This window comes from Cryobacterium sp. M91, assembly GCF_002929615.1.
In the GTDB taxonomy this organism is placed as follows: Bacteria; Actinomycetota; Actinomycetes; order Actinomycetales; family Microbacteriaceae; genus Cryobacterium; species Cryobacterium levicorallinum.
The window spans coordinates 1-115,343 of sequence record NZ_PJJT01000085.1 but is presented as its reverse complement, the minus strand read 5'-3'; the positions used below and the strand labels follow the sequence as shown (position 1 = coordinate 115,343).

The following is a 115,343-nucleotide window of genomic DNA, read 5'->3' as shown; positions in this document are numbered from 1 at the left end:
GGAGCCCTGACCCGGGCAGACGACAACGATCACTTAATTAGTCTTCCAATCTGGCAGCGCGAATGAGTGTGCAGATCACACTAAGTATTCATGAAACCTTTGTTTACAGCAGCACAATTGGCCGGTGAGCTCGGGTGGCGGTCAGCGGCGGCGGGTGGAACCGTCGTGGTCGCTGATCGAGCCGATAATCAGGGCGGACTGCAGAATGAGCGCCTCGCGGGCTCCGGTGGCGTCGTAGCCGATGACTTCGGAGACCCGCTTAAGGCGATAGCGCACGGTGTTGGGGTGCACGAAAAGTTCCCGGGCGGTCGCCTCGAGTGAGCGCCCATTGTCGAGGTAACACCACAGCGTGGTGAGCAACTCGGTGGAATGCGCCTGCAACGGCCGGTAAATCCGGTGGATGAGCGTGGCTCGGGCGAGCGGATCGCCAGCAAGGGCGCGCTCGGGCAGCAGGTCGTCGGCTTGCACCGGGCGCGGCGCATTCCGCCACGACCGAGCAACGGCAAAACCGGCCAGCGCCGCTTTGGCACTCTTGGACGCGTCGACCAGGTTGGGCACCTCGTGCCCGAGCACCAAATGTCCCGGCCCGAAGATGGGCTCGAGCGCCATGGCGATCTCCATGAAGGTCAGCGCTGCCGCTGTGCCGACGTCCTCACTGTCGACCGGAGCCGGGCGGGCACGCCCGATCACGAGCACCAGCCGATTTCCCTGCACACCGATGAGCACATCGGCCGCCATGTGGCGCGCGGCGCGGCGCAACTGGTCGACATCGAGCATCTGCGGTGTGGTGCCGACGAGCACACAGACCTCGCCGTGGCCGTGCCAGCCGAGGGCCGCGATGCGACTGGGCAGCTCATCGTCGTATTCCCCGCTGAGAATGGAATCAACGACGAGGGCCTCGAGGCGGGCGTCCCAGAGCCCGCGCGCCTCGGCGGCGCGCGCGTAGACATCCGCTGCCCCGAAGGCAATCTCGCGTGAGTAGAGCAGGATCGCTTCCCGGAGAGACTCTCCACCGTCCTTGACGCGTTCCTCGACGACCTCGACGGTCACTCGAATGAGCTGCAGCGTTTGCTGCAGGCTCACCGAGCGCAGCAGCTCGCGCGGAGCGGCGCCGAAGACGTCTGCGGCGATCCACGGGGTTGACCGCGGGTCGTCGAACCACGAAATGAAGCTCGTAATTCCGGCCTGGGCGACCAGGCCGACAGCGGACCGCCGCCCTGGTGGCATATCGCCATACCAGGTGAGCGTGTCTTCGAGTCGTTTCAGCGTCTGCGTGGACAACTCACCGGAGATGGTGCGCAACCAGTTGAGAGTCTGCTCTTTCGTCTTGGGCGCCGGTGCCACTGCTTTTAGCTCTCGCCCCCGGCGGAGCCGGTGGTGCCCGCGCTCACGTCGTGCAGGCGATACTTTGCGATGGCCTGGCCGGCCAGGCTTCGGTCGACCTCGCCGCGGCGGGCGAGCAGCTCGAGAGTGCGCACCACCATCGACGGGCCGTCGATCTTGAAGAATCGACGCGCTGCCGGGCGGGTGTCCGAGAAGCCGAAGCTGTCGGCGCCGAGGGTGGCGAAGTCGCTCGGCACGAACTGGCGAATCTGGTCGGGAACGGCGTGCATGAAGTCCGACACGGCCACGAACGGGCCGGCAGCTCCCTCGAGCTTCGAGGTGACATACGGAATGCGTGGCTCGTCGTCGGGATTGAGAAAGTTGTGTTCCTCGGCGGCCAAGCCATCGCGACGCAGCTCCGTCCACGACGTGACCGACCAGACATCGGCCGAAACGCCCCAGTCGTCGGCGAGAAGCTTCGCAGCTTCCAGTGCCCACGGAACGGCAACACCCGAGGCCAGCAACTGGGCCTTCGGTCCGCTGACCGTCGACGCGCTCACCCGGTGGATACCGCGCAAAATGCCGTCAACGTCGACATTTTCGGGCTCGACCGGCTGCACGGCCGGCTCGTTGTAGACGGTGATGTAGTACATGACGTTCGGGTCGGTGTGGGCGCCGCCGTACATGCGCTCGAGGCCGGCGCGCACGATGTGGCCGATCTCGTACCCGTAGGCGGGGTCATACGAGACGACGGCCGGGTTGGTCGACGCTAATAGCGGCGAGTGGCCGTCGGCGTGCTGCAGGCCTTCTCCGGTCAACGTCGTGCGCCCGGCCGTAGCGCCAATGATGAACCCGCGGGTCATCATGTCGCCCGCTGCCCACAGGGCGTCGCCCGTGCGCTGGAATCCGAACATGGAGTAGAAAACGTACACCGGAATGAGCGGTTCACCCTGGGTGGAATACGACGTACCGACGTTGGTGAATGCTGCGGCGGCGCCGGCCTCGTTGATGCCCACGTGCAGGATCTGGCCCTGCGGGCTCTCCTTGTAAGACAGCAGCTGGGCGTGGTCAACGGACGTGTAGTGCTGGCCGTTGGGGTTGTAGATCTTGGCGGTCGGGAAGAACGCATCGATACCAAAGGTGCGTGCTTCGTCGGGGATGATCGGCACGATGCGATTGCCAAAGTCCTTGGCCCGCACGAGCTCCTTGAGGAGCCGCACGAACGACATCGTCGTAGCGATCTCCTGGGTGCCTGAACCCTTCTTGGCGACCTTGTAGGTGTCGTCGCCGGGAAGGTTAAGCTTGGCGTGCTTAGTGCGACGTTCGGGCAGGTAACCACCGAGCGCACGACGACGCTCGTGCATGTACTCGATCGCCTCGTCCTTGTTGCCGGGGGTGTAGTACGGCGGAAGGTACGGGTTTTCCTCGAGCTGGGCATCCGTGATCGGCACGTGCATGCTGTCTCGGAACGACTTGAGGTTGTCGAGGGTCATCTTCTTCATCTGGTGGGTCGCGTTGCGGCCCTCGAAGCTCGGACCGAGGCCGTAGCCCTTAATCGTCTTCGCCAGGATGACGGTGGGCTGGCCCTGGTGCTCGGACGCTGCCTTGAACGCGGCGTACACCTTGCGGTAATCGTGGCCGCCGCGCTTGAGGTTCCAGACCTCGTCGTCGCTCAAGTGTTCGACGAGCTTGAGCGCACGCGGATCGCGACCGAAGAAGTTCTCACGCACGTAGGCGCCGCTCTCGGCCTTGTAGGTCTGGTAGTCGCCGTCGGGCGTGACGTTCATCAGGTTGATCAGGGCGCCGTCGACGTCATTCTTGAGCAGGTTGTCCCACTCGCGACCCCAAACGACCTTGATGACGTTCCAGCCGGCACCGCGGAAGAAGCTTTCCAGCTCCTGGATGATCTTGCCGTTACCGCGCACCGGGCCATCGAGTCGCTGCAGATTGCAGTTGATCACGAAATTGAGGTTGTCGAGGCCCTCGTTGGCGGCGACCTGCAGCTGGCCGCGGCTTTCGACCTCGTCCATTTCGCCGTCGCCGAGGAACGCCCAGACCTGCTGGTCGCTCGCGTCCTTGATGCCGCGGTTGGTCAGGTAGCGGTTCAGCTGCGCCTGGTAGATCGCGTTGATCGGGCCGAGGCCCATCGACACGGTGGGGAACTGCCAGAATTCCGGCATCAGACGCGGGTGAGGGTACGAAGAGATGCCGTCGGGGGCATGCGACTTTTCCTGGCGGAAACCGTCCAGTTGGTTCTCGGTCAGGCGGCCCTCGAGGAAGGCGCGCGCGTAAGTGCCGGGGGAGGCGTGGCCCTGGATGAAAATCTGGTCGCCGCCGCCCGGGTGGTCCTGGCCGCGGAAGAAGTGGTTGAAACCGACCTCGTAGAGGGCAGCGGATGACGCGTACGTCGCGATGTGCCCGCCGACGGCGATGCCGGGGCGCTGGGCCCGGTGCACCAGAACGGCAGCGTTCCAGCGGATCCAGGCACGGTAGCGGCGCTCGATGTCTTCGTCGCCGGGAAAATCGGGTTCGTTCTCCGTAGCAATGGTGTTGATGTAGTCCGTCGTCGGAACCATTGGCACGCCGAGGTGCAGCTCCTTCGAGCGCTTCAACAGGCTCAGCATGATCTCGCGCCCGCGTTCGTGACCGTGTTCGGCAACGAGCGAATCGAGGGATTGCGACCACTCAGCAGTCTCCTCCGGATCTGAGTCGGCGTTGTTCGTCGAATACGGGTCCTGGTCGTTGACCGTCATAGTCGACCTCTCCTCTGTGGTTGATGCAGCCTGGGGTATATGCAGCGATGATGCCCCGCGGCTTGAACACAACGGTGACAGGTGCCGTAACAGAGCAGGTTGGATTGCAACCGGCGGCACCATGTAAGCCTACAGATTTCGCAACTTGTCCGTGCGCGGGCGTGGCTGAACCAAAATGCGTGTCCGCTGTGACACCGGACATATTGCAGAGCTAGAGTGTGTCACCGGCCAATCCATGCGCCCGGCACCGAGGAAAGAAGCTCTCATCGCTCTCGAAAATGACACCCAGGCCCCCGATTTCAAGCTCATCAATCAGTTTGGTGAAACGGTTCAGTTGAGCCAGTATCGGGGGATCAAATCCGTCGCTCTGGTATTCTTCCCGCTGGCGTTCTCCGGCATCTGCAGTGGCGAACTGTGTGAACTGCGTGACAACCTGGCCCTGTTTGAAGACGGCGGAGTCGAGCTCATCGGAATTTCGGTGGATTCCCGTCATGCACTGCGGGCCTTCGGTGAGCAGGAAAAATACACCTTCGACCTCGTGGCCGATTTCTGGCCGCACGGCGCCGTTGCGAAAGAATACGGCGTCTTTCTCGAGGACAAGGGCTTCGCTAACCGCGCCACGTTCCTGATCGATCCGAGCGGCATCATTCGGGCCAGTTTCATCACAGCACCGGGCGAAGCTCGTCCGATCGACGCCTACCGGGCAGCCCTTGGACAGCTCGTACCCGCCCTCTGACCTATACTGAACAGACCCGGTGACCTTGAGTCGTCGTCGGGGCCTTTAGCTCAGTTGGTAGAGCGCCACGTTTACACCGTGGATGTCATCGGTTCGAGCCCGGTAGGGCCCACAGTATAAATGCCTGATCAGAGTAAGCATCTGAGTAATACGCAGTCTCCGCGACGCTCAGCTCACCGTGGTTCGACTTGGCGTTCATATTGTGGACATGGCGATGATTCGCGTTTTGTCGGACGGCGGCGCCTCGCTGACCGCCACCGAGCACCACAGCAGCAACGAGCCCGATCTCGTGCGTCAGATCAGCGACACGGTCGCACCGACCGTGGGTCGTCTGGTCTTCAACGGCTTCTCGACGGGGGTTCGGGTGTCATGGGCTCAGCATCACGACACGATTCCCCGTCACATCGACGGTGCCCTGGTGCTGCCCCGCTGACCCGGCGGGTCGAGATGGCCCGACGGCTCCTACGGCGCACCGGGACGCACGAAATCGCTCCTGAGGGGTTCTCAGGAGCGATTTCGTGTGGGTAATTCAGATCAAGCTGTCGGCTCAGTTTCCCGTGTATCGGAAGATGTAGAGCCCGAAGTCACGGTCGCTGGCGGCAACGTATTCGACGCCGTTGTTCTCGAACACGTCCACACCCCAGAAGTTGTTGCCGCCCTGGTCAATGAAGCGACCCGTCTCGACGAGTTTGTCGTCGATGATTTTGGTCACTCGAAAACCTCCCGCGTAATACGAGAAGTACGCCAGGTCGGCCCGCTGCTTGGACGTGGCCACCTCGTGAACCGAGAGGTCGCCGAAGCCCGCAGCGTAGGCCGGGTCCATGGCTTCGGGAATTGCATAGGTGTCCAGCTCGGACATCTTTCCCGTCGAGTTGTCGAAGAGGTGCACATAACCCCAACCGTCAAAGAACGCGCGCACGGAAACGAGGTCTCCGACGGCGCCTAGGCTCAGGCCGGGAATCACGCTGGCAGCACCGGCGAGGCAGGCCGCGTTATCGTACGAGGCCTCGAGGTCGAAGAAACCGAATCCGGTTTGACGGTCGACCGAAGAGGTCGAGATGGTGCCGGCAACGCTCATCCCGAACGCGCCGCATCCGTCGGAACCCTCGCGGTTGATAATGACGATTCCGTCGTAGCCTCCGGCCGCTTCAACGTTCGCCACCTTCTCGGTGAACGCGCAGAGGCCACGGGTGACGATCGCGATCTGGCTGCCGCTTGCGGTGACCGGTGCTGGTAGCACAATCGGATCACCGGAACATGCCTGTCCCGCGTAGACGGCATCACCGGTCAGCGACTCGCCGCCTTGCAGCTGCGGGGTGTCGCTGCCCTGCGAGATCTGAAACGGCGTCGCGGAATCATCCGTGGTGCCCTCCGCGCCGTTGGGCGCGAAGTCCTCGTCGGCACCGATTATGAACCTGTTGTCGAGGGTGAACTCGCCCTGGTGGCCGTTGCCTTCGGGCTTCTCGATCAGGCCAGCCGACTCCTGAAGCTGCGGGTCGGGGTTGGTGAAGTCCGTATCGCCGATATAGATCGGGGTGTGCACGTCGGTCATGTCGACCGTGACGTATCCGGCGTCCCAGTACGACAACAGCATCACCTGTTTTCCGTCGATCTGCTTGACGACGAGGTCATGCAGAAACACGTCGGTCAGGTTCGCCGGTGCGTTTTGGAGGATCTGCGGAAAGGTCTTGTCCAGATCGTATTCGGCGGTCAGGAACGGCTTCTTCGGGTTGGTGATGTCCATAATGTCGACATCGGTGCCCTCGTCGTTGTCAACGATGACCGCGTACGCCTTCTCGCCGGCATCCCAGGCGAAGACGCTGTGGGTCTGGTTGGCGGTCTTCTTGCCCTGACCATCGGCTGTTGAATCGCCAATGCCCACGGCGAGTGGTGTGGGGTGCTCGGGATTCGTCACGTCATAGAGATTCATGCCGCCGAAACCTGCTTTGTCCTTGCACTTCTCATTGTTGGTGACGAGCACGTCGCCGGTAAAGGCTGGCGTATCGAGTTGAAGGGCCTGGACACCCTCGCCCGGGTAGCTGCCCTCCTTGGACTGGATAAACGCGACCTCCTTCGGCTTCGCGGGGTCCTTGATATCCACGACGTGCACCCCGTTGTAGGTGCACGATACGACGCCCCACGCAGCAAGGTAGGCATAATTCTTAAAGACGCCCACGTCGGCGATCTTTTCAGGCACCGCGTTCTTCATCTTCAGTTTGGAGACTACGTTGACATTGGACTGTGTTGCCGGCAGATGACCGGCCGTTCCGCCGTGCTGGTGGGCGTCGCGAGCGCCGTCGGCGGTCGATATCGAGCCGTCGTCCCCGGGTCGGGCCGATGCAACGGATGTTGTGGCGAGGATCAACGCTGCGACGGACACCAGCGTCAGTCCAGCGCGAATGGCAGGTGATTTGACCATGACACTCCTTCGGTGCGGAATTTTGAATCGAACGTTCGAACCGTAGTCCGCCCCTACACACTTTGGCAAGGAAGTACAAATCGACCAGGGTGTGGCCGCCATGGCGATACGGTGCGCATGCGTCGCCATGGCCTACCCCTCGCGGTGGATTTCGATCCGAATTCCTGCCGGACGCTTGTTCATCGCAAGCGTGGTTCAACGGACAGCAGAACGGCCGAGAGCGCGACCAGAACCCGTGGGGAGAAGGTCCTCTGGACGCGTGCATCCCGTGGCCTCATGAGGGCCTGATGCCTTCGGTCCGTGGGAGCCCCGGGTCACGACCAGCGGCACCGCCGGTGTTCGGTGCCGCCAAGCTCGTTATGCTCGGCTAGTGATGCGTACAGGCAGAACAAATCTGCTGGGTGTTTTGAGTTGGCGAGGCGTTGGTGTTCCAGCAGCAGGATTCGCCACAATCCCGGATTTCGGGCAAGTTACCGCAAATGCGCAGTCTCTCGAAAGTTCGTGTTCTTGCGGATTCTCATTGAATTTGGTTGCGACCGGACCTTTTACACCGTGGATATCATCGGTTCGAGACCGGTAGGGCCCACAGAGAATTCTTCCAGGACTTGTGATCGTGAGGTCGAATGACACGATCGATGCAGGGCTTCTGGGTTGGGCTGGTGTGTTGTGCCTGATCGGCTGGCATTCGGGGCCGCGGTCGAACAACTGTCGCTCGCTCACGAAAGCCGCACCAGTATCTGTGCCCCTTTCATGCAGGTGCTGCCGGTCAATGCCGCAGCGGTGTGCACGCTCGGGGCCCCGTTTGGGTCCGAGACCGCGAGCGCGAGCAATGCCATGGCGGCCCACTTCGACGAGCTGCAATTCGACCTGGGTGAGGGGCCTGCCTGGGCGGCGCTGGCCACCAGACGGCCCGTACTCGTCGACAACTTTGCGACGTCGTCGGGCGCGACCTTGCCGGCGCTGATGAAAGCCGCACGGAACACCGAAGTGCACGCTGTCTACGCCTTTCCACTCATCATGGGGTCGGTCGATATCGGAGCTGTCTCGCTGTTTTCGACCCGCTCCGGCGGCCTCACACCCGCGCAGATTCTGGACGCGGAAGTGCTCGCACAGATCGCCGCGCTCCAGGTCTTGCGTCGATCCCTCACCGCGCAAACATTGAAAACAAATCTGGAAGATAATGAAGGATATTCGCGGCGTGTCGTTCATCAAGCGACCGGGGTGGTTCTGGCCCAGCTCAATCTTTCCGCGGCCGACGCGCTTCTGATAATTCATGGACATGCTTTTGCTCATGGACGAACTGTTCGGGAAGTCGCCGCAGATGTAGTGACACGACGATTGGATTTCTCGTCGATTCCCGAGTCTTAGAATGGAAATATGGTGACAAAAAGCCCGGGAAGGTCAACTCCTTGAGACCTTCGTTACCCTGGCCGACACACTCGTCGCCGACTACGATGTCGTCGACCTCTTGCACACCCTGGTTGAGAAATGCGCCGCCCTGCTGGAGCCTTCGGCGGCGGGCATCATCTTGTCGGCCGGTGACGGCGAGCTGGAAGTCGTGGCGTCGACCAACGAACGCAGCCGCCTGGTCGAAATTCTGCAGCTGCGAGCCGGGAGCGGCCCGTGCGTTGAGAGTTTCACCTCCGGGCTGGCCGTCGCCGTTCCCGACATCGACAGCACGGGCGATAAATGGCCCAAGTTTCGCCAGGGGGCACTCGCCCAGGGCTTCGCCTCGATGCACGCCGTACCGCTGCGCCTGCGGGCAACGACCATCGGCTCACTCAATCTGTTCTGGGATCGCACCGGCGGCTTGAGTACGGCCGACACCAACACGGTGCAGGCACTCGCAGATGTCGCGACCATCGGCATCCTGCAGGAGCGGGCTATTCGCGAAAGCGACATCGTGCGCCAGCAACTTCAGCACGCGCTGAGCAGTCGAGTGTTGATCGAACAGGCCAAGGGCGTCGTGGCGTACACCCACGGGGTGCACATGGGCGATGCCTTCGACAAGATTAGCGAGTATGCCCGTCATAACGGTCTTCCACTGGCCGATGTGGCCGAGCGCATCGTCAATCGCGTACTGATCCTGTAGCGTTGCAGCGAAAGCCGCGACTAGTTGCGAACTAGCTGAGACTGACCTCCCGTTTATGCTGGGCGGGCGTATAATGGTATTGGCCGCCCCGGACCCTGGCCGCACACGCACTAAACGTGAGCTTGCGAGGGAGATCATGAAACGTATATTTCACCCCGGTGGGTCAGTAATTACCGGCAGCGATCTGGCTGATGCGGTCTTGCTGTATGCCGAGGCACTGTGTAACCGTCGACAAGTCGACGTCGTTGATATACCGGTCATGGGCGACGGCGGTATTCTCCTTCGTGCTCAGTTTTTGATCGGTTCCGCGAGTCAGCTGGTCAGCGTCACCGCGGACAGTCTGTCGCCAGAACTGGTCGAACCGGAAACCACGGACTTTCTGCACCGCAAGGCCCAAACCGGAGCCATGATTCCGGCGGCGTGGACCCGAGAGGAGTCGGCTGCCGCGCAATTCGACGAGTTCGACTACTGACCTATCTTTTCGCGGATCCGCCGCATCGGGTTGCGTCGTGTCCGCGAAACCTTGGCACCGGTCGCCCGGTAGGCTGAACGGGTGCCATTCTCGCTCGCCGACGTTACCCTCGTCGCTCATACCCTCTGGCCCCCGGGCGGTGCCGAAGCGTGGGATGCACCGGGGCTGGTCAGTGGCGATCCGGCCCGGCCGATTCGCAGCATCCACTTGGCCGTCGATACCGTCGCTGACACGGTCGACGAGGCTATTGCGGCCGGCGCCGACCTGTTGCTGACGCATCATCCGTTACTGCTGCGCGGTGTCACGAGCATCGCCGAGGACACCTACAAGGGCGCACTGCTCAGCCGGCTGATTCGCGCCGACTGTGCCCTGCTGGCCGCCCACACCAACGCAGACGTGGTTGCTGACGGCGTGTCCGACGTGATCGCCAGTCGGCTGGGGCTGATCGACGCACTGCCCATCACGAGTGGCGCTGTGCCGGGCACCGGCATCGGACGGGTTGGTCGTCTGCCGAAACCGACCACGCTCGGACACCTGGCACACACCGTGCTGGCCCTGTTGCCGGCCACGGCTTCCGGGGTTCGCGTCGCCGGTGACTATGCAGCCCCGATCACGACGGTTGCTCTCTGTGGCGGTGCCGGTGATTCCCTGCTTCGCAATCCGCAGGTGCTGGCAGCAGATGTCTACATTACCTCCGATCTGCGCCATCACCCTGCGCAGGAGGCACGCGAGCAGGCGCTCTGCGTCGGCGGACCCGCCCTCATCGACGTCGCACACTGGGCCAGCGAATGGCTCTGGCTGGAGCCGGCGGCCGTGCAGTTGCGGGCGAGCCTGCCGGGGGTGTCGGTCACGGTGAGTGAGTTGAACACCGACCCGTGGGATTTTTCCGTCGTGCACTAATTCTTTTTTCTTTCGTCAGTACAACTCAATTCCAGCGTTAGGTCAGGACATCGTGAAGGCATCACCACTCCAGCAGAAAGAACTTCTGCGGCTTCAGGCCCTCGACATCAAGGTTCTTCAGCTCAGCCACCAGTCAAAATCACTCGCGGCGCACACCGAGCTTGCCGCGCTCAACCGGGAGGCTGAGGCCAGCCGTATGAAGCTGCTCGGCCGGTCCGGCGAGCTCGACGACGTGCGCACCGAATTGGGACGCATCGAGAGCGACGTTGAGGTCGTCGAGAAGCGCATTGCCCGCGATACCGACCGCCTGCAGAACACCTCATCGATCAAGGACATCCAGGCCCTGGACTCCGAGGTGGCCTCACTCAAGAAGCGCCTGTTCGATCTCGAGGAGATTGAGATTGCCGTGCTTGAGCGCCAGGAAGAGCACGAGGCGGCCGTCGCTGTGGTGGAGCAGGAACGCGACGCCATCGCCGAGCGGGTCGCCGCGACGGAAGCCGTTCGGGATGAGTCGCTGGTCGACCTCAACCGTCAGCTCGGCGAGTTGACCCGTGATCGCGCGACGATCGCGGCTACCATCCCCGATGACCTCGCTGCCCTGTACGAGCGCCTGCGCATCAGCGGCCACGGCAACGCCGCGGCGCTGCTGCGTGCCCGCACCTGCAGCGGATGCACGATGACCCTGACCGGGAGCGACCTCGCTGATGCCCGTCAGGCTCCGGCGGACGAGGTCATCTTCTGCCCCGACTGTGGCGCCGTGCTGGTGCGCACCGAAGAGTCCGGAATCTAGCGCCGGTTCGCACGTCGCCTGCTCGCCCGGTAGGCTTTGTACTCGGAATGGGTCGGCAAGACGGTCGCGTCATTCGGGAGATCTTCGGGTCTAGCGGATGCCGAGGAACGTCCGGGCTCCATAGAGCAGGATGGTGGGTAACACCCACCCGGGGTAACCCGCGAGACAGTGCCACAGAAAGTAGACCGCCACCAGCGCGAGCTGGGGGTAAGGGTGAAACGGTGGTGTAAGAGACCACCAGAGGCCAGGGTGACCTGGTCGGCTCGGTAAACCTCGTCCGGAGCAAGGTCAGACAGAAAGCGTTGAGGCGGCTCGCCGAGCTTTCGGGTAGACCGCTAGAGGGCTGCGGCAACGTAGTCACGAGATAGATGGCCGTCGACGGTGCGCAAGCACCTGGACAGAACCCGGCGTACTAGCCGGCCCATTCCACTTCATTCACCCCGCGGTCCAGTGATACAGCTTCTCCGGACGCCCGGCGTGACCATATTTTTGGGTGATGCCGGCACGTTCGGCGGCGACCAGGAATTCAAGATATCTGCGGGCGCTCACCCGAGCCAGACCCAGGTTTTGGGCCACGTCGCTGGCCGAGATGCCCACGGTGGCGCGCTTGAGCGTGGCCACGACGGCGTCGAGCGTCACCTCGGACAGTCCCTTGGACAGCGCCAACCCGGTGGGCCCAGGGGCACTGGCTGGCGGCGCGACCGTGCCGGGTTGCAGCATCCGGTCTATTCGGGCCTGGTCGAGCATCGATGCTGTTACGGCGGCGTGTTCGTGCAGGTCCAGCCGATGTTGAACGTACTGGTCCAGTCGCTCGAGCAGCACGGTCGAGGTGAACGGTTTGACCAGGTAATGCATGACCCCACCGGCCATCGCCGCCCGCACGGTATCGAGCTCCCTGGCAGCGGTGATGGCAATGATATCGACCGGGTCGCCGGGAAGATTACGCGCAGCCCGCAGCACCTCGATGCCGGATATACCGGGCAGATGGATGTCCAACAGCACCAGGTCTGGCTTCAGCCTCGTGATCAGATCGAGGCCGTCGGTGCCGGTATAGGCGACGCCGACGATCTCGAACCCACCGTGAGCGAGCAGAAAACCGGTGTGAATTCCCGCGACTGCACGGTCATCGTCGATGACGACCGTGCGGATGAGAGCCGTGCAAACGGGAGCCGTGCGAATGAGTGTCATGAGGCGGTTCCAATGGGGTCGGGCGAAGATGGTACGGCAGCGAGGAACACAGTGAAGGTTGCTCCGCCGTGCTGCGACGGCTTGGAGGTGACGAATCCGGTGCGGCGCACGGCTACGCGCTGCACGAGTGCCAAGCCGAAACCGCGTGCTCCGGGGCGGCTGGCGTCCCGGGTGGACTGGCCGGCTTCAAATATTCGCACGCGGTCCTTCTCCTTGATTCCGGGGCCGTCATCGGAAACGACGATGGTGGCACCGGTCCCTTCTTCACTGAGGCGAACGTGGATGGTGCCGTCGGAGCCGATCGCCTCCATAGCATTGTCGATGAGATTGCCGAGTACAGTGACCGGATCCGTCGTTCCATCGGGTGCCAGAGTGGAATTTTCGTCGATTACCAGATTGATGCCCTTCTCCGCTGCGATGGTGCTCTTGGCCATGAGCAGACTCGCCACGTCGGGGTCGGTGATGCCGGGGGAGAGCGCACGGGAGAGCACGGAACCACCGTGCCCGGCGCGAGTGATGAAATCCACCACCTGTTCGGTGCGCCCCAGTTCGATTAACCCCGAAATGACATGCATCTTGTTGGCGAATTCGTGGGCCTGGGCGCGCAAAGCCTGCGTCACATCCCTGGCGCCATCCAGGTCTTGCAGAAGCTGGTGCAGCTCGGTCCGGTCCCGCAGAATCAATACCCGGCCGACCAGTCGACCATCGACGGCGGCATCGTTGGACCGCGCCAGCAGAACGCGTTCACCGACGAGCACGGTCTCATCGCTTTCCCCGCTCTCGGCCAGCATCCTGGCCAGTTCCGCACCGACCACGTCCGTCGCCGGACGCCCCACCGAGTCATCGTCCGCGCCGAGAAGTCTGCGAGCCTCGTCGTTGACCAGCGCGACGGAACCGGCGGCATCCACCGCGACGAGGCCCTCGCCGATACCGTGCAGCATCGCCTCGCGGGTCTCCAGCAGGGAGGCGATCTCTTCGGGCTCCAGCCGGTGGATCCGGCGCCACACCATCCGAGAGATCATCGTGGCCCCGGCTGTTCCCACCAGGGCAGCCCCGAGGAGCCAGATCACCAGTTCGGGCAGCACCTTGTATAGGTCGGCGCGCAGCGTCTGCTCCAGAATTCCCACCGAGGCCATGCCGATGATGACTCCGGACTCGTCGTAGATGGGTAGTTTGACCCGCCAGGTTTCCCCGAGCGTGCCGGTCTGCGTGCCGACATAGGTCGCACCAGACAGCGCAATCGACGGATCGGTCGAGGTTACGTGGCCGATCATGGCCGGGTTTGGATGCGAATAGCGCACGCCGGTGTCGTCGGTAACGACGACGTAGGTCACATTGGCGGCCTCGGAGATCAGCTCGGCAATGGGCTGAATGGTGGCGCTGGGATCACTATCGTCAAAGGCATCCACGATCGCGGGCAGCTCGGCCACCGACTGCGCGACTCCCACCATGCGGGCTTGATAGGCATCACGAATCTGCTGCTCCTGCAAGCGGATGGCGACCGACCCGGCAACGAGGACGACGATGAGAACAATAAAGAGTTGCAGAAAGAACAACTGTGTTCTCAGCGACATCGACTGAATCATTTTCCCATTCTCCCATCTGGCCAGGCGTGCAATCCGACGGGCGCTGTCCGTAATGACCAATATGCGCACTATGACCGAATTCTTCCGCGGGCCGATGGGGCTCCATACGCTGGGGCACAGCGTAGCCATACGCATCACAGTGAAGTGAATAGAGGAAGACAGCATGAAACAAGGCTCAGGGACGCGTCGAACCGGTTTGATCGTGACGGCGGCAGCATCCGTTCTGCTACTCGCCGGGTGCAGTACCCCGGCAGCGACCAGCGGCGGCAGCGATGAGGCAGCAGCCGGCATCGACAAGCTCAACATCATCGTTCCAGCCGACCCGGGCGGTGGCTGGGACCAGACCGGTCGGGCCATCGAAAAGGACCTGCAGGCCAACGACCTCGTGACGAGCGCCTCCGTCGTCAACGTCGGCGGCGCCGGCGGCACCAACGGGCTCGCCGCCATGAAGACCGAGAAGGACATCAACACCCTCATGGTCATGGGCTACGTCATGGTCGGTGCTGTCGAAACGAACAGCGCGGCCAACCGCATCGAAGACACCACCCCGATCGCCCGCCTCACCGACGAACCGCTCGTCGTGGTCGTTCCGGCGGATTCCCCGTACGACACCATTGGCGATCTGCTCGACGACATCGGCGAGACCGGCCAGGCCGTCTCGATCACCGGCGGATCGGCCGGCGGTGCTGACCATATTCTGGCCGGCATGATGCTCAAGGAACAGGGCATCGGCGCTGACAAGCTCAACTACATCCCCTACTCGGGCGGCGGAGAGTCCCTGGCCGCGCTGCTCGGCAACAAGGTCAACGCCGGCATCTCCGGCGTCGGCGAGTATGCCGAGCAGGTCAAGGCTGGCAAGCTACGGGCCCTGGCCGTGTCGGGATCGGATGCTGCCCCGCAGCTTCCCGACACCGAAACACTGACCGAGCAGGGGATCGACGTTGTGCTGACGAACTGGCGCGGAGTGGTCGCCCCCGGATCCATCGATGCCGCACAGGCGAAAGTCCTCACCACGCTGATGGAAGACCTGCACGCCACCGACACCTGGCAGACCACCCTCACCGATAACAACTGGGCGGATGCCTTCATGATCGGCGACGAGTTCGCCGATTTCCTCACCGAAGACATCGCGACGGTGAAGGTCACGCTGAAAGACATCGGTCTGCTGTAACCCGATGACCGTTCCCACAGCCGAGTCGCTGGGCGGGGGTGGCCCGCACTGGGCTGCTCCCGCCCGGCCCGTCGGAGAAATAGTTTTCGCGTGTGTCATCCTCAGCCTGGGAGTCGTCGGCTTCGTGGCCGGCGCCGATATCCGCACGCCGCCATCAGCCAGTGACATCGGTCCCCGCGCGTTCCCCTTTGTGGTCTCCGGACTGCTCGTCCTGATCGGCGTCGGCCTGATTTTCCAGCTGCTGCGCGGCCACGTCGGCGTCGCTGAAGAGGGCGAAGACGTTGACCCGAGCATCAAAACCGACTGGCTCACGGTCTTGAAACTGGTTGGCTTCGTCATCGTTCATATCGTGCTGATCGTGCCGCTTGGCTGGCCCGTCGCGGCCGCCGTGTTGTTCTTCGGCGCGGCCTGGTCACTCGGCGCCAAGCCCTGGTGGCGGAACGCCCTGACCGGCATCGTGCTGGCGTTGATTCTGCAATTCGTGTTCGCGGGCCTCCTCGGCGTGTCCCTGCCGGCCGGTTTCCTCCTGGAAGGGGTGGCCATCTTCAATGGATAACTTCATCAACCTGATGAATGGCTTCAGCGTCGCGATGCAGCCGATGTATCTGCTCTACGCCCTCGGCGGGGTCTTCATTGGCACTGCCATCGGCGTGCTGCCGGGCATCGGCCCGGCCATGACCATTGCCCTGCTGATGCCGATCACCTACAGCCTCGAACCGACAGCGGCCATCATCGTCTTCGCTGGCATCTACTACGGCGGCATGTATGGCGGGTCAACGACATCGATCCTGCTCAACACCCCGGGGGAGTCGGCGTCGATCGTGACGGCCCTCGAGGGCAACAAGATGGCCAAGGCCGGGCGGGGCGCTGCGGCTCTCGCCACGGCAGCTCTCGGGTCGTTCGTCGCGGGAACCCTCGCGACGGTGCTGCTGAGCTTCCTGGCACCGTTTGTGGCTGAGTTCGCCATCCAAATCGGGCCGGTTGAGTACGTGGCTCTGATGCTTGTCGCCTTCCTCACGGTAGGAGCCTTGCTCGGGGCATCCGTTCTGCGTGGGCTGGCCTCACTGGCCCTCGGTCTGTTCATCGCGCTGATCGGCGTCGACGCCCTCACCGGTCAGCAGCGCTACACCTTCGGTAATCCGTTTCTGGCCGACGGTATCGACGTTGTGCTCGTCGCCGTTGGCCTGTTCGCCGTCGGCGAGGCCATGTACGTGGCGTCCCGGCTGCGGCACGGTCCGGTCAAGGTGATTCCGGTCACCGGCGGCTGGACGACCTGGATGAAGAAGGACGACTGGAAGCGGTCTTGGAAGCCGTGGCTGCGCGGCACCTTCATCGGCTTTCCGATCGGTACGATTCCCGCTGGGGGAGCGGATGTCGCCACCTTCCTCTCGTATGCGGCCGAACGTCGACTGGCCAAGGGCAAGAACAAGAAGCAGTTCGGCAAGGGCGCCATCGAGGGCGTCGCCGGCCCGGAATCGGCCAACAATGCGGCGGCGGCCGGAGTTCTGGTGCCGTTGCTGACCCTGGGAATTCCGACGACGGCCACGGCCGCGATGATGCTCGTCGCGTTCCAGCGCTATCAGATTCAACCGGGGCCGTTGCTCTTTGAAACCCAGGGCGCACTGGTTTGGACGCTCATCGCCAGCCTGTACGTCGGCAACCTGATGCTGCTGATTCTCAACCTGCCGTTGGTGGGCATCTGGGTCAAGATTCTGCAGATCCCGCGCCCGTACTTGTATGCCGGAATTCTGGTGTTCGCCGGGCTGGGTGCCTTCTCGCTCAATTTCACGCCGGTTGACGTGGGTATTCTGCTCGTCGTTGGCGTGCTGGGCTTCTTCATGCGGCGTTACGGCTACCCGATCGCGCCGATGGTGGTCGGGCTCATTCTTGGCCCGATCTTTGAGAACCAGCTGCGTCGGTCGCTCGCGATCTCGCAGGGGGATCCAACGGCGCTCATCGCGTCACCGATCGCGGCAACCATCTACGTTTCGCTGATCGTGATCTTCGCTCTGTCCTATTGGATGAAGCGTCGCCAGCGTGCGATGGAGTCTGAGCGAGTTTCCGAGGACGACCCCGTCGACGAACGGATGGCACGGTAGCGTTCGTCTAGTTCAAACGTCAGCAGGACCGACACCACAAAAGTGATGTCGGTCCTGCTGACGTTGAGCGGTGCGCCTCAGCTGGTGCGAATCAGCCGGGGAACCTGGCGGCGAGGGCGGCCGCACCGAGGATGCCGGCGTTGTTGCGGTGCACGGCCGGGATAATCCTGGTTTTCAGGCGCAGAAGCGGCAGAAAGTCCTCGTGATGTTTGGAGACGCCGCCGCCGACGATGAACAGGTCGGGAGTGAACAACAGTTCCAGGGTTGTGTAGTACTTCTGCAGGCGTGACGCCCACTTGTCCCAGCTGAGGTTCTCGCGTTCCTTGGCCGAGTACGCCGCCCGGGTCTCATAGTCGTGACCGTCGATTTGCAGGTGGCCGAGTTCCGTGTTCGGAACCAGCACACCGTCATTGAGCAGCGCCGAACCGATTCCGGTGCCGAGCGTGGTTAGCAGTACGACGCCGGCAACGTCCCTCGCCGCCCCGAACTGCGCTTCGGCGTATCCCGCCGCATCCGCGTCGTTGATGAAGTGGATGGGGAGCCCCAGGCTCTTTTCGAACAATGCCTCAGCGGCCAGGCCGATCCACTTCGACGACACGTTCGCCGCCGACATGGTGTGCCCGTTCTTGACAACCGCGGGAAAACAGATGCCGACCGGCAGGTCGCCGACTCCCTGGGACACCGTCCCGAGCAGCGTGCGCGTGGTTTCAATGATGTCCTGCGGTCGGCCGCCCTTGGGTGTCGGCAGCTTCACCCGCTCCGAGAGCAGGTCACCGGTCGACAGATCGACGACGGCTCCCTTGATTCCGGTGCCACCGATGTCGATGCCGATTGCCGTCGTTGCAGTCATGAAGTGAACCTATCTGGTCGAAAGAGCGGTCAGGGCAGGGTCAGAATTTCGGCGCCCCGTTCGGTCACCACGATGGTGTGTTCGAACTGCGCCGTGATGCTGCGGTCGCGGGTGAGGACCGTCCAGTCGTCATCCCAGATGTCCCAGTCGCTCGTGCCGAGGGTGAGCATCGGCTCAATGGTGAAGACCATGCCGACCTCCATCACGGTGTCGTACTGCGGGGCGTCATAGTGCGGAATGATCAGGCCGGAGTGGAAGGCTTCGCCGACGCCGTGCCCGGTGTAGTCGCGCACCACGCCGTAGTTGAACCGTTTCGCATAGGACTCGATCGTGCGGCCGATCACATTGACCTGCCGGCCGGGGGCGACGGCCTTGATGCCGCGGGCCAGTGCCTCGCGAGTGCGCTCGACCAACAGGGTGACCTCTTCGCAGGCTTCGCCGACGATGAAGGTGACGTTGGTATCGCCGTGCACGCCATTCTTGAAGGCGGTGATGTCGATGTTCACGATGTCACCGTTTTCGAGCACGGTGTTATCGGGGATTCCGTGGCAGATGACCTCGTTCACCGAACTGCACAGCGACTTCGGGTAGCCGCGGTAGCCGAGCGTCGAGGGGTAGGCGTCGTTGGCGACCATGTAGTCGTGACCGATTTGGTCGAGTTCCTCGGTCGTCACGCCGGGAACGATTGCCCGGCCGACAGCGGCAATGGCCTCGGCGGCGATGCGGCCCGACTCACGAATGAGCTCGATCTTCTCGGCCGAGTAGACGTCGGAGCCGGTGAACGGGCTCGGGCCGGTCTTGCCGACGTACTCCGGGCGAACGATCTGGGAGGGAACGGAACGGGTCGATGACACCGTTCCCGGGATGAGGTGACCGATTGAATCCTTAGGCATAGGATCAAGCTTATGGCCGAGGACAAAGAACACGCATTCTGGTACAACATGCGCACCGGCGAGGTCGAGCACGGCCTGCAGTCGGCGTCGCTGGATCGGGTCGGTCCGTTCAATACCCGCGAGGACGCCTCCCACGCCCTGGAGAAGCTGCGGGCGAACAGCGCCAAGTGGTCTGAGGACGACGCGCGAGACGCTCGCTAACGGCCCGAAGGCGCGTTACTCATAGCTGTGCTCTGGAGCCGGGTAGGCGCCGGAGGCGACATCGGCGGTGAACCGTTGCACGGCATCCGTTAGCACCGCTCGCACGTCAGCATACTGGCGCACAAATTTTGGTACCCGGCCGCTGGTCATGCCGGCGAAATCGGTCCAGACCAGCAATTGACCGTCAACGGATGGTCCGGCACCGACCCCGATAGTCGGGATCGACAGGCGTTCGGTCACCTGGGCAGCGACCGAGGCCGGGACCATTTCGAGGACCACGGCAAAGGCACCGGCCTCCTGAACGGCGAGGGCGTCGATAATGAGTGCTTCGGCCGCTTCGCCGCGGCCCTGGATAATGTGACCGCCAAGCCCGTGCTCGCTCTGCGGGGTGAAGCCGATATGCCCCATCACCGGGATGCCGGCCGACACGATGCGCCGAATCTGTTTGTGGCTGCGCTCCCCACCTTCCAGCTTCACCGCGTGCGCCTGGGATTCCTTCATGAACCGCACAGCCGTGGCCAGGGCCTGATCCGGACCGCTCTCGTAGGACCCGAACGGCAGGTCCGCGACGACGAGCGCGCGGCTGACCGCGCGCGCCACGGCGCGGGTCAGCGGAATGAGCTCGTCAACGGTGACCGGCAGGGTGGTCTCGTAACCGAAGACGTTGTTGCCGGCCGAATCACCGACCAGGAGAAAGTCGATACCGGCCTCATCAAAAATCTGTGCGGTGAGCATGTCGTAGCTGGTCAGGCCGGTAATCGGGATGCCTTGCAGCTTCGCGGTCTGGAAATGTCTGGTGCGTACCCGCTTGGGGCCCTCGGGAGCGTGTCCATACGGCTGCTGAACCGGGACATCGGCGGGAGGGACTATGGGCTCTGGCACTGTCAACTCTGGCATGCGACAAGTTTAGTCAGGCAAGCAATCGTGCTTGGAGCCAGTAGCCTAGGCAGTAGTTATTAAAGTTGGAGCAATCAGAAAGAGCGTGAATGGACAAGCAGCGCGACTTCGTTCTTCGGACCATCGAGGAGCGAGGAATCAAGTTCGTTCGACTCTGGTTCACCGATGTCGTCGGCACCCTGAAATCGGTCGCCATCGCGCCCGCCGAGGTTGAAGGTGCCTTCAACGAAGGCCTCGGTTTCGATGGCTCGGCCATCGAAGGTCTCACCCGTTCTTTCGAAGCGGATGTCTTGGCTCACCCGGATCCCACCACGTTCCAGATTCTGCCGTGGCGCGGCGAGGTCGACCCGACCGCCCGCATGTTCTGCGACATCACCACGCCCGACGGGCAGCCCGCCGTGGCCGACCCGCGCAACGTGCTCAAGCGCACCCTGGCCAAGGCAGCCGACCGCGGCTTCACGTTTTACACCCACCCCGAGGTGGAGTTCTACCTGCTCAAGTCCTCGAAGTACGGCAAGAACGGGCCGATCCCGGTCGACTCGGCGGGCTACTTCGACAACGTTCCCGGCGGCACCGCGCACGACTTCCGTCGCCGGTCCGTGCGCATGCTCGAAGACCTGGGTATCTCGGTGGAGTTCAGCCACCACGAAGCGGGACCCGGCCAGAATGAGATCGACCTGCGGTACGCCGATGCGCTGACCACCGCCGATAACATCATGACCTTCCGCACCGTGGTCAAGGAAGTCGCCATTGAGCAGGGCGTTTACGCGACGTTCATGCCCAAGCCCATGTCTGAGCACCCCGGATCCGGCATGCACACCCACATGTCGTTGTTTGAGGGCGACGCGAATGCGTTCTACGAGGCTGGTGCCAAGTACCAGCTGTCCAAGATCGGCCGCCAATTCATCGCCGGACTGCTGAAGCACGCGCCGGAGATCACCGCGGTGACCAACCAGTTCGTCAACTCCTACAAGCGGCTGTGGGGCGGCGACGAGGCCCCGAGCTTTGTCTGCTGGGGCCACAACAACCGTTCGGCCCTCGTGCGAGTACCGCTGTACAAGCCGAACAAGGGCCAGAGCGCTCGCGTCGAGTACCGCGCGATCGACTCAGCGGCCAACCCCTACCTCGCCTACTCGCTCATGCTGGCTGCCGGCCTCAAGGGCATCGAGGAGGGCTACGAGTTGCCGCCCGAAGCCGAGGACAACGTCTGGAGCCTGAGCGACACGGAGCGCCGTGCCCTCGGCTACACTCAGCTGCCGGCGAGCCTGGACCATGCCATTCAGTTCATGGAGGAGTCCGAACTCGTCGCGGAGACGCTCGGGGAACAGGTCTTCAACTACGTCCTGCTGAACAAGCGCCAGGAATGGCGCGACTACCGGTCGCAGGTCACTCCGTTCGAGCTGCAGAAAAATCTGGAGATGCTCTAACTCGCAACCCTGTCGATGATCGAAGGAATCACCCGCGATGGAGCGTTCGTATTTAACACTGACCGAGCTTGTTCGGGTCGGGTTCGTGGACCTCACAGAGGTGCGCGGTCGGCTCGACGAGGTCGAGCGCCTCGGTGCGAGCAGCCCACACAGCGCGTCCGAGGCGACCGACCGGTTGACCGACACGCACCAGCTGCTTCCGCTCCTGACGAAAACGGCCAGTCCGGATGCTGCGCTGGTCGCGCTGGTCGCGCTGCTCCGGCAGGGATCCGCTGAACTGTTCCACCTGCTGCAGTCGTGCGCTGCGGCCGGGCGTCTGCTCCGGGTTCTCGGGGCGTCGAGTGGCCTCGCCGAATTCTTCCTGCGACACCCGAACGAATTGTCCGTCCTCAAGGTACCGCTGGCCGTGCTGCCCAGCGTCGATGACCTGGTGCGCGACCTGTTGGACTCGGTGGGCGCGAGCGACGGATTCTCCCGCCTGGTGGACGAGGAGGCCTGGATCGCCCTTCGGGTGCGATACCGCCGCCGGCTAGCACAACTTGCGGCCTTCGACCTCGAACAAGATGACCCCGTGGCCGGGCTCGACGGCGTGGCCCGCACCCTGTCCGGCCTCGCGACGGCGGCTCTCGAGGCCGCCCTCGCTGTCGCGCGCACCATGTGCAGCGGCGAGTCGGCCGGCCGCGGCGTGTTCCCCACCGAACAGGTGCGCGCGACCCGGCTGGCGATTATCGGTATGGGCAAGGCCGGCGCGAGTGAACTCAACTACGTCAGTGATGTCGATGTCATCTTCGTCGCCGACGGTGATCACACGGTCGGGCTGGAAAGCTCCCGCGCCGTCGAAATAGCGACCCGGCTGGCCGTACTCATCATGCGTGCACTCAACGAGTCCGCTGTCGAACCGGAACTCTGGGAGGTCGATCCCAACCTGCGCCCGGAGGGCAAGAGCGGTGCGCTCGTGCGTTCGATCGAATCCCACCTCGTCTACTACGATCGCTGGGCCAAGAGTTGGGAGTTCCAGGCCCTGCTCAAGGCGCGCACGCTCGCGGGGGACCGCGAGCTCGGGGGACGCTACATCGACGCCGTCACACCCAAGGTCTGGAACAGCGCCAGCCGCGAGAATTTCGTCGAGTCCGTGCAGCGGATGCGGGAACGCGTCACCGACAATATCCCCGACGATGAGGTCGATGTGCAGCTCAAGCTCGGGCCGGGAGGCCTGCGCGATATCGAATTCACGGTGCAGCTGCTGCAGCTCGTGCACGGCCAGACTGATCCGGAGGTGCGCCAGGCCGGCACCCTCCCCGCCCTGACCGCACTGGCCACGGCCGGCTACGTCGGGCGGGCCGAAGCGACCGAATTCGCCCAGGACTACCGCGTGCTGCGCCTGATGGAGCACCGGCTGCAGCTGCAGAAGCTGCGCCGCACCCACCTGGTCCCCCGGGACGAGGCGAACCTGCGGGTGCTGGCCCGGTCGACCGGTCTGGCGACGAGCGCTGCGGGGCTGACCATCCGCTGGTCAGAGACCAAGCAACGCGTGCGCGGCCTGCACGAGCGGTTGTTTTACCGTCCGCTGCTCTCGGCGGTTGCCTCACTGCCGGCCGAGGGTCTGAATCTGACCAGTGCGCAGGCCGAGGCTCGGCTGGCCGCGATTGGTTTCCTTAACACCAAGGGCGCCCTCGCCCACATCGCGGCGCTCTCGGGTGGGGTCTCACGACGCGCGGCAATTCAGCGTCATCTGCTGCCCGTCCTGCTGCAGTGGCTGTCCCAGGGGGCTGACCCCGACTATGGCTTTCTCGCGTTTCGGCGGCTCAGCGACAACCTTGGCTCGACCTACTGGTTCCTGCGCATGCTGCGCGACTCGTCCGGCGCTGCGGAGCGACTCACCCGCGTGCTGTCCGGCAGCCGCTACATCGGGGAACTGCTCGAGAAGATCCCCGAAGCGGTGGCCTGGTTGGAAGACGAGGACGACCTGCAGCCTCGTCCACTCAGGGCCCTGCGGGACGAAACACGCGCGGTACTCGGCCGACACGAAAGTGCGGATGCCGCCAGCACCATCCTTCGGGCGGCGCGCCGGCGCGAGATGCTCCGCCTGGCCTTCGCCTCGCTCCTCGGCCAGATCAACCTCGACCAACTGGGTCAGGGCCTCACCGATGTCAATGCGACCTATATCCAAGGAGTGATCGCGGCCATTCGCGGCGGCGAACTCAGCGATTCGGCTGAGAGCCCAGCATCCGCTTCTCCCGATGGCATTGAATTTGCGGTTGTCGGAATGGGCCGCTTCGGTGGTGCTGAACTCGGTTTCGGCTCCGACGCCGATGTCATGTATGTCTTTCGTGCCGGCACCCTTGAGGGTGAAGCCGCCAACGAGCGTGCCAGGTTTATCGTTCGTGAACTCAACCGGCTGAGCGATGACGCCCGCCTGCCGTTGGATCTGGACATCGGCCTGCGCCCGGAGGGCAGCAATGGGCCGGTGGTGCGGTCGCTTGAGTCGTACCAGGCCTACTACCGGCGCTGGTCGCTCACCTGGGAAGCCCAGGCGCTGCTGCGCGGCCGCGGAGTCGCCGGGGATGCCGCTCTGCTGCGCGACTTCGAGGCCGTGGCCGCCGAGGTGCGGTATCCGAGCAATATCAGCGAGCAGGCCGTGCGTGAGGTCCGCCGCATCAAAGCGCGGGTCGAGAACGAGCGTCTGCCGCAGGGAGCCGACTCGAACCGGCACCTCAAGCTGGGACGCGGGTCGCTCAGCGACGTCGAATGGCTCGTGCAATTGCTGCAACTGCAGCACGCCGCGGCCATTCCCGCGCTCCGCACGACGTCGACTCTGCACGCCCTGACCGAGGCAGTGACTGCGGGTTTGATTCCGGCAGCGGATGCCGCGGTCTTGCGCAGCGCCTGGGTCTTCGCGTCCCGCGCGCGCTCGGCCATCACCCTGTGGACCAATCACACCTCGAACGTGCTCCCGACGGATCGCGCAGCCCTCGAAGGCATCGCCCGCGTGATGGAATACCCACCGGGGTCGGGCAATCAGCTGGAAGACGACTACCTCGCCGTCACGCGGCGCGCCCGCGCCGTGTTTGAGCGTTTGTTCTATGGCCCGGTGGAGCGCCCGGGCCCGACGGCCGGCTGAGCCTGCGCGGGGACGTCAGCTACGAGGAAAGGACCGCATCCGAGGATGCGGTCCTTTTCTCACACGCTGGGCTTAGACGCCGTAGTAGAGCTCGAACTCGAATGGGTGCGGGCGCTGAGCGAGCGGCTTGATCTCGTTTTCGCGCTTGTACTCGATCCAGGTCTCGATCAACTCAGGGGTGAAGACGTTTCCTGCCAGCAGAAAGTCGTGGTCCGCTTCGAGGGCCTGCAGGGCTTCTTCGAGCGAAGCCGGAACCTGGGGGATGTTCTTGGCTTCTTCGGGCGGCAGCTCGTAGAGGTCCTTGTCGACGGGCTCGTGCGGTTCGGTGCGGTTCTTGATCCCGTCGAGGCCGGCCATGAGCTGCGCGGCGAACGCGAGGTACGGGTTGCCGGAGGCATCGGGTGCACGGAACTCGAGGCGCTTGGCCTTCGGGTTGGTGCCGGTGATCGGGATGCGGATGGACGCTGACCGGTTGCCGGCCGAGTAGACCAGGTTGACCGGTGCTTCGAAGCCGGGAACGAGGCGGTGGTAGGAGTTCACCGTCGGGTTCGTGAACGCGAGCACTGCCGGAGCGTGCTTTAGCAGGCCTCCGATGTACCAGCGGGCCACATCGGAGAGTCCGCCATAGCCGGCCTCATCGTAGAACAGCGGCTTGCCGTCGGCCCAGAGAGACTGGTGGGTGTGCATGCCAGAGCCATTGTCGCCGAACAACGGCTTGGGCATGAAGGTCGCCGTCTTGCCCCAGTCGTGCGCGGTGTTCTTGACGATGTACTTGAACTTGAGCAGGTCATCGGCCGCGTGCACCATGGTGTCGAACTTGTAGTTGATCTCGCCCTGGCCGCCGGTGCCGACCTCGTGGTGGCTGCGTTCGAGGATGAGGCCGGCTTCGATCAGCTTGAGACAGATGTCGTCGCGCATGTCGACGTGCTGGTCGACCGGGCTGACCGGAAAGTAGCCGCCCTTGAATGGCGTCTTGTTGGCGAGGTTTCCGCCTTCTTCTTTCTTGCCCGAGTTCCAGGCGCCTTCGCTGGAGTCGACGGAGTAGAAGCTGGTGTGCTGGTTAACTTCGTAACGCACGTCGTCGAAAATGTAGAACTCGGCTTCGGAGCCGAAGAATGCGGTGTCGCCGATGCCGGTGGAAGCGAGGTACTTCTCAGCCTTCTTGGCTACCTGGCGCGGGTCTTTGGAGTAGATCTCGCCGTTGCGCGGGTTGTAGATGTCAAACAGCATGATGAGCGTGCGCTCGGTGCGGAAGGCGTCGATGTATGCGGTCGACACGTCGGGGATGAGCTGCATGTCGGATTCGTGGATCGACGCGAAACCGCGGATCGACGAGCCATCGAACATCTGGCCAACGGTGAAGAATTCTTCATCAACGGTGGATGCCGGGATGTTGAAGTGCTGCTGCACACCGGGAAGATCGGTGAAACGGATGTCAAGGAACTTGACGTCCGTGTCTTTGATGAATTTGAGCACTTCTGACGAATCGCGGAACATGCGGATAAACTCCAGACGACGTGGGCGTGTAAATAGCCGAATCGGACACATCGGCTTTATTGAGATTAGTAGCGCTGCGTTACTTGTCCGTGACGCTTATGTTTCACACATGTTACAGGGGAGCCTGCTCGGTAGACTTATCGGGTGCCAGACTCCAGCTCCCGCCCGAACACTTTTGGTCCAGTGCCACCGAGCAAATGGCCGGGGGAGCGCCTCGGGCTACCCCAGCACGGGCCGAGTTCGATCGGTCGGCCTGGACGGCGAATTCTGGGCTTCGCCATCGACTGGGCCATCGCGATCGCGGTGTCGGCGATCTTCTTCAACTACGATCCGGCCGCGAACCTAATCATCTTCGTCATCCTGCAGATCGTGTTTATTCCGACCATCGGGGCCAGTATCGGCCACCGGCTCGTTGGCCTGCGGCTCATCTCCATTCACGGCGGTTGGATCGGGCTGTGGCGGCCGGTGGTGCGCTCGCTGCTGCTCGGGATCGCGCTTCCCGCCTTGGTCTGGGATTCCGATCAGCGCGGCTTCCACGACAAGATTGCCGGAACGGCCCTCATTCGTCAGTAGCGGTCCGGTCTGTGCCGCACAGTCCGAACAACCAAAAGAAGGGCCGCACGCGAAGCGTGGGCCCTTCTTTTGGTTCCCCGGAATCGGGTGAATCTGTCTGGAGTCAACCGCGCTGCGGGCGCGCCTTCATCGGGTCGACGCCCTTGGGAATGGGAAGCTTGGTGCCCATGGAATTCAGGCGGTTGTTGACCGCAAGAACTTCGGCCTTGGTCAGGGTGGGCTTGATCCGGGTTAGACGGCGGGCCAGCTTGTGCAGCGGCACGGCGTCGTCGTCGGGTCCAACCGAGATCACGGTCACGCCGACGTTGCCGCCGATGCGCACGATCTTGCGCTTTTCTTCGTCGAGCATGCGTGTGGTGCGCGTTTTCGGGCCCTCGCTGATCAGCACGACTCCACCGCGACCGACAGCCCGATAGACAGCATCCTGAGTCTTGCCGTTTACGGCGACCGGCATTTCACTGCCGACCCACCCCCGCTTGAGCGAGCTGCGCAGCACGGCACCGACGGCACCGGGCTGGCCCTCGATCTGCGAATAGGCGGCTTTCTCGGCCCGCCGCCCCAGAATGATGAGCATCGCCAGGATTCCGGCGAGCACGCCGGCGACGATCCACAGCACCATCGTGAAGACGTTGCTGCCGGGGATCAGCAGGGCCAGGGCCAGGCTGATCAGAACGGGGATTAGGAAGGCCAGAACCAGAATCCAGACGATATTCGAGTCATATCGTCTCGTCATCTGGAAAACCTGCCACATTTGCTTCAAGCGGCCGGGTTTCTTCGGTTTTTTGGGGGTCTTTTCCTTGCTGCGTGCCATGGGTATAAGACTACCCAGTCACTCGAATGCCGAGTGACCGAATTCACCCCATCCTCGCATTAGGAGACGGCCTGGGCGAACCCAAGTTGGGCATCCGCCAGCTGGCGCAGGTCGGCCGGAATCTCCCGGCCGGTCGCGACCATGGACTGGGCCCACAGCCGGCCAGCCCGATAGGACGACCGCACCAGCGGACCGGAAAGCACGCCGAGAAAGCCGATTTCTTTGGCCTCCTCATTGAGTTCGACGAATTCCTCCGGGCGCACCCAGCGGGCGACCGGCAGGTGTCGGGCACTCGGCCGCAGGTACTGCGTGATGGTGATGATGTCGGTGCCGGCTTCGTACAGGTCGTGCAGGGCCTGGGTGATTTCCGCGCGTTCTTCACCCATTCCCAGGATGAGGTTGGACTTGGTAATCAGACCGGCGTTACGGCCCTGGGTGAGCACGTCGAGCGACCGGTCGTAGCGAAAGGCGGGGCGGATGCGCTTGAAGATGCGCGGCACGGTTTCGACGTTGTGCGCGAAAACTTCCGGTTGGGCTGAGAACACCTGCGCGAGATGATCCGGGTTGCCGGAGAAGTCCGGCACCAGAATCTCGACGCCGGTTCCGGGGCTCTGCTGGTGGATCTGGCGAATGGTCTCGGCGTAGAGCCAGGCCCCCTCGTCGGGCAGGTCGTCCCTGGCCACACCGGTCACGGTGGCATAGCGCAGGTTCATGGTGACAACCGATTCACCGACGCGGCGGGGCTCGTCGGTGTCGTAGTCGGCCGGCTTCCCGGTGTCGATCTGGCAGAAGTCACAGCGTCGTGTGCACTGGGAGCCGCCGATCAAAAAGGTTGCTTCGCGGTCTTCCCAGCACTCGAAGATGTTGGGGCAGCCGGCTTCCTGGCAGACCGTGTGCAGGTTCTCGCTTTTCACGAGACTCTGCAGCTTCTGATATTCGGGGCCCATTTTGGCGACGGTCTTGATCCAGGCCGGCTTACGTTCGATCGGAGTTTCGGCGTTGCGAATTTCCAGGCGTAGGAGTTTGCGGCCTTCGGGTACTGCGTTCATGCGTTCGTCCTGACGTTGTCGAGGCTGACGGGGTTAAGGCTGTCGGTGTCGGCTCCCAGCGTGCGCTGAAAGCCAGCGGTGATGGGGTCGATCAGGTCACTCGGGTCTACGGTGCGGCCGAGGACGCGGGACATTGTGGTGACTCCGGCATCGCGAATTCCGCAGGCGATGATGCGGTCATACGGCTCGAGGGAGTTGCTGCAGTTGAGCGCGAAGCCGTGCATGGTGACACCCTGTGCCACTCGAATTCCAATGGCGGCGATCTTGTCTTCGTGGCCGGCCGGTCCGACCCAGACTCCCGAACGTCCGGCTACCCGGACGGCGTCGATGCCGAAGCCGATCAGCACCTCGATCAGCATGCCCTCGAGAGATCGAACATAGCCGACGACGTCGACCGGTTCTGCGAGGTGCAGGATGGGGTAGCCGACCAGCTGCCCAGGTCCGTGCCAGGTGATTTTACCGCCGCGGTCGACGTCGATCACCGGGGTGTCGTCGACGGGGCGTTCTTCCGGCAGGGTGCGTTTACCCGCTGTGTACACGGCGGGATGCTCCAAAAGGAGGACGGTGTCCGGTCGCTCACGGGCGACGACGGAACGGTGGACTGCGCGTTGGAGCTCTAGGCCCTCAACATACGGCACGGAGTTGGCGCTTAGCCCCGCGACGACAAAGTCGAGCATTGGCCCAGTCTAGGGGGCTCCGGGGGAGTTGGGGCGAGCTGCAGACGTTTGTCAGTCTGGCTGCCGTCAGGTTTCTGCGCTCCTCCCCGCTTTCCTGGTTCGCCCGTTGTGCACCGGTGCGTGCCGGCCAGGTCTGTGCACCGGATTCCCGCGAGAACATGGTCTCGTGAAACGACGCAGCGCAGCGCCCCCGGCTCCGGTCGATGACCCGATCCAATTCAGAGACCCGATCCAATTCAGAGACCCGATCCGACTTGGTGACCCGATTCGCTTCGGTCCTCGGCCGCAGCTGGAGGTCGACGGAAATCGCGCGCCGGGGTCGGCAGCGCTGCAGAGCGAATGCGTCGTTGCCGGCTACCGACTGATTCGGCTGCTTGGCACGGGGGACCGCGCTGCAATCTATCTCGGACATTCCGGCAGCGGCGCCATGGTCGCCCTCAAGATATTCCGTGCCGACACCGAGTCGGCGAGCATCGAGAGCGACATCGCCGTCCTCACCTCGGCAGCAGCGCCGGGGCTGGTCCGGCTGCTCGATGTCGCGCAGCTCGGTGATGGTCGAATCTGCCTGATCTTGGAACGGCTCGCCGGCGGGTCGTTGGCCCGCTATTTGATCGAACATCCCGTGCTGTCGCCGGGCGAAGCGGTGACCCTCCTCGCCCCCGTCGTGGTGGCCCTCAACGCGCTGCATTCGGCCGAGTTCGCACACGGCAGCCTCAGCCAGGCCACCGTACTGCTCGACGCGACCGGCCGCTCCGTGCTGACCGGATTCGGTGCGATCCGCCAATTCAGCGACGCCCTACGAGAGCGGATGCCGCTCCTCCGCGCCGATTACACCCGGCTGGCGACCATCGGGCGGTGCGTCTGTGCTGGGCTCGCCGAGACTGACGCGCGCAGCCACGGCGGGGCAGAATTGATCCGGCGGTTCCACGAGGCGGTGGATCCGAGCGACGGTGCGGGTCGGTACGGTGCTGGTCAAACCAGTGTTGGGCCGTACGATGTTGGCCGGTACGGCGCAGAACCTGGAGCGTTCCTCGCACTGAAACCGACGGAATCGATCCTGGTGGATCTGGAACGCGCCCTGTTCGACTGGGCCGACGCGGAACCGCTGCGGGGCTTTCGACTCGTCACCGAACCGGATCCCGACAGCGCCGGGTCGGCTGACCCGTCGATCGGTGGCCAGGAGGTTGCGGAGCCCGCTCGGCGAATCGGAAACCTGCAGATCCGAGGCACGTTCAGCGAACGCGGCCACGCCACCGAACGGACTGCGCCGGGCCCGTACGCCCCGGAACACGACGACCCCGTTCTGCACGACCCCGACCCGTATCCTTCTGCTGTCAATGCGGGCCTGAGACCGCCCTCCCGGGCCCTCGGTAACCTGGTGGCGAGGGTCGCCGGGTTACGGCATCTCCTCAGCTGGCTGCTCAGCCGGCTGCTCAACAGCCTGGTTGATGCACGTCCGGTCGCGGCACTCGGGCATGGCCTGCGTAAACGACTTCACGGTCGTCGAAGGCCTATCCTGGTGGCGGGATTGGTCGGTGTCAGCGTGCTCGTGTTGGCACTGACGTTGTTTCCGCTCTCCGGTCATTCCGGGCGCCCCGGTCCCGCGGCCGACGCGGTGGCGGCCGGACCGCCCGCAACGTCCGCGACACCGGATAATAGCGACCATTCTTCAGACCACAGCCAGGCTGGTGGTGCCGTCTCCGACCTTGAAACGCCGGACGCGGCTGCGATTGCGGGGGACGATCCGATTGCGGCCGTGGTGGCGCTGCTCGCCGGCCGGGCCGCTTGCCTCGCTGCGGCGTCCCTCGTCTGCCTGGTGGGCGTCGACCAGACCGGGTCGGCCGTGCTCGCTCTGGACAGCTACGACGCGCGTCAGCGGCAACAGGGCGGGTCAGGACCGCAACTGCCGGACTACGTGGGCCACCTGCCGACCCTCGCGGAACGAACCGGCAACCTGGCCGTTGTCGCACTCGTCCCGGGCGCCGGGAACGAAAAAGGCCAGCCAGCCTCGGTCCTAGTGGTCAAGGGCGAGGGCGGCTGGCGTCTTCGTGAGATTTTCGACTACTGATTTGCTCAGCGTCGGCAGAACCTGGAGCTCAGATGCCGAGGTTGCCCTCGAACGCTCCAGCTTCCAGACGTGCCTTCATCGTGGTGAGGAAGCGGGCAGCATCCGCTCCGTCGATGATGCGGTGATCATAAGACAGGGCGAGGTACACACTCGAACGAATCGCGATCGCGTCGAGGCCGTCGGTCGTGACGACGAGTGGCTTCTTGTACACGATGCCGGTGCCCAGGATGGCGCTCTGCGGCAGGAACACCACGGGAGTGTCGAACAGGGCCCCGCGCGAACCGGTGTTGGTCAGCGTGAACGTTCCGCCGCTGAGCTCGTCGGGCTTGAGCTTGTTGTCCCGGGTGCGGGCAGCGAGGTCCGCGATCTGGGCGGCAAAGCCGGCCAGATCGAGTTCGCCGGCGTTGCGCACGACTGGAGTCAGCAAGCCACGTTCTGTATCGACCGCGATGCTGATGTTTTCCTGGGCCGGGTAGACAATCGTGTCGCCCTCGATCGTGGCGTTCACGATCGGGATGGCACGAAGCGCCTCGGCTGCGGCCAGGGCGAAGAACGGCAGGAACGAGAGCTTGTTGCCGGTTTTCTCGGCGAACGCACCCTTGACCCGGTCGCGCAGCATGGCCACCCGGGTGACATCCACCTCGACCACGGTCGTGAGCTGAGCGGATGACTGCATCGAGATGACAGCACGCTCGGCGACGACCTTGCGCAGGCGTGACATCGGCTGGGTAGTTCCGCGCAGCGGTGAGACCTCCACGACCGGGGCGGCCGCGGCCGGCCGCGCTGACGAAGCCTGCACGATGTCTTCCTTGCGGATTCGTCCGCCCACCCCGGTGCCGCTTATGGTCGACAGGTCGACACCGGCCTCGTTGGCGAGCTTGCGCACGATCGGGGTGACGTACCCGCTGGTCCCGGCGTGCGAACCGCGAGCGACCGGGGCGTCCACAACCGCAGCGGGTGCTGCGGCAACGGGGGCGGGTGCTGCGGCAACGGGGGCGGGTGCTGCGGCAACGGGGGCGGGTGCTGCAACCGGAGCCGGAGCGACAACCGGAGCGGGAGCGGCAACCGGTGCGGGCGATGCGACCGGTGCGGGCGATGCGACCGGTGCGGGTGCGGCAACCGGTGCGGCTGCCGCAACCGGTGCGGGCGCTGCGACCGGCTCGGGGGCGGCAACAGGAGCTGCAACCGGCTCCGGTGCTGCAACCGGCTCTGCCACGGGGGCTGCGGTTGCCTCGACCGGTGCCTCGGCTGCCGGAGCGGCAGCGCCGGACCCGTCGCCGATCGTCACGAGGGGTGTTCCGACCTCGACGGTCTCGTCTTCCTGCACCAGGATGGCCTCAATAATGCCGGCGACCGGGGACGGAATTTCCGTGTCCACCTTGTCGGTCGATACCTCGAGCAACGGCTCGTCGACCTCCACGCGGTCGCCCACGTTCTTGAGCCAGCGGGTGACCGTGCCCTCTGTAACACTCTCTCCGAGTGCCGGGAGGCTGACGGATTCGCTCATGCGCATGTCTCCTTCAAAACCGTTTGATTGTCTAAAAATGGGATAAGAATGGGATTCCGACTACATCGCGTGAAGCGGTTTGCCGGCGAGAGCCAGGAAGGCCTCACCCATCGCTTCATTCTGCGTCGGGTGGGCGTGCAGGAACGGAGCAATGTCCTCCGGGTACGCTTCCCAGTTCACAACGAGCTGGCCTTCGCCGATGAGTTCGCCGACGCGGGCACCGATCATGTGGATGCCCACGATGGGGCCGTCCTTGACTCGAACGAGCTTGACCGACCCGGCGGTACCGAGAATCGAGCTCTTGCCGTTTCCGCCGAGGTTGTACTCGTAGGTCGAAATCTGGTCGGCACCGAACTTGTCGGCAGCCTTCGCTTCGCTGTAGCCGACGGATGCAACCTCGGGGTCGCAGTAGGTGACCTTGGGAATGTTGATGTCTTCGACGATGATCGGATTCAGTCCGGCGATTTCTTCGGCGACGAAGATGCCCTGCTGGAAACCGCGGTGGGCCAGCTGCAGGCCAGGAACGATGTCGCCGACGGCGTAGACGCCGGGAATATTCGTGGCGAGACGCTCATCGGTGATAACGAAGCCACGATCCATGGTGACGCCGACCTCGTCGAAGCCGAGTCCGGCCGTGACCGGGCCGCGGCCGACAGCGACGAGCAGAAGGTCGGCCTCAACCGTTGCCCCGTTTTCCAGGGTGACGACGACGCCGGAGTCGCTCTGCGTGACACTCTGAAAGCGGATGCCGAGGGAGTACTCGATGCCGCGCTTGCGGAATGCACGTTCCAGCTGCTTGGAGATGGACTCTTCCTCGTTCGGAACGAGGTGCGGGAGCGCTTCGATGATCGTGACGTCGGCGCCGAAGGACCTCCAGACGCTCGCGAACTCGGCACCGATGACGCCGCCGCCGAGCACGGCGACCTTTTTGGGCACGTAGTCCAGGGCGAGCGCGGTCTCGCTCGTGATGACGCGGCCGCCGATCTCGAGGCCGGGCAGCGAACGGGCGTAGGAGCCGGTCGCGAGGATGACGTTCTTGCCGACGATCGTGTCCTCACCGACCTGAACGGTCGTGGGGGAGACCAGGTGGCCTTCACCTTCGATCACGGTGATGCCGCGAGCCTTGACCAGGCCTTGGAGGCCCTTGTACTTGCTCGCGACGATGCCCTCGCGGAACGCGGTGACCGCTGCCATGTCAATGCCCTCAAACGCGGTCTTGACACCGTATTTGGCCGACTCGCGGCTGACATCGGCGACCTCAGCCGAGTGCAGGAGAGCCTTGGTCGGAATGCAGCCGACGTGCAAGCAGGTGCCGCCGAGTTTGCCCTTCTCGATCAGACCAACGGTGAATCCCAGCTGCACGGCGCGCAGCGCTGCTGCGTATCCACCGCTTCCGCCACCGAGAACGACAATGTCAAAATTCTGATCCGACACTCAGCTACTCCCTCGCGCTTAACGCTTTGTCACGACGGCCGATTAAATTGTGCTGATCGGCCACGTGGTTTGACAAGCTTTTTCTTGCCCCTACGACTGTACTACGGGCGTGAAAAGTCCTCGGCCAGTCGGAGCAGGGCCCGGACGGATACCCCGGTCGGTCCGGCCGCGGTGAACCCCCACCCCGCACCCGAGTTCTGCGCAGGCCCGGCGATGTCGAGATGAGCCCAGGGGATCGTCGTTCCGCTAACATCCGTTCCGATGAATTCCCGCAGAAACACGCCGGCCAGCAGCATGCCGCCGGTGGTGCTGCCGATCTTGGCGTTGGCGATGTCAGCCACATCGGAGTTGAGGGTGGCGCGCAGCTCATCGGGGAACGGCATCGGCCAGGCTGCCTCACCGACGGCAGCGCTGGCAGCGAGAACCCGCTGCACCAGGGCATCATCGCCCATGGTTCCGAAATACCGGGTGCCGAGAGCGACGACGGCTGCTCCGGTGAGGGTGGCGACGTCGATGATCGCGTCTGGCTGTTCTTCGGCAGCGGCGACCAGACCGTCGGCGAGTACGAGGCGACCCTCGGCATCGGTGTTGAGAACCTCGACGGTGCGTCCGCCGCGCATGCGCAGCACATCGTTGGGTCGGATGGCCGAACCGGAGGGCATGTTCTCGGCGACGCACATCCAAGCCGTGATGCGCACCGGCAGTTCCCGCCGCGCCGCGGCCAGCACAACGGCGAGCACGGTGGCCGCACCGGTCATGTCGTATTTCATGCCGACCATGGATGCCGGCGGCTTGAGCGAGAGTCCGCCGGTGTCAAAGGTGATGCCCTTGCCCACAAGGGCGAGATGCTTGTCGGCTCCGGCCGGTGTGTAACTGAGCTTGACCAGGCGCGGCGGGCGAGTGGACCCAGCACCGACGCCGGCGATACCGCCGAAGCCGTCGGCCGCGAGCTGCTGCTCGTCCCAGACCGTCACATCGATCGGCAGACCGGTGGCGGCCTCAACCGCTGCGTCGGCGAGCGAGGCGGGGTAGAGGTCGAGGGGGGGCATGTTCACGAGGTCCTTCACCAGGCGGATCGCCTCGGCGCTCGCGCTGGCCCGCGCAATGGCGTTGGGTGCCGCGACCCCGGTGTGCACGACCACACTCGACGCCGGCAGCTTGGCCGCGGCGAGCGAGCTCTGTCGGTACGCGGTGTAGGAGTAGCCGCCGAGAGCTGCGCCCTCGAGAACGGCCTCGACCTGATCGGCATCGGTCAACGAGATGGCGAAGGCGACGGCACCGACGCCGGTCAGCTGACGAACCGCGGAACCGGCAGCGTGCCGTAACGCATCGGTATCGACGGTACGTCCGAGTCCAACGATCGCGATCGCGCGCGGCGAACCGTCATCAGTGACCAGCCGCACGACCTCATCGCGGGCGCCGGTCACGCCGAGCAACGGAAGCTGGGCCGTGATCGCGGCCATCAGCGTGTCGCTTCCGGTTTCGATGAGGCGCACACCGTCATCCGTTTGTTGGGCAGCGACGATGAGAATCGCGGCGGGAGAGTCGACGGCGGACTTGGTGGACAGGGACAGGGTGGGAACGGTCATACTTCGATGGTAGCCACCGGGTGCAGGATCGCCGGTGGCCGGCAGCCCCAGCGCGCGAGGTGTTCGCTCTCGGCACTCCGTCAGAAGCCACCCAAAAACGGCAGTGCGGATTAGAGTTAAGGAATGTTAGACCCTGCTGAGCTGTACGAACTGACCTCTGACGCCGATGGCGTTCCAGAGGGATTACACCTGGTCGCGGGGCTGACCGGCTTCGCGGATGCCGGTGGTGCGGTCGCGCAATTCACTGACTATCTCCTCACCACCCTCGAGCACACCGTTGTCGCGTCGTTCGACACCGACGCTCTGCTGGATTACCGAGCGCGACGCCCGATCATCTACTTCGATCAAGACCACCTGACCAATTATCAGCCGCCGTCACTGCGCCTGTATCTGGCTCGTGACGAAATCGGGCAGCCGTTCCTGTTCCTGGCCGGGTTCGAGCCCGACTTTCGCTGGGAACAATTCACGGCCGCCGTGATGCAGCTGGTGGAACGGTTCACCGTTACCTCGACCACCTGGGTACACGCCATCCCGATGCCGGTTCCGCACACCCGTCCGATCGGCGTCACGGTGAGCGGCAATCGCTCCGACCTGATCGAGAATCGGTCGGTGTGGCGGCCGCACACGCAGGTCGCGGCCAACGTGCTGCACCTGCTTGAATTTCGGCTGCAGGAGCGCGGTGCCGGGGCGGTCGGCTACGTTCTGCTGGTGCCTCACTACCTGGGCGACGCCGAGTTTCCCGCCGCAGCACTGAGCGCGTTGGAGAGCACGAGCGCGTCGACCGGGTTGATCTTCCCCACCGATCGTCTGCGCGAAGCCAACCGTGAATTCGTCGCCCGCATCGACGACCAGGTTCGGGATAACCCCGAACTGGCCAAGCTCGTTGGCACCCTGGAGCAGCGCTATGACGCCTACATGGAGGGCAGCACATTACGGTCGCCGCTGACCGATGAAGACGGCGAACTGCCCTCGGCCGACGAAATCGCCGCCGAGCTGGAAAATTTCCTGGCGCTGCGTCGCAGCCGCGACGACGGCCCGTCTGCTTAACAACAAGTGCCGGCGGGGCGTTCCGAAACCGGGGCAGGCGCAAGCGCGGTAAGTTGGGACAAGTGAACTCCCGGCGATCTACCCTGATCTTTGTCATCGGATCGTTCGCGTATTTGTCCGCCGTGTTGCAGCGCACCTCGATGGGCATTGCGGGAGTGGCGGCCACCGAGCGTTTCGGCGGCTCGGCTGCCGTGCTCTCGAGCCTCGCCGTTGTGCAACTCCTGGTCTATGCCGCGGCACAGATCCCGGTGGGCGTTCTGATTGATCGTTTTGGGCCTCGGGTGCTCATGATCACCGGCACGGCACTCATGGTGATCGGGCAGATCACCCTCGCGCTCGCACCGGACATCACCCTTGCCGTCGTAGGGCGTATTCTCGTGGGCGCGGGCGATGCGACCATCTTCATCTCCATGATTCGCCTGATCAGCTCGTGGTTCAGCGGACGCATCGTTCCGCTGCTGTCCCAATGGATGGGCAATATCGGCCAGCTCGGCCAGGTTCTATCCGCGGTCCCCCTGGCCTGGCTGCTGCACACGAGCGGATGGGTGCCGGCTTTTCTCTCGGCCGCCTCCGTCGCCGTCATCGCCCTGATCGTGGTCGTCATCTTTGTGCGGGACCGCCCCAGCGACCTGACCGAGCAGGTCAGGACGAACAGCCTGGCCATCGCGCTGACCCAGCTGCGGCACAGTTTCAAACGTCCAGGCACCCAGCTCGGGTTCTGGTCGCACTATGTGACGCAGTCCGCCGGCACCGTGTTCAGCCTGCTTTGGGGCTATCCGTTCATGGTTTTCGGCCTCGGCTACGAACCGGCCTTCGCTGCCGCCATGCTGACAGTGCTGGTCGGGGCCGGGCTCGTGTTCGGGCCGATTCTCGGCCTGCTGACGGCACGTCATCCCCTGCGCCGCAGCAATATCGTGCTGGGAATAGTCGCGGGCATAGCCGCCGCCTGGGCGCTCGTTCTACTCTGGCCGGGTATTCCACCACTCTGGACTATTGTGCTTTTGCTCGTGGTACTCGGCATCGGCGGACCGGGTTCGCTCATCGGCTTTGATTTTGCCCGCACCTTCAACCCGCAACGCAGTCTCGGTTCGGCAAACGGTGTGGTCAACGTCGGCGGGTTTACCGCGAGTTTCGTCACGATGTATCTGGTGGGGCTGCTGCTCGACCTGCAAAACGGATGGAAGGTCGCCGGGGGAGCGGCCAGCGACCTGTACGCCCTCGATGCATTCCGGGTGGCGTTCTCGGTGCAATACCTCGTGGTCGGCATCGGAGTCGTATTTCTGCTGCACGCCCGCCGCCGCACCCGTCGCCAGCTCTCCCGCGATGAGGGAATAGAGGTGGCGCCCATCTGGGTTGCACTATCACGCACCTGGAAACGACGTAACGGAGAATCCTAGTGCGTGGCGTGGCTTGTCGTCCAGACAAACCGTGCAATAATTGTCCAAGGACCCGTTCTGGTCCGGGGCATCTCCACACCGTGTGGTACTTACAGTGTTGGTTTGGGCATCCCTGGGCTTGACATGGGTCCAAGTTCTGCCCAAAAACGCATCTGGCGCCGTCACCGGTCGCACAGAAGCAGGTAAGACTCCGCATGAGAGGTGCTCCAATGGCAACCACCGTAAAGACCGAGGCGACCGACGAGGCGCCCACGACGACGGTCAAGAAGACCGTCACCAAGGCTCCAGCAGCCAAGGCCGCCGCGACGAAGAAGTCCGCGGCCACCGCAGCTGGCGTCGACAAGCCTGCTCCCAAGAAGCGCGTCACCAAGGCCAAGGTCGTCAAGAAAGACGAAGAAGCCGACGTCGACAGCGCGCCGGACGGCGAGGAATACGACTCAGACGACGAAGGCACCAAGCGCCCGGCCTCGGCCGAGCCATTGCCGAGCGGCGCCCTCGTGCTGTCGCTGGTTGACGACGACGATGAGGTTCCGGTCTACTCGAGTGCCATCACCGGCGCGACGGCCGACCCGGTCAAGGACTATCTCAAGCAAATCGGTAAGGTCGCCCTGCTGAACGCTGCCGAGGAGGTCGAACTGGCCATGCGCATCGAGGCCGGCCTGTTCGCTGAGGACAAGCTGTCGGTCATGACCGATGTCGAGAAGAAAAACGCGCTCGGCCGCGAGTTGCAGTGGGTCGCCAAGGACGGCGCCCGCGCCAAGAGCCACCTGCTCGGTGCCAACCTCCGCCTCGTTGTCTCGCTGGCTAAGCGCTACACCGGTCGCGGAATGCAGTTTCTCGATCTGATCCAGGAGGGCAACCTCGGGCTCATCCGCGCCGTCGAGAAGTTCGACTACACCAAGGGCTTCAAGTTCAGCACCTACGCCACTTGGTGGATTCGTCAGGCGATCACCCGCGCCATGGCCGACCAGGCCCGCACCATCCGCATTCCGGTGCACATGGTCGAGGTCATCAACAAGCTCGCCCGGGTGCAGCGGCAGATGCTGCAAGACCTCGGCCGTGAACCCACGCCCGAAGAACTCAGCCGCGAACTCGACATGACGCCGGAAAAGGTCGTCGAGGTACAGAAATACGGTCGCGAGCCGATCTCCTTGCACACCCCGCTCGGTGAAGATGGCGACAGCGAGTTCGGCGACCTCATCGAAGACACCGAGGCCGTTGTACCAGCGGATGCGGTCGGTTTCACGATGCTGCAGAAGCAGCTCGAGAGCCTGCTCGATTCGCTCTCCGAGCGCGAAGCCGGCGTCATTCGAATGCGCTTCGGCCTCGGCGACGGCATGCCCAAGACACTGGACCAGATCGGCGACACCTTCGGTGTCACGCGTGAACGCATCCGTCAGATCGAGTCCAAGACGATGGCCAAGCTGCGCCACCCGTCCCGGTCGCAGTCCCTACGCGACTACCTCGAGTAAAGAGTGGCGTTGACACGGCGGTCCCGGATCGTGACTTTGCTCTCGTGAAGTCGGTGAAGTACGCTCCGGCGATTCTGATTGGTCGAGCGGTTCGGGTTCTAGCCCGCTGGCGCAAACCGGGTGGTGGCTCGGCCATCCCCGGCGTCGTCGTCAACCGCATCGCGCCTCGTTTTTTGGCCGACACCCTCAACGGCTTTCCGCTCGGTTTGGTCATCGTGACCGGTTCGAGCGGCAAGTCGACGACGACCAAGATGCTCGTGGCCATTCTGCGGGCGCACGGCCTGACCGTGTTCACCAACCAGTCGACGGCCAATATCAGCCAGGGTTTGACCAGCGCACTGCTTGAACGGGTCACTCTGACCGGGCGCATCGCCGGTGACGTTGCCGTTCTTGAAATGGACGAAGGGCACGGTGCCTTGATCGCCGGGTCGCTGAGCCCGCGCGTTGTCGCCCTTACCAACGTCATGGTCGACCAAATCGACCGGTTCCACGACTCAGAGATGGTCGCGGCCCTGCTCGGCAAGATCGCTGCCCGCGCCACTGAAACCGTGGTTCTCAATGCCGACGACCGCTACCTCGCCGACGTCGGCTCCAGGCTCGAACCGAGCATACGGGTGTCCAGCTACGGCGTCACCGCCTACGTTCTCACGCTGCACCCCCGTGGCCTGGGCTACGCCGACACCGCCGAATCGCGTCTGCCCGCTGGAAGGGGACTCCAACTGACCGGAATGGCGGGGCGAACTGCCGAAGTGGAATTCCCTTCCAACGGCGGCAGCCACAGCATTGCACTGCCGGCCCGCGGCATCCATTACGCCGTTGATGCTCTGACCGCGCTCGGCGCCGCCGAGGCCACGCTGGGGGAGACTTTCAACCCTGCCACCGCCTGTGCCGCACTCTCGGCTATGCCGGCCGTCTTCGGTCGCGGCGAAGTCGTCACCGTCGGCGGTAAAACGATCGAATTCGTGCTCGTGCAAAACCCGTCGAGCTTTCAGCTCAACGTGGACAGCCTCGAGGCCGGCACGGAGCAGATCATCGTGATCATCGGCTCCGATGTGCGGGATCCCTCCTATTTCTGGCCGGTCGATACCTCGGGGCTTGGCCACGTGCTGATCGCCTCCGGACTGAAGGCGCACGACATCGCCCTGCAGCTGGCCTACGACGGCGTGGCGGTCGATCGCATCGAACCCGACGTCCCGACCGCGCTCGATGCCTTCCTGGCACTGCCGGATCCCGTGTCCGGGGTGAAAACGATCATCTTCTCGGCTGACGGCATGCGGCGCACCCGCGCCCACCTCGGCCTCGTCTCCAACGTTGAGGAATCGTAAATGACCGCCACGTCGATTGAGCGCCCCTTCACGGTGGTCTCGCTGCTGCCTCGTCTCCTCGACACCAACGGCGATGCCGGCAACGCTCGCGTGTTCGCCCAGCGCGCCCGGTGGAGCGGCCGCGAAGCGCGAGTCGTCGACGTGCATACCCGGGCCGATCTGCCCGAACACGTCGACGCGGTGTCGATCGGATCGGGAACGGATGCTGCGCTGCTGCCTGCGAGGGATGCCCTGCGCACCGTGCTGGAAGACCTGCGAGTCTGGTCGAATTCCGGCGTGCCCATTCTGGCCGTCGGCACCGGCTGGGAGCTGATCAGCTGGGGGATAGACCTCGCTGGCGGAAGCGTAATCGAGGGACTCGGACTGGTCGCGGGCCACGCCGTTCCCCGCACGAAACGCGCCACCGACGACATCATCGTGTCGTCAAAGTTTGGGCGGCTGATCGGGTTCGAGAACCACGCCCGCGACTATGTCGGCGCTGAGGCGAGCCCGCTGGGCCGGGTGCTCCATGGCACAGGCAATGCGGATGCTCCGGCGAGCGGACCGCAGATCGAGGGCCTGACCATGGGTGAGGTGTTCTGCACCCACCTGCACGGTCCCGTTCTGGCCAGAAACCCCGGGCTGGCCGATCACCTGCTCAAGGCGGCATTCCGTCGCCGCGGTCTCGTCTATTCCCGCGGCGCTGTGGCCGAGTCCGTCGATGAGACGGCGCGCACCGCGCGCAACCAAGTTGCGTTGCGGCTCGGGCAGCCGACCGAATAGCAGCCGGCCGGGCGTTAATGAGGAAACCGCACCCGAGACTGGCCTGAGCCAGCCGCGCGTGCGGTATCCGTTCTTTCGTCAGCTCGAGCCGAACGAGATTATTGACCAGCTAGGAACGCTGGTCTTCGAGCAGACGACTTGACTCGTCGTGCCAGCTCTCGGCAATGCTCGCGAGCTTCTCCTGGTGCTTGCGGCCGTGGTGAGCACAGAACAGCAACTCACTGTTCTTCACGACGACGCGAATGTAGGCCTGGGCACCACAGGCATCGCAGCGGTCGGCTGCGGTGAGCTGGTGGGGGGCGCCCTGCTTGTTCTCAGCACCGTTGTCTACAGCACCATTTTCGGTGGCGATCTGGGACATATTCTCCTCCTCCAGACTTTATTGCTTGAACCCTTTGACTAATGTAAACACGGCCTGGCTGGGTTTACGCGGTGATTGGGTGGTATTTCGCTCACCGCGTAGCCATGTTGCTCAGTTGTGACCCACGCGAGACACGAGGGGCGGCAGGCGATGCGCGAAGGCACCCCGGTTGGCCCCGGTATTCTTGGTTGTTGTGAGTTCTGACTATTCTGCGCGCCACCTATCCGTCCTCGAAGGACTGGAGGCAGTGCGCAAACGCCCCGGCATGTACATCGGCTCGACCGACTCTCGCGGTCTGATGCACTGCCTGTGGGAGATCATCGACAACTCGGTTGACGAGGCCCTCGGTGGCCACGGCGCGAGCATCAATATCGAGCTGCACCCCGATAAGAGCGTCGAGGTGCGCGACACGGCCCGCGGTATCCCGGTCGATATCGAACCCAAGACCGGCCTGACCGGTGTCGAGGTCGTCTTTACCAAACTGCATGCCGGCGGCAAGTTCGGCAGCGGATCCTATGCCGCGTCCGGCGGATTGCACGGGGTCGGAGCATCCGTCGTCAACGCCCTGTCCGAACGTCTCGATGTCGAGGTCGACCGGGACGGCAAGACCTGGGCCATGTCCTTCCACCGCGGAGAGCCCGGCCTGTTCGCCGACACGGGGGAGAAAAGTCCGGACGCCCCGTTCACTCCGTTTGAGAACCAGAGCGAGCTGCGGGTGATCGGCAAGGTCAAGCGCGGCGTCACGGGCACCCGCATCCGCTATTGGGCCGACCGGCAGATTTTCACCAAAGGTGCAGCCTTTCAGACCGACGAGGTGCTGAACCGGGCCCGGCAGACGGCGTTCCTGGTTCCGGGCCTGGCGATCGAGGTCGCCGACCGGCGCACCGACGAGCAGGTGGTCAGCCTGTTCCAGTTCGATGGCGGGATCAGCGAATTCGTCGAGCATCTTGCGACGGATGCCCCGATCACCGACACCTGGCGGCTGACCGGCAGCGGCACCTTCAGCGAAACCGTACCGGTGCTCACCGACAAGGGCGCCATGGTGCCCACCGAACTCGTGCGCGACTGCGAGGTGGATATCGCCCTGCGCTGGGGGACCGGCTACGACACGATAGTGCAGAGTTTCGTGAACATCATCGCCACGCCGAAGGGAGGCACGCACCAGGCCGGCTTCGACGCTGGGCTGCTTAAATTTCTGCGCGGTCAGCTGGAGCTGAATGCCCGTCGGCTCAAGGTCGGCAGCGACAAGCTCGACAAGGACGACGTGATGGCCGGCCTCACCGCCGTGCTCACCGTGCGCCTGCCCGAACCGCAGTTCGAGGGCCAGACGAAAGAGGTGCTCGGCACGCCGGCCGTGCGGGCGATCGTTGCCAGCGTTGTCGCCAAGGCCATGGCGGAGCGCTATGCCTCGGCAAAACGTGACGACAAAACGCAGTCGGCGCTGTTGCTCGACAAGATCGTCGCCGAAATGAAGTCGCGCATCTCCGCCAGAGCGCACAAGGAAACCCAGCGGCGTAAGAACGCCCTGGAGAGTTCCTCCCTGCCGGCCAAGCTGGTCGATTGCCGCAGCAACGACGTGTCCACGAGTGAGCTGTTCATCGTCGAGGGCGACTCAGCGCTCGGCACCGCCAAGCTCGCGCGCGACAGTGAGCATCAGGCGCTGCTGCCGATCCGCGGCAAGATTCTGAACGTGCAGAAGGCATCCGTTTCGGACATGCTCTCCAACACCGAGTGTGCGTCGATCATCCAGGTGATCGGTGCCGGCTCCGGGCGTAGCTTCGACCTGTCGGCGGCGCGCTACGGCAAAGTCATCATCATGAGCGACGCCGATGTCGACGGCGCCCATATTCGTACCCTGCTGCTCACCCTGTTCTTTCGCTACATGCGCCCGATGATCACCGAGGGCCGCGTGTTCGCTGCGGTGCCGCCGCTGCACCGGGTGGTCGTGATGAACCCGGGCAGCAAGCCCAACGAGACCATCTATACCTATTCCGAAACCGAGTTGCACGCGGTGTTGACGGCGCTCGAGAAGAAGAATCGCCGCTACCAAGACCCGATCCAGCGCTACAAGGGCCTCGGCGAAATGGATGCCGACCAGCTCGCGACAACGACCATGGAACGCGCCCACCGCACCCTGCGCCGGGTGCGCGTCGACGATGCCGAGGCGGCCGGCAAGGTGTTCGAACTGCTCATGGGGAACGATGTGGCCCCGCGCAAGGAGTTCATCATCGACAGCTCCGACAAGCTCTCCCGCGATCGCATCGACGTCTAGGCGGACACCCGCTTTGGCTCGGAGCCCAGTCCATGGACGCGCACCGGGGGCTCATTCAGGAGGTCTCTTCCGGTCGCCGAAAAACTACCGTGTGTTTTTGGGCCCGGAGAGTGGCGGCGATTCGTTCTTCCTTAACTCGCAACGAATCGGGCCGGATCCGCTCCACGGCTACGCCCGTCGAGCCTATATTTCGGAGCCAATGGCTCCTATGATGGCGTCAAGCATGACCCCGGATGCGTCTCGGCGGGATCCGGACTCGGGGAGGGCACGGGGAGTACCCTCCGGACCGACGGCCCGCGCCGGCGCTGGCCCGACCCAGGCGACGGCGAGCGTATCTTCGCCCTTCAGGAAACGCTGGGCACGCACACCTCCGGTGGCTCGCCCCTTGGCCGGGTACTCAGAGAAGTCGCTCAGCTTGGCGCTGCCGGGATCGGTCCCCGGCAGGGTCTGACTGCTCGCCGCGACCGTCGCGACGATCGCCGTGGGGACGTCATCGGTCGACAGGCTCGTGAAGAAGACGACCGTCTCACCCGGCGTCAGCTTGATACCGGCCATGCCGCCAGCTGCCCGGCCCTGTGGACGCACACCGGAGGCGGTGAAGCGCAAGAGTTGGGCGTCGGAGGTGATGAAGACGAGGTCGTCGTCCTCGCCGCCCTGGACCGCGCCGACCACTTCGTCCTTCGGTTTAAGCGCGACGATCTCGAAGTCGGGCTTGTTGGCCCAGTCCCCGGGAGTGACGCGCTTCACGACACCCTGGCGGGTGGCGAGTGCAATCGCCCGATCGGAGTCGAGGGAGACGATGCCGAGTACGTGTTCCTTCTTATCGGACAGCACGAGGTACTCGCTGATTCGCACCCCGGCGGCGAGTTGAATCGACGTCGGCGGCATCACGGGCAGATCAACTGGGGAGAAGCGGATGAGGCGACCCCGGTTGGTCACCGCGCCTACCTCGGTGCGGCTCGTCGTGTCCAGCGTGGAGAGCACGGCGTCGTGCTTGCTACGTCGCTGGGGCGGCTGGATTCGCTGCGGAAGTGAATCGTCGACCGCGACCAGGTCGACCCGGGCGATGCGACCGGTCGCGCTCAGGAAAATGCGGGTAGCGATGTCCTGCACCTCGAGCACGGCCGCCTGGCGTTTGGCGGCGGCGACCGAGAGGCCGGCGATGCTCGGCTTGGCCTCGGTCAATACCGTGCGGCGCGGGGTGCCAAATTTTTCGGCGACGGCACCGAGCTCTTCGGAGACCAGGGTGCGGATGGCGGCCTTGGAGGACAGCAGCTTTTCCAGCTTGGCGATCTCGGCGACCAACTGGTCGCGTTCGGCTTCGAGTTCGATGCGGGAGAATTTGGTGAGGCGACGCAGCCGAAGTTCCAGAATGTACTCGGCCTGGATCTGGCTCAGGTCGAACACGTCGATGAGTTTGGCGCGCGCCTGCTCGGTGTCGTCGCTCGCGCGAATCACCTGGATGACCTCGTCAATGTCGAGAATGGCCACGAGCAGGCCGAGCACGAGGTGCAGGCGTTCCTTGCGGCGGGCCAGCCGGTAGGCGGAGCGGCGGGTGACGACCTCGATGCGGTGATTGACGTAGACGTGCAGCAATTCGAGCAGGCCGAGGGTCTGCGGGGCTCCGTTGACGAGGGCGACTGCGTTGATATTGAACGAGTCTTCGAGCGGGGTGTAGCGGTAGAGCTGCTCGAGCACGGCGTCGGGGCTGAACCCGGTCTTGATACCGATGACGAGACGAAGCCCCTTGGTGCGGTCGGTCAGGTCGGTGACGTCGGAGATGCCGCTGAGCTTCTTCGAGTTGACGCCGTCCTTGATCTTCTCGATCACCTTTTCCGGGCCGACCAGATAGGGGAGTTCGGTCACGACGAGCCCGGTCTTACGAGCGCTGATCGACTCGACCGAGACGCGCGCCCGGGTCTTGAAGCTGCCACGGCCGGTGCTGTAGGCATCCTTGATGCCAGCCAGACCGACTATCGTGCCGCCGGTGGGCAGGTCGGGCCCCGGCACGAACTCCATGACGTCGTCCAGGGTCGCGTTCGGGTGCGCGAGCAAATGCCGGGCCGCTCCGACGACCTCGATCAGATTGTGCGGTGCCATGTTGGTCGCCATGCCGACGGCGATGCCGCTCGTGCCGTTGACCAGCAGGTTGGGGTAAGCAGCCGGCAACACATCGGGCTGGGTCAGCTGGTTGTCGTAGTTGGGTACGAAGTCGACGACGTCTTCGTCGAGGTTCTCGGTCATGGCGAGGGCCGGGGCCGCCAGACGGGCTTCGGTGTAGCGGGGTGCAGCCGGTCCGTCGTCGAGAGAACCGAAGTTGCCGTGTCCGTCGATCAGCGGCACCCGAAGCGAGAATGACTGGGCCATGCGCACGAGGGCGTCATAGATGGCGGTGTCGCCGTGCGGGTGCAGCTTGCCCATCACCTCACCGACAACACGGGCACTCTTCACGTGCCCCTTGTCGGGGCGCAATCCCATTTCGTTCATCTGGTACAGGATGCGTCGCTGCACCGGCTTGAGACCGTCCCTGGCGTCGGGTAGGGCGCGCGAGTAGATCACCGAATAGGCGTATTCGAGGAAAGACCCCTGCATCTCGACCGAGACATCGACGTCCTCGATGCGTTCGGTGCTGGCTGTGCTGGTGTCGGGTGTGGTGCTGTCTGAGCGGCTCATTCGCGAATTCTGCTTCAAGCGTGCGGCGGCGACCGAGCGATCCGGTCGTGCTGCACTACGTCTGGGGCGCTCTCGGGAGCGCTGGAGGGCGCGGGTTCGTCCCTGTGAAAGAATAGAACCCGATGCCCACCATGCTACCGGCCCGCCAATTCAGTGCCCTGCGCCTGGCCGATGTTCTCACCAGTTCTCTCGATGCCGTCTGTGCCAGACCGAATTCGCTCGGATTGCCCGCGGTGCGCAAAGCGGTCGTGATTCTGGCGGACGGCCTCGGCGTCAGCTCGATCCGGGCTCGGGCCGGGCACGCCCGTTTTCTGGCTTCCCGCCTCAATAAATCCAGCATTATCGACGGGGTCTTCCCGGCAACGACCGTGGCGGGGATAGCGACTTTGACCACCGGGGTGGAACCGGGCCAGCACGGTCTGGTCGGCTACCAGGTGCTCGATGCGGCTCGCGACCGGGTCGTCAACCAGTTGACCGGCTGGGACGCGGGTATGCAGCCCGCGACCTGGCAGCGGGCCCGGACCGTTTTCGACCGGGCCGCCGACGACAACGTTCCCAGCTTCGCCGTCGGCCCGAAAAAGTTTTTGGACTCGGGCTTCACCCAGGCGGTATTGCGCGGGGCTCAGTACGTGTCCGCCGAGAAGGTGGCCGATCGTTTTACCGCTGCGCGCAGGATCCTGAATGAGAACCCCACCGCCCTGATCTACCTGTACGTCGCTGAACTTGACGTTGTCGCCCACGCGCACGGCTGGGAATCGGACCGCTGGCTGGCCGTGCTCGAGAACCTCGACTCGGAGGTGACCCGGTTCGCGGCGACTCTGCGCTCCGATGAGGGGCTGCTTCTCACCGCAGACCACGGCGTGATCGACGTGCCGAGCACCAAACACGTTCTGTTGGACACCGAGCCGGCACTCGTCGCCGGGGTTCGCCACGTGGCGGGGGACCCGCGCTGCGTGCAGCTCTACCTCGAACCGAAGCAATCCGCGGTCGACGCTGACTCACTCGCGGATGCCTGGCGGCAGTCGCAGGGGGATCGCGCCTGGGTCTATACTCGCGCTGAGGCGGTGGCGGCCGGCCTCTACGGGCGCGTCGCCGACGAGGTGCTGCCGCGCATTGGCGATGTGCTCATTGCCGCCCGCAAGGGCATCGCCTACTACGATTCCCGGCCGGCGAACCAGAAGGCGCGCAACATGATCGGGCAGCACGGTTCCCTCACCGATGAGGAAGTGCGCGTGCCGCTGATTCGTGCTGGTGCCTTCGAACGATAGCGAAGACACTCCGGCGCCCCGCGTGGGGCGCCGGAGCGGTCAGACCGGGTACTGACGGCGCTTGACCTGCGGCTTGGGCAAACGCATCGGCCGCAGCTGCAGCGCGCGCATGGCTGCATACCAGCGGATGCGCTCGGCCTTGTCCTCGCCGAATTTGGCCTCGATCTTCTTGGTGAGAATGAAGCCGAGTGCGACGCAGTCGATAACGGCGAGGATGAAGAATGCCCAGAGCGCGAAGATCGCGTAGACGTCAATGCTCGGAATCGTCGTGAGCAGAATCACCAGGAACATGATCGGGATCATCAGTTCGCCGACGTTGAACCGCGCGTCGACGTAGTCGCGGGCGTAGCGCTTCTGCGGACCGCGTTCGCGCAGCGGCAGATATTTGTCGACTCCGGCAGCCATGCCGGCCCGAGCGACATCCCGAGCTGCTGTGGATTTGGCGCGCGCCTGCTTGGCGGCGAGCTTGCGGTCGTCCGGCACCAGCGGGCGCTTGTTGGCCGCTTCCTGCTTCTTGCGGGTGGGGGTCGCCTGACCCTTGCCGGTAGTGGGCGCGAGACCGAGGCGCGCTGCGGTCTCGTCTGCGCTTTCAATCGACGGCTGGGCGTCGGGGTTTACGGGAGTCTTAGCCACATCAAATCCTTGCAATTGGGTGCTTTAAGATTACCCGTATGACTGGTAACCTACAGACAAATTCCCCAACCACGGGCTCCGCCGCACACTCGGAAGCGGATTCGGGGGCGCAAAACGCCCTCCGCACCGCCGTCGAGCAGGGGCTCCCCACCACGATCGCCGACCTGTGCGCGTTGGTGCGCATCCCGTCGGTATCCTGGGCCGCTTTCGACCGTGCCCACGTCGCCGCCAGCGCCGACGCCGTAGTCGCTCTCGTGCGCTACCTCGACGTGTTCGAGTCCGTCGACATCGTGCAGGCAGGTATACCGGGCGGGACCGAAGTCGGCCAGCCCGCCATTCTCGCCTCTCGTCCGGCGCGCAACGGCCGGCCGACCGTGCTCCTCTACGCTCACCACGACGTTCAGCCTCCCGGCAAGGACGAAGACTGGGAGTCCGACCCGTTCACCCCAACCGTCCGCGGCGACCGGCTTTACGGGCGCGGTGCCGCCGACGACAAGGCCGGGGTGATGGCGCACATCGCCTCCATTCGAGCTCTCGTCGCCGCTGTCGGCCGCGACTTCGATCTGGGGCTCGCGCTGTTCATCGAGGGCGAAGAAGAGTTCGGCAGCCGCTCGTTCGCCACGTTCCTGGACGAGAACCGCGAGGCCCTGCGCGGCGATGTTATCGTCGTGGCCGATTCCAACAACTGGGACGTGAACACGCCCGCCATCACGACTGCACTACGCGGAAACGTCACCCTGCGGTTGACCGTGCGCACGCTCGAGCATGCTTCGCACTCCGGCATGTTCGGCGGAGCAATCCCGGACGCCATGCTGGCCATGATCAAACTGCTCGCGACGCTGTACGGCGATGACGGTTCGGTTGCCGTCGCCGGACTGACCAGCATCGACGTGCCCACCCCCGACTACTCCGAGGAGCAGCTGCGCGCCGAGACCGGGCTTTTGCCCGGCGTCAGCCCGATCGGACACGGTTCCATTCTCAGTCGAATCTGGTCGCAGCCGGCTCTCACCGTCACCGGCATCGACGCCCCGAGCGTCGACAACGCGTCGAACACGCTCACACCGAGCGTCAGCGTTCGAATCAGCACGCGCATCGCCCCCGGGCAGTCCTCAGTCGAGGCCGCGGTCGCCATCGAAACGCACCTGCGTGAGCACGCCCCCTTCGGCGCGTCAGTCGAGATCGACGATATCGACACCGGCGAACCCTTCCTGGTCGACACCAGCGGCTGGGCCGTGACCGAAGCGCGAACGGCCATGACGGATGCCTGGGGCACGCCGCCGGTGGACATTGGCGTCGGCGGTTCGATACCGTTCATCGCCGACTTGGTGCGCGTTTTTCCGGCCGCCCAGATTCTCGTGACTGGCGTGGAAGACCCCGACTCCCGCGCACACAGCCCGAATGAATCCCTGCACCTGGGAGTTTTCAAACGGGCCGTACTGAGTGAAGCCTTCCTGCTCGGTCGCCTGAATGAGCGCACCGGGCATTGACCTCGAGAACCTCGCTCAGGGAAATATGAGAGCGTGGGAATGCCCAGGTCGACTTTCTGGTTGTCCCGGATAGCATTGTCAAGACCAAAACCTGCGTGCGAAGCAGTCACTGCGCGAACCAAGGAGAAGCATGACCGACACCATGACCCCGACTATCAGCTCCGCTGACATAGCGACGCATAGCGCCGCGCACGGCATCGCCCTCACCGAGGTCGCGGCACTCAAGGTGCGCAGCCTGCTGACCCAGGAAGGCCGCGAAGACCTCCGTCTGCGCGTCGCCGTGCAGCCCGGCGGATGCTCCGGCCTGATCTACCAGCTGTACTTCGACGAGCGGGTTCTCGAAGGCGATGCCGTCGTCGACTTCGACGGTGTCGAGGTCGTCGTGGACAAGATGAGCGTCCCGTACCTCGATGGCGCCTCGATCAACTTTGAAGACACGATCGAGAAGCAGGGGTTCACCATTGACAACCCGAACGCCGGCGGCAGCTGCGCCTGCGGCGATTCCTTCAGCTAAGCATCCGCTTTAGAAAACCTGCAGGGCAGGAACATTATCACCCGATAATGTTCCTGCTTTTTTTGCTTCCAGCCCGTCATTCCCCCGCCGTTTTCCCGTGGTCTCGCCTAATTTAGCCAGCCATCAGCGGTGGCGCTGCAGAAAACCTCGCCGCCACGACCCGAGGGTGCACGTCGGGCACGTTCTCGCGGAGTAGGCTGGGATGGATCAAAACACTTCCTGAGAAGTGTCCTCGAATCTCCCGAAAGGTCCCCCGGTGCGCAATAATCACCGCCTTCGTTGGGCTGCTATTCCGCTCGCAGCGACGTTAGCCGTTGTACTGGCCGGATGCACGCAGGCCCAGCTCCACGGCTTCCTGCCCGGCTTTATTGAAGAGGGTGAAGCGCCGGTCAGCAATCAGACCGATCGCATCGCCGGACTGTGGACCACGGGGTGGATCGTTCTCCTCGTCGTCGGCCTCATCACCTGGGGGCTGATCATCTGGACACTCGTGGTCTACCGCCGCAGGAAGGGCCAGACCGGACTCCCGGTTCAGCTTCGCTACAACATGCCGATCGAGATTTTCTACACGGTCGTGCCGCTCATCTTGGTCGTCGGATTCTTCGCATTCACGGTTCGCGACCAGATCGCCATTGAGACGCGATTCGAGACCCCCGACGTCAAGATCGAGGTGCAGGCCAAGCAGTGGGCTTGGGACTTCAACTATGTCGACGAAGACGTCTATTCACCGGGCATTCAGGGCCAGCCGGATCCCGACGGTGAACGCGGTTCACTCATCGAGTCCGAACTTCCCGTCCTGGTTCTGCCCGTCGACCAGAAGGTTGAAATCGCTCTCGAATCTCGCGATGTCATCCACTCCTTCTGGGTCATCGATTTCCTGTACAAGAAGGACGTCGTTCCCGGCAAGACCAACTACATGTCGGTCATCCCCGAACGCATCGGTACCTTCAAGGGCAAGTGTGCCGAGCTGTGCGGCGAGTACCACTCGCTCATGCTCTTCAACGTCGAGGTCGTCTCTCAGGAGGACTACGACACCTACATCCAGACTCTGCGTTCCGCGGGCAACGTCGGCCAGCTCGACAACAATTACGACCGCAATCAGAATCAGCCGGGCACGAGTGCCCCGACGGCTCCGGAGGGCAACTAAACCATGAGCACGACCATCGCACCAGTCGAGTCACGTCCGGCACTGCCGGTCTCTCCGTCTGCGGAGCCCAAGGGAAATATCCTCGTTCGGTTGATCACCTCCACCGACCACAAAGTCATCGGGTACATGTACCTGATCACGTCGTTCATCTACTTCTGCCTCGGCGGCGTCATGGCACTCATCATTCGCGCCCAGCTGTTCGCCCCCGGACTCGACGTCGTGCAGACGAAGGAGCAGTACAACCAGCTGTTCACGATGCACGGCACAATCATGTTGCTGATGTTCGCGACACCGCTGTTCTTCGGATTCGCCAACTTCCTCGTTCCGCTGCAGATCGGCGCTCCCGACGTTGCGTTCCCGCGCCTCAACGCGCTCGCGTACTGGTTCTTCAACTTCGGCAGCCTCATCGCCGTTGCCGGGTTCCTGACCCCGCAGGGTGCTGCGTCCTTCGGATGGTTCGCCTACCAGCCGCTCGCCAGCACGACATTCTCACCGGGAATCGGCGGCAACCTGTGGATGGTCGGGCTGGGCCTGTCGGGCTTCGGTACCATTCTCGGCTCGGTCAACTTCATCACCACAATTATCACCATGCGCGCCCCTGGAATGACGATGTGGCGGATGCCCGTCTTCACCTGGAACACGCTCATCACGGCCCTGCTTGCCTTGATGGTGTTCCCGGTGCTTGCCGCAGCCATGCTCGCTGCCGCATCCGACCGGATCTTCGGCTCGCACATCTACGACTCGGCAAACGGTGGTGCCATACTCTGGCAACACTTGTTCTGGTTCTTTGGACACCCCGAGGTGTACATTATCGCCCTGCCGTTCTTCGGCATCGTGTCCGAAGTCTTTCCGGTGTTCAGCCGCAAGCCGATGTTCGGGTACAAGACGCTGATCTACGCGACCATCTCCATCGCCGCGCTGTCCATCTCGGTCTGGGCGCACCACATGTACGTCACCGGCTCGGTGCTGCTACCGTTCTTCTCGCTCATGACCATGCTCATCGCGGTCCCCACCGGGGTGAAAATCTTCAACTGGATCGGCACCATGTGGCGAGGGTCGCTGACCTTCGAGACGCCCATGATCTGGGCCATCGGCTTTCTCGTCACGTTCACCTTCGGTGGTCTCACCGGCGTGATTCTGGCCTCGCCGCCGCTCGACTTCCACGTATCCGACACCTACTTCGTCGTCGCCCACTTCCACTACGTGGTCTTCGGTACCGTCGTATTCGCCATGTTCAGCGGGTTCTACTTCTGGTGGCCCAAGTGGACCGGCAAGATGCTCAACGAGAGTCTCGGCAAGTGGCACTTCTGGTTGCTGTTCATCGGCTTCCACACCACATTCCTGATCCAGCACTGGCTCGGAGTTATGGGAATGCCGCGTCGGTACGCCACCTACTCGCCAGAGGATGGTTTCACCTGGATGAACCAGGTATCAACCATTGGCGCCATGATCCTCGCCGTGTCCATGATCCCGTTCTTCCTGAACGTGTACATCACGGCCCGCAAGGCGCCCCTGGTCACGGTCAACGACCCGTGGGGCTACGGCTCCTCGCTCGAGTGGGCTACGTCCTGCCCGCCGCCGCGACACAACTTCACCTCCATTCCCCGCATTCGGTCCGAACGCCCGGCCTTCGACCTCAACCACCCCGAAGCTGGCATCCCCGTCGGAATCGGACCCGGCAAGGATGCGCCCGATGCGCCCGTCTACGACATCGACTCGAATCAGGTGAAATAAGTGAAGACCAACGTCAACCTGCTCTGGGTGCTCACCGTCTTCTTCGGAATCGTCACGGTTGTGTACGTCGTCTGGGGCCTGCTCGATCCCTTCCACGGCCAGATTGAGTGGGCCGGAACGTTCATGCTTGGCCTGTCCACGCTGCTCACGGCCTTCGTCGCCTTCTACCTGGACAAGGTGCACGCCGCTCAGGGTGCGGAGCTTCCCGAGGACCGTCTCGATGGGAACGTCGACGACGGGGATCCCGAGATGGGCTTCTTCAGCCCGTGGAGCTGGTGGCCGATCTTCTTGGCCGCCGCCACGGCGCTCGTCTTCCTCGGTCTCGCGGTGGGTTTCTGGGTCTCCTTCATTGGACTCGGCCTGGGTCTGGTCTCCCTGACGGGATGGGTGTACGAGTACTACCGCGGCCTGTTCGCCCGCTAAGCACACAACACCGACCGATACCGATCTGCTGCTGCTGGCAGGTCGATATCGTCGTTTAACGTTCGGCCACGCCGTGTCAGGGCAGGTGCATGTTTTGGTCAGGCTGTGACAGCGCCGGGCAGTCTCCGGGCCGGGGCGTACCAGCGCAGGTCAATGTCCCGGTCGGGCTGTGTCAGCGCGGGTCCGTGGCGCGGCGCCGAAACCCGAAGATGTCGAATGCGATCGTCACGTCCTGCGCCGAAGCGGGGGCCGGCTCATGACCCGTCGGTGCAGCGTGGTGCGACGACGGTCCCATGCCGATGAGCGAGGCCACCTCGGCCACGCAGAGCGCTACGGTTTGTTCGAGGTGCTGGGCACTCTCCAGGGCGAACCAAGCCGCGAGGCTGGCTTCGAGGTGCGCGGCCTTGTCAGCCTGCATCTCCACGGCCAGGCCGGCCCGCCGGAGCTCTCGCAAATGCGTCGGTCGAGGGACCACCACGAGCAGCAGCCCGCCAGGTCGGAGAACGCGATGGAATTCCGCAGCATTGCGGGGCGCGAAAACGTTGAGGATGACATCGACCGACGCGCCCTGCACGGGCAGCGGGGACCAGACATCTCCTACCAGCCCGTCGATGCGGTCATGCGAGCGGATGGTTCGGCTCACCGCAGTGGGGGAGAGGTCCATGCCGAGCGCCCGGACGTCCTCGCCTAGGGGCAATGCCTCGCGCAGATAGTAGCCGGTACCGCAGCCTACGTCCAGAATACGTCGGGGATGCTCGGGGGAAATGACGGCGCGAATGGCGGCCTGGAGCGGCTTGTACCAGCCGGCTGCGAGGAAACTGTCGCGGGCATCGAGCATGGCTGCGCTGTCGCCGATGAACTTGGGCGGGCCGGTGAGGAGGTTGATGAAACCGCGCTTGTTGACGTCAAAGGAATGCCCCGTGCTGCATCCCAATCGGAGTGCGCCCGTCGGAGCGAGGGGCAGAAAGCAGTTCGGGCACCGAAGCCACTCCGATAACGTCTGGAGTGACATCGATGCCCGATCTGTGGTGGTGCCTGAAGAGCGCTACTTATCGGTGATCGCCGCCTGGTGTTCATGGTCGGTGATCGCTGAGGGGTGGTCGCCATGAGCGCGATTCAGCTCGGTCTGCGTGACCGGAGTGATCCGGTCTTCGAAGAACCAGCGGGACAGTCCGGCGCGAACTTTCTCGGCGGGGCCGATCTTGCCCTGGGCGTTGGGCCGAAGCATGAGCGGCTTGAAGTCGCTGTAACTCACCAGCTTCCAGCGCTCGTACTCATCGACCGGCTGGTGCACTTCGACGAACTCGCCGCCGGGCAGTCGAACGATGCGGCCTGACTCGTAGCCGTGCAGTACAATCTCGCGATCTTTCTTCTGCAACGCGAGGCAGACGCGCTTGGCGATGAAGAAAGCCAGAATCGGTCCCAGCAACGTTGTGGCCTGGAGGGTGTGGATAACACCTTCCATGGTGAGGTGGAAATGCGTGGCCATGATGTCCGACGAGGCTGCCGCCCAGAGTGAGGCGTAGAACGTGACGCCGGCAGCACCGATAGCGGTGCGGGTCGGGGCGTTGCGCGGACGATCCAGTACGTGGTGCTCGCGCTTGTCCCCGGTGATCCAGGCTTCGATGAAGGGGTAGACCATGACGGTGACGATGAATAGTCCGACCACGGCCAGTACGACCACGATGTTGAGCGAGTAGGTGTGGTTCAGCCACACGACCTCCCACCCCGGGGGAATCAGGCGCATGGCGCCGTCAGCGAAACCGATATACCAGTCGGGTTGAGTACCGGCAGACACCGGTGACGGGTCATACGGACCATAATTCCAGATCGGGTTGATCGTGAATAGGGACGCGATCAACATGACGACGCCGAAGACGATGAAGAAGAACCCACCCGCCTTGGCAGCGTACACGGGGAGCACCGGATATCCGACCACATTCTGGTTGGTGTGTCCGGCCGCCGGGTACTGGGTGTGCTTGTGCACGACGACGAAGAGGAGGTGCATCGCGATCAACGCGACGATGATCGCCGGCAGCAACAGGATGTGCAGCGAGTACAGCCGTCCGACTATATCGGTGCCGGGGAATTCGCCGCCGAAGAGCAAGAAGGAGGTCCAGGTTCCGATAACCGGGATGCCCTTGACCAGACCGTCGATGATGCGCAGGCCGTTACCGGAGAGCAGGTCGTCAGGGAGGGAGTAGCCGGTGAATCCTTCAGCCATTGCGAGGATGAATAGGATGAACCCGATGACCCAGTTCAGCTCGCGCGGCTTGCGGAACGCACCGGTGAAGTAGATCCGCAGCATGTGCAGCCCGATGGCGGCGACAAACAGAAGAGCTGCCCAGTGGTGTACCTGGCGCATGAGCAGGCCGCCGCGAATGTCAAACGAAATGTCCATGGTCGACGACATCGCTACCGACATCGGGATGCCCTTGAGCGGCGCGTAGGAACCGTCATAGACGACCTCCGCCATGGAAGCCTGGAAGAAGAAGGTCAGGAAAGACCCGGACAGCAGGATGATAACGAAGCTGTAGAGCGCAACTTCGCCTAGGAGGAAGGACCAGTGGTCAGGGAAGATCTTGCGACCAAGTTCTTTGACCGCGCCAGAGATGCTTGTGCGCTCGTCGATGTAGTTGGCGGCCGTGGCGGTGAAGCCACCGGTCTTCTTCGCCCCGACGGTTTGATCCCCAGCAGATTCGCGGGTGTTTACGGTTGTCATGCTCGCTCCCAGAAACTCGGGCCGACTGGTTCAGTGAAATCGCTCTGCGCGATCAGGTAGCCCTCAGCGTCCACGGCAATCGGGAGCTGGGGTAGTGCCCGCTTCGCCGGTCCGAAGATGACCTTGCAGTGGTTCTCAACGTCGAACTGCGACTGGTGACACGGGCAAAGCAGGTGATGGGTGTGCTGTTCATACAGTGCCACCGGGCATCCTACGTGGGTGCAAATCTTTGAGTACGCCACGATGCCCTGGTAGGACCAGGTCTTGCGTTCCTTTGATTCTACCAGGTCCGCTGGGTCCATACGAATTAGGAGGACGGCTGCCTTGGCCTTTTCTTCCAGGCGACCATGCTCCATCTCGGACAGCCCTTCCGGTATGACGTGGAAGGACGATCCCAACGTGACATCCGAGGCCTTGATCGGTGTGCCGCTCGGGTCCATGGTCAGGCGGACACCCTTTTTCCACATGGTTTCGTTTAGAAGGTCGACGGGGTTCTGGTCCATCGGACCGAGCCCGCGGAACAAGACAACGGCAGGCAGCGGGAAGACGACGAGCGCGCCGATCAGGCTGTTACGAATGAGCGTGCGACGACCGAAGCCGGATTCTTCATTTGCCTGCTGAAATATCTCCACGGCGCGGGCCCGAACGGGTTCGGTTCCGCGAACCGGGTGGCGTTCGTCAACGCCTTCATGATCACTCATGAGGGCCTTGCCCCAGTGCACAGCACCGATACCGATGGCGAGTAACGCGAGGCTGAGCCCAAGACCGATGAACAGGTTGTTCAGGCGTACGGATCCCGGATCTTCCGGGACGATGGGAAAGGCCATGTAGGCGGCGATCGCGAAAACACTACCCACGATGGAAACGTAGAACAACGTGTAGACAGCGCGCTCCGCTTTGCGCTCTTCCTTGTGGTCAAGGTCGGTGATGCGCGGACGATGCGGTGGGAACCCCGGGTTGACCAGGGAATCCCGTGTGACGACGGCGGTGCTTGCGGCGATTGGAGCAAGCGAGTCGCCAGGCGAGTCGGCGGCGGTTACGTCCTCCGCGCCGTTATCGTCCTTGACCATTGTTCTCCTTTGTGGGCTGTGAAAATACTCTGCGCGCTCGTGCTGCGCGGCGTTCGGGTGAAACGGGGGAACTGGTCAAGACCGATTCCCGGTCATCAGTTGGATTTTGCGGTGATCCACACGGTCAGGGCCACGATTGCGCCCAGCCCGAAGATCCAGATGAAGAGGCCCTCAGCCACCGGCCCCAGGGAACCAAGTGCTAAGCCGCCCGGAGACGGGTTGTCCTCGACGTACTTGAGGTAGGTGATGATGTCGCGCTTATCTTCCGGCGTGATGTTCATGTCGTTGAAGACGGGCATGTTCTGCGGGCCGGTGATCATGGCCTCGTAGATGTGCTGCGCCGACACGTTCTCGATCGCGGGGGCGAACTTACCCTCGGTCAGGGCGCCGCCGGCGCCGGCCACGTTGTGGCACATCGCGCAGTTGATGCGGAACAGCTCTGCGCCGTTTGCCGCATCGCCAGCAGCAGCGTCGAGCAATTCAGCCGCCGGAATTGCGGGGCCGGGAGCCAGCGAAGCAACGTAGGCCGCGAGAGCTGCGATTTGCTCAGACGTGAACTGCACCGGCTTCTTCTGTGCCTGCGGGCCCTGCATCTGCATGGGCATCCGTCCGGTGCCGACCTGGAAGTCGACCGACGCTGCGCCGACTCCGATCAGGCTGGGGCCTTCTGTGGAACCCTGGGCGCTCAGTCCATGGCAGGTTGCACAGTTTGCGGCGAAGAGCTTTTCGCCCTCAGCGATGGTCTGCTGGGAGGAAGCATCTGTTGTCGCAACGGCGGTGCTGGTGCTGAAGGCCGCATAGGCACCTCCGGTGAACAGCAGTCCGATGGCGATGAGGGCAACGCTGGCGAGCGGGTGGCGACGTCCGGTTTTACTTGGTCGGTGTGCTCGAGTCTTTTTGATCGTGGTCATGCTGAAGTAGTCCGCTCCCGTTTCTCAGTAAGAACTTCTATTTAAGAACGTAGATGACCAGGAAGAGCCCGATCCAGACGACGTCGACGAAGTGCCAGTAGTACGAAACCACGATGGCGCTGGTGGCTTCCTTGTGTCCGAAGTTCTTGACCGCGAAACCGCGCCCAATAACGAGAAGGAAGGCGATCAGGCCCGCCGTCACGTGAATTCCGTGGAAGCCGGTCGTGATGTAGAAGGCTGAACCGTAGGCGTTGGAGGAGAGTGAGATTCCCTCGGACACCAGCGTGGCGTATTCGAACACCTGGCCGGTGACGAAGATCGCGCCGAGGGCGTAGGTGAGGAAGAACCACTCGACCATGCCCCACTCGCTCGGCTTCCAGCCGGTCGACCGGGCCTGCAGCCGCTCGGCGGCAAACACCCCGAACTGGCAGGTCACCGACGAAGACACCAACACGAGTGTGTTGATCAACGCAAAGGTGAAATTGTGCTTGTCCGCCTCGAAGAGCCAGAGCTCGGAAGAGGTCGAACGAAGTGTGAAGTAGATGGCGAAGAGCCCCGCGAAGAACATCACTTCGCTGCCCAACCACACAATGGTGCCCACAGCCACGCTGTTAGGCCGGTTCACAACGGGCGCACTCGCCGTCTGAGTAATTGAGGTGCTGGTCACCCATCTATTATGGCTGATATTCCCCCAAGTTTTTCTCAATCTGCCATGCAAGTGACCTTTTATGCCCGATGGAGTGGTTCTTTTCCCGGGTGGTTTCGTTGTGAATTCGGGCGAGTCGGGCCCGTTCTCCTAAGATCGAAAACATGCTCGAATCCCAGACTTGGCCAAAGATTTTAGATTCCCTCCTGTCCGGTCGGGACCTGAGCGTGGCAGACGCCGCATGGAGCATGGAACGGATCATGCTCGGCGAGGCCAGCCCCTCCCAACTCGGAGCCTTCCTGGTCGCTTTGCGGGCCAAGGGAGAGACCGTCGATGAGATCGTCGGTTTTCGGGATGCCGTGCTGGAGCATGCCATTGAACTCCCCGTCAATCCGATGGCGCTCGACATTGTCGGAACCGGCGGCGACCAGTTCGGCACGGTCAACATTTCGACCATGGCCTCGATCGTCTGTGCGGCGGCCGGCGTGCCGGTCGTCAAACACGGAAACCGGGCAGCCAGCTCAGCTTCCGGGTCGTCAGACGTACTCGGTGAACTCGGCATTGACCTGTCGCGAGACGCCGCTCGGGTAGCGCAAGTCTTTGAGGAGACCGGAATTACCTTCGCTTTTGCGGCGGCCTTTCACCCGGGCTTTAGGCACGCAGCCCTCACCCGGAGCGAATTGGGCATCCCCACCGTGTTCAACTACCTCGGCCCCCTGTGCAATCCGGCCAGGCCGGAGGCATCCGCTGTCGGAGTGGCGAACCTGGATCGGGTTCCCCTCTTCGTCGGCGTGTTTCAGACCCGCGGTGCCACGGCCCTTGTCTTTCGCGGTGACGACGGGCTCGACGAGCTGACCACGACCGGGCACAGCCACATTTGGGAGGTCTCCCGCGGCCTCGTAACCGAACATGACATTGACCCGCGTGACCTCGGCATCAAGCGGGCGCAGATCGGCGACCTGGTTGGTGGCTCCCCACGGCACAACGCCGATGTCGTGCATTCCGTGCTGGCCGGCAATCAGGGACCGATTCGGGACATCGTGCTGCTCAACGCCGCAGCCGGACTCGTCGCCTTCGATCTCGCCAACGATCCCGCTCAGGTGCAGGTTGCGATTTTGGATCGTTTTCGCAGCAAGCTGGTCGTGGCCGCCGAAGCGATTGACTCCGGTGCGGCCACGGCCAAATTGTCCGCCTGGGTAGCGGCGACCCGGATCTGACCCCGGCCGCCGTACACTCGGTCGCCCGCTACAACACGTCCTCGTCGACCCAACCGAACGTCTTGGTGACGGCCTTCTTCCAGTTGCGCAGCTGACGGTTGCGTTCCTCGTCGTTCATCTGGGGCGTCCAGCGGCTGTCCTCCTGCCAGTTGGTGCGCAGCTCGTCGAGCCCGCTCCAGAATCCGACGGCGAGGCCGGCCGCGTACGCAGCGCCCAGGGCGGTCGTCTCGGCGACGACGGGGCGCACCACGGGAACACCGAGAATATCGGCCTGGAACTGCATGAGGGTGTTGTTGGCGATCATGCCGCCGTCGACCTTGATCTCGGTCAGGGGGACACCGGAGTCGGCATTGACCGCGTCAATCACCTCCCGAGTCTGAAATGCTGTCGCCTCGAGCGCTGCCCGGGCGATGTGCCCTTTATTGACGAACCGGGTCAGGCCGACGAGCGCGCCGCGGGCATCGGCTCGCCAGTAAGGCGCGAACAGGCCGGAGAACGCCGGCACGAAATACGCACCGCCGTTGTCGTCGACCGTTTTGGCGAGATCCTCGATCTCGGCGGCGGAACTGATCATGCCGAGGTTGTCCCGCATCCACTGCACCAGGGAACCCGTGACCGCGATTGAGCCTTCCAGGGCATAGTGCGGTGCTGCATCGCCGAGCTTATAGCCGAGCGTCGTGAGCAGCCCGTTCTTCGAGTGCACGATCTCGGTGCCGGTATTGAAGATCAGAAAGTTGCCGGTGCCGTAGGTGTTCTTCGCCTCGCCCTGGTCGAAGGCCGCCTGACCAAAGGTTGCGGCTTGCTGGTCGCCGAGGATGCCGGCAACGGGAACTTCCCGCAGCAGGCTCGAGGTGTGGGCTGTTCCGTAGACCTCCGATGAGGAACGAATCGACGGGAGCATCGACCGGGGCACGTCGAAGATGGCGAGGATCTCGTCGTCCCACTGCAGCGTTTCGAGGTCCATGAACAGGGTGCGACTCGCGTTGGTGACGTCGGTCGCGTGCACTCCGCCGTCGACACCGCCGGTGAGATTCCACAGTACCCAGGAGTCGGTGGTGCCGAACAAGAGGTCGCCGGCATCCGCTTTCGCGCGCGCGCCCTCGACGTTTTCAAGGATCCAGACGATCTTGGTGCCGGAAAAATAGGTGGCCAGCGGCAGGCCGACCTTCTGCTTGAAGCGCTCGACACCGCCGTCCGCGGCGAGGCGGTCGACAATGGGCTGGGTGCGGGTGTCCTGCCAGACGATGGCGTTGTACACCGGAATACCGGTGGTCTTGTCCCAGACGACGGCTGTCTCGCGCTGGTTGGTTATGCCGATGGCCTTGATATCGTGGCGGGTCAGATTGGCCTTGGACAGCGCCTGGCCAATAACCTCGCGGGTGTTGTCCCAGATTTCCTTCGGGTCGTGCTCGACCCACCCGGCCTGCGGAAGAATCTGCTCGTGCTCCAGCTGCCCGGTCGAGACAATCGATCCGGCCTTGTCGAAGATGATGGCGCGGGAACTGGTGGTTCCCTGGTCGATCGCAAGAATGTAGTCAGTCATGGGTCAGTGTCCTCCTTGAAATTGGTGCGAGACGTGCGGGTGGCGGCAAAACGGGCCGATTCTCACGAAGGGAACCGGCCCGTGTGGGCCGGTTAAGAGACGAGAAGGGGAAGAAGTGCCGTTGCGGTCCAGCCGGCGAGCAGGCCGCCGATGACCGGTCCAACTACCGGAACCCAGGAGTAGGACCAATCAGAGCTGCCCTTGCCCTTGATAGGCAGGATGAAGTGGGCGATACGCGGTCCGAGGTCACGAGCCGGGTTGATGGCGTAGCCGGTGGGCCCGCCGAGTGAGGTGCCGATCACGATGACGAGAATGGCCACGGGAAGGGCTCCGAGCGCTGCGAGACCGCCGGACTCACCCTGACGACCGCCGCCGAAGGCGATGACGACGAAGACCAGCACGAAGGTGCCGATGATTTCGGTGACGAGGTTCCAACCGTACGAGCGGATGGCCGGCCCGGTGGAGAAGACACCGAGCTTGTTGGCCGGTTCGGGCTCGGCGTCGAAGTGCTGTTTGTAGGCCAGCCAGCACGCGACAGCGCCCAGGATGGCGCCGAGCATTTGGGCTCCGATGTAGGCGAGCACGGAGACGACGTTGACGGGAACACCCATGCCGAATTCCGTGGCGCCGTTGGCGACCAGTCCGAGGGTGACGGCGGGGTTCAGGTGCGCCCCCGAACGGTAGGCGACGGTGACACCGGCGAAGACCGCGAAGCCCCAACCGATGGTGACCATGAGAAACCCCCCGCCGAGGCCCTTGTTTTTGGCCAAGGCGACGTTGGCGACGACGCCCGTTCCGAGCAGAACCAGCATTGCGGTGCCCACGACCTCCGAGATCATTACAGCTCCGATATTGTCCACGAGAACCTTTCTGGTCAGGCCGGGGATGCAGAAGCTGCCCCTCTACGGTGAGCGGATGGCATCAACATAGCGCGCGGTGTCATCGAGGGGAATAGGCTGTTCGAGTTGGCCTCGACCCTTTCCGTGCGTGATCGATGCGTGTAGGTTGATCGTGGGAAAATGCGCTTGGGGCGAAGCGTCCGATCAATCCGTGGCACCACCGAGTGAATGGCTGGTCATGAAGAAGCTCATCAACGATCCGAAGAACGTCGTCAACGAGGCCGTCGCCGGGTTCGAGACGGCGCACGCCGACATCGTGCGGGTCTCGCACGATCCTATTTTCATTGTGCGAGCGGATGCACCTGTGAAGGGCAAGGTCGGAATCGTCAGCGGTGGCGGCAGCGGACACGAACCGTTGCACGGCGGATTCGTCGGTTTCGGAATGCTCGACGCAGCCGTTCCTGGGCCGGTTTTCACGTCCCCAACACCTGACCCGATCCTGGCCGCAACGCAGGCGGTCGACGGCGGAGTGGGGGTGCTGCACATCGTGAAGAACTACACCGGGGACGTGCTGAATTTCGAGACCGCAGCCGATCTCGCATCCGCTGAAGGAATTGAGGTTCGCACGGTCATCATCAATGATGACGTCGCGGTGAAGGACTCGCTCTATACCGCGGGACGCCGCGGTGTGGCCGGAACGGTGCTGGTCGAGAAGATCACCGGGGCCGCTGCTGAACGCGGCGATGACCTGGCTGCTGTCGTTGCCGTGGCCGAAAAGGTTAATTCACGGGTACGCACGATGGGGGTGGCGTTGACGCCGTGCGTGGTGCCGCACGCCGGCGAGCCGAGCTTCGTGCTCGCTGACGACGAGATCGAGATCGGCATCGGAATCCACGGTGAGCCCGGCCGGGAACGCATCAAGCTCGAGCCGGCCGATGCCATCGTCGACCGCCTGCTCATGCCCATTTTGGAGGACCTGCCGTTGGCCAGCGGCGACCAGGTGCTGCTGTTGGTCAACGGCATGGGCGGCACGCCGCTGGTGGAGCTATACATCGTGTTCCGGCGCGCGGTCGCAGTACTGCACGAGCGGGGCATCACTGTGTCGCGTTGCCTCGTGGGCAACTACACGACGAGCCTCGAAATGGCGGGGGCGTCGATTTCCGTGCTGCAGCTGGATGCAGAGTTGACCGCCCTCTGGGATGCACCGGTGCAGACGGCCGCGCTACGGTGGGGACGATAGAAGGAGGCGCCGATGAGCCCGGACGCAAGAACAAACTCGGACCTGGATACCGCCTGGACGGTGCGGTGGATTCGGCGCAGCGCAGAGGTGTTGGCCGCCGAGCGCGCCGCGTTGAACACGCTCGATCGTGACATCGGCGACGGCGATCACGGCGAAAACATGGATCGTGGTTTTCAGGCGGTCCTGCCCAAACTCGATGGTCTGGCTGACGATGCGACCCCGAGTACCGTACTCAAGTTACTCGCCACCACGCTCATCTCCACCGTCGGCGGAGCCGCCGGGCCACTGTACGGCACCGCGTTTCTGAAGGCCGCCGGCGCAACTGCTGCCGTGGGCACTCTCGACGGTATGGCGCTCGTCGCCCTCCTGACGGCGGCCAGGGACGGCATCGTCCTGCGCGGCAAGGCCGGGGCGGGGGACAAAACCATGATCGACGCCTGGAGCCCGGCCGTCGATGCGGCCCAGGCCGCGCAGTCGGCGGGCGGGAGCGCACCGGCCGTGCTGACAGCGGCAGCGGATGCCGCAGCGCGGGGCGCCCAGGACACCGAACCGCTCGTGGCGCGGAAGGGCCGAGCGAGCTACCTCGGTGAGCGGGCGATTGGTCACCGGGATCCGGGCGCACAGTCGACGGCGCTACTGCTACGCGCCGCGGTCGACGCGACCCGGGTGACGGAGTGAGCGTGCCGGCATCCGCTGACCGGGTTGGCCTGGTTTTCGTCTCGCACAGCGCGAAGATCGCGGCGGGACTGGTTGAACTGGCCCGTCAGATGGCACCGACCGTGCGACTCGTCGCTGCCGGTGGCACCGACGAGGGCACAATCGGAACGAGCTTCGATATGATCACGACGGCACTGGCCGAGGCGGAGGGTGGCGCCGGTGTGGTGATTTTGTGCGATCTTGGCTCGGCCATTCTGACCGCGGAAATGGCCCGCGATTTTCTCGACCAGGCGAAGCAGGATCAGGTACAGATTGTGGATGCTCCGCTCGTCGAAGGTGGGGTTGCGGCGGCGGTCGCCGCGGAAATCGGGGGAGATCTCAAGGCCGTCGTGGCAGCCGCGCGCTCTGCACTTCAGCCGGCCCACGCGGGCGAGCCTAGTGCCGATGCCGATGCCGGGACCGCAGATCCAGCCGAGGCTGGGGAGATCTCCCGCACCGTGATCCTGGTGAACAGGGACGGTCTGCACGCTCGTCCGGCGGCGGAATTCGTGAGCCTCGCGAGCACCTTCGCGGTGCCCCTCACTGTGAACGGCACGGACGCGACGAGCCTGCTCAGCATTATGTCGCTCGGGCTGGCCCGGGGGAGTAGCGTGCACCTGGCCTCGACCGACCCCGCGGCCGGGCCCGCAATCAGCGCCCTCGCGGCCCTGCTGGAATCCGGATTCGGCGAGGCCTAGCTCGGCCTGCACGTTTCTCCTACCAGCTGCGCGCCTTTTTGTCCAATCGGGCGTATCGTAATGGCATGATTCAGGACAGGAAAACCCCACGCGGTCCGGAACAGTGGGGTGCAACCGATTTCCGGTCGTGCCCGATCTGCGGTCATGCGATGCGTGAACACACCATCGACCACTCGTCGCGAAACACGGTGGTCAATTGTCCGGTGCCCCACCCCGGGGCCTGGGATCGTGACGCGTTCGAACCGGTTAATGAATTCGGCATGGTCATGCACCATGCGCACGCCTGATCCGCAATTCTGATTGCGCGGCCAGCTCGCTGTCACTGGCTCAGTGCCGGCGAACGGATGCGGGAACTTCCGTTCCATCCGCCGTCAACGGTGAGGCAGCTGGTGCGCCCCATCCGGTCACCACCGGGACCACTCCGGCCCAGACCGCGTGGTTTTCGCCATCGTCGACGGCCTCGCTCGGTGCACCACTGCGCATCTTCATGCTCATCTCGGTGAGGGGTCTGCACAGCACGACGGTCGCTGCCAGTTCGCGGCGCGTCATCGGGCGCACTTCTTCACTGCGGCCGGGCATGAGCCGTTCGGAGAGAACGAGCAGCTCAACGGCGACGGATACTTGGTCAGCACCCAGGGAGCGCCGACGCGCGTGGCCGTTCTGCTGCACGGGGGAACCCTCGCGGCGCCAGCGCGACCGATGGTGGACGCGGGTCAGCAGCATCCGCTTGATGTGCTGGATTTGATACCAGGATACCCGTCGACCCGAAGATTGTCGGGGCGGCCTTGGACGGCCGCGTGGCGCCTGGCCGCCGCGAGACCCATTCCACAGACCGAACCACCCCTGCAGGGCACCCTGGCTCTGCGCGCGGAAATCGCCGACCACCTGAGGCACGCCAGGGGAGTGCTGTGTGAGGCCGAGGACATCGTCGTCACGGCTGGCACGAGTGAAGCACTCACTCTCGTGGTCCTGGCGCTGCGGAAACATCTGGAGTCCGGTGCAGGAAAGGATTCCGCTCGAGCACCGCCTCTGGCTCGTGGCAACTCATGTCTTGGGAGCGAAATTTCCCGCTCCCCTCCGCTGCCCATCGATTCATGCTCGGTTGGCTCGATCCGTTGATGTCAAGCGGTTCAACTTCGGATTGCAAAGTGGTTTCGGCTCCTCAAGCCTGTGGTGGCAGCGTAATTGAATGCTCGGCCGACCAGGCGATACAGGTACCACGCGGCGACGCCGATGGCTAGGGACGAGACCGTTCCGAACCAGGGGGCACTGGCCTCCCAAGTCGGGTAGACGACCCAGTGGGTGAGGTAGATGAACAGGGATGCGCTGGCCAGTAGTCGAACGGCCGGAACGAGGGTGCGCGGCATCCGCAGCCGTTCCACCCAGATCAGCAACAGTATTCCGGCCACCACAACAGCTTCGCGTGCTGGATCCCCGAAAAATCCGATCGTGGCGACGATCGCCGCTGACGATGCCGCCACACGCTTCCAGTTATTGTCGGCCCGGGCGATGACCCAGCCGAGCACGAGAGACCAGAGCACGGTGAACGGGGTGTATCGTTCAATTCCTTCTGCCTCGATGCCGACGAGTGCGAATCGGGTCGTGACGGCTGCCGTGAACAGGGCGATCGGGAACGTCCACGGGTGCCGTCGTTCGAGGCGGTCGATCGGGCGAATTAGGAACATTGCCGCAAAGCCGAGCATGGTCCAGACGGCGGCCTCGAGAAACCAGAATTGCCATTGCTCGTTCCACTTGCCGTCGCCGGGGACGAGGTGGTTGACCAGCAGCGCTGTGGTCCAGGTGTACTTGCCGGTGAGCACGGCGACGGCCCCTATCCACAGCGTGGCCGGAATCGCGATCTGGGCTGCGCTTCTGAGCAGGCGGCGAACGCGCGTGGCCCCCGCAACGTCGGCGAGCTGAAACCTGGCCAGGTTGTATCCGGCGACGGCGAGCAGCAGGTGTGCGCCGCCCTGCACAGTGATCAGGTCGGCATGGGTGCCGACGATCAGCACGATTGCGAGTGCGCGGAGAACGGCGGGAGTCTCGACCCGGGGAAAGCGGGCCTTCCACGCTCCGACTGTCGCCGCTCCATGCTTCGCCGTTTCGCCCACGGCCGTGCTGTCAGCTTGTGGGGGAGGGCCGTCGGCCGAGGACGCGAGGTTCCGGGCCGATTGTGCTGGCCAATCCCGCGGCAACGCCCCGAGCAACGCCTCCAGCCGTAGAGCCACCTCGACGTAGCTCAACGAATCCCCGCCGAGCCCGGCGAAAGTGTCGTCGATGGTCGCGTCTGGGCGCCCGAGGAGCACGATGAACAGGTTACGGATCATGTCGGAGGTTGCGACCTGCCCGGGGTTTGCTGCTGTCGACGCCTTCTGGGCGTCGACCATCTGGGCATAACGGATGAGCGAGACAAGGTCGGGCTTGCCGCTGGCTGTGTGAGGAAACTCGCTAACCGTGTAGACGTGTATAGCGTGCGTGGGGATTCCGAGTAGCACTGCGGTGCGGGTTCGGGCCCTGTCGACGTACCGGGCCGCACGGATGAATACGAGCAAGCGTTCTCCGGTGCTTGCCGTACGGGCTTCGATTCCTTCCTCGGCGAGGAGGCGTTGGACGGAATCGAGGTCGACCCGGAGCCCATACACCTTCACGAATCGGTTTAGCCGTCCGACGACCTCGAACATGCCGTCCTCGCGGTGCCGGGCGAGATCGCCGGTGCGAAGCTCGTGGACCGTGCGCCCCAAAGCGAAGTCGGCCGGTGTCTCGGCGTAGCCGAGCATGACGTTGGGGCCTTCGTAGACGAGTTCGCCGACGTCCGCTCCCACCTTGGCATCGATGCGCAGGTGACCTCCAGGGATGGGGCGGCCGATGCTGCCGGCGGCGTGGTCGGCGAGCTCCGCGGGGACGTACGCCATCCGCGCAGTGGCCTCTGTCTGCCCGTACATCACGAAGAATTCGAACCCGCGACGCTCACCGAGGCGTGCGAAGCGGCGCACCGCTTCTGGGGCGAGGCGGCCGCCGGCTTGGGTGAGGTAGCGGATGCTCGCTGGCAACCGATCCGTGAAATTGCCCGCCTCGAGAAGCTCGAAGGTGTAGAGTACGCCCGCGAAAGAAGTGATCCGATGCATCCCGGCCTCGTCCCAGAACGCCGCGTCGGCCACCGATCGCTCGGTGAGGACGACGCTCGCTCCCGACACGAGGTGGCTGTTCAGGACCGAGAGGCCGTAGCAGTAATGCATCGGCAGCGTGGTTGCTGCCCGGTCTGCAGGCGTGAGACGCAGGTACGCCGCAATGGCTTGTGCGTTGCTCAGCAGGTTTTGCCGGGACAACCGAACGAGCTTCGGCGACCCGGTGGACCCGGAGGTGCTCACCAGCATGGCTAGGTCGTCGGAGAAGCTGTGCGTGGATCCAGGCCGCATCTCCCGCAGGGCCGGGCCGTCCCCGTCGCGGACGGCAATGACGTCAGGGTCGAACCGTTCAGCCAGTGACGCGCGATGAGTCCGTGATGCTTCATCGTCACCCGGTACGACCAGAAGCACCGGGTGGCCACCTTCCAGAGCTGCAAGGTAGGTAACGATCGGCTCGACGGCATTTGCTGCCTCCAGCATCACGAGTCGGCGGACACGACCAAGCTCGAGACGGCGTATGGCGACCATCCTGGCCAGCTGGGCGTAGCTGAGGTCTCCACTACCGGTGACGAATGCGACGTCGTCGTCTGAGCCATTCAGGAGGGTCAGTCGTGGTGCGGGCATAGTGTGGAGCACAAGAATACTTTCGAACGGTGCGCAGGGGCTGGTTAGGTAAGGATACCCTACATAGTAGGAAACCGCACAGACCGCGGAAGTTCAACTCGCCACTGAACCCGTGTCTACAAACGGGGGCCAGGCTAAAATCGTTGACCTCCAGCTGATGCGAACTTGGATCATACTGCGCATTCCTCTCCGTGATCGCGGACGGTATGCGGCGACGGTGGTTGCTTGGAATAATGACTCCTATCGAGTCTGACTTGACATAATGTGCATTATCAGTCACATGCCCGAGAGTGCCCGAGAGTGCCCGAGAGTGGTGTCCGGCCCGCCGAACTGCGGGCCGGACACCACATCGGTAACGCCGGATCAGGCGCCGACGTAGGCTGCCAGGTGCTCGCCGGTCAGCGTTGAATGCCCGGCCACGAGATCGGCGGGCGTTCCCTCAAAGACGATTCGGCCGCCGTCGCGCCCGGCGCCGGGACCCAGGTCGATGATCCAGTCGGCGTGCGCCATGACCGCCTGGTGGTGCTCAATCACGATGACGGACTTACCGGAGTCAACCAGCCGATCCAGCAGTCCGAGCAGATTCTCAACGTCGGCAAGGTGCAGGCCGGCGGTCGGCTCGTCCAGAACGTAGACATCGCCCTTGTCGGCCATTTGCGTGGCGAGCTTGAGCCGCTGCCGCTCACCGCCGGAGAGTGTCGGCAGCGGCTGGCCGAGGCTGAGGTAGCCGAGGCCGACGTCGGCGAGCCGGCAGAGAATTGCGTGCGCCGCCGGAATGCGTGACTCCCCCGCACCGAAAAACTGCTCGGCCTCGGTCACCGACATCGCCAGCACCTCACTGATGTCGCGCCCATTGAGGTGGTAGTCTAGGACGGATGCCTGAAACCGCTCGCCCTCGCATACCTCACAGGGGATGGCGACACCCGCCATGATTCCCAGGTCGGTGTAGATGACGCCGGCGCCGTTGCAGTTGGGGCAGGCGCCCTCGGAATTGGAGCTGAACAACGACGGCTTCACGCCGTTGGCCTTCGCGAATGCCTTGCGGATCGGCTCGAGCATGCCGGTGTACGTCGCCGGGTTGCTGCGCCGCGACCCCTTGATCGTGCCCTGGTCGACGGTCACCACACCGTCCCGGCCCGAGACCGATCCGGTGATCAGCGAACTCTTACCGGACCCGGCCACACCGGTGAGCACGGTGAGCACACCGAGCGGAATGTCGACATCGACGCTCTGCAGGTTATGGGCGCTGGCGCCACGAACCGGCAGGACACCCGACGGTGCACGCACGGTCGATTTGACGGCGGCGCGGTCATCCAGATGCCGACCGGTCAACGTGCCGCTGGTTCGAAGTCCGGCGAGAGAGCCCTCGAAGACCACCTCGCCGCCGTCCGAACCAGCACCCGGCCCGAGGTCGATGACGTGGTCGGCGATCGCGATCATCTCCGGCTTGTGCTCCACCACCAACACCGTGTTGCCCTTGTCGCGCAGCTGGACGAGCAGGGTGTTCATGCGCTGGATGTCGTGCGGGTGCAGTCCGATGGTCGGTTCGTCGAAGACATAGGTCACGTCGGTGAGTGAAGATCCGAGATGACGGATCATCTTGGTACGCTGCGACTCACCGCCGGAGAGCGTGCCAGAGGCCCGGTCAAGGGACAGGTAACCCAGCCCGATCTGCACGAAGGAGTTCAGCAGGCGCTCCAACGCGGTAAGCAGCGGCGCGACGGACGAGTCGTTCAGGCCAAGAACCCACTCGGCGAGGTCGCTGATCTGCATCCCACAGGCATCCGCGATGCTGATTTCGTTGATCGTCGACGATCGCGCGCCCTCGTTCAATCGGGTGCCGTTGCAGTCGGGGCAAACGGTGAAGGTCACGGCACGCTCCACGAACGCTCGAATGTGGGGCTGCAGCGAGTCAACATCCTTGGTGAGCATCGACTTTTGGATCTTGGGAATCAGGCCTTCGTAGGTGAGGTTGATGCCCTCGATCTTGATCTTGGTCGGCTCCTTGTGAAGGAGGTCTGCGAGTTCCTTCGTGGTGAAGTCCTTGATCGCTCTGTTGGGGTCGAAGAAGCCGCAGCCATTGAAGATGCGGCCAAACCAGCCGTCCATGCTGTAGCCGGGGATGGTCAGTGCGCCCTCGTTCAGGGATTTGGTGTCGTCGTAGAGCGCGCGGAGGTCGATATCGGTGACCGATCCCCGCCCCTCGCAGCGGGAACACATGCCCCCGGTGATACTGAAGCTGCGGCGTTCCTTGACGGTCTGTCCCCCGCGTTCGATCGAAACGGCGCCCGCTCCATTGATCGAGGCGACGTTGAACGAATACGCCTGGGGTGAGCCGAGGTACGGGTTGCCGAGTCGGCTGAACAGGATGCGCAGCAGGGCGTTGGCGTCGGTGGCGGTACCGACGGTGGAGCGCGCGTTGGCCCCCATCCGCTCCTGGTCGACGATAATGGCCGTCGTCAGCCCATCGAGCACATCGACGTCTGGCCTGGCCAGGGTCGGCATGAAGCCCTGCACGAAGGTGCTGTACGTTTCGTTGATCATGCGTTGCGACTCGGCAGCAATGGTGCCGAACACTAGTGAGCTCTTGCCCGAGCCGGACACGCCCGTGAACACGGTCAACCGGCGCTTGGGAATCTCCACGCTGACGTTCTTGAGATTGTTTTCCCGAGCGCCCTGCACACGGATCAGGTCGTGGCTGTCTGCAACCTGCATCTCTGATTCCGGATTCGCCGTGTTCGTGGTCATGCTATTCGCCCGTAAACCCGATCGTTTCGCCCACGTAGCGGGTGTTGCCGACCGGAACCGGCTCAACCGCAGCGGCTACGACCTCCGCCGCGAACTCGCTGACGTTGTACAAGCGACCGGCCGCTTCCTTGCGGGCGCTGAGGGCACCGGGGTTGGACCGCTCGAGCAGTGTCGCCGTGATGGTGCCCTCGATCATGTCGCCGGAGACCACGACAAAGCCGATGCCGGATTCCTCAAGCTGGGGGATCACCGCGCGCAGGGCATCCTCACCGGCACGCTTGCTGCGAGCCACCTGCTCATACTCCGGCATGGTCGGCGTGGTTTTGATGAAGTGCGCCTGGTGGCTGGTGACGTACACGACGCGGGAGTCATCGCCGAGCAGCGGGACCGCTTCGTTGAGCAGGTTCACCTGGGCATCGTGGTTCAACGTCATGGCGTAGTCGGCGGGCATGCCACTCTCCATGCCGCCCGAGGCGTTCATCACCAGAATATCGAGGCCGCCGAATTCGGTGCGAATGGTCTCGAACATCGCGGCGACCGAGGCCGGGTCGGTCAGGTCGGCACCGACCGTGATGGCCGTACCGCCGGCAGCGCGAATGGCGTCGGCGAGTTTATTCGCGCGTGCCTCCTTATTGCGGTAGTTAATGACGACCCTGGCGCCGGCTTCGGCGAAGTACCCGACAGTATCGGCACCGATACCGCGGGAGGAGCCGGTGACGAGTACACGCTTGCCCTCGAGTGATCCTGCTGCAAGTGGATTGGTCACGGGGGCTCCTTTTAGTTTCATGCACGCCGGTAGTCATGCACGTTAGTCATTCACGTCGAATTTAGATGAGGCGGGCATCGACTGCCACACACTCGCCTGTCGACCATATCAAGAAGCACCGGTCGCTCCCCCGGCGTGTTGTCGGTGGCACCTGCTAGTTTCAGAGGAAATGGATTGGGGAAAGTGGCACCCATGGTCGACCTGACTGATTATCTCTGGATTCTGTGGCTCGTCTTCATTCTCGTCGCCGTAACGATCGAGCTCCTGAGCCTGGAATTCACCTTCCTGATGATTTCCATCGGCAGCCTGGGCGGCCTGGCCGCCAATCTGCTCGGTCTGGAGTGGTGGCTGCAAATCGTCGTCGCCGCCGGCCTTTCGGTGCTGCTCCTGCTCACCATCCGGCCGTTCCTGCTGCGTGCCCTGCGCAGGGGCGGCGATCCGGCCTTGAGTAATATCGACGCCCTGATCGGCATGACCGGTCGCGTCGTCGCGACGGTAACCCAGACCAGCGGGCTCGTCAAACTGGCCAATGGTGAAACCTGGACCGCGCGCCTGGTCGGACCGGCCGGTACCACCGACAACGGATCCGTTGATCCCGGACAGGCGATCACCGTGCACCTCATCGAAGGCTCCACCGCCGTCGTCATCTCCGCCGAAAGGACCCAGAATCATGCTTGACCCCGCAGCCTTCATCGGACAGATCTTCGTGTTCGCCCTGCTCGCCGTTTTGGCGGTGTTCGTCATCGTCATTTTGTTGCGCGCCATTCGCATCATTCCGCAGGGCAACGCCGGCGTGGTCGAGCGCCTCGGGAAGTACCACAAGACCCTGCTGCCCGGTCTGAACCTGCTCGTGCCGTTCGTCGACCGGGTGCGTCCCCTCCTCGACATTCGCGAGCAAGTCGTGTCCTTTCCTCCGCAACCGGTCATCACCGAGGACAACCTCGTCGTCTCGATCGATACCGTCGTCTATTTTCAGGTGACGGATGCCCGGGCGGCCACCTATGAGATCAACAACTACCTCGGCGCGGTCGAGCAGCTCACCACGACCACCCTGCGTAACGTCGTCGGTGGACTGAACCTCGAAGAGGCCCTCACCAGCCGGGACAATATCAACAGCCAGCTCCGCATCGTGCTCGACGAAGCCACCGGTAAGTGGGGCATTCGTGTCGGCCGAGTTGAACTCAAGGCCATTGAACCGCCGCACTCCATTCAGGACTCGATGGAAAAGCAGATGCGCGCCGAACGTGACCGCCGTGCGCTCATCCTCACCGCTGAGGGAACCAAACAGTCCGCGATCCTCACCGCCGAGGGCGCCCGCCAGGCGGCCATTCTCGAGGCCGAGGGCGACGCCAAGGCTGCCGTCCTGCGCGCCCAGGGTGAGGCCGAAGCGATCACGACCGTATTCAAGGCCATCCACGATGGCGACCCCGACCCCAAGCTGCTGGCGTACCAATACCTGTTGACCCTGCCTAAGCTCGCCGAGGGAAGCGCCAACAAGCTCTGGATCGTTCCGAGTGAACTCACCGAGGCGATGAAGGGAATCGGCAGCGCGTTCGGTGCTCAACAAGGCGGTGCTCAACAAGGCGGTGCTCAACACAGCGGTCCCCAACAAAACGGCGCACAACAAAACGGTGCCCAGACTGCTGGTGCGAACCCGGCGGATGCTGCCGGCGCGGCGGCACCGGCAGCATCCGCTCCCCCGGTTTCGCCGCAGGGCTAGCCGGTGGCCGAAAATGCCCAGTCGGTGTTTCTCAGCGGGACGCCGCCCCGGGTGTTCGCCCATCGGGGCCTGACCCAGGCCGCCCCGGAAAACACGCTGCTAGCCTTCGTGAGGGCGCTCGCGACCGGGGCCACGCACCTCGAGACCGACGTGCAGGTATCACTCGACGGTGTCGCGGTGCTCAGCCACGACCCCGACCTCACGCGGCTGGGTCGGGATGTGCGCATTGATCAGCTGACCATGGTCGAGCTCAAACGCATCAGTCTGGGCGAGGGCCAGGGGTTCACGTCGCTCAGCGATGCTCTGGAAGCTTTTCCGGACGCCCTGTTCAACATTGATATGAAAAGTGATGCTGCGGCGGAGCCGACCGCGCGGGCGATTCTCGATCAGCGGGCCTCTGAGCGAGTGCTCGTGACCTCGTTCACCGAACCACGGCGGCGGCACGCTCTCAGCCTTCTCCCCGGCGTGGTGTCGTCGGCGTCATCGTCACTCGTGGCCCAGGCCGTCGCCGCGACGAATCTGGGGCTGACCGCCCTGGTTCGACGCACCCTGCAGGGGTGCGTCGCTGTGCAGGTGCCCGAACGGCTCGGACCGGTGCGCATTGTCACTCCCCGATTTATCGAGATGATGCATCGGGTCGATGTCGAGGTGCATGTGTGGACCGTGAACGATCCGATCGACATGATTCGACTCCTCGACAGCGGAGTTGACGGCCTCGTCACGGACCGTGCAGATCTGGCCGTTGCCGCCATTACTCGCCGAACCTGAGAGTTACCTTCCAGAACGGGGGGAGCGGGAAGGTTAACGTCCAGCTTGATGGTTTAGAACTGTGGAGGCATCGTGATCGATCTGTGATTACGAGCGAGAGGAGACCACACTATGGCTGACCGCAGTTTGCGTGGCATGAGATTGGGCGCACAAAGCCTGCAGAGCGAAGAAGGCGTCACCTTCTCCCCCCGAGTGGGCCACACCTACCGGTGTGAAACATGCGGGCGCGAGACGGTAATGATTTTCTCGGCCGAAGCCGAGGCTCCGGACGAATGGGAATGCAAGTACTGCGCACGGACGGCGACTCGGCTCGTCGACTCCATGCCCGTAATCGTTGACCACTCCGACGAGAAAATTCCTCGGACCCACTGGGATATGTTGCTGGAGCGTCGCACTAGGGACGAACTCGAGGAGCTGCTCGAAGAGCGCCTCTCGGTGTTGCGTCTGCGCCGTGGTGGCCAGCAGAAGATCGGTGCCTAACCGCTCAAAATCCCCGCTCGACCCCGCACCAGTGTGTTTGTACCCCCGTACTCGCACCCGTGGTGGCGGGGTCGTCGTTGGTTAACGCGGATTTTACCGGCGGTGTCGCCGGGCCGCGCCCAGGCAGAGCGCCAGACCGGCCAGGCCCAGACCCGACAGCAACCACTCAGTTGCCCGACCGGCCACCATCGCCGGCGTGATGGTGTCGCTGAGCGGCACCGTCTGCACCATGGCGCCCGCAGTGAACGTGGGCAGGCTGTCGAGGGTGTCACCGTTGGGTGTGATGATGGCGCTCGACCCGACCGTGGAGATGTTCACAACGGTGCGACCGGTTTGGATCGCACGCAGCCGGGCGATGGCGAGCTGCTGCACGCTTTCATCGGTGTGTCCGAAGTCGGCATTGTTGGTCTGGGCCAGAATCAGCTGCGCCCCGCTGTCGATCATCTCCTGCACGAGCTGGTCATCGGCGATGTCGAAGCAGATTGCGATGCCGGCCAGCACACCGTCGATGTTGAAGACATTGTCGCGGGTACCGATACCGTAGTCGCGTGCGATCAGATCAATCAGCTCCGGCGCGAACGGGCGCCAGAATGCTCGATCCGGCATATATTCGGCAAACGGCACCGGATGCACCTTGTCATATACGTCGACGGCCCCGCGTCCGGCCTCCCAGAGCAGAGAACTGTTGAAATAGGTGTCTTCGGGCTGGGTGATCGTGCCCGTGATGAGCGGAGCATCCATTTCGGTGCTGATGTAGTCGAGTACCTGCGCCGCCGCCGCCGAGCGGGTCGGGTCGATGTCGCTGGCGTTCTCCGGCCAAACCACAAAATCCACGCTCTCGCCGATCAACGGCAGGGTGGCCGAAGTGTGGTCCTGCAGAATCTGACCGGGTGAATACTCCGCAAACAGCCCGGCGTCGGCGTTGCCCTGCACCGCGGCCAGCCGGGTCGTGCCGCTGGGCAGCGTCGGCCACGCGGGGATGGCGAGCACGAGGGCGACCGCACCGACCGCCACGGCTGCCCGCAGGGTGTGGGCCAGGTCGGGCTCCCGCAATAGTTGCACGGCGAGGGCACTTAGCCAGACCAGGATGAAACTCAGGCCGGACAGTCCCACCCAGGCGACGAGCGAGCCGAACGGACTCTCCGATTGGGAGAGCGCGACTCGGCCCCAGGCGAATCCGCCGTAGGGCCAGACCGCGCTGATCGCTTCCCTGGCCGTCCAGAGCCCGGCCACGATGACCGGAACCAGTCCGACGCGACCCCAGACGCTCGGCCAGAGGCGCGGCCCGTGCCGCAGAACGAGCGCGGTGAGGCCGAGGCCGAGGCCGAAGAACAGGCTTTGCAAGCCACCGAGCGCGAACCACGGCACGAGTCCGAGATACAGAGTGATCCAGTAGATGTGGATCAGCCAGAAGGACAGCCCGGCGACCAGCCCGACCAGCAACCCGGTACCGAGGCTTCGACCGAGCAGCGCCACGAGCATGAGCGCCACGCCGACCGGGGCGAGAAACCACCAGTCCCGGTCCGGAAATCCGGCGTCGAGGATGGCGCCGGCACCGGCCGCCACCAGAACGGATGCCCACAGTGGCAGGCTGAACGCACTCTCGTTCTCCCCCATGGCTGGTTCAGGCCACCGAGGAGTACGCGACGATGCCGCGACGGATCGAGTCCATGGCCTCGCGCGCGGTCGGCCCAACGCGACCGTTACCGGCGATACTGCGCTGGTCAACCTGCACGAGCTGGTCGAGGAGGTCGATGGTCTGTTTGGTCCAGCGCACGAAATCTCCCGCGGCCATTTCGGCTTCGTAGAGCACATCGGCGAGCGACGCGCCGCGGGCCCATTTCCACATGGCCAGGCTAAGGCCAACCGCCAGCGGATTGCTGCCGGGCAGTTTGTTGTTGCGTTCGAGGTCGTCGATGCTGCTCCACAGGTCTTGCGTCTCGTCCAGTGCCGGTCGGAACGGCCCCTTGGGCAGGTAGCGGGCATCGATCAGCCCCTCCTCGCGGCGAGGCTCGAACACCAGAGCGCAGGCCATGGCGGCCAAACTGGCGGCATCCAGGTCCTTCCACAGGCCGCGGCGCAGGGATTCGGCGACGAGCAGGTCCCGATCGGCGTAAATGCGGCGCAGGATGCGTCCGCTTTCGCTCAACGCGATCGTTCCGCGCGCGTCGGATTCGAGGTAGCCGTAACCGAGCAGAACGTCAGTCACCCGGTCGAAAACCCGCGCGATGGCGCCGGTGCGCTGGGAGATCTGCTGGTTGAGGGCATCCGTTTGCCGCTTGAGCTTGAACCAGCGCTCAGCCCAGCGGGAGTGCGCCTCGCGGTCGGGGCAGTGGTGACAGCCGTGGGCGCGCATCTGCTTGCGCAGGCTGGCCACCTCACGCTGCCGCTTGTCGCGCTCCCCACGGAGTGAGTTGTCGGCCTTGGTACCTTCACGCTCGACCTCGGTCAGCCGTCGTCGAATGGATGAGTACTCCTCGAAATTGCCGAGGTGGCAGGTCATGCTGGTCTTGAACCCGGCCAGGGACTCGTCCTGCTGACGCACGGAGCGCGCGAGGTCGACGACAGCCCGATCGGCCTGGAACTGGGCGAAGGAGGATTCGAGGATACCTCGGGTACGGGCGACGCCGAACTGATCGATCAGGTTGACGGCCATGTTGTAGGTCGGCTTGAAACTCGAATTCAGCGGATAGGTACGACGGGAGGCCAGCGACGCGACAGCCTGCGGGTCCAGGCCCTGGGCCCACTGGATGACGGAGTGACCGAGCGTGTCGATGCCGCGACGGCCGGCCCGCCCGGTCAGCTGGGTGTACTCCCCCGGCGTGATCGGCACCCGCGCTTCACCGTTAAACTTCTCGAGCTTGTCGAGGACCACGGTGCGCGCCGGCATATTGATGCCGAGGGCAAGGGTTTCGGTCGCGAAGACGGCCTTGACCAACTTCTTCTGAAACAGCTCCTCAACCACCTCCTTGAACGCGGGCAGCAGGCCCGCATGGTGAGCGGCTACTCCGCGTTCGAGCCCGTCGAGCCACTCAAAGTAGCCGAGCACACCGAGGTCTTCGTCGAGCAGGGTGCGGCATCGGTCGTCGACAATCTGGCGGATTTCGTCGCGTTCGTGTTCCTGCGTCAGGCGCACACCGGAGCGGAGCACCTGACGCACCGCCTGGTCGCAACCGACCCGACTGAAGATGAAGAAGATGGCCGGCAGCAGATGTTTACTGTCGAGCATGCGCACGATGTCGCCGCGATCCATCCGGCCGGCATCGAACTGCGGGCGGTGGTTGTCATGACCGCGATACCCTCCGGAGGAACCGCCCTGCCGGCCGGAGCCACGGCCGCGCCCGCCGGCCGAACGCCCGCCGGCGTGGGACAGCCGAACGAGTTCGGGATTCACCCGATGAGTGCCGATCAAACCGGTGGAATCGAAGAGATCGAGCATGTTGTTCTTGACCAGAACGTGTTGTTCCAGGGGTACTGGGCGCTCCTCGGAGACAATAACGTCGGTTTCGCCGCGGACCGCCTGCAACCAGTCTCCGAATTCTTCCGCGTTTGACACGGTGGCGCTCAGCGAGACCATCCGCACCGGTTGCGGAAGGTGGATGATTACTTCTTCCCAGACAGCGCCGCGAAAGCGGTCGGCGAGGTAGTGCACTTCGTCCATAACGACGAACGCGAGGTCGGCCAGCAGGTCGGAGTCGGCGTAGAGCATATTGCGCAGCACCTCGGTCGTCATGACCACGATGCGCGCACCGGGGTTGACGTTGCTGTCGCCGGTGAGTAATCCGACCTGATCCGCACCGTACTCGGCGACAAACTCCTGAAATTTCTGATTGCTGAGCGCCTTCATCGGCGCGGTATAGAACACCTTTGCGCGAGACTGCTGCATCGCGAGGTAGATCGCGAATTCGGCCACGATCGTCTTGCCGGCACCGGTCGGTGCCGCGACGAGCACGCTATTGCCCGCCTCCAGACAAGCGCAGGCCTCGCGTTGAAACGGGTCGAGGTCGAACTTGAGACCGCTTTCGAAGGCCTGCAGTTTTGGCTGGCTGGCCCGGGTGCGAGCGGCCGAGTAGCGTTCGGCCGGCGATTGCGTGTGCGTCACGTGATCCTTATCAGTTACGACAGCGGGCTCCTAGGGTGCCCGGAGTCCAAGTTCCTTTTCGAACGCGAGCACTTTTCTGGCCGCGCGTCGATCGTGCAGCCACGCGATCCCGTAGGCGGCAAAGTACAACATGACCATGGGGATCGCCAGCAGGAACATCGACACGACATCGGCCGCGGGGGTGGCGATCGCGGTGAACAGCACGATGACCAGAATGGCGATCCGCCAGGATTTGATGATGGATGCAGCACTGATGACACCGGCAAAGTTCAAAAGCACAATGAACACCGGCAGGACGAAGGCGATCCCGATGGCAACGACGAGCTTGAGCACGAAGTCGAAGTACCCTTGGGCGTTGATGAATGCGGAGTCCTCGGTCGGGGCGAAACTCGTCATGAGTTCGACCACGTGCGGCAGCACGACCCAGCCGGCCGCGCATCCCGCCAGGAACAACGGGATGGCGGTGAACAGAAAACCGAAGGTGTACTTCTTCTCCGTGCGCGTCAGGCCTGGTACGAGGAACGCGAACACCTGGTACAGCCAGACGGGGCTGGACACGATCAGGCCGACGTACAGAGAAATCTTCAGCTTGAGGTCGAAGGCGCTCGTGATGTCGGGGTAGTTGATCTGAGCGTTGCGATGTTGGGCGTTGATGATGGCGTAGATCGGTTCGCGCAGCTGGTCCCAGACGAAATCCGAGAGGAACCATCCGGCAATCGCACCGATCAGTAGGCCAGCGGCGGCTAGGTAGAGTCGCTTACGCAACTCGACCAGATGCTGGCCGAGCGACATTTTGCCTTCAACGGGCGTACGCCGACGCGTGCGTACCGCCACGGTAGCTAGGGCTTCGCGGCCGGGTCGGTCGGACCCGCGGACTTCGCGGTGTCATCGCCCGACTGGGTCGGTGCGTTGGGATCGGGGTCGACGCTGTCGCTCTTGATTTCGCTTTTGAAAATCTTCATCGACTGGCCGAGGCTGCGGGCGAGTCCGGGCAGTTTGGGCGCACCGAAGAGAAGCAGTACGACAACGAGGATGATCAGGAAATGCCATCCGGTCAGGTTTTGCAGCATGAGGGTGTGTCCTCTTGTCTTAGCGGGTAACGTAGCGGGCGTTTCGCATCAGTTTACCCCGCACGATCCGGCCGTCGCGACGCACCTGCCGCCGATGGACGCGTTCCGCTTCGCGCTGCTCGACCTCGTGGCGCAGCGCCGCGAGATCCGTGAAGACGGCCGGTCTGAACTGCTCCGGCCTCGGGCTGACGTCCACGTTCAGTGCGGCGATCTGATCGCCCAGGGCTTCGAAGCCACGCAGCGCACCGAGGGATTTTCGGTAGAGCCGCACACCGGACCACACCAGAAGGGCGAGGAGACCCAGCGTCAGCGCGCTCCAGATGAGCAGCCAGGACCACCAGGGCATCCGCTACTCCTCGCTGGCTGGGGCATCGGTGTACTGCGCGACGCCGGCCGCCGCCCACTCGGCGACGACACGGCGTGATTCGGCCGGTTCGAGAACAGTGACGATCCCGGCCAATCCCGCGACCAGTCGTTTGAGGGCGTGGGAGTGGGCGACCCGCAGGGTGGTGCGCGTATGACCCCCCGTACCGACCGGAACCGACCGTTCGGGGCGATAGTCGGCGAGCAACGGCAACGCCGCGGTTTCGAGTTCGAGTCGCACGTCCAGGTCGCCGCTGGAGGCTTGGAACAGGGTATCGGGCAACAGAATATCCGCGGCGTGCATGCTGCGTGCTCTGCTGGTCGTGCGCGGGTCGCTGATGCGATCGAGACGGAAGGTGCGTACCGCTTCGCGGAGATGGCACCAGCCGCGCAGGTACCAGTCGTTGTCAACAGATTCGATGCGCAGCGGATCGACGAGACGGTGTTCCTGAGCACCGCGGGCGTTTAGGTAGTCGAACTCTACCTGCATCCCCGACGTGAGAGCTGCCTGGAGGAGCGCACGTGTCGCCCCGCCATCGCGCCGCGCGACGGCGAGTTGGGTCGGCGGAGCAGACGCCCCGCGGGTCAATTTGGCCATCAGCGATGCAATCGCATCCGTATCAGCGTTGTCGGGTAGGGCCGAGAGATATTGCAGGCCGGCGATGAGCGCTGCAGCCTCCCGGGCCGAGAACCTGGGCGAATCGTCGATGGCGACCTGATGGGTGAGGACGATGCGGTCGTTCAGCTCGAATTCATCCCAGAGGATGTCGAAGAGATCGCCGTGCAAATACTGACGGGTTTCTCCGGGAATTCCGGATAAGGCGATGAGACTGACCAGGGAGCGCACACGCTCAGGGGGCAGGTCGAAATGCTCGGCGACCTCCGTGACGGTCACCCGACCCTGCTCGATCAGGTAGGGAACCAGCGAGAGCAGGAGAGTGAGCTGGTCGCTGGCGATTCGCGACTGCGCGGCCGTCGTGGCCGGTTGCGTTTTGGATTGCGTCAGGCGGCGGCGCGGCGCCGCTCCGGCTGCCCCGACCGGCAGGTCGGGCGAATGAGCATCGCGAACAGCGAGCAATCGGCTGGTCACGGCCGTGCGGAGTGCGGGAGGACCAACGACGAATACTTCCGGCCCGAAGGCGGCCAATTCGTCGGCTAGAACGTGCAGGTCGGTGAAATGCACGACGCGCTCCGGGCTGGACGCCGGGTCAGTTGCCGGGATTCCCGACTGACGCGCGCCGAGGCGCACTGCCGCGTCGGTGCCCGGCTGCACCAGGACGTGCGCGACGTTGCTCGCCCACAGTTCTTCCAATTCGGCCAGGGCGCGGGCACTGTCGGCGGCAGTGCCCGCGGACGCGTCGTTGGCAGCATCGGTGACCGGGGACGGGAACGCCGCCGGTACGACCTTGACCGCTCCCACGATGCGCGAAAGGAGGAAGGTGCGCGGAGCATGAGCGACTTCATCGGTCGCGTAGAGGTGCCAGCGCCCCTCATGCTGCACGAGCGCCCGGGGGACGACCACGCGACGAAGCGGTTTCCTCTTGCCCGGTTTGAGGTAGAGAAAGGCCACTACCTCGGTGCGATCCAGCGCTTTGCTGAGCGGGTCAAAGCTATGGTCCCGCGTGCGCAGCAACGGTGCGTAGCCGAGCACAGGTTCGCTCGAGTCGACGCCGAGCGAATTCAACTTGATCAGGGCGCGACGGGATTCACCGGACAGCGATCCTTCACGCCAGACCGTGCCGGCGAGTTTGAGCAGCGACACTTCGTCGGGAGTGAAGGTCACATCGGCCGGGAGGTCGTACAGCCCTTTCGGTATGCGATAGCGCAAGTGATGGTTGCTGCCCGGATCGTCCGGAGTCTCGACCGTCTCGAGGGGAATGCCCAGTTCCCGAATGTCGTCCTTGTCGCGCTCAAATTGGCGCTCCAAACTGCCATTGGGTCCAGCGATCAGGAATCGCTGCCGATAGCCCTGAACGTTGGCGAGGATATCCGCCTTGGTCAGCCCGGTGTCCGTCGCTACGAGCGCCAGGACCAAGCTGAACAGACGTTCCGGAGCGGTGACCGGGCGCGGTTTGGGCGCGTCGCCGCGTTCGTCTGGGTCGACCGGGGAAGGCACGAGGTCACTCCCGCCGTTTAGTTGATGCCGAGGATGTCGAAGACGAAGATGAGCGTGGAATCGGCCGGAACTGCGCCCGACGCGGTCTTACCGTAGGCCTGTGTGGGCGGAATGACGGCGACGATCTGCGACCCGACGGTTTGCCCGGTGAGAGCCGCTGCCATGCCGGGGATGAGCTCAGTGGGAACGAACTCGACCGGGCTGCCGTTCGCCCAGCTGGAATCAAAGACCGTCTTGTCTTTCCAGAGCACTCCGGTGTAGTTCAAGGTGACCGTCGAATCTTCCAGGACCTTGGCCCCGGTGCCCTTCTTGAGGACCCCGATTTCAAGTTCAGTGGGCGCATCGCCGGACGGCACCACGATGCCGGGCGTGCCGTCGGCGTCCAGAACGACCGCGGGAAGACCGTTGGCGACCAGCTGGTCTGCACCGTCGGCGCGAGGCAGGAAGGCCTTCACGATGTCGACCACGAGCACGAGGGAGTCCGTCGCCGCGACCTGGAACTGTTCGTTGCCGCCGGCTGGTCCGAAGGCGTCCTCGGGTGCGATGACGATCGCGACACGTGCCCCGACCTGGGCGCAGAGCAGACCGTCGACGAATCCAGGAAGGGTGCTCTCGTTGAGGATGATCGGGACGGCCGTTGAGCCGTCGAAAGCACTCTGCTGGATCGCAGCACCGGTCGTACCGTTGTAGAGGTTGAACTCTGCGGTGATCTTCTGTCCGGGAACGATGTTGTCCCCCGAACCCGCAATCACCTCGGTGCGCTGGGTGGACGCTGACTTGAGGGGCGTCGGAAAAGTGACCTCCGGTGCCGAACCAAAGTCGCCGGAAACTTTCACCAGCTCGGAGGCGGCACCCGCGGAGACCGGTGCGTCACAGGAGGCCTGGGCCGTGCCGGGGCTGGCACAGGCGGTCAATGCCGCCATCACGAGTCCGGCGGTGGCGATCAGCGCGGATGCTTTGCGCACAAGTCCTTCTTTCGATACGGGGTTGCTGCAGCACTGGGCGCTGCGCTGGATGCTGTGGGGTCGATCTGTGACCGGGTGGCGCGGCCGAGGCCTCGCGCGTACTACAACCGAAACGGGCCGAGCCCTATTCTAACCGGCGTCGAGGTCTCGAGCTTTGGAGAGGTCTGCGCTGGTCCCGGCGATCCGCACGCGTTTGCGCATGACCTTGGCACTGACATTGCGCTCACCGAGCGCCCCGGGCGTCCACGCCTCGACGTCGGCGTCACTGAAGTCGGTCTTCGACGGTCGCCGTTTCAGTTCGGGCAGAATCGTGTCGGGAGCGAGCCGTCTGGCGGTGATGAGAAAGCCGGTGTGCCCGATCATGCGATGGTCTGGGCGAACGGCGAGTCCCTCGACGTGCCAGCCACGAATCATGGTCTCGCTGGAGTCCGGGTTGGTGTACAACCCGGTACCACGAATGGCCTCGGCCACGCGAGATAGCTGCGTCACCGTGGCAACATAGCAGAGCAGGACCCCGCCGGGCTTGAGGGCGTCGGAAACCGAGCCAAGGCACTCCCACGGTGCCAGCATGTCCAGGACGACCCGGTCAACGCTCTGCGCCGGCAGGGTCTCCGGCAGGGTTTCGGCGAGGTCACCGAGCGTGATGGTCCAGTTCTCCGGATCGTTGCCGAGGAACGTGGCGATATTGTCCCGGGCGACGTCGGCGAATTCTTCCCGCCGTTCGAAGGAAGCGAGCCGACCGGCCGGACCGATCGCCCGCAGCAGCCAGAGCGAGAGCGCTCCCGAACCGACCCCGGCTTCAACGACAGTGGCACCGGGAAAGATATCGGCCTGGGCCAAAATCTGTGCAGCATCCTTGGGATAGATGATGGCCGCGCCGCGCGGCATGCTCATCACGAAGTCCACCAGCAGGGGGCGCAGCGCAAGATGCTCGACCCCGACGTTGTTGGTGACGACCGATCCGTCGGGCTGCCCGATGATGTCGTCGTGCGCGAGAATTCCGCGATGCGTGTGAAAGGTCAGGCCAGCCTGGAGCGAAATGGTGTTCATTCGCCCCTTCGGTCCGGTGAGTTGCACGCGGTCGCCGACGCGAAAGAGTCCACTGTTTTGGATTACCTGGTTGTTGCTCATGCGAGTGGTGCGCTTTCGTGTTGGGCAGCCCGGGTGGGGGCGAGAAGATGAACGGGTTCGGAAAGTTCAGCGGTGGAGAAACGATAGAGCGCTGCCAGATCATCAATCGTGCGACCGACCAGCGTCGACCAGCGGGTGTAGTCGTCGCTTTCCGGCAGGTCGATCTGGTGGGGCACAGCGATGGTGATGGTACCGGCGGCCACCGCCGAGGCGACGCCGGGAACGGAATCCTCAATGGCGATGCACCGGCGCGGATCGACGCCGAGCCGTTCGGCGGCCACGAGGTAGGGGTCAGGGTGCGGCTTGCTGTTGGCGACCATATCGCCGGCGATAACCAGGTCGAACGCGGGAAAATCGATCAGGTCGATGATCTGCCGAGCCAGGCGCTCGACCGACATAGTGACGAGCGCAGTCGGCACTGCCGCCGCCTTCAACTCCTGCAGGAGTTCACGAGAACCGGGGCGCCAAGGAATACCATGCTCGGCCAGCTGCTGCTGCACCCGGTCGGTGAGGCGAGCGACAATGGCGTCTGGCGTGAGATCCACCCCGCGGGACTGCAGAATCGCCGCAGAGTTCCACAGTCCGGAGCCGACCAGCAGCATGCCATCATCATGCGTCCAGACGCCGCCGAATTCAGCGACCAGCTCCGTTTCCGCACGCATCCAGTACGGTTCGGTGTCGACGATGGTCCCGTCCATGTCCCAGAGGACGGCGGCGGGAAGGGAAACGGGCGCGGAGGGCGGCACAGGAGAAACATTCACGGGATTCAAGTCTAGGGCCACCGCCTATCCTTGACTGAGGCGCTCCACCGGGAGGCCGAAAGAATTGAGGACATACACGGTGACTGACGGTATTGGGTTTCTGGGCGGGCGGCTTCTCGTCGTTGCTTTCGAGGGCTGGAATGATGCCGGCGAAGCTGCGACCGGGGCAGTACGTGCACTCAAGGACCTCCTCGACGTCGAGGTCATTACCGAGGTCGATCCGGAACTGTACTTTGACTACCAGTTCAACCGACCGACCGTGTCGACCAATGAAGACGGCGTGCGTGCCATCGGATGGCCGAGCGCGATCATGTACGGACCGACGGCCGCCGGCCCGGTAAGCGTTCCGCTGGCCGAGGACGCCGAGTTGCGGGTCAGTGGTACGAATGCCGGCAACATCTACCTGCTCATCGGTACCGAACCGTCACGAAGTTGGAAGAGTTTTGCGGCGGAGATTCTCGACGCTGCCCTCGCCGCCGATGTCAGCGGTGTGGTGTTTCTGGGAGCGATGCTCGCCGACGTTCCGCACACCCGACCCATTTCCATCTTCGTGTCGAGCGACAACTCGAAGGTACGCGGCGAATTGCAGATCGAACGAAGCAACTACGAGGGACCCGTCGGCATTCTCAGCGTGCTGTCGGACGCCGCCGAGACGGCGGGCATTCCGACGCTGTCGATTTGGGCATCCGTTCCCCACTACGTGCACAATGCGCCGTCCCCCAAGGCGATGCTGGCCCTGATCGACAAGCTGGAAGAAGTGATCGACGTCGTGATCCCCCGTGGTGCGCTCGTCACCGAGGCGGCCGAATGGGAAACCGGGATCGATGTGCTGGCCGGTGAGGATGAAGAGATGGCCGCCTACATCGCCCAGCTCGAGCAGGCCCGCGATACCGTCGACTCCCCCGAAGCGAGCGGCGAAGCCATCGCGCAGGAGTTCGAGAAATACCTGCGAAAACGCGGCACTGACGGACGTGATGGACGCGCTGACGGTCGACCCGACGGGCCGAGCAGCCGGCCAGAGGGCCCGCGGCAGTAGGTTCTAGAGCTCCACGCCGAGCAGGGCATGGACGGCGCGATGGACGAGTTCAGGGGCGTCAACGGTGTCGGCTGCAGCGTGGTCGAGTATGCGCAGCGCCTCCGGCGTGTCCAGATCGTGTCGGAGAGCCAAACGAAGCGACTGCACGATTGCTGTCGCTGAACCGGACGCACCGGCGCCGAACGTGGCGCCGGCACCGAAGGCCGCCGACCAGCGGGCCAAACGCTCCACCCCTTCGTCGAGCAGAGAGGACGTCCACTCCCAGTCGGTGCGATAGTGACGGTCGAGCAGGGCAAGACGAATGGCCCGAGGATCGATGCCCCTGGCCCGCAGGCGCGACACCAGCACGAGGTTTCCGAGCGACTTGCTCATCTTCTCCCCCCGGTAGGCGACCATGCCGGTGTGGCTGTAGACGCCGGCGAGCGGATGCCCAGACAGCCCTTCCGCGTGTCCGGCGCTCATGTCGTGGTGCGGGAAGATCAGGTCGGATCCGCCGCCCTGCACGGTGAAGTCGGTGCCGAGCTCCTTCAGGGCGATGACCGAGCACTCGATGTGCCAGCCGGGTCGCCCCGCACCGACGAGGGATTCCCAGGCAGGTTCTCCGGCCCGGGCGGCCCGCCAGAGCAGCGGATCGAGACGGTCGCGCTTGCCCAATCGGTCAGGGTCTCCCCCGCGCTCAGCGAACAGTCGGAGCATGCTCACGAGGTCGAGGTTGCTCTCCTCGCCGAGCGTCCAGCCCGTGTTCGCTTGCGCTGCTGCGATATCGAAGTAAAGATCGGCGGCGATCTGCCCGTCAGCACCGGCCACGGCATCGTCGGTCGGCACGGGGTAGGCCAGCCCGGCATCGCGAAGCGCGGCGACCGCCTCAGCGATCTCGTCAATGACCTCGGTCACGGCGACGAAATCGTTCGGTGGAATGATGCTGAGCGCTTGCATATCGGTGCGGAACAGCTCCACCTGAGATGCGGCGAGTTCGCGCCAGTCCACGCCGGTGGCCGTCGCCCGCTCCAGGAGCGGGTCATCGACATCCGTCACATTCTGGGCATAGTGCACCCGGAAGCCGGCGTCGATCCAAACCCGCTGCAGGGTATCGAAGGCCAGGTAGGTGTTGGCGTGACCAATGTGCGTCGCGTCGTAGGGCGTGATGCCGCAGACGTACAGACGGGCCGCATCGCGTGGCTGTGCCAGCACCAGGCTGTCCGTTTTGGTGTCGTGGAGCCAGGGAGCACTGGATTCCCCGGGGACAGAGACAATTTCGGGTCGTTCCCATGCACGCATACAACCAGCCTAGCTTTCAAAGGGCGGTCGCCTTGCGAGCGGGCTACGCGGAGATGACGTTCGTGCCGAGGAGCACGAACAGCACGATGCCGAGCACGATGCGGTAGATCACGAACGGCAGGAAGCTGCGCTTGGAGATGTAGTTCATGAAGAACGCGATCACGGCGAGGGCCACGAAGAAGGCGATGACGGTGGCCACGAGCGTTTCCAGCGGGCCGAAGATTTCGGGCGTGCAGTTGGCTGCGCCAGCCAGACACGGCTCGGCAATGGACTTATAGATCTGGAAGAAGCCGCTGCCGAGCACCGCCGGAATGGCCAGTAGGAAGGCATAACGGGCGGCGGCAGCGCGCTCATAGCCGAGAAACAGTCCGGCCGTGATGGTTCCGCCGGAGCGCGACACCCCAGGGATGAGGGCGAGGGCCTGGGCGAATCCGAAGATGACGCCGTGACCGACCGTGATGTCCTGCAGCCTGCGCCGTTTGGCTCCGACATGATCGGCGATTCCGAGCAGAATGCCGAAGACGATGAGCATGGTCGCGGTGATCCACAGCGACCGCAGCACGGTCTCGATCTGGTCCTGGAACAGCAGTCCGAGGATGATGATCGGCAGCGAGCCGAGAATGATGAGCCAGCCCATGCGGGCATCCGGATCTGTGCGGGGAACGCTGCCCCCGAGCGATCTGGCCCATTGGCCGATAATGCGCACGATGTCGCGCCAGAAAAAGATCACCACGGCCGCCTCGGTGCCGATCTGGGTGATGGCGGTGAAGCGTGCCCCCGGATCTTCGCCGGTGCCCAGAAACTGGCCGACGATGGCGATGTGCGCGCTCGAGGATACCGGGAGGAACTCGGTCAGGCCCTGGACCAGACCCAGGATGATCGCATTCAGAAAGTCCACACGCTTCGCTTTCTCAGATTATTCAAGGGATGCCCGCTCCGTGTCGGATCCAGGGCTTGCTAGTAGCTGGAGAGCAGGTCGGTCAAAACCCGCCTGCCAAACACTAATGCGTCGAGGGGCACTCGTTCATCCACGCCGTGGAACATGGCCGGAAAATCGAGGTAGGCCGGCAGCCGCAGCGGGGCAAACCCGTAGCCCTTAATGCCAAGCGTGCTCAGTGCCTTATTGTCCGTTCCGGCGGACAGCAGGTACGGCAGCACCGGCGCTCCGGGATCGTGGCGCTCCAGGGTGCTCACTACGGCGTCGATCAGCGGACCGCTGAACTCGGTCTCCAGGCCGATATCGCGGTGCATCGTCACGATTTCGATGTCCGCACCGACGATGTCCTGAATCTGAGCGAGCACGAGGTCTTCCTCCCCCGGCAGCGAGCGGATGTCGATCAGCGCCTCGGCCGCATCCGGGATCACATTGTGCTTATATCCGGCGGTGAGGCCGGTCGGGTTGGCGGTCGTGCGCAGGCTGGCCTGGATGAAGCCGGAGGCGGTGCCGGTCGCCAGGGCGAGCTCGTCGGGGCCGACCCGCTGCGGATCCACGTCGAGAATGCGTGCGATCTCGCCGAGCAGCTGTTCGGTTGTGTCGGTAAGCCGAATCGGCCACTCGTGACGCCCCAGTTTTGCCACGGCCTCGGCGAGCCGGGTGATCGCGTTGTTCGGATGCATACGAGAGCCGTGCCCGGCCTCGCCGCGGGCCACCAGTTTGACCCAGATGAGGGCTTTCTCGCCGGTTTGCAGCAGGTAGGCGCGTTGGCCGCCGAGGGTGATGGAGTACCCGCCGACCTCGCTGATCGCCTCGGTCGCACCGTCGAACAGGTGCGGGTGTTCGTTCACCAGAAAATGGGAACCGAGCACACCGCCGGCCTCTTCGTCGGCGAAGAAGGCGATGACCAAGTCGCGCTCCGGCGCACCGCCGGAGCCGATCACGTCCTGCAGGGAGGCTAGAATCATGGCGTCCATATTCTTCATATCGACCGCACCGCGCCCCCAGAGCAAGCCGTCCTTGATGACGCCGGCGAAGGGGTCGACACTCCAGTTCGCCGGGTCGGCCGGCACCACGTCGAGGTGCCCATGCACGACCAGGGCCGGGCGGGACGTATCGCGACCCTGCACCCGCGCCACCACACTGGTGCGGCCGGGTTCGGAATCGAACAGTTCGGGCACGAGGCCCAGGGCTCGCAGCTTCTCGGCAACGTACTCGGCGGCATCCGTTTCACCGTTTGAACGACCCTCACCATAATTAGTGGTGTCGAAACGGATGAGATCGCGCGCGATTTCGGCGGTCAGATCGAGTTTCGCAGCGGCCGTTCCGGGTGACGCACCCGCTGAATCAGCGGAACTTGCGGCCGGAATCGTGTTCGGGGAGGAAGCCATAACCACACGCTACCCGTCGCCAACGGGTGCAGTGACACAACGGGCGTTCTAAACCGTGCTAAGTTATTACCTCGGCAGCCGGTTCATCCGGAGGCCGTTTCACCCAGTCCGGGTGGCGGAATTGGTAGACGCGCTGGCTTGAGGTGCCAGTGCCCGTTAAGGGCGTGTGGGTTCAATTCCCATCTCGGACACGGAGATTTCTTTCAAGAAATCAACGAGGACTGGTTGAGACAGTTCACAAGGCCGGATCCCCTGGATCCGGCCTTGTCTCGTTAAGATTCATAGCAGTGACGGGAGTCGGTCAGGACAGGATGTCCCTGGTCACGAATCGGCTATAGGCCAAAGCCCCGAAAACGGCCACGTAGCAAAACTGCACGATCGCGTTCTGGCCGAACGAACCCAGGTCGAGCGGTTGCCGAAGCAGATCGGCGAAGCCGAGCCAGTAGTGGCTGAACAGCCACGGGTGCAGCCAGTCGAGCTGCGGGATGACGTCGAGTATCTGCGCGATCACCGAGACCACGATTGTTGCCGCCATGGCTCCGACGGGCACATCGGTGAGGGTGGAAATGAACAGTCCGATCATGGACAGTCCGAGCAGCGACACCGTGACGTACGCGGCCACCAGCAGCGACCGCAACACCGATTCAGGCACGCTGATGGTGTCGCCGGAGAGCAGCGTCACTGGCCCGACCGGGAACAGTGCCGCACCGATGAGTGCGCCGGACACGGTCAGCGTCAGCGTCGCGACGAGGCAGAACAGGGCAGCGCCGGCGTATTTGACCAATAGCAGCCGTACGCGGCCGGCTGGGGCCACCAGGAGGTAGCGCAGGGTGCCAAGGCCAGCCTCCCCCGCGATGGTGTCTCCGGCGACGACTCCGATGGTTAGTGGCAGAAACAGGGGAATGGCGACCACCATGGCGGTGAAGCCGACGAACAGGCCGTTCTGGGTGACCCGGTCGAGGAACGGCGGCCCCTCCCCCGGTTCCAGCGTCGACGAGGACAGACGCACGGCCACGGCTAGCAAAATCGGGATGAGCGCCACCGCGATGAGCATGGCCCAGGTACGACGACGACGAAACAGTACGGAGATCTCCGAGCCGAGCAGATCCCAGCCTCCCGCGCGGGCTGACAGAACGCGCTCCGGCGTCTGCGGCAGGATTTCACTGGACGACATCAAAACCCTCCCCGGTCAGTGCGACGAAACGTTCTTCCAGGCTGGGTTCCACGATGGCGAAACCACGGATGCGCACGCCACCGGCCACGAGAGCCGTCACGATGGCCTCCGGCTGCCAGTTGGTGTCTCCGAGCGGCGCAACGACGACCGCGTCGGCGGCATCGCTCGTGGCGTGTGCTGGCCCGAGCCCGAGGTGGGTGAGCACCCGGAGGGCGCCGGCGGCGTCCGGTGTGCGCAGGTGGACCCGTGATTCGCCCACCTGCCGCAGCTGGGCCAGGGTGCCCTGCGCGACGAGGCTGCCCGCACTCATCACGGCGGCGTGCGTGCACATCTGCTCGACTTCGGCGAGCAGATGGCTGGACACGAACACGGTCGTGCCCTCGGCGGCCAGCGAGCGCACGAGGCTGCGCACTTCACGCATGCCCTGCGGGTCGAGGCCGTTGGTGGGCTCATCGAGCACCAGCAGCTCGCGTGGGAGGATGAGGGCGTTGGCGATGCCGAGCCTTTGTTTCATGCCCAGTGAATAGGCGTGCACCTTCTTATCGGCAGCGTGGGAGAGACCGACCCGTTCGAGAGCACCCTGAACTCGGGCCCGACGGGTACCGCGTGGGGCGAACCGATCGGCGGTATCGAGGCGCCGCAGGTTTGCCGCACCGGACAGAAACGGGTAAAAGGCCGGACCTTCAACGAGGGCGCCGACGCGGGGCAGCACCTCGCGCAGTCGGGCGGGCATGGACTGATCGAGCACGCTGATGGTGCCGCTCGTCGCCTGGGTGAGTCCGAGGAGCATGCGGATGCTCGTCGTTTTGCCCGATCCATTGGGCCCGAGAAAGCCGAAGACCGAGCCGCGCGGCACCATGAGGTCGATGCCGTTCACCGCCGTTTGCGAGCCTAATTTTTTGGTGAGCCCCCGGGTCTCGATCGCCAGGCCGTGACCCTGGCTTGCGGTTGTCACGGTGCCGGTCATCGTGCCGTGCGCAGGATGCCGGTCCCGGACACCGTTGTCACTCCGCGGCGGCCTGCAGCGCGGCGAGCGGAACCGCGCCGGCGAACACCCGCCCGTCGTTGCTCAGGAACACCGTGACGAGGGAGGTGGTCACGGCACGGCCACCGTCGACGGCCGTGGTCAGCTGGTCAAGCATGGGGTTGGCGCTCAGCTCGGCCGGCACGGCCGCTGCTGGCACCTCGACGATGGTGGACCAGCCGGTACCCGTCATGACGGGAACCTGACCCGCTGCCGAGCTGTGATCGCCCGGCTGGTCGCCGGTAGCGCCTTCCGTCGGAGCCGGCATGGCCTGTTCCGTCACGGTGGCCGTGGCCGGGGGCGTGAAGGCGAACAGGTCGGCGTTCGGGGCCGCGAAGTCGATGGCGGTGAAGCCGACCTGGAATGCCGGCGAGCTCTGCCCCTGGGCCAGCACGGTCACCTGAAGCGGCAGCCCGGTTTCGGAGTCAACGGCGATAGAAACGGATGCGACGAGCGTTTCGGTCGTTTTTGGCGTGAGGACCAACTCGTACACGCTGCGCCCCGCGACTCGGGCATTGGTGCCGACCGAGACCGTCGTGCTCGGGTCGAGCTCGCCGAGGAAGCGCTCGGCGAGCTGTGCTGGCGTCGCGAGGTCGGTGGGCAGCTGTGACTGCAGTTCGGCGGACTTCGCCTGGGCGGTGGCTTCGAGGTCGAGGCTCAGGTGGGTCGCCGCGTTCGTGTTGGAGTCATACAGCCAGATGTCTCCGCCGTTGTGCACAACATCACGTTCGGCCATGCGGTCTTTGATCTGCACCCGGGACTGGCTTTCGCCGCCGACATACACTCGAAATTCGTGCGCGCCGCTCAGCAATGCGAGGGCCGTGGTCACTCCCAAAGGAATAACGCTGTCGTTGCCTTCGGGCAGGGCTCCCGTCATGGATTCGCTCATGCCCGCGCTGAGGTCTAGTGACGGAAGGCCCAGGTCCGCTGATTGTTCAACGGTTCCCGAGAAAGCGGACACAGTGCTGTCGTTCACCAGAAGGAGAACCTGCTCCGGTGTCTTGTCCGGCAGATCGACGGTGGCACCGGCCTGGAGCGGCACAGCAATGACGGCAGCGACGACGACTGCCGGAACGACGAACGCCGGGAGCCAGCGGAGAGAATTTCGAGACACGAGCTTCATACCGCGATCGTACGCCCCGTACGCCGCACTCAACCGGTGGGGTCAGCGTATTTACAGGTCCCCGGACTCGCTGCTATCGCGGGTCGGTTCGCTCCGGCTCGGTGCCTCATCGGTGATGCCGATGAATTGACTGCCGATGCCGTCGCACTCGGTGCGTCCGAGGCCGTCGGCCGGATCGGGCAGTTCATCCGCCCGGTGGTTCGAGCAGGTGATGTAGGTGAAGGTCGGCCACCACTTCTTGGGCCGCACGGCCTCGGTGTAGCCACAGATGGTGCAGGTGAGCTGCACCCAGACCGGCTTCTTTCCGGTGCGATTCGCGCGCGACTGCAGCAACCAGGCCGGCGGTTCGGCCTCCAGCCTGGCCAGCTGAGCTTCGCTTAGGCGCGACGGAATACCGTGGCGGGTGGCCATTTCCAGGGGGATATCCAGGCGCAGTGCTACTTCTCGTCGCGTAATCATCTCAAACTACGATAGGCGCTTTTTAGGGGCCGCGCGGAGCATCCGTTCGCAGCAGGCGCCCGTCACTATGGGAGAATGACCCAATGTCAAACACTCCGTCCCCGCTGGGGCTGCTCTTGGACGTGGACGGGCCGATTGCGAGCCCGATCACCCGCACGATCAGTACGCCGAGCATTGTGACCGACCTGATCACCCTGGCCGGGGCGCACGTGCCGATCGCCTTCATTACGGGGCGGTCTGCCGATTTCATTCGCGAGCAGGTCGTCGCGCCGCTCGTGGCCGCGGGTCTGCCCGAGAATTTTCGCATGTACGGGGTGTGTGAAAAGGGTGCTGTTTGGTTTCCGATCGGGTCAGACGGCATGGGCACAGTCGTGGTTGATCGGGCCGTCGCCCTACCGCTGGCCGTCACCGACGAAGTGCGCCAACTGGTCGCCGACTCATTCGCCGCCGAGATGTTCTTCGACGAGACCAAGCAGGCGATGATCTCGGTTGAGCAGCGCACCGATGTCAGCCGGGCGGCCTTTCAGGCTCGCCAATCCGACTTCAATGACGCCGCTTTCGCCATTATGGTCGGGCACGGGCTCGGCGTTCGATTCGAGGATCGCGAAAGCGCCGATGCCTCGGGGCAGATTCCGTTTCGGCTGGACGCCACCATCATCTCGACCGATATCGAATCGGTCACCCTGGACAAGAACCATGCGGCCAAGCGGGCACTCGCTTTCTTTGCCGAGAGCGGTCCGCTTCCCCGGTTGTGGCGGTCGGTGGGTGATTCGCGCAGCGACTACCGCATGGCCGACCACCTGCACGAGGCCGGCTACGACGTGTCGCACGTCGACGTGCGCCCGGCCGATGGAATTCTCGACCGGCCGTATCCGGTCATCGTCATCGGTGATCAGATTCACGATGAAGCCGGGGCAACTTTTCTGCGTTACTGGGTCGACAAGTTGGCGCTGCCCGCCTGATCGTCACGTATTAACGAAGCGGATGCCATTCTGCAGCGTGCTGCGCAGCTCGAAGACCTTCTCGAAGCTGCCCCGTTCCATGCCGATCAGTCCCTCACGCAGCACGCCGACCAGTCGTGACCGCGGAATGCCGATGATCATCGGGCGGCGGCCGCGCTTCGGCAGGGACACCGCTTCGTCGAGTGCGCCGTCGGGCAGCACGATAATGAGGGCGGTGAAACGCACCTTGAGGGCACGCGTAATCGATTTGGCGGCGTCTTCGAACTGATGGATCGGGCGGTCGTCGGGGTCGAGATCGTCACCGACCAGTTCGCCGCGGCGCAGCTGCACCGGGCCGCCCCAGTCTTCGGAGAGGATGCCGAACAGGCCGGCCGGGCCGAGGATGATGTGGTCGAGTTTGTCGGTCTGCGGGCCGGTGTCGATGTCGTGCCAGGCGGTGAATCCGATGCCGAGGTTGGCCACGAGTTGGGCGGTGGCCTCCTCGGCGAGGGCCTTGGCGAGGCAGTGCCGCACGAGACGTGGGGCGCTGCGGATCAGGGCTGGCGCGTACGGATCGTCGATGACGGCACCGCGGCCAGCCCATTCGCGCACGAGATCCAGGTATCTCAGGCGTGCCTGGCCGCCGGGGTGACCGTGCATGCGGGTTTTCAGGCTGGATTTCGTGGCCGGGCCACGGGCGGCGGGAGCGGCGTAGGCATCCGCTTCTGGATCGGTGTCACCGAAGCGACGGCGATCGTAGGCCGCCCGGTGATCGGGAGTACCGATGCGTTCCCACGCCAGCTGAACGGCATGAAACCGGGTCGCGCTGCCTCCGACGTCGGGGTGAGTTTTGCGCAGGAGGAGCCGGTAGGCACGGCGCAACTCGTCGTTGGTCGCCGTCGGGCTCACGCCGAGCACCTCGTAGGGGGTGGATGCGGCCGGGCTGTCATGCATCCTGAACGGTACCTTTCTGCGGGTGCGAGCAGATCGTCTCAGAGACGATGAGAGAATCTACCGTATCGCGGGAATCTGACATCCCGCCGAGGGCGCCGGTCTCACAGCAGCGAGGGTTCAGCGTGGCTGCTAGTCGCGCAGCAAGTGGAACGGGATCGCCATAGAGAGAGACACGCAGAGAATTCCGGCTACGAAGGTCAGTCCCATCAGCGACGTGACGGAGAACGCCAGACCGAACAGCCAGAGGCCGAGGACGAAGATCGCGAACGCGGCGATAAAGGCGACAATGTGCATGGGAAACCCTTTCACGGCAGTGCCCGGTCTTTTCGCCCAGCAACTGGTTTGAACGTACTTATTCGAGCGTACCGGCTGGGGCCGATCGGAATTACAGGAAATCGCCGACGATCGCGTCGAGCGGCTCGATCAGTTCGGGTCCATTGCCGACGACCGGCGCTACCGCGTAGAAGTTCAGTGTTTCCACAACCTCATAGGATGCGGCGACGGCAGCATCGACGAGCGTCTGGTCGCCGTCCGTGGCCGAATCCAGCCACTGGTCCCACCACTCCTCGGGCAGGGGAACCGGGGTGCGGTCGTGAATCTGCGTGAGAGGGCCCAGAGCATCCGTTGTCAGGATTGTGGCGGACAGCACCCACCGCGCTGGGTCGTCGTCGGCGGCCGCCGGATTCTTCCACCAGGCGTACAGGCCGGCGAAGGCGAGCGGAAGGCCGTCGTCCGAGTGGATGAAGTACGGCTTCTTCGTAGTTCCGTCGGTGTGCCACTCGTAATAGCCGGTGGCCGGCACGAGCGCACGCCGGGAACGCACCGACGTTTTGAAGGTCGGTTTCTCGGCGGCGGTCTCGGCTCGCGCATTGAAGGTCGGGAACTTCGAGGTGGGCTCGGTGGCGAAGGCCGGAATCAGGGACCAGCGCGCCGATTCCAGCCGGCGCACGGCCGGATCGGTGCGCGCCGACTCGAGCACGATGGGGATCTGCTCCGTTGGCCGAATATTCCACGAGGGTTCCGGCAGGTTCTCTCCCTCATGCTCGACGTCGAACATGGCAGCCAGATCGGGCGCCGTATCGGTAATGATGAATCGACCACACATGTCTCCAGAATACCGTTGCCTACCTAACGTATTGGTGAGCATCAGCTAGCGTCGATGCAATGGACGATCGATACAGCGCAGACGTGCTCTCCCCCGGCTGGCGCGAGGCCGGTCGCATCATTATTCCGACCCAGGAAGCGACCAGGGACCTCGTGGTGGAAGAGGTCGCGACCGGGTTCTGCGGGGCCGTCATTCGGGTCGAGAAGAAGATCGTCACTCTGGAAGACCGCCACGGCAAGCTCCGCCTGTTTCCGCTCGGCTCGGGGTTTCTTATCGACGGTAAACCGGTCACACTGATAGCTCCGACCATGGCGGCAGCCCTCGGCCGAGTGCGCACCGCCTCGGGCTCAACGGCGGTTCCGGATGCCCCGGCGCGCGTCGCGCGCGCCAGCCGGATCTTCGTTGAGGGCCGGCACGACGCCGAACTCGTGGAGAAGGTCTGGGGTGCCGACCTGCGTATCGAGGGCGTCGTCGTCGAGTACATCGAGGGCGTAGACAACCTGGACGAGATTCTGCGCGCGTTCCGACCGGGTGCCGGGCGCCGCGTCGGCGTGCTCGTCGACCACCTCGTGCCGGGGTCGAAGGAGAGTCGCATTGCGGAGGCTGTGGCGCGCGGGCCGTTTGCGGCGAACGTGCTGGTGGTAGGGCATCCGTTTGTCGACGTGTGGCAGTCGGTGAAACCGGCTCGCGTCGGCCTCGCCGCCTGGCCCGAGATACCGCGAAACATCGAGTGGAAGCACGGAATCTGCGCGACACTCGGCTGGCCGCACGAAGAGCAGGCTGATATTGCCAGGGCCTGGCAGCGTATCCTCGGCCAGGTGCGCACTTTTGCCGATCTGGAGCCGCAACTTCTCGGCCGGGTGGAACACCTGATCGACTTTGTGACAGCGGAATGACGGTTTTGTCGTCGTTTTCGGTAATTTCGCATTCGCGGTCATTCCCAGTGGTGGACCCGGAGTTCACCCCTTTTCCGCAGCAAACGACACGCTTTCCGGTAAAAAAGGCGCTGAATTCCGAAACCATCCAGACTTGTGGGCTAGTGTTGGACTCGAAGTTGTAGTGCTTGCACGTCTTAAACGCATTGATCGTGATTCATCTGGATCACAGTTAGTGCGCCACATTCCTTTCGGAAGCGGACGACGAATACCGCGACGAACGGTCCCGACAGTCGGGGCCGGTCTAACACTCCTGGAGGAGTTTTACAAATGGCAACAGGTACCGTGAAATGGTTCAACGCTGAAAAGGGCTTCGGCTTTATCGCACCCGACGACGGAAGCGCCGATGTTTTCGCGCACTACTCCGCGATCGCGTCGAATGGCTACAAGTCCCTCGATGAGAACCAGAAGGTCGAGTTCGAGGTAACCCAGGGCCCCAAGGGTCCTCAGGCCGAGAACATCCGCGCCCTCTAAATAGAGCTTGCGAAGAACGCCTCCCGCTCAGGCGGGGGGCGTTCTTGTTTTAATCCTCGTGGCTGACCGGTCTACTTCACCAGGTCCTGCCACCCATCACCGTCGACATACTCGAAGATCAGGTTGGTCTCGGTGTGGGCGACGGCCGGATGCTCCGCGAGATGTTCCAGCACAAAGTCGCGCAGGTGCGAGGCATCCGCTGCAGCCACGTGCAGCAGGTAGTCGTCGGCACCGGCCGTGTGGAAGAGCCCGATCACACCGGGCCAGTGCGGGGCGGCATTCCGAAAGTCATCGATCTGCACCCGGGCATGTTTGGCCAGCCGCACCGAGATAAGCGCCTGCAGGCTGGCGCCGAGCGCGGCCAGGTCGATATTGGCCCGGTAGCCACGGATATGGCCGAGCTGCTGCAACCGACGCAGTCGCAGCGATACTGTGGACTCGGCCACTCCGATCTCGCTGGCCAGGGCCGCACCGGAGGCCCGAGCATTGACCGACAGGGCGCGCAGCAGTGCACGGTCGACCCGGTCAAGTTCCGGCTTCTTTGATTCCATCAGCAGACTCCCTTATTTCTAGCAAGCTTATGCGATTCGGGTTTGTTATTTGCAAGGGTCTGCATAGTCACTTGCGTTCAAGGGCAGAACCTGTTTCTGTTGGCTCATGTTGCCACCGCTGTCACATATCGAAACCGTTGCCGTGCACGCCGGAATGGACGGTCTCACCGAGGCCGGAACGCACGTTCCGGGCATCGATCTGTCCACCACCAATCCGCTGCGCGGAGTGGAGTCTGGCGGGGATTCTTACGAAAACCTCGCCACCGGCGGCACGCCGGAACCCGGCGATTCCGCCGTCTACCAGCGACTGTGGCAGCCAGGCGTCGCCCGGTTCGAGAACGCACTGTCGGCCCTGGAACGAACCGCCGGCACCGTTGCCTTCGCCACCGGAATGGCGGCCCTGACCGCGACCCTTATTGCCACCGTGACGGCCGACAAACCGCACATTGTGGCGCTGCGTCCCCTGTATGGCGGTACCGATCATGTTCTCGCGAACGGGCTGCTCGGCACGATGGTCACCTGGACCGACCTGGCCGGCGTTGGTGCGGCCATCCGCTCAGATACCGGTCTGGTCATTCTGGAGTCACCGGCCAACCCGACGCTTGAGTTGACCGACATCCGGGCGGTGGCGGATGCTGCCGGTTCGGTTCCCGTGCTGGTGGACAACACCTTTGCGACGCCCGTGTTGCAGCGCCCGGTCGAGTCGGGCGCCACGCTCGTGCTGCACAGTGCGACCAAGTTTCTCGGCGGTCACGGCGATGCTATGGGCGGCACGGTGTCCGGGCCGGCCGAGTGGATGGTGCGGCTGCGACAGGTACGCGCGCTGACCGGCGGCCTGCTGCAGCCGTTCAACGCATACCTGCTGCATCGCGGGCTGCGCACCCTGCCGATTCGGGTGCGCGCCCAACAGACGAGTGCTGGCGAGATTGCTGACCGGCTCAGCGCCCATCCGGCGCTGACCCGGGTGCTCTACCCCGGGCTGCCGGGCCAGGACCCGCACGGGCTGATCGGCAGGCAGAGCGCCGGGGCCGGGTCCCTGATCGCGCTCGATCTCGGCTCCTTTGCCGCCGCTGTGCGCTTCACCGAGGCGCTGCGACTGATCACCCACGCGGTGTCACTCGGCGGGGTTGATTCGCTCGTGCAGCATCCGGCCTCGCTCACCCACCGACCGGTGGCGGCTGATGCACGACCGGGGGCCGGCATCGTGCGGCTGTCGATCGGGCTCGAGCACGTCGACGATCTGATGGACGACATCCTCACAGCCCTGCTGGTCGCCCGCGTGCCGGTGGGAGCAGTCGCGACGGCCTAGCTGCGACCGAGGCGGCGGCGCAGCAGATCGATCCGCATCTGCAGCTGGGTCACGCTGGCCTGGGCGACGGCGGGCCCGCCGCAGATCCGACGCATCTCCGCGTGGATCATGCCGTGCGGTTCATTGGCGAGCTTGGACCACATGCCCACGAGGCTCGACAGCAGGGTGCGCTGTTCCTTCAGGGTTCGGTACAGGGGCGGTGGCTCGAGCGGGGCGATCTCCCCCGTCACCGGATCCTTGCGCTTGTCGGTTGAACGTTTGGACTGCCGTGACTGGCGTTGACGCAGCAGCTCCGACACCTGTTCCGGTTCGAGCAGGCCGGGGATGCCGATGAAGTCGAATTCCTCGTCGGTGCCCGGTTCGGCAAGCTCACCGAATTCGTCGCCGTCGAACATGACCATGTCGAAAGTGGCCTGCGAGTCGAGGGCCTGCCAGGTGAAGTCGTCCAGGCCCAGGTCGTCTGACGCCTTGTCTTCCTTGTTCGCCGCGGCGACCAAGGCATCTTCGGGGTTGTACATGCCGTCGTCGCCGTCGTCACGATTGCTGCGATCGAGGGCGTGATCGCGTTCCAGCTCGAGCGCGTTGGCGAGGCTGAGCAGCCCGGGCACGTTGGGCAGAAAAATGGATGCCGTTTCGCCGCGTCGGCGCGCGCGCACGAACCGGCCGATCGCCTGGGCGAAGTACAGCGGTGTGGCCGCGCTGGTCGCATAGACACCGACGGCAAGCCGCGGCACGTCGACGCCCTCCGACACCATGCGCACGGCGACCATCCACCGACGGGTGTTCTTGGAGAACTCATCGATCCGGTCGCTGGCTTCCTTCTCGTCGGAGAGCACAATGGTGACCGGTTCACCGCAGATGTCTTCGAGGATGACGGCGTAGGCGCGTGCGGTGGTCTGGTCCGTGGCAATGACGAGGCCACCGGCATCCGGAATGCCGCGCCGCACCTCGGTCAGTCGGGAGTTCGCGGCGCGCAGCACCGAGGGAATCCACTGCCCGCTGGGCTCGAGCGCGGTGCGCCAGGCCTGGCTGGTGATGTCCTTTGCGTTGCCCTCGCCGAGCTTGGCTTCCATCTCGTCGCCGGCCCGGGTACGCCACTTCATGTGCCCGGCGTAGACCATGAACATCACCGGGCGCACAACACCGTCGGCGAGGGCTCGGCCGTAGCCATAGGCATAGTCGCTTTGCGACATACGGATGCCGTGTTTGTCGGGCAGATAGCTGACGAACGGGATCGGCGAGGTGTCCGAGCGAAACGGGGTGCCGGTGAGTGAGAGGCGCCGGGTGGCCGGGCCGAAGGCCTCACGAATCGCGTCGCCCCAGCTGAGGGCATCTCCCCCGTGGTGAATCTCGTCGAGGATGACCAGGGTGCGGCTGGACTCGGTGAGCTGCTTGTGCAGGGCGGCTCGGGCAGCCACCTGGGCATAGGTGACGACGACGCCGTGATAGTGGCTGCCGTAACTGCGGTCGGCGTTCTTGAACATGGGATCGAGACGGATGCCGGCGCGCGCCGCAGCATCCGCCCACTGGTTTTTGAGATGCTCGGTCGGCGCGACAACGGTGATGCGGTCGATTGTGCGCCGGGAGCGGAGTTCAGCGGCCAGACGCAGGGCAAACGTGGTCTTTCCCGCTCCCGGCGTTGCCGCGGCGAGAAAGTCGCGTGGCTCGTGCACGAAGTAGGCCTCGAGCGCCTCGGCCTGCCAGGCGCGCAGCTTGCCGGCGGTACCCCAGGCCGCGCGTTCGGGGAAGGACGGCGACAGGTGTTCGGCTGCACTCGTTCCCTGCGCGGGACCGAAAACCGATGGAGTATTCACTTCTCACAAATCTACCAAAGACCACCGACGTTCGTCGCCGACGGCACCGTTTGCACCAATGGCTCAGGGTTCAGACACAATGGTTTGATGACGAAGCAACAGCATCCATGGTCGCGCTACGTCGCGCTCGGCGATTCGTTCACCGAGGGCATCGGTGACCCGGAAGAGCAGAGCCCTGGTGGGCACCGGGGCTGGGCCGACCGGGTCGCCGAGGTACTGAGCGAAGGGACCGATGATTTCGCCTATGCCAACCTGGCCGTGCGCGGCAAACTCATCCGGCAGATCGCCGACGAACAGATCGAGCCAGCGCTGGCCCTGCGCCCGGACCTGATCACGATTTCGGCCGGCGGCAACGACGTCATTCGCCCCGGAACTGACCCGGATTTCATCGCGGCCCGCTGCGATGAGGTGGTTTCCGGGCTCTCCCGGGACGGCGCGACGGTCGTGCTGTTCACCGGAGCCGACGTGGGATTCTCTCCCGTGTTTCGTAGCATTCGCGGCAAGGTCGCGATCTACAACGAGAACATCCGGGCCATTGCCACGAAGTACGACTGCATCGTGGCCGACATGTGGCAGCTCACCGAAATTCAGGATCCGCGCATGTGGGCGCCCGACCGGCTGCATCTCAATGCCCTCGGGCACCACACCGTGGCGCGCATGGTGTTGCAGACCCTCAATGTGAAGAACTCGCTCGAGCCGAGCGAGCCGGAGCCCATGCCCGGAACCACCTGGCGGCAGGCCCGCACCGAAGATTTTGCCTGGGCGCGGGAGTACCTCGTGCCGTGGGTGCTGCGCCGGGTGCGCCACCAGTCCTCCGGCGATCACGTACTGCCCAAACGTCCCAAAGCCGGCCCCTCCACGCTCCCCCGCGTCTGACCCGCATTTCGGTCCACTAGACGGAGCTGGTCATGGCCGGGCGGGTGGGCAGCCGGGCGGGTCAGCCGGCGGCGAGTTCGCCCGGGTGGCCCATGCGCCAGGCCGGGCCGGGATCAGTGACGCTGTCCTGCAGTTCAAGCGGCACCGTCACCGGAGATCCCGTGCCGATCGTGAACGACAACTCGCCGACGTCGTCGCCGGCCCGGCCCAGCTGCAAATCGGTCGCCGTCGCGGAACCCGAAATAGGTGAGTCTGACCAGACCAAAGCGGATGCCGCCCGCGCGGCGACGATATCGCTCACGTCACCCCACTGGGTCCTATAGCTGCCGTACACGGTGCCAGCCTCGGCCAGGACGACGTCGTGGAACCCGGGCTGCACACTCTGGATCAGCGCGGCGATCGCCGAATTGAGTTCGGAGTGGGTGTAACCACCCAGCACCACGCCTACGAGCGTGACCGTGTTGTCGCCGACGGTGAAATCGGTGGAAAAGAGCAGGCAGGCGCCGGCGATGTCCGTTGTACCGGTCTTGATGCCGTCGACGCCGTCGCGACCGAGCAGCTTGTTGGTGTTGGTGATGGTGCCGATGACCGGCAGCACCGCCGAGGGCAGGGCGACGATTTCGGCCAGCGCCGGGTGACCGACGACGAGCTTGCCGATCTCAACGAGGTCGGCCGGAGTGCTCACGCTCGACGACGAGATGCCGCTCGTGTCGGCGACGCTGGTCTGGCTGAGTGAGTTGTCGGCCAGCCAGGTTTTCGCTGCCGCCAGGTAGCCGTCGGTCGAGCCGAACGCCCACACCGCGAGAGACGCCGCATAGTTGTTGGCCGAGGGCAGCAGCATCGCTTCGAAAGCCTGCCGCTGGGTCAGTTCCATTCCGGCGACCACGGGCGCAACCGACCCATTTTCGGCGATCACCTCGTAGTAGATATCGACGTCGGCGTCGGTGAAAGTGATCGCGGGGCCGTCCTCCCCCGCGCCCAGCGGTTTAGCATCGAGGATGACGAGGGCGGTGACCATCTTGGTGATGCTCGCAATCGGCACCGTGCCCTGTTCGCCGCTCGAGGCCAGAACGCCGGGAAAACCGACCGCGCCGATCGCGCTTTCACCGAAGGTCGGCCAGACCAGAGCGGCGGCTGGTTGGGTCAGCGCCGCCGGCTGCACGATCGTGGCAGCGCTCTCCGGAACGGGAGCCAGGGTGGTGGCGCCGACATAGCCAACGCCGCCCAGCACCACGAGCAGAACGCTGGCGACGGCGAGTCGACGCCGTCGGAGGGTGACACGCCGGGAGGGAGACATCCGCTCAGCCTAACTTCTTCGTCGCGCTCAGCGGGTCGGCGCGCTCACGCACGCGTGCGCAGCGCGTACAGCGCGACCGCGCTCGCGGAGGCGACGTTGAGCGAGTCGACGCCGTGCAGCATCGGAATGGTCACGACCGTGTCGGCGGCTTCGAGCGCGTGCTGGCTGAGCCCGTCGCCTTCGGCACCGAGGATGATCGCGAGCCGCTCGGGCGGCGCCTCGGCAAACACGTCGAGGGAGACCGCATTGTCGGCCAGCGCCAGCGCGGCGAGGTGAAAACCGGCGGCGTGCAGCAGCGGGGTGGCCACGCTCCATTCCGGGAGGCGGGTCCACGGCACCTGCAACACCGTGCCCATGCTCACGCGCACGCTGCGCCGGTAGAGCGGGTCGGCGCAGCGCGGGGTGATCAGCACGGCATCGGCGCCAAGCCCGGCCACGGAGCGAAAGATGGCCCCGACGTTGGTGTGGTCGACGATGTCTTCGAGGATCACGATGCGGCGGGCATGGGTGAGAAGCGCCTCGACCGGCTCGAGCACCGGCCGGTGCATCGCGGCGAGGGCACCGCGATGCAGGTTGTAGCCGGTCAGCTGTTCCAGCACGCTCGCCTCGCCGACATAAACAGGAACGTCGGGCCAATCGGCGAGCAATCGCTCGGCGTCGGGCATCCACTGTTCCTGAATAAGTAGGGAGCGCGGGCGATGGCCGGCCCGAAGAGCACGAGCAATGACCTTGGGTGACTCGGCGATATAGAGGCCGCCGGCCGGCTCCAGCACTCGTCGCAGTGCCACGTCGGTCAAACGCGAATAGTCGGCGAGACCCGGGCTGGACAGGTCGGTAATGCGGGTGATCTGCACGGAAAAGTGCCTTTCAGAAGGGGTATTGAGCTCAAGCCTGACAGGTGGGTAGTCAAACGGGAAAACAGACGAGTTTAGAATCAAGGGACCAACATCTTTTGCTGCCCGTCTCTGCCCGAAAGGAACGCCGATGACTGCCGACCCGGTCGTGCCCAGCGACACGGTCCTGGTGGACGCGCTCGAGCCCACCGACGCCCCCGCCGCCGCCGCCGCGCTCACCTCGACGGTCGCCCTCGATTCCGAGCGGGCAGTGGATGCCGTCGCCACGCTCCTGCGCGGCAAGCGCGCCGCCGTGCTCACCGGTGCCGGCCTCAGCACCGATTCGGGAATTCCCGATTATCGCGGGGAAGGCGCGCCGAAGCGCACGCCGATGACCTTTCAGACCTTTGTCGCCGACGAACGATCCCGCAAACGCTATTGGGCCGGCAGTCACCTGGGCTGGAGCGTTTTTCGACGGGCCGAACCCAACCTCGGACACCGTTCTCTCGTGCAGTTGGAAAGCGCCGGCGCCATTGCCGGGGTCATCACCCAAAACGTCGACGGACTGCATACTCGGGCCGGATCGCGCCATGTCGTCGAACTGCACGGGTCCCTCGACCGGGTCATCTGCCTGGACTGCGGGCAGGCATTCGGCCGAGATAGCATCGCTGCCCGGCTGGAGGCCGACAACCCGGTTCTGCGTGATTCGGACAGCATCCGAATCGCTCCCGACGGCGATGCCGACGTCGGCAACATCGACGACTTCGTGGTGCCGGCCTGCACGGTCTGTGGCGGCATGCTCAAGCCCCGGGTGGTCTTTTTCGGTGAACTCGTGCCGACGGAAACGTTTCTGGAGGCAGCCGCTTTGATTCAGGCTGCGGATGCCCTGATCGTTGCCGGGTCGTCGCTCGCGGTGAATTCGGGCATCCGTCTGGTCGAGCAGGCCAGGCGCCGCAAACTGCCGATCATCGTAATTAACCGTGGGGTGACCAAGGGCGACGGGCGAGCCCTGCACAAGCTCGAGGCCGGAACCAGTGAAACCCTCGCCGCACTGGCCGACCGGCTGCTGGGCTGACCGCGCTTGTGCGCGGCCCGGGGAATCACCGGTGAATCGGGGCAATCACTCGTGACCAGGTTCGCCATTGTGCGTCATGGCCAGACCGACTGGAATTTGAACCAGCGGATCCAGGGCCGCACCGACATTCCCCTCAACGCCACCGGGCGCGCCGAAGCCGTCTCCGCCGCTGAGCGTCTGCAGAGCAGGCAGTGGGATGCCATCGTGACCAGCCCTCTGATGCGCGCTGCGGAATCGGCCAGAATTATTGCCGCGGAGCTCGGGTTGGAGGAACCCGAGGTGGTTCCCGCCCTGACCGAACGTCACCACGGCGCCATCGAGGGCCTCACCTTCGCCGAGCGTCAGTACCGTTTTCCTGACGGTGTGGCTGTTCCCGGACTCGAGACCCGCCGCGACGTCATTGACCGGGTGCTCGCTGCGCTATCAGCACTTGCCGCCGGGCATGCTGGCCAATCCGTTCTCGTGTTGAGTCACGGCGGCATCATCGGAACGCTGCTGCGTCACCTCACGGACGGCGACCGCCCTCGGCACGGCGAGTACATCGCCAATGGGTCCGTGCACGATTTCGCCTGGGCGGACGATCAGCTGCTGCTGACCCACTTCGATGCGGCGATGCGCGAGCCGGGCGACCGCGGCTCGTCGCCGGTGCTGTGACGCCTCCAGCTGATCTGCGGGCGCCTTTAGGGCGCTGAAATTGGCACCTCGTGTTCAGTGGAATGCCTCAGCGGAGCAAGGTGCCACTTTTCGCCCCTTCGTTTTCGCCAGCGGCGAGCACCATGGGGCCAGAGTTGGCACCTCACCCGTGGCCACAAGCCCTGCACGCGTGACCTTCGCTGCTACTCAAATTTGTCGGCGTTGACCCTGGCCGCTGGAACGGCATCGCCGGTCGGGGTTCCGCGGCGAATGCTCACGCTGACCACCGCGGCAATAATGCAGAGGCCAGCGGCGCCGATCCAGGCGACCGTGTAGTGCCCGGTTTCCTCGCGCACGATCCCGGCGGCGACCGACGCGATTCCAGCGCCGATCTGGTGCGCGGCGAACACCCAGCCGAAGACGAGGGGACCGCGATCGCCGAACAGCTCCCGACAGAGCGCGATCGTCGGCGGAACGGTGGCGACCCAGTCCAGACCATAGATGACGATGAAGATCACCATGCTGGGGTGCACGGTTGCCGACAGCAGAAATGGTAGTGCGAGCAGCGACAGGCCCCGAAAGGCGTAGTATCCGGCGAGCAGAATTCTCGGGTTGTACCGGTCGGTCAGCCAGCCGGAGGCGATCGTTCCGACAATGTCGAAGATTCCGACCACGGCCAGCAATCCAGCTGCGGTGGTCTCCGGCATGCCGTGGTCGTGCGCCGAGGGGATGAAATGCGTGCCGATCAGGCCATTCGTCGTCGCCCCGCAAATGGCGAATCCGGCGGCGAGAGCCCAAAATGTGCGATGCCGGCTGGCAAACTTCAGGGCGCTGAGGGCTTCGACCGCCGGGTTTCGTTTCGGCGTCGCGACAACGTTCGACAGAGCGGATGCCGCCGGTCCTGCAGCTCCGTCGGCCCGTTCGGGCAGTTCCGGCGTGCCGTAGGGCGTGGTGCCGAGGTCGGCCGGAGAGTTGCGCATCCAGATGAGCACGATCGGCACCACCAGGATCGCGCCGAGTGCGATCAGAAGCGACGCGCTTCGCCAACCGGTCGTGACGGCGAGCTGGGCGATGAAGGGGAGAAAGATGAGCTGGCCGGTGGCGCTTCCGGCCGTGAGCACCCCGGCGATCAAGCCGCGCCGCTTCACGAACCAGGTTTGGCTGATGACGGCCGCGAACACGAGCGCCATCGACCCCGTTCCGGTGCCGATCAGTACCCCCCAGGTGAGCATGAGGTGCCACGGTGACGTGGCGAAGGTACTGAGCGCACTTCCCGCTGCGACGATGAAGAGCGCACCCGTCGTCACTCCGCGAATGCCGAATCGCTGCATCAGGGCAGCGGCGAACGGCGCGGTCAGACCGAACAACAGCAGGTTCACCCCAACGGCTGCCGCGAGTTCCCCCCGCGACCAGGAGAATTCCTCCTCGATCGGCACCATGAGCACTCCAGGGGCCGCACGGAATCCGGCCGCACCGACGAGCGCAAGAAAGGCCACGGCGGCGATGATCCAGGCCGGGTGGATGCCGCGGGGCCACAGCAGAGAGAGACCCGACCCGCTTTCCGTGCTGGGGCGGCGCCGGCCGAATCGTGTCATCGTTTGAGAATAGCGAATTCGCAGGCGACTCTCGGTCGATTCACGGCATTAGGTCACGGACCGCGAACGGCTATGCCGGGGGCTCGGTACCTTCCAATACCTCGAGCAGGGTTCGGGCCGAAGCGGCCCAGGTGAACCGCGCCGCCTGATCGACTGACTGGGCCGATCTGGCCGCCCACTCCCCCGGCTCGGCGAGGCGCCGAACAGCCGTAGCAATGGAATTCGCGCTGCGAGGGTCGAAATACAGGGCGGCGACCCCGCCGATCTCCCGAAAAATGGGAATGTCGCTGACCACAACGGGGATGCCGAGGCTCATCGCCTCGACCAGCGGAATTCCAAAGCCCTCATCGATCGAGGCGGTCACCAGTGCGGTGGCCGAGCGCAACAGCCGGTGATAATCGGCATCGCTGACCCCATCGTGAAAGACCAGGCGCGCCTGCGGGGCACGGCGGCTCAGCCGGGAACGTTCGGCTGCGGACACCCGGCTGAGCAGATGCAGCTCGTATTCCGGCAGGTCGGCCATGGCCAGAACCAGGGTGTCGAGGTTCTTGTACGGCATGAACGAGCCCATGTAGACGAGCCGGGTGGTCTCCGGAATGCTGCGATGACGCATCGCCCCCAGAACGGGATCGGCGGCGTTGGCCACCACCGTGACCGGTCGCCTGGTGAGCTGGTGCTCTGTGATCAGCGTCCGGGTGGTCTCGGACACGGTCACGACGCCGTCGGCGCCGTTGAGCAGCATCCGCTGTGGCCACCAGGAGAGGTGGTACGCCCGCCAGAGCAGACGGATAAACGCAGGCAGGTCACGCGGTGGTGTGCGGTTGCGGTAATAAATGAGGTCGTGCACGGTGAGAAACAGCCGATACTTGCGGCCCCACGAGCCCATGGTCTGCATCGGACTGAACACCACGTCGGGCTTCAACCGGTTGACCGACAGCGCGATCAGCGGTTCGAGCAGACTGGTCGGTGCCCGCACAAGCTGCCACGGCAAGGCCGGCAGCATCGCCAGTTGCCGATGGTCGCTGATCAGCATGATGAGCGGATGCAGCCGGCCGAGTTCGGTCACCAAACCAGCGGTGTATCGGCTGATGCCGTCGTGCTGATCCAACCGGACGTACCGGCAGTCGACCACGATTCTCACTCCGGTCGCTCCTCGGCAAGAAATTCACGAATGTAGGTGGCCGCCGGTTTCGGCGTTTCGTAGTGGATGAGGTGACCCACGTTGTCGACGACGCGCAAGGTCGCGTTCGGGAACAAGCTCTGCAGCCGATATTGCGCGGCGAGCGGCGTGATGTCGTCGCGGTCGGCCGCGATCAGCAGCGTCGGTTGCGGAATGCGTGCCGCAAATTCGCTCACGTCGTGGCTGACCGAAGCGGTGAACGCGGCCATGACCACCTGACGGTTTGCGAAGGCGCTGAAGTATCGATCATGCTGGCTGTGGATCCAGCGCCGCAACGCCGGGTCCTGCGTCTTCGCCATGCTCACGCTCATGACGCGCACAATAGCCCGGTTCTGCAGCAGGGCGTAGCCCCACCGCTCCGGAAAGGAGGCTGAGGCCCAGTAGTAGAAGACGGCCAGTCGGGTCAGAATTCCACGCGGTCCGGACAATGCCGGGGCGGCGATCGGGTTGACCAGAACGACGTCGTCGGCGGCCAGACCCTCAGCGACGGCCGCGGCGACCACGATCGATCCGAAGGAATGCCCGAGCACGACCAGACGCCCCGTGCGGGCCAGTACCTTCAAAAATTCGCGCAGCCAACGGGAGTATCCGGCCAGGGAATGGTCCCCGTCGGGGAGCGGCTCCGACCGGCCAAATCCGGGCAGGTCCGGTGCGATGATGCGCAGGGCGGGAGCTGCGGCATCCGTTTCGACGGCCCTGGGCAATTCACCGGCACCGAGCAGCTCGGCCACGACCAGTTGCAGTCCGTGGTGATCGCCGCGAAACCCGTGCACGAGAACCAGAGTGGTCGTGGCAGCGGGGTCGCCGTATTCCCAGTACTGGGTGGCGCTGCTAAGCCCGTTGGCGCCGAGAACGCTTGCCGTGAGTTCGCGCACCGTCAGGCCAGCCAGGACTTTGTCGTAGGGAGAAGAAACGATCACCGGCCCTAGTTTAGGCGGGAGACTTCCGCAAAGCTGGACTTGAACCGGATCGCTCGATCTAGACTCAAGCCACGACGCGCAACGAGAGAGAGCCCTTTGCGGGGACGGAAGGACAGCCGTGAGTTTCACTGCACCCATTCAGTTACCCGGATTGGCCCTCGACCCGCTGTGGTATCGCCGCGCCGTCTTCTACGAGGTGATGGTTCGCTCCTTCGTGGACAGCAACGCCGATGGATCCGGCGATCTCTCCGGGCTGGTATCGAAGCTCGACTACCTGCAATGGCTCGGAATCGACGCCCTGTGGATTCCGCCGTTCTTCAACTCTCCGCTGAAAGACGGCGGTTACGACGTGGCCGACTACCGCACGATTTTGCCGGAGTTCGGTACCCTCGAGGAATTCAAGGATCTCGTCACCAAGGCGCACGAACGTAACATGCGCATCGTGATCGATTTTCCGCTCAACCACACCTCGGACCAGCACGAATGGTTTCAGCAGTCCCGTGAAGACCCGGACGGGCCCTACGGCGACTTCTATGTCTGGAGTGACACCGACGAGCGGTATCCCAACATTCGCATCATCTTCACCGACACCGAGGAATCGAACTGGGCATTCGACCCGGTACGTCGGCAGTTCTTTTTTCACCGCTTCTTCTCGCACCAGCCCGACCTCAACTTTGAAAACCCGGCCGTGCAGGAGGCGATCTTCGACGTCATCCGCTTCTGGCTCGACCTCGGCGTCGACGGCTTTCGACTCGACGCGATCCCCTACCTGTTCGAGTCCGAAGAGGGCAACGGTGAGGGCGAGCCGCCGACTCACGAGTTCGTCAAGCGTCTGCGGGCCATGGTCGACCGCGACTATCCTGGCCGAGTCATGATCGCCGAGGCCAACCAATGGCCCCGCGAGGTCGCCGCCTTCTTCGGCACCGAGGAAGAACCGGAATGCCACATGGCGTTCGACTTTCCGGTCATGCCACGCATTTTCTACTCTTTACGCTCCCAGCAGGCCAACGAGCTGGTGCGCGTGCTCTCCGAAACGACCGACATCCCCGAGGGCGCCGGCTGGGGCGTATTCCTGCGCAACCATGACGAGCTCACCCTCGAAATGGTCAGCGAGGAATACCGGCAGGCTATGTACGGCTGGTACGCCTACGACCCGCGGATGCGCGCCAATATCGGCATCCGCAGACGGCTCGCCCCGCTGCTCGACAATTCGCGGGCCGAGCTGGAACTGGCCCACGCCCTGCTGTTTGCCCTGCCCGGCAGCCCCTTTCTTTACTACGGCGATGAGATCGGCATGGGCGACAACATCTGGCTGCCCGACCGGGACAGTTCACGCACGCCCATGCAGTGGACCCCCGACCGCAATGCCGGTTTTTCGGATGCCGATCCGGGCAAGCTATTTCTGCCCATTGTGCAGTCCCTCGTCTACAACTTCACCCAGACCAACGTGGAGTCGCAGCTGGCCCAGTCCGGGTCGCTCCTGCACTGGATTCGCAATGTGATCCACGTGCGCAAGGCACACCAGACCTTCGGACTCGGCACGATCCGCGTACTCAACACCAACCACGAATCGGTGTTGGTGTTCACCCGCAGCTACGCCGGCTCCGGCTCGATGTTCGGCGACCAGCCCGAAACCGTGCTGTGCGTGTTCAGTTTCTCGCACAACCCGGTCGCGTTCACGATCGACGACGTCGACATGGCCGGAACGCGGTTGTACGACCTGTTCGGTGGAGCAGTCTTTCCGAGCTTCAACGACGAGGGATCGCTCACGCTCACCCTGGGTGCGCAAAGCTTCTACTGGCTGCACTGCGGTTGACACGATATTAAACGAATGCTGCGGCAGATAAACCGATGCTGCGAGCTCGGCAAAAGCTCATCCGCTGTCTTTGTTGCCGCAACCGATGGCACGTATCCTTAAGACCAGCAAGCTGTCGTCCTAGGTCTGGGGGCTAGTCGATCGTGCCTGAACTGTCCAGCTCAGATTGTGGCGTCGAGGACGTGGCGCTGTGCGCCAAATTTCTCGACGCGTTGCCGGTCACCGGTGCTGCGGTTTCGGTGTTTGGCGGGGCCGTTCCCGAAACGGTCGTCTGCGCCACCGATGAGCTGGCCGCTCGCCTCGATGAGCTTCAGTTCGATTTGGGCGAAGGCCCCCGGTGGGAGGCGGTGCGCACGCGCATCCCCGTGCTCGAACCTCGCGTGCGCGAGGGTGAGTATCCACTCTGGCCGGTCTTTTTCTCGGCGCTTTTGGACACCGAGGTGGAGGCGCTCTACGTTTTTCCACTCACCCTCGGCGCGCTCGATGTGGGCATCGTCGAGCTCTACAGCACCACCTCCGGAGCGCTGGATCGCACCGACCGGGCGAAAGCACTGGTCTTGGCCAACCAAACCGCCTGGAACCTGTTGGATCGGCTGCTTCGGGTCAAGGAATCCACCGCGTCAGCGACGATTACGGAGGCTTCTCCCCTGTCGAGGCGGGAAATTCATCAGGCCACCGGTATGGTGCTCGTGCAGATGAATGTCACGCCGACGGATGCGCTGCTACTCCTGCGCGGGCACGCGTTTGCGCACGGCAAGACCGTGCGCACAATCGCCGGTGACGTGGTTGCGCGGCGGTTGCAGTTCACGCCGGAAACCGAGTAAAAAAACAGGAAAGATCATAGAATTAACCCATGGTCACTCAGACTCGCGCCTCGATGGTGAGCGCCGCCTTCGTGAAGTTGACGGACACTCTGGTGGGCGAATATGACGTTCTCGACGTGCTGCACACCCTCGTCGAGGAATGCGTTGAGTTGCTCGACGCCTCAGCTGCCGGCCTCCTGCTGGCCGATCCGAGCGGCGAGCTGCAGGTCGTCGCCTCAACCAGCGAGGAAAGTTATCTCGTCGAAGTTTTGCAACAGCAGGCCGGGGCCGGGCCGTGCGTTGACTGTTACCTCACCGGCAAGGTCGTCACCATGGGCGATATCGCCGCTTCCGGCGATACCTACCCCGTTTTCAAGGCGGCCGCGCTGTCCCAGGGTTTCCGCTCGGTGCACGCCATTCCCATGCGGGTACGTAACCGGGCGATCGGCGCTCTCAATCTGTTCCGTACCGAGACCGGCGATGTCACACCCGAAGACGCTGCTATCGGCCAGGCCATGGCTGACGTTGCAACGATCAGCATTCTGCAGGAACGCACCGTGCGCGAAGACGCCGTGGTCAACGAACAGCTGCAACGTGCCCTCAACAGCCGCATCGTGATTGAACAGGCGAAGGGGGTCATCGCCCAGCTCAGCACCGTCGACATGGACGAAGCCTTCAAGAGATTGCGAGCGGATGCCCGCGCCCGCAACCACACCATGCGCGAGAGCGCCGAGAATGTCATCAACCGTCGCATTCGGCTCTAACGTGAGTATTTGAGTGTTTAGGGGCCACTGAGTATTGCCTGCGGGGGCCACCGGTATTGCCTTCGAGTGCCGGGCTGTCGCGTGGTCGGG

Annotated in this window: 103 protein-coding genes, 2 tRNA genes and 1 other RNA gene (1 of these 106 running past the window's edge); 50 read left to right on the top strand and 56 right to left on the bottom strand. The window is 64.1% G+C overall.

What is annotated here, in order from left to right:
• The 3 genes from CXY80_RS10775 to aceE all read right to left on the bottom strand — a co-directional run.
• On the bottom strand, positions 1-33 hold the 5' portion of the coding sequence (locus CXY80_RS10775) for an ACP S-malonyltransferase (protein ID WP_092448660.1). Its footprint begins 888 nt before the window's first position; 33 of the gene's 921 nt are visible here — the first part of the coding sequence; the start codon lies at positions 31-33; its stop codon lies off the left edge, out of view.
• A 108-nt stretch (positions 34-141) separates the two neighbouring features.
• On the bottom strand, positions 142-1,344 hold the full coding sequence (locus CXY80_RS10770) for a CdaR family transcriptional regulator (protein WP_092448659.1): 1,203 nt from the start codon (positions 1,342-1,344) through the stop codon (positions 142-144).
• Positions 1,345-1,349: 5 nt separating this feature from the next.
• Positions 1,350-4,076 (bottom strand): pyruvate dehydrogenase (acetyl-transferring), homodimeric type, encoded by a 2,727-nt coding sequence (aceE, locus tag CXY80_RS10765; RefSeq protein WP_104132516.1) that lies wholly within the window; start codon positions 4,074-4,076, stop codon positions 1,350-1,352.
• Between the two features lie 265 nt (positions 4,077-4,341).
• On the opposite strand from aceE, the gene CXY80_RS10760 reads away from it, so the two are divergent.
• The 3 genes from CXY80_RS10760 (at position 4,342) to CXY80_RS10750 (ending at position 5,245) form a co-directional block, all read left to right on the top strand.
• Positions 4,342-4,812 (top strand): peroxiredoxin, encoded by a 471-nt coding sequence (locus CXY80_RS10760; RefSeq protein WP_092448732.1) that lies wholly within the window; start codon positions 4,342-4,344, stop codon positions 4,810-4,812.
• A gap of 39 nt (positions 4,813-4,851) precedes the next feature.
• A tRNA-Val gene (locus CXY80_RS10755) sits at positions 4,852-4,924 on the top strand.
• A 96-nt stretch (positions 4,925-5,020) separates the two neighbouring features.
• Positions 5,021-5,245, top strand: coding sequence for a hypothetical protein (locus CXY80_RS10750; RefSeq protein WP_146070720.1), 225 nt, complete (start codon positions 5,021-5,023; stop codon positions 5,243-5,245).
• 114 nt (positions 5,246-5,359) lie between these two features.
• Here the strand turns inward: CXY80_RS10750 and CXY80_RS10745 are convergent, their stop codons facing one another.
• A complete protein-coding gene (locus CXY80_RS10745) occupies positions 5,360-7,231 on the bottom strand; it encodes a PA domain-containing protein (RefSeq protein ID WP_104132514.1) in 1,872 nt (623 codons plus the stop codon).
• Between the two features lie 666 nt (positions 7,232-7,897).
• On the opposite strand from CXY80_RS10745, the gene CXY80_RS10740 reads away from it, so the two are divergent.
• From CXY80_RS10740 to rnpB, 6 genes are all read left to right on the top strand, one after another.
• A complete protein-coding gene (locus CXY80_RS10740) occupies positions 7,898-8,599 on the top strand; it encodes a GAF and ANTAR domain-containing protein (protein ID WP_104132513.1) in 702 nt (233 codons plus the stop codon).
• Positions 8,600-8,657: 58 nt separating this feature from the next.
• Positions 8,658-9,323, top strand: coding sequence for a GAF and ANTAR domain-containing protein (locus CXY80_RS10735; protein WP_104132512.1), 666 nt, complete (start codon positions 8,658-8,660; stop codon positions 9,321-9,323).
• Between the two features lie 136 nt (positions 9,324-9,459).
• A complete protein-coding gene (locus CXY80_RS19125; RefSeq protein WP_134443923.1) occupies positions 9,460-9,795 on the top strand; it encodes a hypothetical protein in 336 nt (111 codons plus the stop codon).
• Positions 9,796-9,876: 81 nt separating this feature from the next.
• Complete coding sequence (locus CXY80_RS10725) at positions 9,877-10,695, top strand: Nif3-like dinuclear metal center hexameric protein (protein WP_104132510.1); 819 nt, start codon at positions 9,877-9,879, stop codon at positions 10,693-10,695.
• Positions 10,696-10,747: 52 nt separating this feature from the next.
• The gene (locus CXY80_RS10720; protein ID WP_092448653.1) at positions 10,748-11,485 is read left to right on the top strand and encodes a zinc ribbon domain-containing protein; all 738 of its coding nucleotides are present in this window, start codon (positions 10,748-10,750) and stop codon (positions 11,483-11,485) included.
• Positions 11,486-11,533: 48 nt separating this feature from the next.
• An RNA gene (rnpB, locus tag CXY80_RS10715) (RNase P RNA component class A) lies at positions 11,534-11,913 on the top strand.
• A 7-nt stretch (positions 11,914-11,920) separates the two neighbouring features.
• Here rnpB and CXY80_RS10710 read toward each other — a convergent pair.
• A complete protein-coding gene (locus CXY80_RS10710; RefSeq protein ID WP_104132509.1) occupies positions 11,921-12,673 on the bottom strand; it encodes a response regulator in 753 nt (250 codons plus the stop codon).
• Positions 12,670-14,247 (bottom strand): sensor histidine kinase, encoded by a 1,578-nt coding sequence (locus tag CXY80_RS10705; RefSeq protein WP_233195258.1) that lies wholly within the window; start codon positions 14,245-14,247, stop codon positions 12,670-12,672. Before CXY80_RS10705 ends, CXY80_RS10710 begins: the two co-directional genes overlap by 4 nt.
• 175 nt (positions 14,248-14,422) lie before the next feature.
• On the opposite strand from CXY80_RS10705, the gene CXY80_RS10700 reads away from it, so the two are divergent.
• From CXY80_RS10700 to CXY80_RS10690, 3 genes are read left to right on the top strand one after another with little or no spacing between them, the layout of a single operon-like run.
• Entirely contained in the window at positions 14,423-15,430 is a 1,008-nt protein-coding gene (locus CXY80_RS10700; protein WP_104132507.1) for a tripartite tricarboxylate transporter substrate binding protein, read from the top strand.
• A gap of 4 nt (positions 15,431-15,434) precedes the next feature.
• A complete protein-coding gene (locus tag CXY80_RS10695) occupies positions 15,435-15,986 on the top strand; it encodes a tripartite tricarboxylate transporter TctB family protein (protein WP_104132506.1) in 552 nt (183 codons plus the stop codon).
• A complete protein-coding gene (locus tag CXY80_RS10690) occupies positions 15,979-17,529 on the top strand; it encodes a tripartite tricarboxylate transporter permease (RefSeq protein ID WP_092448648.1) in 1,551 nt (516 codons plus the stop codon). The genes CXY80_RS10695 and CXY80_RS10690 overlap by 8 nt, the downstream gene beginning before the upstream one ends.
• 91 nt (positions 17,530-17,620) lie before the next feature.
• On the opposite strand, the gene ppgK is transcribed toward CXY80_RS10690, so the two are convergent.
• Together ppgK and map are read right to left on the bottom strand one after the other, a co-directional pair.
• Entirely contained in the window at positions 17,621-18,379 is a 759-nt protein-coding gene (gene ppgK / locus CXY80_RS10685; RefSeq protein WP_092448647.1) for a polyphosphate--glucose phosphotransferase, read from the bottom strand.
• Positions 18,380-18,408: 29 nt separating this feature from the next.
• Complete coding sequence (gene map, locus CXY80_RS10680; RefSeq protein WP_092448730.1) at positions 18,409-19,272, bottom strand: type I methionyl aminopeptidase; 864 nt, start codon at positions 19,270-19,272, stop codon at positions 18,409-18,411.
• 12 nt (positions 19,273-19,284) lie between these two features.
• On the opposite strand from map, the gene CXY80_RS10675 reads away from it, so the two are divergent.
• Positions 19,285-19,473 (top strand): SPOR domain-containing protein, encoded by a 189-nt coding sequence (locus CXY80_RS10675; RefSeq protein WP_104132505.1) that lies wholly within the window; start codon positions 19,285-19,287, stop codon positions 19,471-19,473.
• Positions 19,474-19,488: 15 nt separating this feature from the next.
• On the opposite strand, the gene panB is transcribed toward CXY80_RS10675, so the two are convergent.
• Complete coding sequence (gene panB / locus CXY80_RS10670) at positions 19,489-20,370, bottom strand: 3-methyl-2-oxobutanoate hydroxymethyltransferase (RefSeq protein ID WP_092448645.1); 882 nt, start codon at positions 20,368-20,370, stop codon at positions 19,489-19,491.
• Positions 20,371-20,459: 89 nt separating this feature from the next.
• Between panB and CXY80_RS10665 the strand changes: the two genes are divergently transcribed.
• On the top strand, positions 20,460-21,797 hold the full coding sequence (locus tag CXY80_RS10665) for a glutamine synthetase family protein (RefSeq protein WP_092108031.1): 1,338 nt from the start codon (positions 20,460-20,462) through the stop codon (positions 21,795-21,797).
• Between the two features lie 37 nt (positions 21,798-21,834).
• Positions 21,835-24,918 (top strand): bifunctional [glutamine synthetase] adenylyltransferase/[glutamine synthetase]-adenylyl-L-tyrosine phosphorylase, encoded by a 3,084-nt coding sequence (locus CXY80_RS10660; RefSeq protein ID WP_104132504.1) that lies wholly within the window; start codon positions 21,835-21,837, stop codon positions 24,916-24,918.
• A 72-nt stretch (positions 24,919-24,990) separates the two neighbouring features.
• On the opposite strand, the gene glnA is transcribed toward CXY80_RS10660, so the two are convergent.
• Positions 24,991-26,415 (bottom strand): type I glutamate--ammonia ligase, encoded by a 1,425-nt coding sequence (gene glnA / locus CXY80_RS10655; protein WP_092448643.1) that lies wholly within the window; start codon positions 26,413-26,415, stop codon positions 24,991-24,993.
• Between the two features lie 144 nt (positions 26,416-26,559).
• Between glnA and CXY80_RS10650 the strand changes: the two genes are divergently transcribed.
• Positions 26,560-26,988: an RDD family protein gene (locus tag CXY80_RS10650; RefSeq protein WP_104132503.1), complete on the top strand. Its 429-nt coding sequence runs from the start codon at positions 26,560-26,562 to the stop codon at positions 26,986-26,988.
• A gap of 103 nt (positions 26,989-27,091) precedes the next feature.
• Here the strand turns inward: CXY80_RS10650 and CXY80_RS10645 are convergent, their stop codons facing one another.
• From CXY80_RS10645 to lipB, 3 genes are read right to left on the bottom strand one after another with little or no spacing between them, the layout of a single operon-like run.
• Entirely contained in the window at positions 27,092-27,799 is a 708-nt protein-coding gene (locus tag CXY80_RS10645; RefSeq protein WP_104132502.1) for a DUF4191 domain-containing protein, read from the bottom strand.
• Positions 27,800-27,858: 59 nt separating this feature from the next.
• Positions 27,859-28,848 (bottom strand): lipoyl synthase, encoded by a 990-nt coding sequence (gene lipA, locus CXY80_RS10640; protein WP_092448640.1) that lies wholly within the window; start codon positions 28,846-28,848, stop codon positions 27,859-27,861.
• The gene (lipB, locus tag CXY80_RS10635) at positions 28,845-29,525 is read right to left on the bottom strand and encodes a lipoyl(octanoyl) transferase LipB (RefSeq protein WP_092448639.1); all 681 of its coding nucleotides are present in this window, start codon (positions 29,523-29,525) and stop codon (positions 28,845-28,847) included. The genes lipA and lipB overlap by 4 nt, the downstream gene beginning before the upstream one ends.
• A gap of 166 nt (positions 29,526-29,691) precedes the next feature.
• Between lipB and CXY80_RS10630 the strand changes: the two genes are divergently transcribed.
• Positions 29,692-31,593, top strand: a complete 1,902-nt coding sequence (locus CXY80_RS10630; RefSeq protein WP_158251634.1) for a protein kinase — start codon at positions 29,692-29,694, stop codon at positions 31,591-31,593.
• A gap of 28 nt (positions 31,594-31,621) precedes the next feature.
• Here the strand turns inward: CXY80_RS10630 and CXY80_RS10625 are convergent, their stop codons facing one another.
• From CXY80_RS10625 to CXY80_RS10615, 3 genes are all read right to left on the bottom strand, one after another.
• The gene (locus CXY80_RS10625; protein WP_104132558.1) at positions 31,622-33,100 is read right to left on the bottom strand and encodes a 2-oxo acid dehydrogenase subunit E2; all 1,479 of its coding nucleotides are present in this window, start codon (positions 33,098-33,100) and stop codon (positions 31,622-31,624) included.
• A 60-nt stretch (positions 33,101-33,160) separates the two neighbouring features.
• The gene (lpdA, locus tag CXY80_RS10620; protein ID WP_104132500.1) at positions 33,161-34,534 is read right to left on the bottom strand and encodes a dihydrolipoyl dehydrogenase; all 1,374 of its coding nucleotides are present in this window, start codon (positions 34,532-34,534) and stop codon (positions 33,161-33,163) included.
• Positions 34,535-34,635: 101 nt separating this feature from the next.
• Complete coding sequence (locus tag CXY80_RS10615; RefSeq protein ID WP_104132499.1) at positions 34,636-36,123, bottom strand: leucyl aminopeptidase; 1,488 nt, start codon at positions 36,121-36,123, stop codon at positions 34,636-34,638.
• 123 nt (positions 36,124-36,246) lie between these two features.
• Here CXY80_RS10615 and CXY80_RS10610 point away from each other — a divergent pair, with 123 nt between their 5' ends.
• From CXY80_RS10610 to CXY80_RS10590, 5 genes are all read left to right on the top strand, one after another.
• Positions 36,247-37,170 carry a proteasome assembly chaperone family protein gene (locus tag CXY80_RS10610; protein ID WP_092448635.1) on the top strand — a complete coding sequence of 308 codons (924 nt, stop codon included), beginning with the start codon at positions 36,247-36,249 and terminating at the stop codon, positions 37,168-37,170.
• Between the two features lie 62 nt (positions 37,171-37,232).
• Complete coding sequence (locus CXY80_RS10605; protein ID WP_092448634.1) at positions 37,233-38,567, top strand: nitrate/nitrite transporter; 1,335 nt, start codon at positions 37,233-37,235, stop codon at positions 38,565-38,567.
• Positions 38,568-38,761: 194 nt separating this feature from the next.
• Positions 38,762-40,039, top strand: coding sequence for an RNA polymerase sigma factor (locus tag CXY80_RS10600; RefSeq protein ID WP_092448633.1), 1,278 nt, complete (start codon positions 38,762-38,764; stop codon positions 40,037-40,039).
• 44 nt (positions 40,040-40,083) lie between these two features.
• Positions 40,084-41,364, top strand: a complete 1,281-nt coding sequence (locus tag CXY80_RS10595; RefSeq protein ID WP_104132498.1) for a MurT ligase domain-containing protein — start codon at positions 40,084-40,086, stop codon at positions 41,362-41,364.
• Positions 41,365-42,126 (top strand): type 1 glutamine amidotransferase, encoded by a 762-nt coding sequence (locus CXY80_RS10590; protein WP_092448631.1) that lies wholly within the window; start codon positions 41,365-41,367, stop codon positions 42,124-42,126.
• Positions 42,127-42,235: 109 nt separating this feature from the next.
• On the opposite strand, the gene CXY80_RS10585 is transcribed toward CXY80_RS10590, so the two are convergent.
• A complete protein-coding gene (locus tag CXY80_RS10585; protein WP_166787589.1) occupies positions 42,236-42,487 on the bottom strand; it encodes a hypothetical protein in 252 nt (83 codons plus the stop codon).
• 193 nt (positions 42,488-42,680) lie between these two features.
• On the opposite strand from CXY80_RS10585, the gene CXY80_RS10580 reads away from it, so the two are divergent.
• A complete protein-coding gene (locus CXY80_RS10580; protein WP_104132497.1) occupies positions 42,681-44,759 on the top strand; it encodes a type IIA DNA topoisomerase subunit B in 2,079 nt (692 codons plus the stop codon).
• A gap of 183 nt (positions 44,760-44,942) precedes the next feature.
• On the opposite strand, the gene CXY80_RS10575 is transcribed toward CXY80_RS10580, so the two are convergent.
• Positions 44,943-47,432: a DNA topoisomerase (ATP-hydrolyzing) subunit A gene (locus CXY80_RS10575; RefSeq protein WP_104132496.1), complete on the bottom strand. Its 2,490-nt coding sequence runs from the start codon at positions 47,430-47,432 to the stop codon at positions 44,943-44,945.
• Between the two features lie 122 nt (positions 47,433-47,554).
• Between CXY80_RS10575 and CXY80_RS10570 the strand changes: the two genes are divergently transcribed.
• The gene (locus CXY80_RS10570) at positions 47,555-48,700 is read left to right on the top strand and encodes an alkaline phosphatase family protein (protein WP_233195256.1); all 1,146 of its coding nucleotides are present in this window, start codon (positions 47,555-47,557) and stop codon (positions 48,698-48,700) included.
• Between the two features lie 39 nt (positions 48,701-48,739).
• On the opposite strand, the gene CXY80_RS10565 is transcribed toward CXY80_RS10570, so the two are convergent.
• Complete coding sequence (locus CXY80_RS10565) at positions 48,740-49,333, bottom strand: DUF3043 domain-containing protein (protein ID WP_104132495.1); 594 nt, start codon at positions 49,331-49,333, stop codon at positions 48,740-48,742.
• A gap of 38 nt (positions 49,334-49,371) precedes the next feature.
• On the opposite strand from CXY80_RS10565, the gene CXY80_RS10560 reads away from it, so the two are divergent.
• The 5 genes from CXY80_RS10560 to CXY80_RS10540 all read left to right on the top strand — a co-directional run bounded on the left by CXY80_RS10560 (position 49,372) and on the right by CXY80_RS10540 (position 54,638).
• Positions 49,372-50,820, top strand: coding sequence for a dipeptidase (locus CXY80_RS10560; protein ID WP_104132494.1), 1,449 nt, complete (start codon positions 49,372-49,374; stop codon positions 50,818-50,820).
• A 142-nt stretch (positions 50,821-50,962) separates the two neighbouring features.
• Positions 50,963-51,334 carry an iron-sulfur cluster insertion protein ErpA gene (gene erpA / locus CXY80_RS10555; protein WP_369828681.1) on the top strand — a complete coding sequence of 124 codons (372 nt, stop codon included), beginning with the start codon at positions 50,963-50,965 and terminating at the stop codon, positions 51,332-51,334.
• A gap of 256 nt (positions 51,335-51,590) precedes the next feature.
• Entirely contained in the window at positions 51,591-52,481 is an 891-nt protein-coding gene (gene coxB / locus CXY80_RS10550; RefSeq protein WP_104132492.1) for a cytochrome c oxidase subunit II, read from the top strand.
• A 3-nt stretch (positions 52,482-52,484) separates the two neighbouring features.
• Entirely contained in the window at positions 52,485-54,215 is a 1,731-nt protein-coding gene (gene ctaD, locus CXY80_RS10545) for a cytochrome c oxidase subunit I (RefSeq protein ID WP_104132491.1), read from the top strand.
• Positions 54,216-54,638 (top strand): cytochrome c oxidase subunit 4, encoded by a 423-nt coding sequence (locus CXY80_RS10540; protein WP_092448623.1) that lies wholly within the window; start codon positions 54,216-54,218, stop codon positions 54,636-54,638.
• 172 nt (positions 54,639-54,810) lie between these two features.
• Here CXY80_RS10540 and CXY80_RS10535 read toward each other — a convergent pair whose 3' ends face one another.
• From CXY80_RS10535 to CXY80_RS10515, 5 genes are all read right to left on the bottom strand, one after another.
• Entirely contained in the window at positions 54,811-55,650 is an 840-nt protein-coding gene (locus CXY80_RS10535; RefSeq protein ID WP_104132490.1) for a methyltransferase domain-containing protein, read from the bottom strand.
• Positions 55,651-55,683: 33 nt separating this feature from the next.
• On the bottom strand, positions 55,684-57,360 hold the full coding sequence (locus CXY80_RS10530; RefSeq protein WP_104132489.1) for a ubiquinol-cytochrome c reductase cytochrome b subunit: 1,677 nt from the start codon (positions 57,358-57,360) through the stop codon (positions 55,684-55,686).
• Entirely contained in the window at positions 57,357-58,430 is a 1,074-nt protein-coding gene (locus tag CXY80_RS10525; protein WP_104132488.1) for a ubiquinol-cytochrome c reductase iron-sulfur subunit, read from the bottom strand. The genes CXY80_RS10530 and CXY80_RS10525 overlap by 4 nt, the downstream gene beginning before the upstream one ends.
• A gap of 95 nt (positions 58,431-58,525) precedes the next feature.
• Positions 58,526-59,341 (bottom strand): cytochrome c, encoded by an 816-nt coding sequence (locus CXY80_RS10520; protein WP_092448619.1) that lies wholly within the window; start codon positions 59,339-59,341, stop codon positions 58,526-58,528.
• A gap of 37 nt (positions 59,342-59,378) precedes the next feature.
• Positions 59,379-60,008: a heme-copper oxidase subunit III gene (locus CXY80_RS10515; RefSeq protein WP_233195253.1), complete on the bottom strand. Its 630-nt coding sequence runs from the start codon at positions 60,006-60,008 to the stop codon at positions 59,379-59,381.
• 143 nt (positions 60,009-60,151) lie between these two features.
• Between CXY80_RS10515 and trpD the strand changes: the two genes are divergently transcribed.
• Positions 60,152-61,204, top strand: a complete 1,053-nt coding sequence (gene trpD / locus CXY80_RS10510) for an anthranilate phosphoribosyltransferase (protein WP_092448618.1) — start codon at positions 60,152-60,154, stop codon at positions 61,202-61,204.
• A 28-nt stretch (positions 61,205-61,232) separates the two neighbouring features.
• Here trpD and glpK read toward each other — a convergent pair whose 3' ends face one another.
• Both glpK and CXY80_RS10500 read right to left on the bottom strand, forming a co-directional pair.
• A complete protein-coding gene (gene glpK, locus CXY80_RS10505) occupies positions 61,233-62,747 on the bottom strand; it encodes a glycerol kinase GlpK (RefSeq protein ID WP_092448617.1) in 1,515 nt (504 codons plus the stop codon).
• Positions 62,748-62,839: 92 nt separating this feature from the next.
• Positions 62,840-63,586 carry an MIP/aquaporin family protein gene (locus CXY80_RS10500; protein ID WP_092448616.1) on the bottom strand — a complete coding sequence of 249 codons (747 nt, stop codon included), beginning with the start codon at positions 63,584-63,586 and terminating at the stop codon, positions 62,840-62,842.
• Between the two features lie 238 nt (positions 63,587-63,824).
• Between CXY80_RS10500 and dhaK the strand changes: the two genes are divergently transcribed.
• From dhaK to CXY80_RS19120, 4 genes are all read left to right on the top strand, one after another.
• A complete protein-coding gene (gene dhaK / locus CXY80_RS10495) occupies positions 63,825-64,826 on the top strand; it encodes a dihydroxyacetone kinase subunit DhaK (RefSeq protein WP_092448615.1) in 1,002 nt (333 codons plus the stop codon).
• A 12-nt stretch (positions 64,827-64,838) separates the two neighbouring features.
• Positions 64,839-65,504 (top strand): dihydroxyacetone kinase subunit DhaL, encoded by a 666-nt coding sequence (gene dhaL / locus CXY80_RS10490; RefSeq protein WP_092448614.1) that lies wholly within the window; start codon positions 64,839-64,841, stop codon positions 65,502-65,504.
• A 2-nt stretch (positions 65,505-65,506) separates the two neighbouring features.
• Positions 65,507-66,220: a dihydroxyacetone kinase phosphoryl donor subunit DhaM gene (gene dhaM, locus CXY80_RS10485; RefSeq protein ID WP_233195252.1), complete on the top strand. Its 714-nt coding sequence runs from the start codon at positions 65,507-65,509 to the stop codon at positions 66,218-66,220.
• A 65-nt stretch (positions 66,221-66,285) separates the two neighbouring features.
• Positions 66,286-66,507: a hypothetical protein gene (locus CXY80_RS19120; RefSeq protein WP_134495584.1), complete on the top strand. Its 222-nt coding sequence runs from the start codon at positions 66,286-66,288 to the stop codon at positions 66,505-66,507.
• 40 nt (positions 66,508-66,547) lie between these two features.
• Here the strand turns inward: CXY80_RS19120 and CXY80_RS10480 are convergent, their stop codons facing one another.
• The 4 genes from CXY80_RS10480 to CXY80_RS10465 all read right to left on the bottom strand — a co-directional run bounded on the left by CXY80_RS10480 (position 66,548) and on the right by CXY80_RS10465 (position 73,483).
• Positions 66,548-66,889 (bottom strand): pyridoxamine 5'-phosphate oxidase family protein, encoded by a 342-nt coding sequence (locus CXY80_RS10480; RefSeq protein ID WP_146070718.1) that lies wholly within the window; start codon positions 66,887-66,889, stop codon positions 66,548-66,550.
• Between the two features lie 461 nt (positions 66,890-67,350).
• Positions 67,351-69,969, bottom strand: coding sequence for an AMP-binding protein (locus tag CXY80_RS10475; protein ID WP_104132485.1), 2,619 nt, complete (start codon positions 69,967-69,969; stop codon positions 67,351-67,353).
• Positions 69,970-70,332: 363 nt separating this feature from the next.
• Positions 70,333-72,717, bottom strand: a complete 2,385-nt coding sequence (locus CXY80_RS10470; protein ID WP_104132484.1) for an excinuclease ABC subunit UvrA — start codon at positions 72,715-72,717, stop codon at positions 70,333-70,335.
• Position 72,718: 1 nt separating this feature from the next.
• On the bottom strand, positions 72,719-73,483 hold the full coding sequence (locus CXY80_RS10465) for an SDR family oxidoreductase (RefSeq protein ID WP_092448609.1): 765 nt from the start codon (positions 73,481-73,483) through the stop codon (positions 72,719-72,721).
• 192 nt (positions 73,484-73,675) lie between these two features.
• On the opposite strand from CXY80_RS10465, the gene CXY80_RS10460 reads away from it, so the two are divergent.
• The 4 genes from CXY80_RS10460 to CXY80_RS10445 all read left to right on the top strand — a co-directional run bounded on the left by CXY80_RS10460 (position 73,676) and on the right by CXY80_RS10445 (position 76,451).
• Complete coding sequence (locus CXY80_RS10460; protein WP_092448608.1) at positions 73,676-74,161, top strand: NfeD family protein; 486 nt, start codon at positions 73,676-73,678, stop codon at positions 74,159-74,161.
• Positions 74,154-75,203 (top strand): SPFH domain-containing protein, encoded by a 1,050-nt coding sequence (locus tag CXY80_RS10455; RefSeq protein ID WP_104132483.1) that lies wholly within the window; start codon positions 74,154-74,156, stop codon positions 75,201-75,203. The genes CXY80_RS10460 and CXY80_RS10455 overlap by 8 nt, the downstream gene beginning before the upstream one ends.
• Before the next feature lie 3 nt (positions 75,204-75,206).
• A complete protein-coding gene (locus tag CXY80_RS10450) occupies positions 75,207-75,971 on the top strand; it encodes a glycerophosphodiester phosphodiesterase family protein (protein ID WP_233195251.1) in 765 nt (254 codons plus the stop codon).
• Between the two features lie 111 nt (positions 75,972-76,082).
• On the top strand, positions 76,083-76,451 hold the full coding sequence (locus tag CXY80_RS10445; RefSeq protein WP_092448605.1) for an RNA polymerase-binding protein RbpA: 369 nt from the start codon (positions 76,083-76,085) through the stop codon (positions 76,449-76,451).
• A gap of 93 nt (positions 76,452-76,544) precedes the next feature.
• Here the strand turns inward: CXY80_RS10445 and lnt are convergent, their stop codons facing one another.
• The 9 genes from lnt to CXY80_RS10395 all read right to left on the bottom strand — a co-directional run bounded on the left by lnt (position 76,545) and on the right by CXY80_RS10395 (position 86,959).
• Positions 76,545-78,068 carry an apolipoprotein N-acyltransferase gene (lnt, locus tag CXY80_RS10440; protein WP_104132481.1) on the bottom strand — a complete coding sequence of 508 codons (1,524 nt, stop codon included), beginning with the start codon at positions 78,066-78,068 and terminating at the stop codon, positions 76,545-76,547.
• A gap of 7 nt (positions 78,069-78,075) precedes the next feature.
• Positions 78,076-80,553, bottom strand: a complete 2,478-nt coding sequence (locus tag CXY80_RS10435; protein WP_104132480.1) for an RNA helicase — start codon at positions 80,551-80,553, stop codon at positions 78,076-78,078.
• Between the two features lie 30 nt (positions 80,554-80,583).
• Positions 80,584-81,345 (bottom strand): twin-arginine translocase subunit TatC, encoded by a 762-nt coding sequence (gene tatC / locus CXY80_RS10430; protein WP_092448602.1) that lies wholly within the window; start codon positions 81,343-81,345, stop codon positions 80,584-80,586.
• 47 nt (positions 81,346-81,392) lie between these two features.
• Positions 81,393-81,623, bottom strand: a complete 231-nt coding sequence (gene tatA, locus CXY80_RS20525) for a twin-arginine translocase TatA/TatE family subunit (protein WP_092448601.1) — start codon at positions 81,621-81,623, stop codon at positions 81,393-81,395.
• A 19-nt stretch (positions 81,624-81,642) separates the two neighbouring features.
• Positions 81,643-81,969 carry a hypothetical protein gene (locus tag CXY80_RS10420; RefSeq protein ID WP_092448600.1) on the bottom strand — a complete coding sequence of 109 codons (327 nt, stop codon included), beginning with the start codon at positions 81,967-81,969 and terminating at the stop codon, positions 81,643-81,645.
• Positions 81,970-81,972: 3 nt separating this feature from the next.
• Positions 81,973-84,102, bottom strand: a complete 2,130-nt coding sequence (locus tag CXY80_RS20180) for a YafY family protein (protein WP_233195250.1) — start codon at positions 84,100-84,102, stop codon at positions 81,973-81,975.
• A gap of 17 nt (positions 84,103-84,119) precedes the next feature.
• A complete protein-coding gene (locus CXY80_RS10405) occupies positions 84,120-85,067 on the bottom strand; it encodes an FKBP-type peptidyl-prolyl cis-trans isomerase (protein WP_104132479.1) in 948 nt (315 codons plus the stop codon).
• A 129-nt stretch (positions 85,068-85,196) separates the two neighbouring features.
• Entirely contained in the window at positions 85,197-86,198 is a 1,002-nt protein-coding gene (locus tag CXY80_RS10400; protein WP_092448598.1) for a tRNA (adenine-N1)-methyltransferase, read from the bottom strand.
• On the bottom strand, positions 86,195-86,959 hold the full coding sequence (locus CXY80_RS10395; RefSeq protein WP_255411845.1) for an HAD family phosphatase: 765 nt from the start codon (positions 86,957-86,959) through the stop codon (positions 86,195-86,197). The genes CXY80_RS10400 and CXY80_RS10395 overlap by 4 nt, the downstream gene beginning before the upstream one ends.
• 79 nt (positions 86,960-87,038) lie before the next feature.
• On the opposite strand from CXY80_RS10395, the gene CXY80_RS10390 reads away from it, so the two are divergent.
• On the top strand, positions 87,039-87,995 hold the full coding sequence (locus tag CXY80_RS10390; protein WP_104132478.1) for a proteasome assembly chaperone family protein: 957 nt from the start codon (positions 87,039-87,041) through the stop codon (positions 87,993-87,995).
• A 3-nt stretch (positions 87,996-87,998) separates the two neighbouring features.
• On the opposite strand, the gene mshC is transcribed toward CXY80_RS10390, so the two are convergent.
• Genes mshC through CXY80_RS10375 form a run of 3 tightly spaced genes read right to left on the bottom strand, consistent with a single transcriptional unit; the run spans position 87,999 to position 91,598 of the window.
• A complete protein-coding gene (mshC, locus tag CXY80_RS10385; RefSeq protein ID WP_104132477.1) occupies positions 87,999-89,273 on the bottom strand; it encodes a cysteine--1-D-myo-inosityl 2-amino-2-deoxy-alpha-D-glucopyranoside ligase in 1,275 nt (424 codons plus the stop codon).
• A gap of 43 nt (positions 89,274-89,316) precedes the next feature.
• Positions 89,317-90,171, bottom strand: a complete 855-nt coding sequence (locus tag CXY80_RS10380) for an undecaprenyl-diphosphate phosphatase (protein WP_092448595.1) — start codon at positions 90,169-90,171, stop codon at positions 89,317-89,319.
• A 59-nt stretch (positions 90,172-90,230) separates the two neighbouring features.
• Positions 90,231-91,598, bottom strand: a complete 1,368-nt coding sequence (locus tag CXY80_RS10375) for a M20/M25/M40 family metallo-hydrolase (protein ID WP_104132476.1) — start codon at positions 91,596-91,598, stop codon at positions 90,231-90,233.
• 106 nt (positions 91,599-91,704) lie between these two features.
• Between CXY80_RS10375 and CXY80_RS10370 the strand changes: the two genes are divergently transcribed.
• Positions 91,705-91,789: transfer RNA gene (locus CXY80_RS10370), tRNA-Leu, on the top strand.
• Between the two features lie 110 nt (positions 91,790-91,899).
• On the opposite strand, the gene CXY80_RS10365 is transcribed toward CXY80_RS10370, so the two are convergent.
• From CXY80_RS10365 to CXY80_RS10350, 4 genes are read right to left on the bottom strand one after another with little or no spacing between them, the layout of a single operon-like run.
• Positions 91,900-92,772: an ABC transporter permease gene (locus tag CXY80_RS10365; RefSeq protein WP_104132475.1), complete on the bottom strand. Its 873-nt coding sequence runs from the start codon at positions 92,770-92,772 to the stop codon at positions 91,900-91,902.
• On the bottom strand, positions 92,759-93,739 hold the full coding sequence (locus CXY80_RS10360) for an ATP-binding cassette domain-containing protein (RefSeq protein ID WP_104132474.1): 981 nt from the start codon (positions 93,737-93,739) through the stop codon (positions 92,759-92,761). The genes CXY80_RS10365 and CXY80_RS10360 overlap by 14 nt, the downstream gene beginning before the upstream one ends.
• Before the next feature lie 37 nt (positions 93,740-93,776).
• Positions 93,777-94,919: a DUF2092 domain-containing protein gene (locus CXY80_RS10355; RefSeq protein WP_104132473.1), complete on the bottom strand. Its 1,143-nt coding sequence runs from the start codon at positions 94,917-94,919 to the stop codon at positions 93,777-93,779.
• Between the two features lie 51 nt (positions 94,920-94,970).
• The gene (locus tag CXY80_RS10350) at positions 94,971-95,378 is read right to left on the bottom strand and encodes a hypothetical protein (RefSeq protein ID WP_092448590.1); all 408 of its coding nucleotides are present in this window, start codon (positions 95,376-95,378) and stop codon (positions 94,971-94,973) included.
• 83 nt (positions 95,379-95,461) lie between these two features.
• Here CXY80_RS10350 and CXY80_RS10345 point away from each other — a divergent pair, with 83 nt between their 5' ends.
• The gene (locus tag CXY80_RS10345; RefSeq protein WP_104132472.1) at positions 95,462-96,340 is read left to right on the top strand and encodes a hypothetical protein; all 879 of its coding nucleotides are present in this window, start codon (positions 95,462-95,464) and stop codon (positions 96,338-96,340) included.
• Positions 96,341-96,343: 3 nt separating this feature from the next.
• Here CXY80_RS10345 and CXY80_RS10340 read toward each other — a convergent pair whose 3' ends face one another.
• The 3 genes from CXY80_RS10340 to CXY80_RS10335 all read right to left on the bottom strand — a co-directional run bounded on the left by CXY80_RS10340 (position 96,344) and on the right by CXY80_RS10335 (position 98,378).
• Positions 96,344-97,273 carry a nuclease-related domain-containing protein gene (locus tag CXY80_RS10340; protein ID WP_104132471.1) on the bottom strand — a complete coding sequence of 310 codons (930 nt, stop codon included), beginning with the start codon at positions 97,271-97,273 and terminating at the stop codon, positions 96,344-96,346.
• Positions 97,274-97,402: 129 nt separating this feature from the next.
• On the bottom strand, positions 97,403-97,567 hold the full coding sequence (locus CXY80_RS19730; RefSeq protein WP_166787591.1) for a hypothetical protein: 165 nt from the start codon (positions 97,565-97,567) through the stop codon (positions 97,403-97,405).
• A gap of 91 nt (positions 97,568-97,658) precedes the next feature.
• Complete coding sequence (locus CXY80_RS10335; RefSeq protein ID WP_104132470.1) at positions 97,659-98,378, bottom strand: SOS response-associated peptidase; 720 nt, start codon at positions 98,376-98,378, stop codon at positions 97,659-97,661.
• A gap of 59 nt (positions 98,379-98,437) precedes the next feature.
• Here CXY80_RS10335 and CXY80_RS10330 point away from each other — a divergent pair, with 59 nt between their 5' ends.
• Complete coding sequence (locus tag CXY80_RS10330) at positions 98,438-99,274, top strand: DUF3097 domain-containing protein (RefSeq protein WP_104132469.1); 837 nt, start codon at positions 98,438-98,440, stop codon at positions 99,272-99,274.
• A gap of 309 nt (positions 99,275-99,583) precedes the next feature.
• Positions 99,584-99,787 (top strand): cold-shock protein, encoded by a 204-nt coding sequence (locus tag CXY80_RS10325; protein WP_035840308.1) that lies wholly within the window; start codon positions 99,584-99,586, stop codon positions 99,785-99,787.
• 71 nt (positions 99,788-99,858) lie between these two features.
• On the opposite strand, the gene CXY80_RS10320 is transcribed toward CXY80_RS10325, so the two are convergent.
• Positions 99,859-100,338 (bottom strand): Lrp/AsnC family transcriptional regulator, encoded by a 480-nt coding sequence (locus CXY80_RS10320; protein ID WP_092107921.1) that lies wholly within the window; start codon positions 100,336-100,338, stop codon positions 99,859-99,861.
• Between the two features lie 106 nt (positions 100,339-100,444).
• On the opposite strand from CXY80_RS10320, the gene CXY80_RS10315 reads away from it, so the two are divergent.
• Positions 100,445-101,647, top strand: coding sequence for a PLP-dependent aspartate aminotransferase family protein (locus CXY80_RS10315; protein ID WP_104132468.1), 1,203 nt, complete (start codon positions 100,445-100,447; stop codon positions 101,645-101,647).
• On the opposite strand, the gene CXY80_RS10310 is transcribed toward CXY80_RS10315, so the two are convergent.
• Positions 101,644-103,461 (bottom strand): DEAD/DEAH box helicase, encoded by a 1,818-nt coding sequence (locus CXY80_RS10310; protein WP_092448584.1) that lies wholly within the window; start codon positions 103,459-103,461, stop codon positions 101,644-101,646. The two genes, CXY80_RS10315 and CXY80_RS10310, sit on opposite strands and share 4 nt — an antisense overlap.
• 87 nt (positions 103,462-103,548) lie before the next feature.
• Between CXY80_RS10310 and CXY80_RS10305 the strand changes: the two genes are divergently transcribed.
• Positions 103,549-104,337 carry an SGNH/GDSL hydrolase family protein gene (locus CXY80_RS10305; protein WP_092448583.1) on the top strand — a complete coding sequence of 263 codons (789 nt, stop codon included), beginning with the start codon at positions 103,549-103,551 and terminating at the stop codon, positions 104,335-104,337.
• A gap of 61 nt (positions 104,338-104,398) precedes the next feature.
• Here CXY80_RS10305 and CXY80_RS10300 read toward each other — a convergent pair whose 3' ends face one another.
• Positions 104,399-105,634, bottom strand: coding sequence for a D-alanyl-D-alanine carboxypeptidase family protein (locus tag CXY80_RS10300; protein WP_104132467.1), 1,236 nt, complete (start codon positions 105,632-105,634; stop codon positions 104,399-104,401).
• Positions 105,635-105,678: 44 nt separating this feature from the next.
• Positions 105,679-106,488, bottom strand: a complete 810-nt coding sequence (locus CXY80_RS10295; RefSeq protein ID WP_092448581.1) for an RNA methyltransferase — start codon at positions 106,486-106,488, stop codon at positions 105,679-105,681.
• A 130-nt stretch (positions 106,489-106,618) separates the two neighbouring features.
• Here CXY80_RS10295 and CXY80_RS10290 point away from each other — a divergent pair, with 130 nt between their 5' ends.
• Complete coding sequence (locus CXY80_RS10290; RefSeq protein ID WP_104132466.1) at positions 106,619-107,542, top strand: Sir2 family NAD-dependent protein deacetylase; 924 nt, start codon at positions 106,619-106,621, stop codon at positions 107,540-107,542.
• Positions 107,543-107,593: 51 nt separating this feature from the next.
• Complete coding sequence (locus tag CXY80_RS10285) at positions 107,594-108,196, top strand: histidine phosphatase family protein (protein WP_158251631.1); 603 nt, start codon at positions 107,594-107,596, stop codon at positions 108,194-108,196.
• 182 nt (positions 108,197-108,378) lie between these two features.
• Here the strand turns inward: CXY80_RS10285 and CXY80_RS10280 are convergent, their stop codons facing one another.
• The 3 genes from CXY80_RS10280 to CXY80_RS10270 all read right to left on the bottom strand — a co-directional run bounded on the left by CXY80_RS10280 (position 108,379) and on the right by CXY80_RS10270 (position 111,870).
• Positions 108,379-109,770 carry an MFS transporter gene (locus CXY80_RS10280; RefSeq protein ID WP_104132464.1) on the bottom strand — a complete coding sequence of 464 codons (1,392 nt, stop codon included), beginning with the start codon at positions 109,768-109,770 and terminating at the stop codon, positions 108,379-108,381.
• 70 nt (positions 109,771-109,840) lie between these two features.
• On the bottom strand, positions 109,841-110,911 hold the full coding sequence (locus CXY80_RS10275; protein ID WP_104132463.1) for a glycosyltransferase family 1 protein: 1,071 nt from the start codon (positions 110,909-110,911) through the stop codon (positions 109,841-109,843).
• Positions 110,908-111,870, bottom strand: coding sequence for an alpha/beta fold hydrolase (locus CXY80_RS10270; RefSeq protein ID WP_233195249.1), 963 nt, complete (start codon positions 111,868-111,870; stop codon positions 110,908-110,910). Before CXY80_RS10270 ends, CXY80_RS10275 begins: the two co-directional genes overlap by 4 nt.
• Positions 111,871-111,988: 118 nt before the next feature.
• Here CXY80_RS10270 and treS point away from each other — a divergent pair, with 118 nt between their 5' ends.
• From treS to CXY80_RS10255, 3 genes are all read left to right on the top strand, one after another.
• Positions 111,989-113,686 (top strand): maltose alpha-D-glucosyltransferase, encoded by a 1,698-nt coding sequence (treS, locus tag CXY80_RS10265; protein WP_092448575.1) that lies wholly within the window; start codon positions 111,989-111,991, stop codon positions 113,684-113,686.
• A gap of 143 nt (positions 113,687-113,829) precedes the next feature.
• Positions 113,830-114,510 (top strand): GAF and ANTAR domain-containing protein, encoded by a 681-nt coding sequence (locus CXY80_RS10260; protein WP_233195246.1) that lies wholly within the window; start codon positions 113,830-113,832, stop codon positions 114,508-114,510.
• 29 nt (positions 114,511-114,539) lie between these two features.
• Positions 114,540-115,253, top strand: a complete 714-nt coding sequence (locus CXY80_RS10255) for a GAF and ANTAR domain-containing protein (protein WP_104132461.1) — start codon at positions 114,540-114,542, stop codon at positions 115,251-115,253.
• Positions 115,254-115,343: the final 90 nt, after the last annotated feature.

What these genes read in the sequence shown, in the direction of transcription:
- aceE (WP_104132516.1), bottom strand. Translation starts at nt 4,076, where the DNA reads ATGACGGTCAACGACCAGGACCCGTATTCGACGAACAACGCCGACTCA.
- CXY80_RS10750 (WP_146070720.1), top strand. Translation starts at nt 5,021, where the DNA reads ATGGCGATGATTCGCGTTTTGTCGGACGGCGGCGCCTCGCTGACCGCC.
- CXY80_RS10745 (WP_104132514.1), bottom strand. Translation starts at nt 7,231, where the DNA reads ATGGTCAAATCACCTGCCATTCGCGCTGGACTGACGCTGGTGTCCGTC.
- CXY80_RS19125 (WP_134443923.1), top strand. Translation starts at nt 9,460, where the DNA reads ATGAAACGTATATTTCACCCCGGTGGGTCAGTAATTACCGGCAGCGAT.
- CXY80_RS10710 (WP_104132509.1), bottom strand. Translation starts at nt 12,673, where the DNA reads ATGACACTCATTCGCACGGCTCCCGTTTGCACGGCTCTCATCCGCACG.
- CXY80_RS10705 (WP_233195258.1), bottom strand. Translation starts at nt 14,247, where the DNA reads ATGTCGCTGAGAACACAGTTGTTCTTTCTGCAACTCTTTATTGTTCTC.
- CXY80_RS10700 (WP_104132507.1), top strand. Translation starts at nt 14,423, where the DNA reads ATGAAACAAGGCTCAGGGACGCGTCGAACCGGTTTGATCGTGACGGCG.
- CXY80_RS10695 (WP_104132506.1), top strand. Translation starts at nt 15,435, where the DNA reads ATGACCGTTCCCACAGCCGAGTCGCTGGGCGGGGGTGGCCCGCACTGG.
- CXY80_RS10690 (WP_092448648.1), top strand. Translation starts at nt 15,979, where the DNA reads ATGGATAACTTCATCAACCTGATGAATGGCTTCAGCGTCGCGATGCAG.
- ppgK (WP_092448647.1), bottom strand. Translation starts at nt 18,379, where the DNA reads ATGACTGCAACGACGGCAATCGGCATCGACATCGGTGGCACCGGAATC.
- map (WP_092448730.1), bottom strand. Translation starts at nt 19,272, where the DNA reads ATGCCTAAGGATTCAATCGGTCACCTCATCCCGGGAACGGTGTCATCG.
- CXY80_RS10675 (WP_104132505.1), top strand. Translation starts at nt 19,285, where the DNA reads ATGGCCGAGGACAAAGAACACGCATTCTGGTACAACATGCGCACCGGC.
- panB (WP_092448645.1), bottom strand. Translation starts at nt 20,370, where the DNA reads ATGCCAGAGTTGACAGTGCCAGAGCCCATAGTCCCTCCCGCCGATGTC.
- CXY80_RS10665 (WP_092108031.1), top strand. Translation starts at nt 20,460, where the DNA reads ATGGACAAGCAGCGCGACTTCGTTCTTCGGACCATCGAGGAGCGAGGA.
- CXY80_RS10660 (WP_104132504.1), top strand. Translation starts at nt 21,835, where the DNA reads ATGGAGCGTTCGTATTTAACACTGACCGAGCTTGTTCGGGTCGGGTTC.
- glnA (WP_092448643.1), bottom strand. Translation starts at nt 26,415, where the DNA reads ATGTTCCGCGATTCGTCAGAAGTGCTCAAATTCATCAAAGACACGGAC.
- CXY80_RS10645 (WP_104132502.1), bottom strand. Translation starts at nt 27,799, where the DNA reads ATGGCACGCAGCAAGGAAAAGACCCCCAAAAAACCGAAGAAACCCGGC.
- lipA (WP_092448640.1), bottom strand. Translation starts at nt 28,848, where the DNA reads ATGAACGCAGTACCCGAAGGCCGCAAACTCCTACGCCTGGAAATTCGC.
- lipB (WP_092448639.1), bottom strand. Translation starts at nt 29,525, where the DNA reads ATGCTCGACTTTGTCGTCGCGGGGCTAAGCGCCAACTCCGTGCCGTAT.
- CXY80_RS10625 (WP_104132558.1), bottom strand. Translation starts at nt 33,100, where the DNA reads ATGAGCGAATCCGTCAGCCTCCCGGCACTCGGAGAGAGTGTTACAGAG.
- CXY80_RS10615 (WP_104132499.1), bottom strand. Translation starts at nt 36,123, where the DNA reads ATGACCGTTCCCACCCTGTCCCTGTCCACCAAGTCCGCCGTCGACTCT.
- CXY80_RS10610 (WP_092448635.1), top strand. Translation starts at nt 36,247, where the DNA reads ATGTTAGACCCTGCTGAGCTGTACGAACTGACCTCTGACGCCGATGGC.
- CXY80_RS10600 (WP_092448633.1), top strand. Translation starts at nt 38,762, where the DNA reads ATGAGAGGTGCTCCAATGGCAACCACCGTAAAGACCGAGGCGACCGAC.
- CXY80_RS10590 (WP_092448631.1), top strand. Translation starts at nt 41,365, where the DNA reads ATGACCGCCACGTCGATTGAGCGCCCCTTCACGGTGGTCTCGCTGCTG.
- CXY80_RS10585 (WP_166787589.1), bottom strand. Translation starts at nt 42,487, where the DNA reads ATGTCCCAGATCGCCACCGAAAATGGTGCTGTAGACAACGGTGCTGAG.
- CXY80_RS10575 (WP_104132496.1), bottom strand. Translation starts at nt 47,432, where the DNA reads ATGAGCCGCTCAGACAGCACCACACCCGACACCAGCACAGCCAGCACC.
- CXY80_RS10570 (WP_233195256.1), top strand. Translation starts at nt 47,555, where the DNA reads ATGCCCACCATGCTACCGGCCCGCCAATTCAGTGCCCTGCGCCTGGCC.
- CXY80_RS10560 (WP_104132494.1), top strand. Translation starts at nt 49,372, where the DNA reads ATGACTGGTAACCTACAGACAAATTCCCCAACCACGGGCTCCGCCGCA.
- erpA (WP_369828681.1), top strand. Translation starts at nt 50,963, where the DNA reads ATGACCCCGACTATCAGCTCCGCTGACATAGCGACGCATAGCGCCGCG.
- ctaD (WP_104132491.1), top strand. Translation starts at nt 52,485, where the DNA reads ATGAGCACGACCATCGCACCAGTCGAGTCACGTCCGGCACTGCCGGTC.
- CXY80_RS10535 (WP_104132490.1), bottom strand. Translation starts at nt 55,650, where the DNA reads ATGTCACTCCAGACGTTATCGGAGTGGCTTCGGTGCCCGAACTGCTTT.
- CXY80_RS10530 (WP_104132489.1), bottom strand. Translation starts at nt 57,360, where the DNA reads ATGACAACCGTAAACACCCGCGAATCTGCTGGGGATCAAACCGTCGGG.
- CXY80_RS10525 (WP_104132488.1), bottom strand. Translation starts at nt 58,430, where the DNA reads ATGGTCAAGGACGATAACGGCGCGGAGGACGTAACCGCCGCCGACTCG.
- CXY80_RS10520 (WP_092448619.1), bottom strand. Translation starts at nt 59,341, where the DNA reads ATGACCACGATCAAAAAGACTCGAGCACACCGACCAAGTAAAACCGGA.
- trpD (WP_092448618.1), top strand. Translation starts at nt 60,152, where the DNA reads ATGCTCGAATCCCAGACTTGGCCAAAGATTTTAGATTCCCTCCTGTCC.
- glpK (WP_092448617.1), bottom strand. Translation starts at nt 62,747, where the DNA reads ATGACTGACTACATTCTTGCGATCGACCAGGGAACCACCAGTTCCCGC.
- CXY80_RS10500 (WP_092448616.1), bottom strand. Translation starts at nt 63,586, where the DNA reads ATGATCTCGGAGGTCGTGGGCACCGCAATGCTGGTTCTGCTCGGAACG.
- dhaK (WP_092448615.1), top strand. Translation starts at nt 63,825, where the DNA reads ATGAAGAAGCTCATCAACGATCCGAAGAACGTCGTCAACGAGGCCGTC.
- dhaL (WP_092448614.1), top strand. Translation starts at nt 64,839, where the DNA reads ATGAGCCCGGACGCAAGAACAAACTCGGACCTGGATACCGCCTGGACG.
- CXY80_RS19120 (WP_134495584.1), top strand. Translation starts at nt 66,286, where the DNA reads ATGATTCAGGACAGGAAAACCCCACGCGGTCCGGAACAGTGGGGTGCA.
- CXY80_RS10475 (WP_104132485.1), bottom strand. Translation starts at nt 69,969, where the DNA reads ATGCCCGCACCACGACTGACCCTCCTGAATGGCTCAGACGACGACGTC.
- CXY80_RS10470 (WP_104132484.1), bottom strand. Translation starts at nt 72,717, where the DNA reads ATGACCACGAACACGGCGAATCCGGAATCAGAGATGCAGGTTGCAGAC.
- CXY80_RS10460 (WP_092448608.1), top strand. Translation starts at nt 73,676, where the DNA reads ATGGTCGACCTGACTGATTATCTCTGGATTCTGTGGCTCGTCTTCATT.
- CXY80_RS10455 (WP_104132483.1), top strand. Translation starts at nt 74,154, where the DNA reads ATGCTTGACCCCGCAGCCTTCATCGGACAGATCTTCGTGTTCGCCCTG.
- CXY80_RS10445 (WP_092448605.1), top strand. Translation starts at nt 76,083, where the DNA reads ATGGCTGACCGCAGTTTGCGTGGCATGAGATTGGGCGCACAAAGCCTG.
- lnt (WP_104132481.1), bottom strand. Translation starts at nt 78,068, where the DNA reads ATGGGGGAGAACGAGAGTGCGTTCAGCCTGCCACTGTGGGCATCCGTT.
- tatC (WP_092448602.1), bottom strand. Translation starts at nt 81,345, where the DNA reads ATGTCGCTCGGCCAGCATCTGGTCGAGTTGCGTAAGCGACTCTACCTA.
- tatA (WP_092448601.1), bottom strand. Translation starts at nt 81,623, where the DNA reads ATGCTGCAAAACCTGACCGGATGGCATTTCCTGATCATCCTCGTTGTC.
- CXY80_RS10420 (WP_092448600.1), bottom strand. Translation starts at nt 81,969, where the DNA reads ATGCCCTGGTGGTCCTGGCTGCTCATCTGGAGCGCGCTGACGCTGGGT.
- CXY80_RS10400 (WP_092448598.1), bottom strand. Translation starts at nt 86,198, where the DNA reads ATGAGCAACAACCAGGTAATCCAAAACAGTGGACTCTTTCGCGTCGGC.
- mshC (WP_104132477.1), bottom strand. Translation starts at nt 89,273, where the DNA reads ATGCGTGCATGGGAACGACCCGAAATTGTCTCTGTCCCCGGGGAATCC.
- CXY80_RS10375 (WP_104132476.1), bottom strand. Translation starts at nt 91,598, where the DNA reads ATGGCTTCCTCCCCGAACACGATTCCGGCCGCAAGTTCCGCTGATTCA.
- CXY80_RS10365 (WP_104132475.1), bottom strand. Translation starts at nt 92,772, where the DNA reads ATGTCGTCCAGTGAAATCCTGCCGCAGACGCCGGAGCGCGTTCTGTCA.
- CXY80_RS10360 (WP_104132474.1), bottom strand. Translation starts at nt 93,739, where the DNA reads ATGACCGGCACCGTGACAACCGCAAGCCAGGGTCACGGCCTGGCGATC.
- CXY80_RS10355 (WP_104132473.1), bottom strand. Translation starts at nt 94,919, where the DNA reads ATGAAGCTCGTGTCTCGAAATTCTCTCCGCTGGCTCCCGGCGTTCGTC.
- CXY80_RS10350 (WP_092448590.1), bottom strand. Translation starts at nt 95,378, where the DNA reads ATGATTACGCGACGAGAAGTAGCACTGCGCCTGGATATCCCCCTGGAA.
- CXY80_RS10345 (WP_104132472.1), top strand. Translation starts at nt 95,462, where the DNA reads ATGTCAAACACTCCGTCCCCGCTGGGGCTGCTCTTGGACGTGGACGGG.
- CXY80_RS10340 (WP_104132471.1), bottom strand. Translation starts at nt 97,273, where the DNA reads ATGCATGACAGCCCGGCCGCATCCACCCCCTACGAGGTGCTCGGCGTG.
- CXY80_RS19730 (WP_166787591.1), bottom strand. Translation starts at nt 97,567, where the DNA reads ATGCACATTGTCGCCTTTATCGCCGCGTTCGCGATCTTCGTCCTCGGC.
- CXY80_RS10335 (WP_104132470.1), bottom strand. Translation starts at nt 98,378, where the DNA reads ATGTGTGGTCGATTCATCATTACCGATACGGCGCCCGATCTGGCTGCC.
- CXY80_RS10330 (WP_104132469.1), top strand. Translation starts at nt 98,438, where the DNA reads ATGGACGATCGATACAGCGCAGACGTGCTCTCCCCCGGCTGGCGCGAG.
- CXY80_RS10325 (WP_035840308.1), top strand. Translation starts at nt 99,584, where the DNA reads ATGGCAACAGGTACCGTGAAATGGTTCAACGCTGAAAAGGGCTTCGGC.
- CXY80_RS10320 (WP_092107921.1), bottom strand. Translation starts at nt 100,338, where the DNA reads ATGGAATCAAAGAAGCCGGAACTTGACCGGGTCGACCGTGCACTGCTG.
- CXY80_RS10315 (WP_104132468.1), top strand. Translation starts at nt 100,445, where the DNA reads ATGTTGCCACCGCTGTCACATATCGAAACCGTTGCCGTGCACGCCGGA.
- CXY80_RS10305 (WP_092448583.1), top strand. Translation starts at nt 103,549, where the DNA reads ATGACGAAGCAACAGCATCCATGGTCGCGCTACGTCGCGCTCGGCGAT.
- CXY80_RS10300 (WP_104132467.1), bottom strand. Translation starts at nt 105,634, where the DNA reads ATGTCTCCCTCCCGGCGTGTCACCCTCCGACGGCGTCGACTCGCCGTC.
- CXY80_RS10290 (WP_104132466.1), top strand. Translation starts at nt 106,619, where the DNA reads ATGACTGCCGACCCGGTCGTGCCCAGCGACACGGTCCTGGTGGACGCG.
- CXY80_RS10280 (WP_104132464.1), bottom strand. Translation starts at nt 109,770, where the DNA reads ATGACACGATTCGGCCGGCGCCGCCCCAGCACGGAAAGCGGGTCGGGT.
- CXY80_RS10255 (WP_104132461.1), top strand. Translation starts at nt 114,540, where the DNA reads ATGGTCACTCAGACTCGCGCCTCGATGGTGAGCGCCGCCTTCGTGAAG.